We start from the raw sequence: 112,371 nt of genomic DNA on the forward strand, positions 1-112,371 counted from the left end.
GCAAGAGTCGCAAGAACAACCCGGAGAAAACCCGGGAAAACATTCTTCAGGAAGCCATCGTCGAGTTCGTCCAGCAGGGCCTGTCCGGCGCTCGGGTCGACGCCATTGCTGAGCGCATCCACACCTCCAAGCGCATGATCTACTACTACTTCGGCAGCAAGGAGCAGTTGTACGTCGAGGTGCTGGAAAAACTCTACGGCGATATCCGCAACACTGAGAGCCGCCTGCACTTGGCGGAACTGGCCCCGGTCGATGCGATCCGGCGCCTGGTGGAATTCACCTTCGACCACCATGACCGCAATGTGGATTTCGTGCGCATCGTCTGCATCGAAAACATTCACAACGCCGAGTACGTCAAGCAATCGGGCGCCATCAAGGCAATGACCAATACCATCCTTGATTCCTTGGGCGTGATCCTGCGCCGAGGTGCCGAAGAGGGGGTGTTCCGCGCCGGCCTGGAACCGCTGGATGTGCATCTGCTGATCAGTTCGTTCTGCTTTTACCGCGTGTCCAACCGCCACACATTCGGTGAGATTTTTCAGATCGATTTGCCGGACGAAGCGATCAAGCAGCGTCATCGCCAGATGATTTGTGAGTCGGTGTTGCGGTATCTGCAGGCCTGACCTTGAAACCTTTGTGGGAGCGAGCCTGCTCGCGATAGCGGTATGTCAGTCACATCAACACTGACTGATTCACCGCTATCGCGAGCAGGCTCGCTCCCACAAGGGTGGTTTCAGTGATTCATGCTCTGGAAATGCTCCAGCATCCGCTGCGCATCCGGCGCTACGCCGCTGAACAGCTCGAACGCCTTCACCGCCTGGAACACGGCCATGTTGCCGCCATCCAGCGTGCGGCAACCCAGAGCGCGGGCGTTGCGCAGCAGTTCGGTTTCCAGGGGGAAGTAGACAATTTCCGCGACCCACAATTGGCCCCGCAGCAGCTCCACCGGCACCGGCATGCCCGGCAGTTTCGCCATGCCCATGGGCGTGGTATTCACCAGGCCGTCCGCCTCGGCCATCGCCGTAGGCAAATCATGTCCGGCCCGGGCGCGGCCAGGACCGAAGTGTTGATTCAGGTTGTTTGCCAGTGCTTCGGCACGGCTGACTTCAACATCAAAAATGCTCAGCGTCTGTATGCCTTCTGCCAACAGCGCGTGGGCCACCGCCGCGCCTGCGCCGCCGGCACCCATCTGGACCACGTGCTTGCGAGCCACTTCACCCAGGCCGCGGCGAAACCCTTCTGCGAACCCCAGGCAGTCGGTGTTGTGGCCGATGCGTTTGCCCTCCTTGAACACCACGGTATTCACCGCGCCAATGCCCCTGGCCTCGGGCGACAGCTCGTCGAGCAACGGGATGATCGCCTGTTTGCAGGGAAAGGTGATGTTCAGGCCGGTGAAGTTCATGCGCTCGGCGGCCTTGAGCAAATCGGGCAGGGCGCCGCTGTCGAGTTCCAGGGCGTCCAGGTCGATCAGTCGATAGAGGTAACGCATGCCCTGGGCATCGCCCTCGCGCTCATGGAGCGCAGGGGTGCGCGACGCCTGGATGCCCGCACCAATCAGGCCGGCAAGCACGGTGATATTCGACATGCTCATCAACCCTTCAACCGCTGACTGAAATGCTCCAGCGCCAGGCGATAACCATGGCTGCCAAACCCGCACATCACACCGATGGCGACCGATGAAACAAAGGAGTGATGACGGAACGTTTCGCGGGCGTGAACGTTGGACAGGTGCACCTCGATCACCGGGACTTCGCTGGCGACCAGCGCATCACGGATCGCTACCGAGGTGTGGGTCCAGGCTGCCGGGTTGATGACGATGCCGGCACACCGACCGCGGGCGCCATGCACCCAGTCGAGCAATTCGCCTTCCTGATTGGTCTGGCGAAACTCCACCGCCAGGCCGAATTCTTCAGCGGCGCGGCCGCACAGTGCGGAGATGTCCGCCAGGGTTTCGTGGCCATAAGTCGCCGGCTCGCGGGTGCCGAGCAGGTTCAGGTTCGGGCCGTTGAGCACCAGAACGATCGGAGGCATCGCAATTTCTCCACAATTTTTATTGTTGATGTCGGCGGATTTCAGCCGGTGGAGATAAATTGTACTAGATGGTTAATTTGGTCAAACAAAGCCGATGGCATCGGGCAATAAGTGTTCGATGATCGAACATGATCTTGGTCGGGAGGTGAGGGAGGGCAATGGTGGCGAGGGGATTTATCTGTGGGAGCAAGGCTTGCCCGCGATACAGGCGGCTCAAATTCTGAACGACCGCATTGCCTGTATCGCGGGCAAGCCTTGCTCCCACATAGCTTTGCCCTGTCCAGCCCCGCAGCGTTTAGCGCCGCGTCAACAACACCCCGGATTCCATGTGATGGGTCCAGGGGAATTGATCGAACATCGCGCAGCGCGTGATGCGGTGGGTGTCGTGCAGTTGCGCGATGTTGGCGGCGAGGGTTTCCGGGTTGCACGAGATGTAGAGGATGTTCTCGAAACGCCGGGTCAGTTCGCAGGTGTCCGGGTCCATGCCGGCGCGGGGCGGGTCGACGAAGACACTGCCGAATGCGTAGCTCTTGAGGTCGATGCCGTGCAAGCGACGGAACGGGCGGACTTCGTTCAGGGCTTCGGTCAGTTCTTCAGCGGACAGGCGCACCAGGGTCACGTTATCCACAGCGTTTTCGCTGAGGTTGCTCAGCGCGGCGTTCACCGACGTCTTGCTGATTTCGGTCGCCAGCACTTTGCGCACGCGGGTGGCCAAAGGCAGGGTGAAGTTGCCGTTGCCGCAGTACAACTCCAGCAGATCGTCGCTGCGATCGCCCAAGGCCTCGTAGGCCCAGTTGAGCATCTTCTGGTTCACGGTGCCGTTGGGCTGGGTGAAGGCGCCTTCAGGTTGGCGATAGCTGAAAGTGCGGCCACCGACGTCGAGTTTCTCCACCACGTAATCATGGCCGATCACTTCCCGTTTGCCTTTGGAGCGACCGATGATGCTCACACCGAGGTCGCTCGCCAGTTTCGTGGCCGCTGCGTGCCAGTGCTCATCCAGCGGGCGGTGGTAACACAGGGTGATCATCGCATCGCCGGCCAGGGTGGTCAGGAACTCCACCTGGAACAGCTTGTGACTCAGCGGCGCGCTGGCTTGCCAGGCCGCCTTGAGTTGCGGCATCAACTGGTTGATGCGCAGGCTGGCGATGGGAAACTGCTCGATGAGGATCGGCGTGCGCTTGTCGTCCTGGGAGAACATCGCGTAATGCCGTTCGCCGGCCTCGCGCCACAGGCGGAATTCGGCCCGCAGGCGGAAGTGCTCCAGCGGTGAATCGAACACCGCTGGCTCCGGCGCATCGAACGGGGCCAGCAGGTCACGCAAGCGGCTGACCTTGTCCTGGAGCTGAGTGGCGTAGGCCTGGGAATCAAAAGTCATGCGTTGAACCAACCCAACTTGATCACGAACAGAATCGACAGGATGACCAGCGCCGGGTTCAGCTCACGGCCACGGCCAGACACCAGTTTGATGGCGGTCCAGGCGATGAAGCCGAAGGCAATGCCGTTGGCGATGGAATAGGTGAACGGCATCGCCAGCGCGGTAATCACCACGGGAGCGGCCACGGTGATGTCGTCCCAGTCGATTTCCGCCAGGCCTGAGGTCATCAGCACGGCGACGAACAACAGCGCCGGTGCGGTGGCGAAGGCCGGGACACTGGAGGCCAGTGGCGAAAAGAACAACGCCAGCAGAAACAGGATCGCCACGACGATGGCGGTCAGGCCGGTGCGGCCGCCGGCGCTGACGCCCGCCGCCGACTCGATGTAGCTGGTGGTGGTGGAGGTACCCAGCAGCGAACCGGCCATGGCGGCGGTGCTGTCGGCGATCAGTGCCCGACCCATCTTCGGCATGTGGCCGTCCTTGCCCATCAGTCCGGCGCGCTTGGCGACGCCGATCAGGGTGCCGGAATTGTCGAACAGGTCGACGAACAGGAAGGCGAAAATCACGCTCACCAGACCGATGTCCAGGGCGCCCTTGATGTCCAGTTGCAGGAAGGTCGGCGCCAGGGACGGCGGCATCGACATCACGCCGCCGAACGGGGTGAAGCCCATCAGGATCGAAACGACGGTGACCGCCAGGATACCGATGAGCACGGCACCGCGCACTTTCAGCGCTTCGAGGGCGACGATCAGGACGAAGCCGAGGGTAGCGAGGATCGGCGCGGGTTGTTTCAAATCACCGAGGCCGACCATGGTTGCCGGGTTTTTCACCACGATGCCGGCGTTATTCAGGGCGATCAGCGCCAGGAACAGGCCGATACCGGCGGCGATGGCCGAGCGCAGGGGCAGCGGGATGCTGTTGATGATCCACTCGCGGATACGAAAGATCGACAGCAGGAAGAACAACACGGCGGAAATGAACACCGCACCCAGCGCCACCTGCCAGGTATGGCCCATGTGCAGGACCACGGTGTAGGTGAAAAACGCATTCAGGCCCATGCCCGGCGCGAGGGCGATCGGGTAGTTGGCGATCAGGCCCATGGTGGTGGAGCCGATGGCCGCCGCCAGGCAGGTGGCGACGAACAACGCACCTTTGTCCATGCCGGTTTCGCCGAGGATGCTCGGGTTGACGAACAGAATGTAGGCCATGGCCAGGAAGGTGGTGACGCCCGCCAGAATCTCGGTCCGCACGTTGGTGTTGTGTGCCTTGAGTTGAAACAGCCTTTCCAGCATGTCTGCTCCCCGTGGCGCGCCGGGCGCCGTGAATGTATCGACCTCAACAGCAAAGCACAGACCGCCAGGGGCGCTCGGGAATTTTCTGTGGGTCGGAAAAAGCCGCGCATCATACCAGCAGCGTGGCGCTGTGGCTGCGATCGTCGTCGATGTTTTGCCCAAGCGCCAAGTCGGCCATACTGCGCGCGGTTCCGGGAGGTCTTTATGCATCGTACGAAAAAACACCTATTGGTCGCATGGGGGTGTGCGCTGGGCCTGGGGTTACCCGGGCAGGCCGTCAATGCCGCTTCGGCGCCGCCCCTGAGCGAGGTCAAGGTGCTCAAGGTCGAGTCGCCCGCCTGCGGCTTCGAGGACATCGCCCAAGGGCAAGAACAGACCCGTTGCAATCACAGCGGCCCGAGTATCAAGGTCTATGTGCTGGAGGTGGGGTATGGCCGTCAGCCTCACGTCACGCTGGACGGCTTTGAAGTCGATGGCACCCGCTCGCCGGTCTGTGCGTTCAGCAATGGCAACCTGAATGATTGTTCCGTGCGGAGCAAAACGGTTGGCTATTTGTATGTCTTCGATCTGAAGGGCAAGCAGGAAGGCACCTTCAGCTTCAGCAACCAGTCGATCAACGCACCAGGCAACCGGATGTCGACCCAGCTGTACATCAAATGACCTTCCAGCCTGACAAGCCGCACGCGGCCCGGCAAACCTGACTAGGCTTCATAAACCACCCAGCGGAGAACACCGATGATGCCTGGAACCAAGATCCCCCGAGCCCTGATAGCCGTCGCCGAGGGTGTCGACGACTTGCAGACCGTTACGCTGATCGACGTGCTGCGTCGCGCTCAGGTCGAAGTGGTGGTGGCAAGTATCGAAGGGCGGCGGATGCTCACCTGTGCCCGCGGCACGCGCCTGACCGCCGACGGTATGCTGGTGGACTTGTTGGCACAGGACTTTGATCTGATCGTCCTGCCCGGCGGCATCATCGGCGCCCAACACCTGGCGGCCCATCAGCCACTGCGACAACTGATCAAGGACCAGGCCGCCACTGGACGTTTCTTCGCCGCCATCGCCGAAGCCCCGGCCCTTGTCTTGCAGGCGTTCGGCGTACTGCGCCAGCGCCGCATGACCTGCCTGCCCGCCGTGAGCCAGCAACTGTCCGGTTGCAATTTTGTCGATCAGCCGGTGGTGGTGGACGGCAACTGCATCACCGCCCAAGGCTCGGCTGCCGCACTGGCGTTTGCCTTGACGCTGGTGGAACAGCTCTGTGGCAAGGGCGTGAGGGGCGTGGTGGCGGCGGAGTTGCTGGCCTGACAGGCATCAGGCGTGGTGAGGTAAGCGTTCGATCAAAGGTTGTTCACGCTGCTCGGCTTGCCACAGATCATAGTCCGTCTGAACACCCAGCCAGACCCTGGCCTTGCCGATCCCGGCCCGTTCCAGGCGCACCGCCAGATCGGGGCTGACGGGGGCATGGCCGTGCAATACCCGAGAGAGATGCGGTCGGGCGAAGCCCAAATGCCGCGCCAGCTCGGTGACTGTGATGCCCAGTTCGGGCAACACATCCATCAGTAGCGTTTCGCCAGGGTGTGGCGGATTGTGCATGGGCATGTTCCAGCCTCCTGTCAGTGGTAGTCCAGATAATCGACCAGTTCGATATCCGATCCGCTAAAACGAAAAATAATCCGCCAGTTTCCCGAAACACTCAGCGACCAGTATTCAACCAGCTCACCTCTGAGTGGATGCAGTCGCCATCCGGGGATATCCAAGTCGGCAGGCGACTGCGCCCGGTCCATGAACTGGAGCATGCGAGCCAGGCGGTTTCCATGGTCAGCCCGGATTCCACGGGTCGAACCCGTTTCATAGAAGATCCTGAGGCCTTTGTGTCGGAAGGATTTAATCATGGAATCGAGTGTAAGGCGATACATTACACTCGGTGCGTTACATATATACCGCACATGCCAGGCAAATCTGTGTGTCCTGCGATGGCCAAGGCTTTTTCGGCGCGTCGAAATTGCCTTGAACGCTCACCCCACCCCGAAGTCGTACCCCTTATGACGGCGGTTTGCGAAAACGCCGCGAGTGTACGACCAACCGTGAGGTGTTTATGAGCGCGACCCTGTCCGAAGCGACACCGGCGTCCTTCTTCCGCCATCCGATCCGCCTGACGCTCAATGGTCAGGCGCGCGAACTGCACGTGCTGCCCTGGACCACGCTGCTGGACCTGCTGCGTGAGCAACTGGATCTGGTGGGCAGCAAGAAAGGCTGCGACCACGGTCAATGTGGTGCCTGTACGGTGCTGCGCGATGGCAAGCGGATCAACGCCTGCCTGACCCTGGCGGTGATGTGCGATGGCGCTGAGCTGACCACCATCGAGGGGTTGGCCAACGGTGATCAGTTGCATCCCATGCAGCAGGCTTTCATCAAGCACGACGCCTTCCAGTGCGGTTACTGCACGCCTGGGCAGATCTGTTCCGCGGTGGGATTGGCCAATGAAGGCCGGGCACAGACTGGGGCGCAGATCAGCGAACTGATGAGCGGCAATCTCTGCCGGTGCGGCGCCTACAACAACATTCGTGACGCTATCGAAGAGGCATTGCCGCTCTGTCAGCAGGGAGGTGATCAATGAACCCTTTCCAATACAGCAAGCCCGACACTGTGCAGGCCGCCGTCGACTTGTCGAGCCCGGTTTCACGCTTCATTGCCGGTGGTACCAACCTGCTGGACCTGATGAAAGAAAACCTCACCCGCCCGGAGCACCTGATCGACATTACCGGGCTGCCCCTGGCGGACCTCAGCGAAACCCCTTCCGGCGGGGTGATGATCGGCGCGTTGGTGAGCAATGCCGATCTGGCTTGGCATCCCTGGATCCAGCGCCGCTATCCGCTGCTTTCCCAGGCAATCCTGGCGGGCGCCTCGCCGCAGTTGCGCAACATGGCCAGCACCGGCGGTAACCTCCTGCAACGCACCCGCTGTTATTACTTCTATGACGCCAACGTGCCGTGCAACAAGCGACGGCCAGGCAGCGGCTGTCCGGCTCGGGACGGCTTGAACCGTATGCACGCGATATTCGGCGCCAGTGATCAATGTGTCGCCACGCACCCTTCCGACATGTGCGTGGCACTGGCTGCCTTGGAGGCCGTGGTGCATGTTATCGGTCGGGGCGGGGCACGGACCATCGAGTTCGCTGACTTTCACCGTCTGCCCGGCGATGCCCCGGAACGGGACAACCAACTGGCCGATGATGAACTGATCACCGCCATTGAGTTGCCTGTCGCCGGTTTCGCTGAACACAGCCATTACTTGAAAATTCGGGACCGGGCCTCCTACGCCTTTGCGCTGGTTTCGGTAGCGGCGGCGCTCGAGCTGGACGGGCCGGTGATCCGCCAGGCGCGCCTGGCCCTCGGCGGCGTGGCCCACAAACCCTGGCGCGACCGGGCCGTGGAGAGCTGGCTGACCGGCCAGACCGTCAGCCGCGAAACCTTCACTGCTGCCGCTGACGCGCTGTTGCAAAACGCCGAGCCGCTGGAACATAACGGCTTCAAGGTCAGACTGGCGCGCCGGGCGGTGGTCCGCGCTTTGAGCGATGCCGCACTGGTGGGAGGACAAGCCTGATGAATGCTTCGAGCAAATCCATAGGGCAACCACTTGACCGGGTCGATGGCCTGCTCAAGGTCACCGGCCAGGCCCGATATGCCGGCGAATACCCCGAGGACGGTTTGCTGCACGGCAGCGTCGTCTCCAGCAGCATCGCCCGTGGCCGCGTGCTGCGCATCGATGCCACCCGAGCGTTGGCGTTGCCCGGGGTGGTCACGGTGATCGACCACACCAACCGCCCCAGGATCGCCAGCTACGACGAGCCTTACGAGGACGCCGATGCGGCAGAGGGTTCGCCGTTCCGACCGCTGTACAACGATCAGGTACTCTACAGCGGCCAGCCGTTGGCCTTGGTGGTCGCTGAAAACCTCGAGCTGGCCCGCTACGCCGGTTCGCTTATTGAAATCGAATATGAAGCCCAGGACCATCAGACCGATCTGGCAATCCTGCAAAACGAAGCCCATCCGGCACCGGCAGAATTGCCCAAGCCCCGTGGGAATTTTCAGGGCGAGTACGCCAGTTCGGCCCTCAGTGTGGACGTGTCCTACAGCACACCGATCGAACACCACAACCCGATGGAGCCTCATGCCTCCACCGTGCTGTATCAGCCTGACGGCAGCCTGCACATCCACGACAAGACCCAAGGCACGCAAAACTGCCAAGCCTATGTGCAAAAGGTCTTCGGGCTTGAGAAAGAGCAGGTGCGAGTGTTTGCCGCCTATGTGGGCGGCGCCTTCGGTTCCGGGCTGCGGCCACAGTACCAACTGCCCCTGGCGGTGATGGCAGCGCTGACGCTCAAACGCTCGGTGCGGGTCAGTCTGACGCGCCAGCAGATGTTTACCTTTGGCTATCGACCACGGACCTTTCAGCGCCTGCAACTGGGGGCCGCGGCCAACGGGCGACTGTTGGCGGTGGCGCATACCGCCATCGGCCAGACCTCGCGCTTTGAAGATTTCACCGAGCATGTGGTGGAGTGGAGCGGCATGCTCTATCACTGCGACAACGTTGAATTGACCTACAAACTGGTGCCGTTGGACGTCTATACGCCGCTGGACATGCGCGCCCCCGGCGCTGCCTTGGGACTGATCGGCCTGGAGTGCGCCATGGATGAACTGGCCTGTGCCCTGGCGATCGATCCGGTTCAACTGCGGTTGCTCAACTATGCCGAGCGTAACGAGAACGAAGACAAGCCATATTCCAGCAAGGAGTTGCGTGAGTGCTATGCCCAAGGTGCCCGTCGTTTTGGCTGGGACAAGCGCAACCCGGAACCGCGCAGCATGCGTGAAGGTCGGCAGTTGGTCGGTTGGGGCATGGCGGGCGGTGTGTGGGAGGCCATGCAGCAGAAGGCCAGCGCTCGGGCCTCGCTGGATGCCAACGGTCAGTTGACCGTCAGCAGTGCCACCACTGACATCGGTACTGGCACCTACACAGTCATGACCCAGATCGCCGCCCAAGCGTCAGGGGTTTCCCTGGAAAACGTCACCTTTGTCCTCGGTGATTCGTCGCTGCCGACTGCGCCGCTGCAGGGCGGCTCGTTCACCGTCTCGTCGGTGGGCACCGCTGTGCAGCAGGCCTGTGAAGCCCTGAAGGAAAAACTCCTGGCTGTGGCGCGGCAGAGCTGTCCGGCCTTTGCTGGCGCGACCCTTGAGCAAGTGACGTTTGCCGACGGTCAGCTACGGTTGGGCGAGGCCTGTGTCTCGTTGGCAGAGTTGGCGCAAAAAAGCGGCGAGACGCCCTTGCAGGTTCAGGTTACTGCCGAGCCGGAGGAAAAACGCCAAGCCTACGCTACGGCCACGCATTCGGCGGTGTTTGTCGAAGTGCTGGTGGATGAGGACTTGGGCACGGTGAAGGTCAATCGGGTGGTCAGCGCCATCGCCGCCGGACGGGTGATCAACCCGAAAACCGCGCGCAGCCAGATCCTCGGCGGCGTGGTCTGGGGCGTCGGCATGGCCTTGCACGAAGAAACCTTGACTGACCATGCGTTTGGCCGGCACATGAATCACAGCTTGGCGGAATACCATGTGCCGGTGAACGCCGACATCGGGGACATTGACGTGGTTTTTGTCGACGAGCACGACGAGATCGTCAATGCCCTCGGCTCCAAGGGCGTCGGTGAGATTGGCATCGTTGGTGTGGCGGCGGCCGTGGCCAATGCGATTTATCACGCCACCGCCAAACGGGTCCGGGACTTTCCCATCACGCTGGATAAATTGCTTTAGGTTTTCGCAGCGTCCACCGGTTCGTGCATCCGGTCACGGTTGGCCAGGGTCGGGAACAGTTTGATCCAGACCCCGGTCACCAGCAGTGTGCCGACACCGCCCATGACCACCGCCGGCACGGTGCCGAACCAGTGGGCGGTCAGGCCGGACTCGAACTCGCCCAACTGGTTCGAGGCACCGATGAACAGCCCGTTCACGGCGCTGACCCGGCCGCGCATTTCGTCCGGCGTTTCCAACTGCACGAAGGAGGCGCGGATCACCATGCTGATCATGTCCGCCGCGCCTAGCACCACCAGCACCGCCAGGGAAAACCAGAACGAAGTGGAGAGGCCGAAGGCAATGGTGGCGACGCCGAACACGCCCACGGCGGTGAACATCACCCGACCGACCTTGCGCTCCACGGCAAACCGCGCGAGCCATAGCGACATCAGCAAGGCCCCTACCGCCGGAGCCGAGCGCAGCAGGCCCAGGCCCCAAGGACCGGTAAGCAGAATATCCTTGGCGAACACCGGCAACAGCGCGGTCGCGCCGCCCAGCAGTACCGCGAACAGGTCCAGGGAAATCGCCCCGAGAATGTCCGGGCGGCTGCGGATGAAGCGAATCCCGGCCAGCAACGAATCCATGGTTGCCTTGCCTTTGTTCAGCGGCGTCTGGCGGGCGGGCAGGTTGAGCATCAGGCAGCAGGCGATGACGTAGAGCAACACGGTCGGCCCATAGACCCAGACGCTGCCGAAGGCATAGAGCAGACCGCCCAGTGCCGGGGCGACGATGGTCGCGGACTGCTGGGCCGACTGCGCGGCGGCCACGGCGCGGGGAAACAGCGCGGCCGGCACGATGCTCGGCAGCAGCGCTTGGGTGGTCGGCATCTCAAAGGAGCGGGCGGCGCCCAGCAGGAAGGCGAGGATGAAGATCATCTCCCGGGTGACGTTATCGGTGGCGCTGCCGATGACCAGCGCCAGGGCAATCATCGCCTGCAACGACTGGCAGATCGCCGCGACCTTGCGGCGATCATAGCGATCGGCCACATGCCCGGTGTGCAGCATGAACAGCACACGCGGAGCAAACTCCACCAACCCTACAAGACCCAGGTCCAATACGTTGCCGGTCAGTTGATAGAGGTTCCAGCCGATGGCCACGGTGAGCATCTGGAAGCCACTGGCGGTGAAAATCCGGGCCAGCCAGAAGGCGATGAAGGGGCGGTGATGGCGGAGCAGCAATGGCGCTTGGCTGGGCATCTATGACGGGTCCGGTGATGAGGGCATCGAGATTATCACCGAGTTGTAACTGGAGGTTGCGGTTGCTGGAAAAATAGTTAGCCAAGCATCTACTTTTCACATAGCACGCTTTTTTTGTGGCGAGGGGATTTATCCCCGCTGGGGTGCGAAGCGGCCCCAAGCTTTTGCGAGCGCTGCGCACTCGATCGGGGATAAATCCCCTCACCACAACAGTGCACTCCTCAAGATTCAAGAAATCTTGGCTTAGAGCAGGATTGCAGCACTGAGACAACCTGTCACGCGACAAAAGACCACGCCGTCCGGCGGCCATAATGCGACTACTCTTTGAGCATTGCTTGATCCAGGTCAATACCCTCCGGGGCCTTGGGCTGGCGGCCATCCGGCCACGTTCCTGCGTTGTGACGGTTTAAAAAAAGAACGATTTGAAAAGCATCGCACTCCATATCCCTGGAGGTTGCGATGCAAGCCCCGCCCGCAGCCGGTTTTACCTGACAGAGGAAGACTTATGTTCGGTTTGGAGGCGCTCGATCTCGCCCGAATCCAGTTCGCGTTCACCATCTCGTTCCATATCCTGTTCCCGGCCATCACCATCGGCCTGGCGAGTTACCTGGCGGTACTCGAGGGCTTGTGGCTCAAGACCCGCGACGACACCTACCGCGACCTGTACCACTTCTGGTCGAAGATCTTTGCCGTCAACTTCGGCATGGGGGTGGTATCCGGTTTGGTCATGGCCTATCAGTTCGGCACCAACTGGAGTCGTTTCTCTGACTTCGCCGGTGCGGTCACCGGGCCGCTGCTGACTTACGAGGTGCTCACGGCGTTCTTCCTCGAAGCCGGGTTCCTGGGGGTGATGCTGTTCGGTTGGAACCGCGTCGGGCGCGGTCTGCATTTCTTTTCCACAGTCATGGTAGCGATCGGCACGCTGATCTCGACGTTCTGGATCCTGTCCTCCAACAGCTGGATGCAGACTCCCCAGGGCTACGAAATCATCGATGGCCGGGTCATCCCGGTGGACTGGCTGGCGGTGGTGTTCAACCCCTCGTTCCCCTATCGGCTGTTGCACATGTCCACGGCAGCGTTTGTCGCCACGGCGTTTTTCGTCGGTTCGTCGGCGGCCTGGCACTTGTTGCGCGGTCGGGATACCCCGGCCATTCGCCGCATGCTCTCGATGGCGATGTGGATGGCGTTGCTGGTGGCGCCGATCCAGGCCGTCATTGGTGACTTCCATGGCCTCAACACCCTCAAGCATCAACCGGCCAAGATCGCGGCCATCGAAGGTCACTGGGAAAACGTCGGCAATGAGCCTACCCCGCTGATCCTGTTTGGCTGGCCGGACATGCAGGCGGAAAAGACCCGGTTCGCCGTGGAAATCCCCTACCTGGGCAGCCTGATCCTGACCCATAGCCTGGACAAGCAGGTGCCGGCCCTCAAGGAGTTTCCGCCTGAAGACCGACCGAATTCGACCATTGTGTTCTGGTCGTTCCGGATCATGGTGGGCCTGGGGCTGCTGATGATTTTCACCGGTCTGTGCAGTCTCTGGTTGCGCCGCAACGACCGGCTCTACCAGTCTCGACCGTTCCTTCACATGGTCTTGTGGATGGGGCCGTCCGGCCTGATCGCGATCCTGGCAGGCTGGTTCACCACCGAAATCGGTCGCCAGCCCTGGGTGGTCTACGGCCTGATGCGCACGGCCGATGCTTCCTCCGGCCACAGCTTTGCGCAGATGAGCATCACGCTTGTGCTGTTCGTCGTGGTGTATTTCGCGCTGTTCGGTGCGGGGCTGAGCTACATGATGCGCCTGGTGCGCAAAGGGCCGGAAGCCCATGAAGATGAGCCGGCCGACGGTGGCCCGGGTCAGAAACGTACCCCGGCCCGTCCATTGTCGGCCGCCGATGATGGCGACGACGAAGTGGACCATAACGACAGCTCGCACAAGGGGAATTGAGTCATGGGTATTGATCTTCCGCTGATCTGGGCCGTGGTCATCATCTTCGGCATCATGATGTACGTGATCATGGATGGCTTTGACTTGGGGATCGGCATTCTTTTCCCCTTCATCAAGGCCGAGCGTGATCGTGACGTGATGATGAACACCGTAGCGCCGGTCTGGGACGGTAACGAAACCTGGCTGGTGCTAGGCGGCGCGGGCCTGTTCGGGGCGTTTCCGCTGGCTTATTCGGTGGTGCTTTCGGCGCTGTACCTGCCGCTGATCCTGATGCTCATCGGGCTGATTTTCCGCGGCGTGGCCTTTGAGTTTCGCTTCAAGGCCAAGGCTCACAAGCGCCATCTGTGGGACAAGGCGTTCATCGGCGGTTCCCTGACGGCCACCTTCTTCCAGGGGGTGGCGTTGGGGGCGTTCATTGATGGATTCGAAGTGGTCGATCGCCAGTTCGCCGGCGGCTCCCTGGACTGGTTCACACCGTTCACCGTCTTCTGTGGCCTGGCCTTGATCGTCGCCTACGCCTTGCTCGGCTGCACTTGGCTGATCATGAAAACCGAAGGCAAATTGCAGGAGCAGATGCATAACCTGGCCAGGCCGCTGGCGTTCGGGGTGCTGGCGGTGATCGGTATCGTCAGTATCTGGACTCCGCTGGCTCACGCCGATATCGCGGCGCGCTGGTTTACCCTGCCGAATCTATTCTGGTTCCTGCCGGTGCCGATCCTGGTGCTGGTGACCATGTACGGGTTGTTTCGCGCCGTTGCCCGCAACGCCAACTACACGCCGTTCATTCTGACGCTGGCGCTGATCTTCCTCGGTTACAGCGGTCTGGGCATCAGCTTGTGGCCGAACATCGTGCCGCCATCCATCTCCATCTGGGACGCGGCGTCACCGCCACAGAGCCAGGGGTTCATGCTGGTCGGGACGCTGTTCATCATTCCTTTGATCCTGGTGTACACCTTCTGGAGCTACTACGTGTTCCGAGGCAAGGTGACCCATGACGACGGCTACCATTGATTGACCAGCGAGGCATTGAAAATGGCCAAGCCTGATTTGAAAGACATCGAAGCGGCTGAAAAGAAGCCGCTCTGGCAGCGACTTGGCTGGCTGGCGCTGATCTGGGCCGGCAGTGTGCTGGCGCTGTTTATCGTCGCCAGCCTGATGCGGATGTTCATGAACGCCGCAGGGCTGACCACCCACTGACGCTCCCGGGCAGGGTCAAATTATTTGCGGGCCTTGAGGATGATGAATTTCGGGGTTGCGGCCACTTGTTCGACCCCCCGGAACAACCGCGCCAGTTTGCTGTGGTAGCCCAGGTGCCGATTGCCGACGATGTACAGCGCGCCGCCGACCACCAGTGCTTCGCGCGCCTGCTGAAACATCCGCCAGGCGAGGAAGTCGCCCACCACCTGCTGTTGGTGGAAAGGCGGATTACACAGCACTACATCCAATGACTGCGCCTCTTGCCCGGCCAGACCGTCCCCAGCTCGTATGGTCACCTCACGCTCGCCCAGGGCGGCGCGCCAGTTCTCTGCGGCCGACTGCACGGCCATGTACGATTCATCCACCAGGGTGTAGTGGGCCTCGGGATTCTGCAGGGCGCTGGCGATTGCCAGTACACCGTTGCCGCACCCCAGGTCCGCGACGCGGGCGGTGCCCAGGTTCTTTGGCAGATGCGGCAGAAATGCCCGGGTGCCGATGTCCAGGCCTTCGCGACAGAACACGTTGGCGTGGTTGAGCAATTCGATCTTCGGCTCTTCCAGCCAATAGCGCGTGGGGTAGGGGGATGCGGCCGGCACTCGGGTTTCTGGCTGGAGCGCTTCTGGCGTGGCGATCAACAAGCGAGCTTTTTTCACTGCCAGCGAGGCCTGCACCGGGCCAACGTAGCGTTCCAGCAGGTCACCGGCGGCCCGTGGCAGATGCTTGACCATCGCAGCAGCAATCACCTGGGCACCGGGGGCCAATTGGCCTTGCAGGCGAATCAACTGTTCTTCCAGCAGGGCCAGGGTTTTTGGCACTTTGATCAGGACGCGGTCGAAAGGTCCGGTCAACGGTTCACTGGCCGGCAACGTCGGCACCGCATCAAAGGGCAGGCCGTTGCGCACCAGGTTTTTCTCCAGCGCCTGCAAGGCCAGGTACGAGTCGCTGCTGCTGATGACTTCAACCTTGCCGGCAAGGCTCGCCGCCAGGGCACCAAAGCCGTCATTGAGGACCAGGACCCGGGTATCGGCGAGCGGCTGTTGCTCGGCCAGATACGCGAGCAGGTATTCGTCGGCTGCGTCAAAGGCTTGCAGCGGCTCGTTCTGCTGTTCGGGTTGGCGGATCAGGTCAAGTTGGGCGAAGGGACTGTCGAGCAAGGGCATGGCTGGGACTCTGGAGATCAACGAATGTCCCGCTGCCCCGGGGCAGGTGTCTCAGCGGGACCGCCTGAATGAACTTCGTCGCGTACTGGGCGCGTCATCATTCAAGTGGAGCCGTAAATGGTACGTTTTTTTTCCAGGCATTACTCGCGGGTTTTTTCAGGTTGGTAAGTGCGCCGCACGGTTCAGATCACATGGATGTGGGCCGCCTTGGCTACCGCTGAGATTTTGTTGTTGACGTTCAGCTTTCGCATGCAACTGCACACATGGAAGTTCACGGTGCGCTCGGAGAGGCAGAGGATTCTGCCCACTTCCGAAGCCGTCTTGCCTTCGGCCGACCACCTCAATACTTCGATCTCTCTGGGTGATAAATGACATTTTTGTGGAGTCGCGGCAGCGTCAGCCAGTTTTTTGCTGGCCAGCGCATGCAATCTTTGACTGGCGAAAATGGCATAGCCCAGATTTGCGTAGTGCTCGTCGATATCGATGGGGCAATGAGTCCGGGCCAGGCTGAAAAGGCTGCAGTGTGCCCCCTGTTCATCATGAACGGCCTGGGTCCAGCCATACTTGAGTCCCTGTCGATTAAGTTCTCGCCACAACTTGGGGGCCTGAGCAAAAACAGTCTCATCCCACAAGATTGGAAGCGGTGATTGATTGCAATGTGCTACTAGTGGGTCGTTCGATGCATAGCCGTTCTGTTCATATAGTCTGTCCCATCCATAAGGGTAGTTATTCAGGTTTACCTTGTTGGTATGCTTGTCCGGGCTTCCGAGATAGGCTGAGAATGCACAATATTCAAATCCCTGATTGTTAAAGAAATTCAGGACTAGACGATAGGCCGTCTGTAAGTCCTTTTCACAGGATAACTTCCTCAACAGCAAGTCCTTCCACTTGTCCATCGCTCTCTCCTGGGTTGAGTTCGTCCATGCGGATCCAATCCATGATGCGAATTTTTAGTGTAGGACTATTCTTAAATTGCAGTGAGCTTTTTTTTGTTTGCTTACAGTTTGAAATGTTTAAGAAATAAACTTTTTGAGTATGATTTTACAGTTTGGATGGTTTTGTATAAGTCTGGTAGAGGATATGCTCGGCGACAGAGACGTTAGTAGCTAAAGTGCCACTACTCGTTGTCAGTGGTGAAGGGGCTCACTTTGCGGGACACTGTAAGTCTTGTCTCGTTGGAGTGGCTCATGATCGACAGCTCAGAGAAGTTCACCCGTCAAACCTTGCTCGATGTGCAGCCAGTGGCACCTCATTTGTTTACGTTGCGTACCACACGGGATCGCGGTTTTCGTTTTCGGGCGGGCCAGTTCGCCCGGCTCGGGGTCGCTAAAGCGGATGGCACCATCGTTTGGCGGGCATATTCCATGGTGTCTTCGCCGTTCGATGAATTCCTCGAGTTTTTTTCCATCGTGGTACCGGACGGCGAGTTCACCAGCGAACTGAGTCGGCTGCAGCCAGGCGACAGCCTGCTGGTTGATCGCCAGGCCTTTGGTTACCTGACGCTTGACCGTTTCGTTGACGGGCGCGATTTGTGGCTGCTGTCCACGGGAACGGGCGTCGCACCGTTCCTCTCGATTCTCCAGGATTTCGAAGCATGGGAAAAATTCGAGACGATCGTCCTGGTGTACAGCGTCCGCGAGGCACGGGAGCTGGCATATCAGGAGCTGATCAAAGGGTTGAGCCAGCGCGACTACCTGGCCGGCTACGCTCACAAGTTTCGTTTCATCGCGACCGTCACCCGTGAACAGCATCCCGGTGCGCTCAGCGGACGAATCACGACACTGATCGAAAATGGCGAGTTGGAAAGGGCGGCTGACATCGAGCTGACGCCGGAACACTCGCGGGTGATGTTGTGCGGCAATCCGCAGATGATCGATGACACGCGCAAGCTGCTCAAGGCCAGGGGCCTGCAACTGAGTCTCAGCCGTCGGCCGGGTCAGGTGGCCGTGGAAAACTATTGGTAGCAAAGGCGCCTGTGGCGAGGAGATAAAAACCCACGCCACAGGCGGCGAAGCGTGAGTCAGGGCCTCTCGTTCTGGGCCTTGAGCAGGTCGCGAATTTCGCTCAGCAACAGTTCTTCCTTGGTCGGAACCGGTGGCGCGCTGGGAGCAACGGCTTCTTCGCGCTTGAGACGGTTGATGGCCTTGACGCCCATGAAAATGGCGAACGCCACAATGATGAAATCAATGGTGCTTTGAATGAATTTGCCATAGGCCAATACCACCGCCGGCGCATCGCCTTGTGCCGCCTTGAGTGTGATGGCCAGGTCGCTGAAGTCCACCCCGCCAATCAAAAGGCCGATCGGAGGCATGATGACGTCGCCAACGAAGGACGAAACGATTTTGCCGAAAGCAGCACCGATAATGATCCCGACGGCCATGTCGACGACATTGCCTTTGACCGCGAAGGCCTTGAACTCGTTAATCACGCCCATGAGTTGTTCCTTGTGACAGATGAAGTGGATGGTGGCAGTGTAAATCAGCCAAACGCGTCCTGCTCGAAACGCCTGCTTACAAAGCTTCAGTTATCGACTCGGGACAGGAGGAAAAGTTTACAAAGTGCCATCAATCGCGCGTGATACGCGGTCCCGAGCCGATTCCCTATAAGGATTTTTCTATCGGATCGGTGCGGCATTTCTATTTAGGTTTTTCTTTTTAGAGCACTAGCCTCTGCAAGGCGCACATGGATGCGCTCTATAACATCAGAGGAAACGCCTATGAACATTTCCCTTGGCGGCGGGACTTTTACCCCTCGCCGTGCTTTTTTTGTGCTCACCGCCAGCCTGTTGTCCTTGTCCGTCAACGCGGCCACCCTGACCCGCGATAACGGTGCGGCCGTGGGCGACAACCAGAACTCGCAAACAGCCGGTCCTAACGGGCCGACCTTGTTGCAAGACGTGCAACTGATCCAGAAACTCCAGCGCTTCGACCGCGAGCGCATCCCCGAGCGCGTGGTGCATGCACGAGGAACCGGTGCCCATGGCACATTTACAGTCACCGACGACCTCAGTGATCTGACCAAGGCCAAAGTCTTCGCCGCTGGCCAGGCCACGCCGGTGTTCGTGCGTTTTTCTGCTGTAGTGCATGGCAACCATTCGCCGGAAACCCTGCGTGACCCCCGTGGCTTTGCCACCAAGTTCTACACGGCCGAGGGTAACTGGGATCTGGTGGGTAACAACTTCCCGACCTTCTTCATTCGCGATGCCATCAAGTTTCCAGACATGGTCCATGCTTTCAAACCCGACCCTCGGACCAACTTGGATGATGACGCCCGCCGTTTCGATTTCTTTTCTCACGTGCCCGAAGCAACGCGCACGCTGACCGAGTTGTATTCCAATTCCGGCACGCCGGCCAGTTATCGTGAAATGGACGGTAACGGTGTGCATGCCTACAAGTTGGTGAATGCAAAGGGTGAAGTTCACTACGTAAAGTTTCATTGGAAAAGTTTGCAGGGCCTGAAAAATCTCGATCCGAAAGAAGTTGTGAAAGTTCAAGGACAAGATTACAGCCATATGACTAACGATCTGGTGAGTCATATTAATAAGGGCGACTTCCCGAAATGGGACTTGTACGTTCAGGTGCTGAACCCGCAGGACCTTTCCACGTTTGATTTCGATCCTCTTGATGCGACAAAAATCTGGCCGGGTGTGCCTGAACGCAAAGTCGGGCAAATGGTTTTGAACCGTAACCCGGCGAATGTTTTCCAGGAAACCGAGCAAGTGGCGATGGCGCCGGCCAATCTTGTTCCGGGCATCGAGCCGTCGGAAGATCGACTGTTGCAGGGGCGGGTGTTCTCCTATGCCGATACGCAAATGTATCGAGTGGGACCCAACGCGCTTCAGTTGCCCATCAATGCGCCGAAGGTGGCGGTCAACAATGGCAACCAGGACGGCGCGATGAATTCGGGCGCCACCAGCACCGGCGTGAATTATCAGCCGAGCCGCCTGATGCCTCGCCAGGAACAGCCAACGGCACGCTACAGCCAGACCGCGCTGACTGGCAGTACCCAGCAGGCGAAGATCCAGCGTGAGCAGAACTTCAAGCAAGCCGGTGACCTGTACCGCTCGTTCAACCAGAAAGAGCGCAATGACCTGATCGAAAGCTTCGGCGGATCGCTGGCGACCACCGATGAGGAGAGCAAGCACATCATCCTGTCGTTCCTCTACAAGGCTGATCCTGAATACGGCACCGGTGTAGCCCGTGTCGCCAAAGGCGATCTGACCCGGGTCAAGGCGCTGGCGGAAAAACTCAGCGACTGATCCACAGCCTGGCACGTGCATAACCCGTGGGAGCAAAGCTTGCTCGCGAAGCAGGCGCTGCGGTCTGAAGCCAGACCGAGTCGTCTGCGTTGCGGGCAAGCCATGCTCCCACAGCCCTGCATCTACAGCCTTGCGCCAAGGAGACGTCATGCTGCGTAACTTCCTGTTTTCGATGCTCGCAATCGGGTCGTTGAGCGTATGGGCCGATCAGCCCGTGCCCACCGATCCGGTGGTTGTACAAGAGCAGTTGCAAACTTATTACTTCGACGCCGCCCGGCGGGGCGACGTGCCGATGCTCGAGACCTTTATCGAGGCTGGTTACTCGCTCAACACCCAGGACGAAAAGGGCTACACCGCGCTGATCCTGGCCGCTTACCACGGCCATGGCGCGGCGGTGGAGCGGCTGCTGGCCGCTGGCGCCGATGCCTGCACCCAGGACAACCGGGGCAACACGGCGCTGATGGGCGCCATTTTCAAGGGCCAAGTGCAGATCGCGCGCCGTTTGTTGTCCACCGATTGCAACCCGGACCAGCGCAACGGCGCCGGACAGACCGCAGCGATGTATGCCGGCCTGTTCAAGCGCGTCGAGTTGCTCGACGCCTTGGCGGCCAAAGGGGCGGACCTGCAGGCCCAGGATCCGCTGGGCAATACCGCGGCGAACCTGGCCAACGGTGAAATCAGAATGCCGGCCCCGCGCTGACCCCCGCGTGGGCTATCATCGCGGTTTTTATCCCGGAGTTCAGATGGCCAAGGCAAAGCGCATGTATGGCTGCACCGAGTGCGGCTCGACCTTTCCCAAATGGGCCGGCCAGTGCAGTGAGTGCGGTGCCTGGAACACCTTGACCGAAACCATGGTGGAGAGTGGCGGTGCCGCAGCCCCCACCGGTCGCACGGGGTGGGCCGGTCAGCAGGCGCAAATCAAGACCCTGGCCGAAGTCAGCGTCGAGGAAATTCCACGGTTTTCCACCGCGTCCGGCGAGCTGGACCGCGTATTGGGCGGTGGTCTGGTGGACGGTTCGGTCGTGCTGATTGGCGGGGACCCGGGCATCGGCAAGTCCACCATCCTGTTGCAAACCTTGTGCAACCTGGCCACGCGCATGCCGGCGCTGTACGTCACTGGCGAGGAATCCCAGCAGCAAGTCGCCATGCGCGCCCGGCGTCTGGGGCTGCCCCAGGATCAACTGCGGGTCATGACCGAGACGTGCATCGAAACCATCATCGCCACGGCCCGCCTGGAAAAACCCAAGGTCATGGTGATCGACTCGATCCAGACGATTTTCACCGAACAACTGCAATCGGCGCCGGGCGGCGTGTCACAGGTGCGTGAAAGCGCGGCGTTGCTGGTGCGGTATGCCAAGCAGAGCGGTACGGCGATTTTCCTGGTGGGCCACGTCACCAAGGAAGGCGCGCTGGCAGGCCCGCGGGTGCTGGAGCACATGGTGGATACCGTGTTGTATTTCGAGGGCGAATCCGACGGTCGCCTGCGTTTGTTGCGGGCAGTGAAGAATCGCTTTGGCGCCGTCAATGAATTGGGTGTGTTCGGCATGACCGACAGAGGCTTGAAAGAAGTCTCGAATCCTTCGGCGATTTTTCTCACGCGCGCCCAGGAAGAAGTGCCGGGCAGTGTGGTCATGGCGACCTGGGAAGGCACCCGACCGATGCTGGTGGAGGTTCAGGCGCTGGTGGATGACAGCCATTTGGCGAACCCGCGTCGGGTCACCTTGGGGCTGGATCAGAATCGGCTCGCCATGTTGCTGGCGGTCCTGCATCGACACGGTGGCATTCCTACCCACGATCAGGATGTTTTCCTCAACGTGGTGGGCGGCGTCAAAGTATTGGAAACCGCGTCTGACCTGGCGTTGATGGCGGCGGTCATGTCCAGCCTGCGCAATCGGCCGCTGCCCCATGATCTGCTGGTGTTCGGTGAAGTGGGGCTGTCGGGGGAAGTCCGGCCGGTGCCCAGCGGACAGGAGCGGCTCAAGGAGGCGGCCAAGCACGGTTTCAAACGCGCCATCGTGCCCAAGGGCAACGCGCCGAAGGAAGCGCCTGCCGGGTTGCAGATCATTGCCGTGACCCGCCTGGAACAGGCGCTGGATGCGTTGTTCGAATAACTCCGAGGCCTGCTGTGTGGTGCAGGGTTATTCAGATCTGTACCAACGCCGCCAACTCCCGCTCCAGCTCAGCCTGATCGGCGAGGTTCAACTCCACCAGCCGGCGCAGATGGGCGATGGAGTCCAGGTCGATATGCTCGCAGACAAAGCCCAGATGGCCATGGTCGTCGTGGGTTAACCGGACCTCCATCCGCACTTCCACGTCGTTGCTCAAGTGAATGTCGGCTACGAAAGTCTTCTCGGGATTGCCAAGCCAGGGCTCGGGCTTTTTGATCAGCAGGCCCTTGAGAGACAGGTCCAGCAGTTCGACCGGCCAAGTCAGTTTGTCCTCGTCCTTGCCCTGACTCAGCTCGGTTCGGGCATGGAACTCGATTCGTACGAAGCGGCGGCGTTCGCTCATTACGTATTCCTTTCTGAAGATTGATTGACTATAGACCCAACTGGCGCGCCGTCGTCACCGTTGGGCTGCTGGCAGACAAATGTCGGGGGTGGCCTTTGTTCTCGTTAGCGCTAAACTCCGATGGCTGTCTTTCTTGTCCACCCTGGCCGGAATATAAAAATGACAAATAATAATAGCCTGCTGCGCCACATACCCTGGCTACTGCTGGCCGTCTTGGGAGCGAGCGCCCTGGGCGTCGTGGCATTGCGTCGGGGAGAGGCGATCAACGCCCTCTGGATCGTCGTCGCAGCTGTGGCCATCTACCTGGTCGCCTACCGCTACTACAGCCTGTTCATCGCCAATAACGTGATGCAACTCGATGCGCGCCGGGCCACCCCCGCCGTGCTCAACAACGATGGCCTGGACTATGTCCCGACCAACAAACACATCCTGTTCGGCCACCACTTCGCGGCCATTGCCGGTGCGGGGCCGCTGGTCGGGCCGGTACTGGCGGCGCAGATGGGCTACCTGCCCGGTACGCTCTGGCTGATCGCCGGGGTGGTGCTGGCCGGTGCCGTGCAGGACTTCATGGTCCTGTTCCTGTCCACCCGTCGTAACGGTCGCTCCCTGGGCGACATGGTCCGCGAAGAGATGGGCCGCGTTCCCGGCACCATCGCGCTGTTCGGCTGCTTCCTGATCATGATCATCATCCTCGCGGTGCTGGCGCTGATCGTGGTCAAGGCCCTGGCCGAGAGCCCGTGGGGGATCTTCACGGTGATGGCGACCATCCCGATCGCGATGTTCATGGGCATCTACATGCGTTACATCCGCCCGGGCCGCATCGGTGAAATCTCCCTCATCGGCGTGCTGTTGCTGCTGGGTTCGATCTGGCTCGGCGGGCAAGTGGCCGCAGACCCGGTCTGGGCCGAGGCCTTCACCTTCACCGGTGTGCAAATCACCTGGATGCTGATCGGCTACGGTTTTGTTGCCGCGGTGTTGCCGATCTGGCTGATCCTGGCGCCGCGCGACTACCTGTCCACCTTCTTGAAGATTGGCACCATCGTCGCCCTGGCGATCGGCATCCTGGTCACCATGCCCGAGCTGAAAATGCCGGCACTGACCCAGTTCACCGACGGCACGGGCCCGGTGTGGAAGGGCGGATTGTTCCCGTTCCTGTTCATCACCATCGCCTGTGGCGCGGTTTCGGGTTTCCACGCGCTGATCTCTTCGGGCACCACGCCGAAGATGCTCGATAACGAAGTCAACGCCCGCTACATCGGTTACGGCGGCATGCTGATGGAGTCGTTCGTGGCCATCATGGCAATGGTCGCCGCTTCGGTGATCGAGCCGGGTGTGTACTTCGCCATGAACAGCCCGGCGGCGATCGTCGGCGGTGATGTGGTGAGCGTGGCGCAGACTGTCAGCAGCTGGGGCTTTGCAATCACCCCCGAAGCGCTGCAGGCGGTGGCCAATGACATCGGCGAGACCACCATCCTGGCCCGTGCCGGCGGTGCGCCGACGCTGGCGGTGGGGATCGCGCAGATCCTGCACTCGGTGTTGCCGGGTGAGAACACCATGGCGTTCTGGTACCACTTCGCAATCCTGTTCGAGGCGCTGTTCATCCTCACGGCGGTAGACGCCGGCACCCGTGCCGGGCGCTTCATGCTGCAGGACCTGCTGGGCTCGTTCGTCCCGGCCCTCAAGCGGACCGAATCCTGGGTTGCCAACCTGATCGCCACCGCCGGCTGTGTGGCGCTGTGGGGCTACCTGTTGTACCAGGGCGTGATCGATCCGCTGGGCGGCATCAACACCTTGTGGCCGCTGTTCGGCATCTCCAACCAGATGCTGGCCGGTATCGCCCTGATGCTCGGCACCGTGGTACTGATCAAGATGAAGCGCCAGCGCTACGTCTGGGTGACCATGCTGCCGGCGGTCTGGCTGCTGATCTGCACCACCACGGCGGGCCTGATCAAGCTGTTCGACGCCAACCCGGCGATCGGCTTCCTGGCCCTGGCGCGCAAATACAACGATGCCCTGGCCGCCGGCCAGATCCTGGCCCCGGCCAAGAGCATCGAGCAGATGCAGCACGTGGTGTACAACGCTTACACCAACGCAACGCTGACGGTGTTGTTCCTGCTGGTGGTCTTCAGCATCCTGTTCTACGCGCTCAAGGTCGGCATCGCTGCCTGGGGTCACAAGGAACGCACGGATAAAGAAGCGCCCTTCCAGGCCGTGCCGGACGCCTGAATCGAGGATTGCAACGATGTTCAATGACTTGAGTCGCCTCGGTAAATACCTCGGTCAGGCCGCCCGCCTGATGGTCGGCATGCCCGACTACGACAACTACGTCGAGCACATGCAAAGCAAACACCCGGACAAACCGTTGATGGACTACGAGGCGTTCTTCCGCGAACGCCAGGAAGCCCGATACGGTGGCAAGGCGGGACCCAAGTGCTGTTGATCAACTGATTTCAGGTTGATGAGGTAACCCTGTGGGAGCGAGCCTGCTCGCGATGGCGTCGGGTCAGTTACGATGATGTTGACTGATCCACCGCCATCGCGAGCAGGCTCGCTCCCACAGTTGTTTTGGGGCGGCCTCGGGATTTGCATATGCCACCGCTCCCACAGTTGTTTTGGGGTGCTCTCAACATTTGCATACACCACCGATCCCCTTGTGGAAGCGAGCCTGCTCGCGATGGCGTCGCAACAGTTTGCCTCGCCTCCACATGGGGGCTGTGCTCTTCTTTTAATTTCGCAACAGGAGAATCACGTTGTCCTCTCCCATCCCGGTCACCATCCTCAGCGGCTTCCTCGGCGCCGGCAAGACCACGCTTTTGCGTCATTTGCTCAAGGCCGAGCACGGCCTGAAAATCGCCGTGATCGAGAATGAATTCAGCGATGCCGGCATCGACACCCAGCTGTTGGGCGATGAGCCGGTGCAAGTCATGACCCTGGCCAATGGCTGCGTGTGCTGCACCATTCACACTGACCTGACCAAAGCCCTGTACCTGCTACTCGAACGGCTGGACAGCGGCGAAATTGCCTTTGATCGCCTGGTGATCGAATGCACCGGCCTGGCCGATCCGGCCCCTGTGGCCCAGACATTTTTTATCGATGAGGACCTGCGCGAGCGCTACATCCTCGACGGTATCCTGACCCTGGTGGACGCCGCTCACGCCGAGATCCACCTGACCCAGGCCATTGCCCAGGCCCAGGTCGGGTTTGCCGACCGTCTGCTGCTGAGCAAGACCGATCTGGTGGACGCAGCCCATGTCCAAGCCCTTGGCGAACGACTGACGCGGATCAACCGACGGGCGCCGATCAGGGTGGTGGAGCACGGCAAGATCGATCTGGCCGAACTGCTCGACATCCGCGGCTTCAATCTCAACGCAGACCTGGGGGCGGGGTTCAGCCTGCGACCGGTGGGCAAGGCAAGCACCGGGGATCGCATCAGCAGCCTCGTGCTTCGCACCGACAAACCGCTGGATATCGACAAACTCAGCGAGTTCATGAACCAGTTGCTGGAGGAGCACGGCAAGCAGTTGCTGCGCTACAAGGGGGTACTGAGCATCGCTGGCGAATCCCGACGACTGGTGTTCCAGGGCGTACTCAAACTGTACGGTTTTGACTGGGACACCGAATGGGCGCCAGGCGAAGCACGGGAGAGCGTCATTGTGTTCATCGCCGACGAGTTGCCCGAAGAGAAGATCCGCGCAGGCTTCGAAGCCGCGCTACTTTGACGTCCCGGTGCCTGCGGCCATCAGCAGCTTTTGCTCAAGATGGTCCAGGTGCTCGCTCATCAGTTGCAACGCTTGATCAGCGTTGCCACGTTCTATCGCGTCTACGATCGCCAAATGCTCCTGCCAGGCGCAATGTCTGCGGGACTTGAGCTCATGCCGCGCCAGGGCCAGCGAGGTTAATGGCACGAGGCTGCCGAGAAACTGCGCCAACGGCGCATTCCCGGCCATGGTCGCCAATTGCAGGTGAAACTCGCCGGACAGGCGAATCGCCGGGCCGCGTTCGCCGCGATCCAGGCACTGGCGCTCGCGCTCTATAAGATCGCGTAGGCGCTGCAGGTCCTTGGGCTGCGGCGCCTTGCAGGCCAGGCGCACCAGGGTCTGTTCGGCCAGGCGCCGGGCATGCAGGATTTGCCGGGTCTGTTCCAGGTCCGGTGCCGCCACCTGGGGCCGATGGTTGGGCCGCAGGATCACCACTTGCTGGTGGGACAGGCGCGCCAGGACACGGCGAATGATGCTGCGACTGACACCGAACACATCCCCCAGGCTTTCCTCGGTGAAACGGCTGGCCGGAGCAATGCGTTGTTCGAGGATGGCGTCGAAGATCTGCGGGTAGATATCGTCCACCGACGGTTTGCCGGCCCGACCGGGCAGCGACAGGGACGCGAGCACGTTACGCTCAGGCTGATCCGGGTGGGGCATGAGGTTGTTCATGGCGGTCTCCGCAGGGTGTGGCTCAAGTGCCGAGGTTGTCGTCCGGAATGTTCAGTTCGATGCCCATGCGCTGGCCTTCCCTGAGGATATGCCGGCGCATTTCGGTGCTGGCCTGGGCGCTGTTCTTGGCGCGGATGGCGCGCACCACGGCTTCGTTTTCCTCCAGGCGTTCGGCCAGATGCTGGGGTGAATTGCGCAACACATCGGCGCTTTGCTTGAGCGCGTTGCTGGTCTGCTGGACCACGTTTTGAAAAATCGGGTTGGACGTCAAGGCAAACAGCTCTTCATGGAAGGCAATGTAGGCATTGGCGCAGGCGTCGCTGTCGTTGGCCTCCAACGCTTCGCGCATGTCCATGAGGGTCAGGCGCAACTGGCCGACCTCCTTGCTGCTGATGGATTGCGCCACAAGACCGACGATGAAAGGCTCCAGGGTGTAGCGCAGTTGCAGCACGTCCTCCAGGCTGGCGCCGGCCATGGCGCTGCCTTCATTGGCGGTGTCGGTGAAGTTGGCCTCCAGCACCACGACGCCCTTGCCGGGCATCGAACGCACCAGCCCCAGGGTTTCCAGGACAATCACCGCTTCGCGCAGGCTTGGTCGGCTGATGCCCAATTGCTCGGCCAGCTCGCGCTGGCCGGGCAGCATGTCGCCCGAGCGCCATTGGCCCCGAGCGAGGGCGGCACGTAGTTTCTCCACTACGGAATTGACGACGGTTGATGAACTGATCACTGGTGACTCCTCGAAAATCAATCAGGCGGTACCGGTTCGCGGGCCGGCACCGCAGTCTTTCAGAATTGCTGCTGATGGGCAGTGCCCACCGGTTTCCTGGATTGGAAGGTATAACCGTGTTGGCCGGACAGTACCTTGCGCGCCCGAGGGACATCGATGTCTTTTTCCCAGCGGGCAATCGCCACGGTGGCCACGCAGTTGCCAATCAGGTTGGTCAGGGCCCGGCCGATGCCCATGAACCAATCCACCGCTAGTACCAGCACCAGGCCAACCACCGGGATCGCCGGGACGGCCGTCAACGTGGCAGCCAGGATCACCAGCGCCGAGCCGGGAATCCCGTGGGCGCCCTTGGAGGTGATCAGTGACACCAGCAGGATGGTCAGCAAATCACTCATGGCCAGAGGTGTGCCGGTGGCGTTGGCAATGAACACAATCGCCAGGGTCAGATAGATCGAAAAACCGTCCAGATTGAACGAGTAGCCGGTCGGAATCACCAGGCCGACGGTGGAACTGCCGATCCCCAGGTGCTCAAGCTTGCGCATGATCTGTGGCAGCACGGCGTCGGAAGAGGCCGTACCGAGCACGATAAGCAGCTCTTCACGCAGGTATTTGAGAAACGGCAACATCGGCAGGCCCGAGACACGCATCACCAAGCCGAGGATCAGCGCAACGAAGGCGATGCAGGTCAGGTAGAACAGGCCCACCAGGCTGCCCAGGTGTTGCAGTGAGTCCAGGCCATATTTGCTGGTAGTGAAGGCGATGGCCCCGAAGACCCCAATGGGGGCCAGACGCACGATCATGCCCATGATGCGGAAGATCACGTGGCTCAGTTCGTTGATCAACCGCGAGATGCCGGACGCTGCATCGCCCACCAGGTTCAAGGCGCTGCCAAACAGCACGGAGAACAACAGCACTTGCAGAATGTTGTTTTCAGCGAAGGCCCCGAGCACCGAGGTTGGGATCAGGTTCATGAGGAACTGGGTGGTGGTGACCAGGTGCTCGCCACGCTGGGCGATATCCCCCATGTCCGCGCTGGAGAGTTGTTCCAGGTGGATGTTCGCACCACTGCCGATACCGGTGCTGAAGGCAAGCACCAGACCGATGACCAAGGCGATGGTGGTCAATACTTCGAAGTAGATGACCGACTTGAGGCCAATGCGCCCGACCTTCTTGAGGTCTCCGGCACCCGAGATGCCGCTGACTACCACACAGAACACGATCAGGCCGATGAGCATCTTGATCAGCTTGATAAAGCCGTCGCCGAGGGGTTTGAGCTGTGCGGAGTATTCGGGAAGGGTCAGTCCACAGACGATGCCGAGCACCAATCCGAGGACAACTTGAAGGAAGATCGAACGCGAGCACCATTTGAGCATGGGAGGGATTCCTGGTTCGGTGTCCTTTTCGCCGTCAATAGAGCTGTTGGCGTCAGGACTTCATTATTGTGGTCTTACCGGTTTGTCCAGTGCAGGCGCAGTCTAGGCCCTGTTTTCGCTGCTGTGCAAGCTGATCTGTAGAGATTTGGCATGACCGGTCTTACCAGTTTGGCCGGAACCCTTGTGCTTGAGCCGTTTGTTGCAGTGAAAAAAATGTGGGTGGCAAGCAGTGCGCCACAGCTCCCTGTGGCGAGGGATCAGCCCACTCGCCACAAAGATATCGACATGTTCTTTAAAGAACACTCAGGATGAATGTTACTTTCGATTTTTCTTCTGTCTCGGCGAGATAAATATAAGGCGAGCCTCGAACTTTCAATCCGCCGATATATTTTTTGTTTTTTGTCATGAACGAGACAGGTAAATGCGGCGTGGAAATATTCTGCCGGGTGATGGCGTTGTTCTGATGATCAACGAGGGTAAAGAACATCGGATCATCCGTGCCGGAGTCCTGTGCGCCGAGAACCTCAAGCCAGCGTTTACCGACAAGTTTGTTTTCATGTTCCCCCGTGTTTTTAATGACCAGGTTGTAGCCGTTCGGGGTGTGTCGCAAATGCAATTTCAATGGGTTGCTGGATTGACCCTGATTTTTGGGGCGCATGCCGAGCAGGCTGGAGTGGTCGTGGGTTTGCGGGCGGCCGGTAAAGAAGCCGCCGCTGAATAAACTCACGGTGGCCATCGCGGGTTTGCCATGAAGTATTTCAAGCAGGTTGACGTGGTTGTCAAACATTCGAAGTGTGGCGTTAAAAGATTGATCACGGTCCATGTGATTCGACTCCTCGTTGGGTTTATGAAGTGTGCAGTTATGGAGCGATATTATTGATTTATTAGCTGTCGGTGGTGGTGTGTGTATTGCAAGACATTAGATAAGCGTGGGGGTTAATTATTTGGGGTAATTGTTTGCGCCCATGAAAAAGGCCCCCATCTTTCAATGGAGGCCTTTCTTACTGAGGTGTAACGGGCTGATTAAGCGCCGTATACCGGCAGCTTTTTGCAGATCGCCTTGACCTTCTCGCGAACGGCGTCGATCACCGCTTCGTTGTTCAGGTCCGCCAGGATGTCGCAGATCCAGCCAGCCAGCTCCTTGCACTCGGCTTCTTTGAAACCACGGGTGGTCACGGCCGGGGTGCCAAAGCGCAGGCCGGAGGTGACGAACGGGGAGCGTGGGTCATTGGGCACCGAGTTCTTGTTCACGGTGATGAACGCCTTGCCCAGCGCTGCGTCGGCGTCTTTGCCGGAGATGTCCTGCTTGATCAGCGACAGCAAGAACAGGTGGTTCTCGGTCCCGCCGGACACTACGTCGAAGCCACGCTCGATGAATACGCCGGCCATGGCCTTGGCGTTTTTCACCACTTGTTGCTGGTAAGCCTTGAACTCAGGCTGCAGCGCTTCCTTGAAGCAGATCGCCTTGGCGGCGATCACGTGTTCCAGCGGGCCACCCTGGGCGCCGGGGAATACGGCGGAGTTGAGCTTTTTCTCGATGTCGGCGTTGGCACGAGCCAGGATCAGGCCACCACGTGGGCCGCGCAGGGTCTTGTGGGTGGTGGTGGTGACGACGTCGGCGAATGGCACGGGGTTGGGGTAGACGCCAGCGGCAACCAGGCCCGCAACGTGCGCCATGTCCACGAACAGGTAGGCACCGACCTTGTCGGCGATTTCGCGGAAACGTGGGAAGTCGAGGATCTGCGAGTAGGCGGAGAAACCGGCCACGATCATTTTCGGCTTGTGCTCGAGTGCCAGGCGCTCGACTTCGTCGTAGTCGATCAGGCCATTGCCGTCGATGCCGTACTGGATGGCGTTGTACAGCTTGCCCGAGGACGAAACGCTGGCGCCGTGGGTCAGGTGACCGCCGTGGGCCAGGCTCATGCCCAGAATGGTGTCACCGGCCGACAGCAGCGCCAGGTAGACAGCGGCGTTGGCCTGGGAACCTGCGTGAGGCTGGACGTTGGCATAGTCGGCACCGAACAGTTCCTTGGCGCGGTCGATGGCCAGTTGCTCGACCACGTCGACGAACTCGCAACCACCGTAGTAGCGCTTGCCTGGATAGCCTTCGGCGTACTTGTTGGTCAGTACCGAGCCTTGAGCTTCCATCACCGCGGGGCTGGTGTAGTTTTCCGAAGCGATCAGCTCAATGTGCTCTTCCTGGCGCTGAGCTTCTTGCTCCATGGCGGCAAAGAGATCGGCGTCGTACTTGGCAATAGTCAAATCACGGCTGAACATGGCGGTCCTCAAGGATCGGGGGCAGAAAAGGGGGGCATTCTAACCCAACCGGTTTTGGAAGGCATATGAAAGGACGTCATGTCGCGGACGAATGGGATTCACGCTGCCTGTACTGGCCTCATCGCGAGCAGGCTCGCTCCCACAGGGGGGCTGTGGTGTATGTCTATTCCAAGGACAGCCAAAAGCATATTGTGGGAGCGAGCCTGCTCGCGATGAGGCCCGCCCGGCCAGCACAAGCTTTCAGTCGAGCATGAACAGCGCATCATTGCTGAACTGCGCCTCAAACCGGTTGGCCGGCATCGGCCGGCCGAACAGGTAGCCCTGGACTTCATCGCAGCCGTGCTCGCGCAGAAAGTCCAGTTGCTCGTGGGTTTCGACCCCTTCGGCAATCACCGCCAGGTTGAGGCTGTGGGCCATGGCGATGATCGCCCGGGCGATCTGGGCGTCCTGTTCGCCGGATGGCAGGCCATCGACAAAGGTGCGGTCGATTTTCAACACGTCGATGGGGAATTGCTTGAGGTAGTTGAGGGACGAATAACCGGTGCCGAAGTCATCCACGGCGATGCTCAGGCCCAGGTTTTTCAGCCCGGCCAGGATCTGCATCGCCTCGCTGACTTCACGCATCAGGATGCTTTCGGTCAGTTCCAGTTCCAGACAGGCCGGCGGCAGGCCGGTGCTACGCAGGATGTTGGCGATGCGCGTGCCGAGCTGGCCATCGGAGAACTGCCGGGCCGAAATGTTGACCGAGACTTTCGGCACCCGGACCTTGGCCTGGTGCCAGGTCTTGAGCTGCCGAGAGGCTTCGCTGATCACCCAGTCACCGACGTCCACCACCAACCCGAGCTCTTCGAGGACCGGGATGAAGTCCCCTGGCGGCACCAGCCCGCGTCGTGGATGGCGCCAGCGCAGCAAAGCCTCGGCGCCGGTCAGGCGTTTGCCGTCGCCGCTGAACTGTGGCTGGTAATACAGCACGAACTCGTTCTGCTCCAGGGCGTGGCGCAGGTCGCTTTCCAGCTCCAGTCGTTCCAGGGCGCTGGCGTTCATGTCGGCCTGGTAGAACTGGAAGTTGTTCTTGCCGCGCTCCTTGGCGTGATACATGGCCGTGTCGGCGTTCTTCATCAGCTGACTCAGCTCGTTGCCGTCCTGAGGGCTCAGGGCGATACCGATGCTGGCGGTGACGAAGAACTCCCGACCTTCCAGTACGAACGGTCGGACCAGGCTGGCGAGGATCTGCTCGGCCACGTTGATCGCCCGGTTGAGCGCCATTTCGCGGCTGGAACGCGGTTGCAGCAGCAAGGTGAATTCGTCGCCGCCCATGCGCGCCACGGTGTCGTCGTCGGCCACGCAGCCGAGCAGCCGCGTGGCCATTTCCTTGAGCATCCGGTCGCCAGCGGCGTGGCCCAGAGAGTCGTTGATCGGCTTGAAGCGGTCCAGGTCGAGGAACATCAGCACGACCCAGTTTTTCTGGCGCTCGGCCGATTGCAGCGCGGTGTGCAGGCGATCCTGAAACAGCGTGCGGTTGGGCAGGTGGGTCAACGCGTCGTAGTAGGCCAGGCGATGGATGCGCTGTTCGCTGGCCTTGCGTTCGCTGATGTCGCTGAAGAAGCACACGTAGCTGGCCAGGTCGCCTTCATCGTCCAGCACCGCCGTAATGCCGACCCAGGCCGGATAGTGCTCGCCATTGCGGCGCTTGAGCCAGACCTCGCCTTCCCACGTGCTGTGTTGCTGCAACTGCTTGAGCACGTAGCGCAGGTGGGCTTCCTGCTGCTCGTCCACGGTCAGCATGTTGGGCAACTGGTCCAGCACCTGCGACACCGCATACCCGCTGACGCGGCTGAAGGCTTCGTTGGCCTGGACAATGTAACCGGCCGGGTCGGTGATCAGGATCGCCGAGGTCGAATGCTCGAATACCGTGGCGGCCATGCGCAGGTCTTTTTCGGCGCGTCGTTGCTGGCTGATATCGCGGCCCACGCCCAGCACGCCTTCGAACGCGCCGTGCTCATCCCACACCAGCACCAGCCGCAGCTCGATGGGGATCTTGCGCCCGTCGGCGCGCAGGCAGTCGAACAGGAACAGCTGGGTCTGCATCTGGTTGCGCAACTCGGCCAGTTGCTCAGGCTTGTCGAGGGCTTTGCTGACCCGATCCATCAAGGTGTAGATGCCGGTCAGTTGTTGCGGGTTGGCGATGGTCGATTGCCAGCCGTTCTGGAATATCCAGTCAGCGCTGTAGCCCAGCACTGCTTGCACCGAGGGGCTGACGTAGTTGAGCGAAAGCTTGCTGTTGGTGGAGAAAATCACGTCGCTGATGCTTTCGGCGAGCATCCGGTAGCGTTGTTCGCTGTCGCGCAGCGATTCGCTGGCTTCGATCTGTTCGGTGATGTCCTTGGCTACGCCGATGATCCGTGTCACCTGATCGTGCCGGTCCCGGGCCAGGGCTTGTTCGCGAATATCGAAGCGCCGCCATTTGCCATTGCGATGGCGAAAGCGCAGCTGGCATTGCAGCAGTTGCGCATACCCGGCCTGACGTTGTGCCTGGCGCAAGTTGTGGTAGTGATCGGCGTCTTCGCTGTGCAACAGGATCTCCCAGAAGTATTCGCCCATCTGGTGCAGTTCGGTGCGGTCGTACCCCAGGGTCTGTCCCAGGTGATGGTTGCTGAAGATCATCCGCTGACTGATCACGTCTTGCACATAGAGATGGTCCGGTACGGTGCGCACCACGTCGGACCAGAAGCCTTCGCGTTCGAGCAGCGACAGTTCGATCAGCTTGCGGCTGGTAATGTCGCTGATGCTCAGGATGACGGCGTTGTAGTCCTGTTGTTTTTCCGGCAGACGCAGCACCAGCCATAGGTGCTGATCACGGCCATGAGCGTCCTGCAGCTTGATTTCCAGCTCCAACTGCTTGTGCTGGTCGAGCAGCGCTTCGAGCAGCTTCGAACCCACCGGGTTGTTGTCCTGGGCAGCATTGCCGACCAGCAGTTGCCAGGCCCGTTCGCAGGAATTGACGTTGAGCAGCTTCAACGCCATCTGATTGACCTCGGTGACGTGAACTTCCTGCTGCAGTTGTTCAAGCTGGTGAGGGACTGCCAACCAGGCGCGCAACTGGTCGCCGTTGCGCAGGCCGGTCCTTTCAAAAAACGCCTTGAGGCTCGACAGGTCAAGCACGCAGAGCGCGACGCCGGTGCCTTCGAAAATATCCTGGTAGCGTCGGCGGCCCTCGTGCAACTGACGCTGGCGGCGGCGCATGCTCAAGAGCGCGATCACCGGCAGCATTGAAAACGCCAGGCCTAGCAGGCATTTGCCAATGAAGGCCGGCAGCAATTGCTCCAGCACCTGGCGCCGGTCGAACAGTCCACGCAACTGCCAGTCGCTGCTGCTCAGGGGCACGGTCAGCACGGTGTTGCTCAGATCATCCGGGGACAGCCGGGTAGGGCTGGCCGAGGGCAGGCTTTCGTCCCGGCTGATGATTTGCTGGTTGAGGCGGTTTTCCACCAGCCACAGTGGGCGCATGCCTGTATCGGCCTGCTTGGTCAGGGTCGAAAAGAAGGTTGGGGTCAGGCGCAGCGCCCAATAGCTGCGGCTGCTGCCGCTGGCCTGGTGCAACAACAGATGCACCACGGAGCCGTCGTCGGCATTGCTGAAATAGTGCGCCTGGGCCCGACTGCGCCGTACCAGCTCTGCCAGGTAATCGGCATCGTGGCTGGCAGGATCACTGTCGCTGAGCACCCGGCCGGAAGGGCTAAGCAACGCCAGGCTGCGTAGCTCGGGCAACGATTGCTGGAGTTTGCGCAGCAGGGCCTGCTGTTCGTCGGCGCTCTGCGGTTGTTCGACGATCGGTAGCAGGTTGAGGGCGATCTGCGCATTCAAGGCCATGTTCAGGCTGACTTGCGCGGCCAGGTCGGCGGTGTAATCGATGGTGTACTGGCGCTGTTGCTGCTGGGTTTCGCGCAATTGATCAAGCAACTGCCAGAAGAGCAATCCAAGCAGCAAGAGCACCAGTGTGGCCAGCGCGCCCTTCAATGTCCCGCGCAGGGGCGAGCCGCTCGCAGCAGTCGGTGCGCGTGGGGACAGGGTCGGCGTGACGTTGGACAAGCTGTAATCCTGCAGTTTGCTGGACTGGCGCGACGTGCACTATAAGCCGGACGCCCAAAGGGCGGCTAGCATGCCTTGACTTGTGGCAAAGTGCCAGCCCCTGGCGGCTGGACCTTGACCGATGGTTGAGGTAGCTTTGCCGGTCAAACAAGAGCGCGCAAGCTCCGATCCCCAGGCTTTATCTGCCCGCCGGCATTGATGACCGTCAAGCGCCGGCGCCGCGCATGGCCTGGCTCGTTCTTTTCACCTGTCACTGACGCTAGGTTCACCATGGCTCAATACGTCTTCACCATGCATCGGCTGAGCAAAGTTGTTCCGCCGAAGCGGGAAATCCTGAAAAACATTTCACTGTCGTTCTTCCCCGGGGCCAAGATCGGCGTACTGGGCCTCAACGGTTCGGGTAAGTCCACGCTGCTGAAAATCATGGCCGGTGTCGACAACGAGTTCGACGGTGAAGCCCGTCCGATGCCCGACTTGAACATCGGTTACCTGCCTCAAGAGCCTCAGCTGGATCCGACCAAGACAGTACGGGAAGTGGTCGAGGAGGCGGTCAGCGTGATCAAGGATGCCCAGGCGCGCCTGGACGAAGTCTACGCGGCCTACGCCGAACCGGATGCCGACTTCGACAAGCTGGCCGCCGAACAGGCCAAGCTCGAAGCGATCTTGCAGGCCAGCGATGGCCATAACCTGGATCGCCAGCTGGAAGTCGCCGCCGATGCGCTGCGCCTGCCGGCCTGGGATGCCAAGGTTGAACACCTCTCTGGTGGTGAAAAGCGTCGTGTGGCTCTGTGCCGCCTGCTGCTGTCGGCGCCGGACATGCTGTTGCTCGACGAGCCGACCAACCACCTGGACGCCGATTCCGTCGCCTGGCTCGAACACTTCCTGCACGATTTCCCGGGCACTGTGGTCGCGATCACGCACGACCGTTACTTCCTGGACAACGTTGCCGGCTGGATCCTGGAACTGGACCGCGGCGCGGGTATTCCTTACGAAGGCAACTACTCGGGCTGGCTTGAAGCCAAGTCCGATCGTCTGGCCCAGGAATCCAAGCAGCAGTCGGCCCATGAAAAAGCCATGAAGGAAGAACTGGAGTGGGTGCGCAAAGGCGCCAAGGCCCGCCAGTCCAAATCCAAGGCACGTCTGCAACGCTTCGAGGAAATGCAGTCTCAGGAATTCCAGAAGCGCAGTGAAACCAACGAGATCTACATCCCGGCCGGTCCGCGCCTGGGCGACAAGGTCATCGAATTCAAGAACGTCACCAAGGGCTACGGCGACCGCGTGCTGATCGACAACCTGTCGTTCGCCATGCCCAAAGGCGCCATTGTCGGTGTGATCGGTGGTAACGGTGCGGGTAAATCCACACTGTTCCGCATGCTGATGGGCAAGGAAACACCGGATTCGGGCACCATCGAAATCGGCGAAACCGTGCAGCTGGCCTGTGTCGACCAGAGCCGTGAAGACCTGGACGGCAGCAAGACCGTGTTCCAGCAGATCTCCGACGGTTCCGACCAGATCCGCATCGGCAACTATGAAATTCCGTCGCGCACCTACGTGGGCCGCTTCAACTTCAAGGGCGGCGACCAGCAGAAGTTCGTCAAGGACCTGTCCGGTGGTGAACGCGGTCGCTTGCACCTGGCGTTGACCTTGAAGGAGGGCGGCAACGTCCTGCTACTCGACGAACCGTCCAACGACCTCGACGTCGAAACCCTGCGTTCCCTGGAAGAAGCCCTGCTGGACTTCCCGGGCGCAGCGATTGTGATCTCCCACGACCGGTGGTTCCTCGACCGTGTGGCGACCCACATCCTGGCGTACGAAGACGACTCGCAAGCGGTGTTCTTCGAAGGCAACTACACCGAGTATGAGGCCGACCGCAAGAAACGCCTGGGCGAAGCCGCTGCCCAGCCGCACCGCGTAAGGCACAAGAAGCTGGCCTGATTCGGCCGGCGACCGATCGACAAACCCTGTGGGAGCGAGCCTGCTCGCGATAGCGGTGGATCAGCCAGCGTAAGTTGCCTGACCCGCCGCCATCGCGAGCAGGCTCGCTCCCACAGTGGTTTTGGGTCAGTCACAAGCTGCACGGTGGGGCTCGCTCCCACGCTGGTTTTGGGTCAGTCACAAGTTGCACGGTGAGGCGCGATTCCTGTGGGAGCGAGCCTGCTCGCGATGAGGCCGGCAAGATCACCCCGGTTCTATCGCCACCACTTCAATGGTCAAATCCCCCACCGGCCGTTTCCAGATCACTTCATCGCCAACTTTCGTCCCCAGCAACGCCCGCCCCAGCGGCGAGCCCCAATTGACCAGTCCGCTGGCCGCATCGGCCTGATCTTCACCCACCAACTGCACTCGCTGCTCGTGGTCATGCTCATCGACAAAGGTCACCCAATGCCCGATCCGCACCTGATCCAATGAGGTTGGCGTAACGACCTGCGCGCTTTGCAAACGCTGATTGAAATACCGCAGATCCCGTTCGATATCCGCGATTCGCTGCTTGTCCGCCAGTTCTCCCTTGGCCACCTGCTGGCTGTGCAGCGCCTGCAGCTCAGCGACCCGGGCCTGTAATTGGGCGAGTCCGGCGGGCGTGACGTAATTGGGTTGCGCGCTGACCTGGCGTTCGACCGGCTGATCGGCCTGGGCAGCGGCGTTGTCCTCATTGACGAAGGCGCGACTCATGATGTTCTCCTCTATAGGAGTTTGGGCCATGGTCGCAGGCTTTTGGTTTCAGCGGATGTCTGTACGCGACTCACTGTGAGCGATAAGCCCGGGCGGCGTCCTGGTCCTTCTGCTGCTGCCAGGCCCGTTCTCGCTCGTCCCAATGGCGTTCGCGGTAAGCGTTACGCTCCTCACTTTCGCGCATGGCCTGGCATTGACGGAAACCGTCGCTCCAGCCTTCGGCATAGGGAGCGTCCTTGAGATACCGTGGCACGTCCTTCCTGAACTGGCCGGTGATCACGCCGGCTGCCTGCCGGCCGCTGCTGCAACCGTCATCAAAGCCGTCGGCGAATGCCGGAGGGTAACCCCGGGCGATCAGGTTTTCGTGGGTGGTTTCGCAGCCACCGAGCAACATCACCACACTCAGCACCACCGCGCGCCTCATTTTTTTTTGCATTCCTGCCTGATCCACTCATAAGAGAAGTTTAGAAGTGGATTCGTCAGGCCGATGTGAAAGCGCTGTGATGAATCTGTTCGCTTAGGTGAGTGCGGGGTATGCCCCGGTCAATAGTGATACCACTTCACCTCCAGCATCACTTCGTTCTCCGGTGACGCCAGATGGCTGAACTCGCGCTGGGCACTCAGGCGCAGACCGAGGTTGCGTGACAGTTCCCACTGCTGGTTCAGGCTCACGCTACGGCGCACTTCGCCGTTGATGAAATAGTCGCCTTTGGCCTCCAGGCTCAAGTTGCCCAGCGGGTTTTTCCACAGCACGCCAGTGTTGAAGCCTGCGGCCGGAGCGATGAACTGGGCGAAGTCGTTGTTGTGTTCGACCCGCACCGTGCCCAAGGCAAACCCCAGCATGTCGTCACCCAGTGCCCAGGTGCCGCCGGCTCCGCCATTGACGTGGCTGACCAGGGTTTCGTCGTCGTGCTTGCCCGGCACCCGCTCCAGGCCGCCGGTGACTTGCCAGGACAGCGGTTGCAGCAGTTCGTTGCGCGGAGTCAGGGAGCGAATGGTCGCAAGGTCCAGCTGCTGTAACTGCCAGTCATTGCCTTCGTACTGGCGCAGCTTCAGTTGCAGGATCTCGATCTGTGCGCCCAACGGGAAACTCTCGGCGTTGTCGTTGAGGTCGTGATAAGCCATGCGCAGGCCATATTCGCCGAACGCCCGGTCGCCACGAGTGCCGAGGCCAGCCTGCCAGGTGCGCGACTCGTGGCCATCCTCGGGCAGGCCCGGTTGCGGGATGTCGAGTTCCGGCGCGGGGTTCTGGTTGATCGCCCGCAATAGTTCGAAACTGCGCTGGGCGCGCTGTGGGTCGCGTTCCTGGCCGTTGGCGCGGTAGCGCTCCAGGCGATAGGCGGCGTCGATGATCAGCGCCTGGCGAGCGCGAGGCAATGCCTTGAATGCTGAAGTCTGCAGTTGTTTCTGGTCGGCGCTGACTTTCAGCACCCACTGCTGCTCGTCGTCGGTGAGTGGTTCGGCGCGACTGAGCAGTTCCCGCTCACGGGAAGGCCGGTATTCGATGCTTTCCACCAGCCCGGCTTCTTTCACCGCCTTCACGGTGTCGGTGGGAATCGCCGTCAACGGGAACTGTTCGGTCAGCCGCAGGCTGGGACGGGCCACTTGCAGCAGTTCGAGCAGGCGATAGGAGCAGTTTTCGTCGAAGAAAAAATAGTCGAACTCAATCTGCTTGAGTTCCCACACATGCTCGACCATACGCTCGGTTTCCACCTGGCTCAGATTGAGGCGGTATTCCCACAGGTCGCGGTTTTCCAGGCTGCGGTACTCGGAGAGCTTTTCCTGATAGGGCACCAGGGCGAACAGGCCCGGGTAACCGCCCATCAGGCCTTTCCAGGCATACAGAATGCTGTTGTCCGAGCCTTCGATGTAGGCACCGAAGTTGATCGCATAGCTGAGCAGTGCGGTCTTGTCGCTTTGCACATCGGCCTGGTCGATGCGCAGCAGGGTGTGGCCAAACATCGAAGAAGGGCTGTTCAGGTAGGCGGCCGGAAAAATCATCACCGCGCTGTGGGGCGCGACATCCTTGAACCATTGGGTGAATTCGCTGCAGTCAACCGTCGGCAGATCCGTCAGGTTGAGCTGCGCCTTCAGCCAGCGTGTTCGCGCCGGGTACACACATTGGGCGTGTTGCTGACCAGCACTGGCCGGGCCGTACAGCGCTTGCACCGTGGCGGCCAGTTCGTGGTCGGGATGTTCGTTGCCGTCGGGAGCGAGGAAAAACTCTTTGTCGCTGATATAGCTGCGCCAGCCACCGAGCTTGGCGGTTTCGTAGTGGCCCAGGGAAATCCAGAAACGGTCGTTGGCCAGTTGCTGCAAGCGTTGAGGGTCGACATGAGGTGCGGCGGACAACGGGGCGCACACACAGAGCGCCAGCCAGGCAAGGCGTTTGAGCATAGTTGGCTACTTGGACAGTCGAAAAATAAAGACCGGAAGGGGCCCCAAAAAGAAAACCCGCTCCCCGAGAGGAGCGAGTGGTGTCGAGCTTAAGCTGGAGTGGCGTACTTGGCCAGGCGTGGGTCGCTTTTCAGCACGGCCAGGGTGTTGGTATGCACGTCTTCTGCGGTCACATCAGCCTTGCTGAAGATCTGCTGGAAGTGCTCGTGAGTGACAGCGGAGAAATGCGCACGGTCTTCCGGTGCCACGCCCAGTACTACGGCGTAGGTGGTGAGCGCTTCGCCTTGGCCCTTGGCCATGTCTTCGGACAGCTCGTTCATCATGCCATTCATGGCCAGCCAGGACTTGCCACCGTAGGTCAGTGCCGCGTTGGTCGAGCAACCGTTGGTGCCGGATGTCATGCCGAAGGTGGCGTTGCCCGAGGTGCCGTTGGTGGTGGATGCCAGGAAGTGAGCTGGGGTGCCACGCTGACCTTCGAACAGCATGTTGCCCCAGCCGCAATCCGGACCGCCTGGCGCCTGAGCCATGGCGTTGAGGGATACAGCGGTGAAGAGAGTACCGAGAAGAATCCGTTTCATAGCTATGTTCTCTTTTATGTGCATACCAATGGACAGGGTCTGACCCTACAGGCCAGTGGGCCGGTTATTGTTCCAGCCGCGCAATTTGGAGTTTAGGCACGATCCTGGGGTTCCGTGACATTTTGCAAAAAGTAACAGCAGTGTCATGAATTTACGGGCTCGGGCTCAGGGGATGCCCCTGGACTATGCTTTGGCCTGAGGCGCTTCTTGCCAGTCAGGTACAGGCAGCGCCAGAATGCCGCTATCTGCCCCGCCTGATGTAAGGAAGCCCGATGCCTGATCCTGTTGCTGCCAGCTTGCGTCTAGCGCCCGAAGCGCTGACCCGCCCGTTTTCCGCTGAACAGTTCAGCTTCTCTACCACCAATGATCTGGAACCCTTCCGCGGTGTGCTTGGCCAGGAGCGTGCGGTCGAAGCATTGCAGTTCGGCGTGGCCATGCCGCGCCCCGGTTACAACGTATTTGTCATGGGAGAGCCCGGCACTGGTCGGTTTTCGTTCGTAAAGCGTTATCTCAAGGCCGAAGGCAAGCGTATGCAGACCCCGGCGGACTGGGTCTACGTCAATAATTTCGATGAGCCCCGCGAACCCCGCGCCCTGGAGCTGCCATCGGGTACGGCGGGGGCTTTCATCGCCGACATCAACGGCCTGATCGACAACCTCCTGGCGACTTTCCCGGCAGTGTTCGAGCATCCGTCCTATCAACAGAAGAAAAGCGCCATCGACCGTGCTTTCAACCAGCGCTACGACCGCGCCCTGGATGTCATCGAGCGCCTGGCGCTGGAGAAGGATGTCGCCCTGTACCGTGACAGCAGCAACATCGCCTTCACGCCGATGAGCGAGGGTAAGGCCCTGGACGAAGCGGAATTCGCCCAGTTGCCGGAGTCCGAGCGCGAGCGTTTTCATGACGACATCTCGGGCCTGGAAGAACGCCTGAACGAAGAGCTCGCCAGCCTGCCGCAGTGGAAGCGCGAGTCCAGCAACCAGTTGCGTCAACTTAACGAAGAAACCATCACCCTGGCCCTGCAACCGTTGCTGGCGCCGCTGTCGGAAAAGTACGCAGAGAACGCCGCGGTCTGCGGTTACTTGCAAGCCATGCAGGTCTACTTGCTCAAAACGGTGGTCGAGCAGTTGGTGGATGACAGCAAGACCGACGCCATTGCCCGCAAGCTCCTGGAGGAGCAATACGCCCCGAGCCTGATGGTAGGGCACCCAACCAGCGGTGGCGCGCCGGTGGTGTTTGAGCCGCACCCGACCTACGACAACCTGTTTGGGCGCATTGAATACAGCACTGACCAGGGCGCGCTCTACACCACCTATCGACAACTGCGCCCGGGGGCGTTGCACCGGGCCAACGGTGGTTTCCTGATCCTTGAAGCAGAAAAAATGCTTGGCGAGCCGTTCGTGTGGGATGCACTAAAACGTGCCCTGCAATCGCGCAAACTGAAAATGGAGTCGCCACTGGGCGAGCTGGGGCGTCTGGCCACGGTCACCCTGACCCCGCAGCACATTCCACTGCAAGTCAAAGTGGTGATCATCGGCGCCCGCCAGCTCTACTACGCCTTGCAGGACCTGGATTCGGACTTCCAGGAAATGTTTCGCGTGCTAGTGGATTTCGACGAAGACATTCCGATGGGGGATGAAAGCCTGGAGCAGTTCGCCCAGTTGCTCAAGACCCGTACTTCGGAGGAGGGCATGGCCCCGTTGACCGCCGATGCGGTGGCGCGCCTGGCCACCTACAGTGCGCGCCTGGCCGAACATCAGGGGCGTTTGTCGGCGCGGATTGGCGATCTGTTCCAGCTGGTCAGCGAGGCGGATTTCATTCGTCAGTTGGCCGGTGACGAGATGACCGATGCCGGTCACATCGAACGCGCCCTCAAGGCCAAGGCCACCCGCACCGGGCGCGTCTCGGCGCGGATCCTCGACGACATGCTGGCGGGAATCATCCTGATCGACACCGACGGCGCGGCCGTAGGCAAGTGCAACGGCTTGACGGTGCTGGAGGTGGGGGATTCGGCGTTCGGCGTGCCGGCGCGGATTTCCGCCACGGTCTACCCCGGCGGCAGCGGCATCGTCGACATCGAGCGAGAGGTCAACCTCGGCCAGCCGATCCACTCCAAGGGCGTGATGATCCTCACCGGTTACCTGGGCAGCCGGTACGCCCAGGAGTTTCCTCTGGCGATCTCGGCCAGCATCGCCCTGGAGCAATCCTACGGCTACGTGGACGGCGACAGCGCGTCCCTGGGGGAAGCGTGTACGCTGATTTCTGCCTTGTCGAAAACGCCGCTCAAGCAGTGTTTCGCTATCACCGGCTCGATCAACCAGTTCGGTGAAGTGCAGGCGGTGGGCGGGGTCAACGAGAAGATCGAAGGCTTCTTCCGCCTCTGCGAAGCCCGTGGGCTGACCGGCGAGCAGGGGGCGATTATCCCCCAGGCCAACGTCGCCACCCTGATGCTCGACGAGAAGGTGCTCGCCGCCGTGCGCGCCGGGCAGTTCCACGTTTATGCGGTGCGCCAGGCCGACGAAGCCCTGAGCCTGCTGGTGGGTGAGCCTGCCGGCGAGCCGGATGAAAACGGTGAGTTCCCCGAAGGGAGCGTCAATGCCCGGGTGGTGGAACGGCTGCGGGTGATCGCGGAGATGATCAGCGAAGACGACATCAAGGAAGCGGAAAAGGAACTGGCGCAACAGGCGCTGGCGGAGGCCAAGCCGGCTTGATGCGTTCCAGGTCGGAGTAGGTCAATGTGGGAGCGAGCTTTGTGGGAGCAAAGCTTGCTCGCGATAGCGGTTTTACAGCCAACAGAGGTGTTGTCTGTGACGACGTCATCGCGAGCAAGCTTTGCTCCCACAGGCTCGCTCCCACAATTGTTTGTGGTGATGGCTAAAAAGTGCCACCACTTTGGCGTCAATATTCACACTATGACCATTCGGCGCATTCTGGTCTCGGCGGGACTTGCGGCCGGAACTTTTCTTCTATCCTCAGTTCAAGGATAACGAGAGCCATCATCGGATCGAAACAGCCTTGTCCTGAGGCTGAATACCGGATCTATCGAGGGGCGCCGCCATGTCGCGCAACCTTTGCCTCACTCGTCAATGCCTGGGCCTTGTGACCCGTATCGAATGCGCCATCCGTCCGCTGGCGGGAGATACCGGTATGTGGACCTTGCTATTCGCCGCCGGAATGGCTGGCGAACAACCTTCGGCCATCAAGGCCCAAGGCCCTTTTCCCGGCCCGAATGCCGCTGAGTCCATTCTCGACACCATTGTGCAAAGCCTGACAACGCATGGTTATGAGCTGGCCGACGACCCGCAGATCTGGTGCCTGCACATGCAGGCCCAATTGCGGGAAATCAATGGAGGCCGTTGTCGCAGCGTTGACGGCTTCGAGTTTCGCCCGTTGCATTGAAAGCCGTCATCGTGCGGGCGCTGGCAGTACGGTTTAGCTCCAAGGGCTGAAGTCGCGGATGGGCCTGGCGTTTATGACCCAGGTCGTGACTGATATACTCGCCGCGATTTTTCAGCCCTGGTGTGAGACTCAATGGAACGCTTTATCGAAAATGCAATGTACGCCTCCCGTTGGCTGCTGGCGCCGATCTATTTCGGGCTGTCCCTCGGCTTGCTGGCCCTGGCCCTGAAGTTCTTCCAGGAAGTCTTTCACATCATTCCCAATGTGTTTGCCATGGCCGAATCCGAGCTGATTCTGGTGCTGCTGTCGCTGATCGACATGGCGCTGGTGGGCGGCCTGTTGGTGATGGTGATGATTTCCGGCTATGAGAACTTCGTCTCGCAACTGGACATCGATTCCGACAAGGAAAAGCTCAACTGGCTCGGGACCATGGATTCGTCCTCGCTGAAGATGAAGGTCGCGGCCTCGATCGTTGCCATTTCCTCGATTCACCTGCTGCGCATCTTCATGGACGCCAAGAACGTCGATCCCGAGCACCTGATGTGGTACGTGATCATCCACATGACCTTCGTGGTTTCGGCGTTTGCCATGGGTTACCTGGATAAACTGACCAAGCACTGAGGTCCGTTCATCGCTGCGGCGCGCCGCCCGTCTGTTGCAAAGCAGGCGGGCGTTGTCGTTTCTGGTGGCGGCGCTTTGATCAGGGGGCTCGTCACCCGCTGCGGCATCTGTGCTAGTCTGCTCGCCCTTTTGGTTCCGGGCGCTCCGGGAGGCGCTGTGTCAAGCACGGCAAATTCCCGAGCCGTCCGCACAGCGGAGCAGCATCATGTCCGAAGTTAACCTGTCCACCGACGAAACCCGCGTCAGCTACGGCATTGGCCGTCAGTTGGGCGACCAACTGCGCGACAACCCGCCACCGGGCGTGAGCCTGGACGCAATCCTGGCTGGCCTGACCGACGCTTTCGCCGGCAAGCCGAGCCGTGTGGGCCAGGACGAGATGTCCGCCAGCTTCAAAGTCATTCGCGAAATCATGCAGGCCGAAGCTGCCGCCAAGGCAGAAGCCGCCGCTGGCGAAGGTCGTGCATTCCTGGCTGAAAATGCCAAGCGCGAAGGCATCACCACCCTGGCCTCGGGCCTGCAATTTGAAGTGCTGACTCAGGGCGAAGGCGCCAAGCCGAGCCGTGAAGACCAGGTGCGTACCCATTACCATGGCACCCTGATCGATGGCACTGTGTTCGACAGCTCCTACGATCGTGGCCAGCCTGCCGAATTCCCGGTGGGTGGCGTGATCCCAGGCTGGACCGAAGCCCTGCAATTGATGAACGCCGGCAGCAAATGGCGTTTGTACGTGCCAAGCGAACTGGCCTACGGCGCTCAAGGCGTTGGCAGCATTCCGCCGCACAGCGTACTGGTGTTTGACGTCGAGCTGTTGGACGTTCTGTAAGGCATCAACGCTTAAGCAGGCTTTTGTGGGAGCGAGCCTGCTCGCGATGACGGTCGGTCAGTCAATATTGATGTTGAATGTCACACCGCTATCGCGAGCAGGCTCGCTCCCACAGGGTTTGCGCGCTTCATCCATGAAACCTGCCATTGAAATCCGCCGTAGGGCGCAACGCCCGGGCGTAACAGAACAGGAACAGATTGCGCACCAGTTCCTTGAGCACCAGCGGCTCGCTGGAATTGAGGCTGTTGAGGTCCAGATCCCCCTGGTCCTGCAGTTCGTTCAGGGCTTCTTCTTCAAGCACCGCACAGACTTCCCCGGTTTCCCGATGCAGGATTCTCAGGTAAGGGTGTGGGCGGTCCAGCCAGGCATCGATCAAATAAGTCATGGTTCTCATCTCCTTGATGGGCGTTATGAGAATAATTCTTATTCGCTAAATAGCAAGGCTCTATTGGTGTTCGAATTGTTTTTCTGACGGTGGGTTGCGGCAGCTCAATCGGCTCGCGCTTGGCTCGGAGGCGTAAACGGGGGGGGGAGCGGGGAGGGTGAAGCACCATCCCACGCGGGGCGTGGGATGGAATACGCACGGCTCAGACTTTTCTGACGAACTCGGACTTGAGCTTCATCGGGCCGATGCCGTCGATCTTGCAGTCGATGTCGTGATCACCATCGCACAAACGGATGTTCTTGACCTTGGTGCCCACCTTGACCACCAGCGACGTGCCTTTGACCTTCAGGTCCTTGATCACAGTGATGGTGTCGCCGTCCTGCAGGACATTGCCGACCGAATCCTTCTTCACCGTCTCATCGGACGCCGTTTCCGCTTCACCGCTGGCAGACCATTCGTGGGCACACTCCGGGCAGACCAGTTGAGTACCGTCTTCGTAGGTGTATTCGGAATTGCATTTCGGGCAGGGAGGCAACGTGCTCACTAAGGTTCCTTGGGTATCAGGAGGGTAAAAGGGCGCACATTATATAGGGTTTTAGGCCGCGAAGGGCAGGGCAGTGAAATACCCTTGTGGGAGCGAGCTTGCTCGCGATAGCGGTCTGCCAATCAGCATCAAGCTTACTGACCCAACGCTATCGCAAGCAAGCTCGCTCCCACAGGGGCTTCATGCCATCAATGGGTGCGAGCCACCGCAAACTCGCTCAGTTCCACCAACGCATCGCGGTATTCGCTGGCCGGCAGGGCGTCGAGGCATTTGATTGCGCGGGCGACGTAGTCGCGGGCCAGTTTTGCGGTGTAGTCCAGCGAGCCGGAGGCTTCAACCGCTTCCCGGATGCTCTCCAGGTCTTCGATCCCGCCTTTCTGGATCGCCTGGCGTACCAGTGCCGCCTGCTCAGGAGTGCCTTCGCGCATGGTGTAGATCAGCGGCAGGGTCGGCTTGCCTTCGGCCAGGTCGTCCCCGACGTTCTTGCCCAAAGTCTCGGCGTCGCCCTTGTAGTCCAGCAGGTCGTCCACCAACTGGAAGGCCACGCCCAGGTGATCGCCAAAGGTGCGCAACGCTTCGCTTTGCTCGGCGCTGGCGCCGGCCAGGGCGGCGGCGCTGTGGGTCGAGGCTTCGAAGAGCATCGCCGTCTTGCCGCGGATGACTTCCATATAGGTTTCTTCCGTGGTGCTGGCGTCGCGCACCTTGGACAGCTGCAGCACTTCGCCTTCGGCGATGATGCGCGTGGCCTGGGACAGGATCTTCATCACCGGCATCGAGCCCAGCTCGACCATCATTTCGAACGAGCGCGAATACAGGAAGTCGCCCACCAGCACGCTTGGGGCGTTGCCCCACATGGCGTTGGCGGTCGAGCGGCCGCGGCGCATGCCGGACATGTCGACCACGTCGTCATGCAGCAGGGTCGCGGTGTGCAGGAATTCGATGGTGGCGGCCAGCAGGCGCATGTCGTCGCCTTCGCGGCCCAAGGCCTTGCCACACAACAGCACCAACAAAGGACGCAGGCGTTTGCCCCCGGCCGAAGTAATGTAATCGCCGATTTTCGATACCAGCGGCACTCGGGAAGTCAGCTGCTTCTTGATGATGCCGTCGACGGCGCTAAAATCGTCCGCCACCGCGCGGTAGAAAGCTTGGGGTTGCATCAGCGACAGGTGCTCCAGAAGGGTTGCGCGGCATGCTAGGACCCACGCCTGGGCCTGTCAAGGCGCGATGGACGGCCTCTTGCAAGGCGCTTGCGGCTTGCGTACAATCGCGCACCCTGAACTTCCTGGGCAGCACCTGCCTTACGCAATTGCATCCGGGCCTTCCAGCCCATGCAGCCATGCCAGCCAATACCTCTTCTTATAAAGCGCTGGGTGAGCAGGATTATCGGAGAAATACCATGTCGTACGCAGTAATTGTTACTGGTGGCAAGCAATACAAGGTCGCCCCAGGTGAATACCTGAAGATCGAAAAACTGGAAATCGCTACTGGCGAATCCGTGACTTTTGATCGCGTTCTGTTGGTCGCCAATGGCGATGACGTGAATATCGGCGCTCCAGTCGTTGCTGGCGCTACCGTTGTGGCTGAAGTGATCTCCCAAGGTCGTCACGATAAAGTCCGCATCATCAAGTTCCGTCGCCGTAAGCACCACATGAAGCGTATGGGCCACCGCCAGTGGTACACCGAGATCAAAATCACCGGTATTCAGGCTTAATTTCAGCCTAATTCCTCACTAGGAGAATTGAACTCATGGCACACAAAAAAGCTGGTGGTAGTACCCGTAACGGTCGCGACTCAGAAGCCAAACGCCTTGGCGTCAAGATGTATGGCGGCCAGGCTATCAAAGCGGGCAACATCATCGTGCGTCAGCGCGGCACCCAATTCCACGCTGGCTACGGCGTAGGCATGGGTAAGGATCACACCCTCTTCGCTAAAGTCGAAGGCGTGATCAAGTTCGAAGTAAAAGGCGCCTTCGGTCGTCGTTACGTAAGCGTTATCGCAGCTTAATTGCGAGACCGCTGGAAAAGCCCTGTCTTGCGACGGGGCTTTTTCGTTTGTGGGGTGAGTCTCTTGCAAAACTGTTTGTATGGGCTGTCGGCGCTGCGGTTGGGGCGTGTCATCAGGTCGCTGCGCTCATTTTTGCAAGAGTCTTATGTCTTGTTTTTTTGGCTCGTCCGTATGGCGAGAGGCGTGTGTCATGAAGTTTGTTGATGAAGTATCGATTCGAGTAAAGGCCGGCGACGGCGGCAATGGTTGCATGAGTTTCCGTCGAGAAAAATTCATTGAGAACGGTGGTCCGAACGGTGGTGATGGCGGCGATGGCGGCTCGATCTACATGCTCGCCGACGAAAACCTCAACACCCTGGTGGACTACCGTTACACCCGTCACTTCGATGCCGAGCGTGGCTCCAATGGCGGCAGCACCGACTGCACCGGCAAAAAGGGCGAAGACCTGATCCTGCGCGTGCCGGTCGGCACCACGGTGATCGACTCCGCCACCCAGGAAGTCATTGGCGACCTGACCAAGGCTGGCCAGCGTCTGCTGGTGGCCCATGGTGGCTGGCACGGTCTGGGTAACACCCGTTTCAAGTCCAGTACCAACCGTGCGCCGCGCCAGACCACGCCAGGCAAGCCAGGCGAGCAGCGTGACCTGAAGCTGGAAATGAAAGTGCTGGCCGACGTGGGCCTGCTGGGTCTGCCGAACGCCGGCAAGAGCACCTTCATTCGCTCGGTATCGGCAGCCAAGCCGAAAGTCGCCGATTACCCGTTCACCACCCTGGTGCCGAACCTGGGCGTGGTCAGTGTCGATCGCTGGAAGAGCTTTGTGGTTGCGGACATTCCGGGGTTGATCGAAGGTGCGTCCGATGGCGCCGGCCTGGGGATTCGCTTCCTCAAGCACTTGTCCCGTACCCGGCTGTTGCTGCACCTCGTGGACATGGCGCCGCTGGATGAAACCAGTGCTGCTGATGCGGCTGAAGTCATTGTCAGCGAGCTGACCAAGTTCAGCCCGGCCCTGGCAGAGCGTGATCGCTGGTTGGTGCTGAACAAGTGCGACCAGATCCTCGAAGAAGAGCACGAGGAGCGGGTCAAGGAAATCGTCGATCGCCTGGAGTGGGAAGGTCCGGTCTACGTGATCTCGGCCATTGCCAAAGAAGGCACCGAGCGCCTGTGCCACGACATCATGCGTTACATGGAAGATCGTGCCGATCGCCTGGCCAATGACCCTGTCTACAAGGAAGAGTTGGCCGAGCTCGATCAGCGTATCGAAGACGAGGCGCGTGCTCAGTTGCAGGCGCTGGATGATCAGCGTGCCCTGCGTCGCAGCGGCGTGAAGTCGGTCCATGACATCGGTGACGACGATTGGGACGAAGAAGACGTGGATGACGAAGACGGTCCGGAAATCATCTACGTTCGCGACTGATCGTGTGCTGATGTCACTCAGTTGAAGCCAGGACCTGTGGGAGCGAGCTTGCTCGCGATAGCGGTGTGACAGCCGGTATCAATATTGCTGACCCAATGCAATCGCGAGCAAGCTCGCTCCCACAGGTTTAAGTGTTTCAGTGCGGTGTTATCATCGCAACCAGCCAGTTTCCAAGGCGCCGCTCATTCGAGCGGCGTTTTGGTATCTGTAAAACGCAAATACGAATAATCTCATGGGCGGTGCTGGGTCGCGCCGTTCGCTGGCAAAGGTTGAAGATGATGCGGAGCAAGGTGACGGGTGCGCAGCGCTGGGTCGTGAAGATCGGCAGTGCATTGCTGACGGCGGATGGCAAGGGCCTGGATCGCAAGGCAATGGCGGTGTGGGTCGAGCAGATGGTGGCTTTGCATGAGGCTGGCGTCGAACTGGTCTTGGTCTCTTCGGGGGCTGTAGCCGCTGGCATGAGCCGGTTGGGCTGGACATCGCGACCCAGCGCGATGCACGAGTTGCAGGCCGCTGCCGCCATCGGTCAGATGGGGCTGGTGCAGGCCTGGGAGTCGAGCTTTGCCGAGCACGGTCGCCATACGGCGCAGATCCTGCTGACCCATGACGACCTGTCCGACCGCAAGCGCTACCTCAATGCCCGCAGTACCTTGCGGGCGCTGGTCGAGCTGAAAGTCATCCCGGTGATCAACGAAAACGACACTGTGGTCACCGACGAGATTCGTTTCGGCGACAACGACACTCTGGCCGCGTTAGTGGCGAACCTGGTGGAGGCGGACCTGCTGGTTATCCTCACGGATCGCGACGGCATGTTCGACGCCGACCCGCGCAACAATCCTGATGCCAAGCTGATCTACGAAGCCCGTGCCGATGATCCGGCGCTGGATGCGGTGGCGGGCGGTACCGGTGGTGCGCTGGGGCGTGGCGGCATGCAGACCAAGCTGCGCGCCGCCCGTCTGGCTGCTCGCTCCGGGGCTCACACTATCATTGTCGGTGGTCGGCTGGAGCGGGTGCTGGATCGCCTGAAGGCGGGCGAGCGCATCGGCACATTGTTGTCCCCTGAGCGCGGCATGCTGGCGGCGCGCAAGCAATGGCTGGCCGGGCATCTGCAAACCCGTGGCACGCTGGTGCTGGATGCGGGGGCGGTGTCGGCGCTGTCCCAGGGCAATAAAAGTCTGCTGCCGGTGGGCGTGAAGCTGGTCCAGGGCAGTTTTCGTCGCGGCGAAATGGTGGTGTGTGTGGCGCCGGATGGTCGCGAAATCGCTCGCGGCCTGGCCAACTACAGCGCGCTCGAAGCACAAAAAATCATCGGTCAATCGTCTGATGCGATTGTCGGTCTGTTGGGTTACATGGCCGAGCCAGAGCTGGTTCACCGTGACAACCTGATTCTCGTCTAAGGAAAAATCATGGGTTTGGCAAAAGGATTGATCGGCTTGCTGGTGGCATTGCCGCTGCTGGCCTCGGCCGAGGAAATTGGCCAAGTGTCGACGGTGTTCAAGTTTGTCGGGCCAAATGACCGGATCGTCGTTGAGGCCTTCGATGATCCGAAGGTGGACGGGGTGACGTGTTATCTGTCCCGGGCCAAGACCGGTGGTGTGAAGGGCGGCCTGGGCCTGGCCGAGGATCGCGCCGAGGCATCCATTGCCTGCCGCCAGGTCGGCCCCATTAGCTTCAAGGGGGAGCTCAAGGACGGCGAGGAGGTGTTCAGGGAGCGCACGTCGTTGGTATTCAAGACCATGCAGGTGGTGCGCTTCCTCGACAAGAAGCGTAATACGCTGGTGTACCTGGTCTACAGCGACCGTGTGATCGAAGGCAGTCCGCAGAATGCGGTGACGGCGATCCCGATCCTGCCGTGGGCTCGTACCCAATAACCTGAGGCAAATCCCAGTGTGGGAGCGAGCTTGCTCGCGAAGGCGGTGTGTCAGGCAGCATCATTGTCACTGACGGGCTGCTTTCGCGAGCAAGCTCGCTCCCACATTTTTTGCGGTATGTGTGGTAAATCCCAGGCAATAAAAAACCGACCCTAAGGTCGGTTTTTTAACGAGCGCGTCGCTTAGGCAGCAGCGGCAACGTTCAGGGCCTTTACGTGGCCATTCAGGCGGCTCTTATGGCGAGCAGCCTTGTTCTTGTGGATGATGCCTTTATCGGCCATACGGTCGATAACTGGCACAGCCAGAACGTAAGCAGCTTGTGCTTTTTCAGCGTCTTTTGCGTCGATGGCCTTAACTACGTTTTTGATGTAGGTACGGACCATGGAACGCAGGCTGGCGTTGTGGCTGCGACGCTTCTCAGCCTGTTTTGCACGTTTTTTGGCGGAAGGTGTGTTGGCCACCGTCGAGCTCCTCGAAAGACTTTTTAGGAAATAGCAAACAAAATAGGCCGCGAATCATGCCGATGAGTTGATGTCTTGTCAAGGGCGGGTGACGCGTTCCGCTGAATGGCAGGTACAACGCACCGGATGATTTCTTTCCGGCGTGCGACCTGTAAACTCGCGGGCTTTGGCTCTGCACTGTTTAGCGGCGCGGAGTATCGCATAAGTGGGCGCGTTGTTCGCCTGCTGTTTATCGACAGGCAAAAACTCTTTTCATGAATCTGCTCAAATCGTTGGCTGCCGTCAGCTCTATCACGATGCTTTCACGCGTCCTGGGGTTCGTTCGTGACACGCTGATCGCTCGGATATTCGGTGCCGGGATGGCCACCGACGCCTTCTTCATCGCTTTCAAGTTGCCCAATCTGTTGCGGCGGATCTTCGCTGAAGGGGCGTTTTCCCAAGCCTTCGTGCCGATCCTGGCGGAATATAAAAGCCAGAAAGGCGACGAGGCGACTCGCACGTTCATTGCCTACGTCACGGGTTTGCTGACGCTGGTGCTGGCGCTGGTCACGGCCGCCGGCATGCTCGCCGCGCCCTGGGTGATCTGGGCCACGGCACCGGGTTTTACCGATACCCCGGAAAAATTCCAGCTCACCTCGGACCTGTTGCGGGTGACCTTTCCTTATATATTGCTGATTTCCCTGTCGTCCCTGGCCGGGGCGATCCTCAATACCTGGAACCGTTTCTCGGTGCCGGCCTTCGTGCCGACCCTGCTTAATGTCAGCATGATCGTCTTTGCGGTGTTCCTGACACCGTACTTCGACCCGCCGGTGATGGCACTTGGTTGGGCGGTGCTGGTGGGTGGCCTGGCGCAGTTGCTGTATCAGCTGCCTCACCTGAAGAAAATCGGCATGCTGGTGCTGCCGCGCCTGAATCTGCGCGACAGCGGTGTGTGGCGGGTGATGAAGCAGATGTTGCCGGCGATCCTCGGGGTTTCGGTGAGTCAGATTTCCCTGATCATCAACACCATTTTCGCCTCGTTCCTGGTGGCCGGCTCGGTGTCGTGGATGTACTACGCCGACCGCCTCATGGAGTTGCCGTCCGGCGTGTTGGGCGTGGCCTTGGGCACGATCCTGTTGCCGACCCTGGCCAAGACCTATGCCAGCCAGGACCGCCAGGAATACTCGCGCATCCTCGACTGGGGCCTGCGCCTGTGCTTCGTGCTGGTGTTGCCTTGTGCCCTGGCGCTGGGCATCCTGGCTGAGCCGTTGACCGTTTCATTGTTCCAGTACGGTCAATTCAATGCGTTCGACGCCTTGATGACCCAGCGTGCGCTGATCGCTTACTCGGTGGGCTTGCTCGGGATCATTGTGATCAAGGTGCTGGCGCCAGGCTTCTACGCCCAGCAGAACATTCGCACGCCGGTGAAAATCGCCATTTTTACCCTGGTGATGACCCAATTGTTCAACCTGTTGCTGATCGGCCCGCTGGCCCACGCTGGCCTGGCCCTGGCGATCAGTGCCGGCGCGTGCCTCAACGCTGGGCTGCTGTTTTACCAACTGCGCAAGCAGAAGATGTATCAGCCGCAGCCGGGCTGGGGCAAGTTCGGCCTCAAGCTGCTGGTGGCCGTGGGGGTGATGTCGGCGGTGCTGCTGGGGGCGATGCACTTCATGCCAGCCTGGGGCGAAGGACAGATGCTCGAGCGTTTCCTGCGCCTGGGTGTACTGGTCGCGGCGGGTGTGGTGGCGTATTTCGGCATGCTGCTGCTGATGGGCTTTCGCCTGCGCGACTTCAACCGCAAGGGCTTGAGCTGAGGGGTTTACCCTCGATAATCCCGGGCCGGGCAGTGGTTTTGTCGGCTCGATCACTTTGGGTTACGGTGTTGCCTGTCGTCGGCCGCCGGGTGTGGTTATAATCGGCCACTTTATGAGCAAGAAGCGCGTTATGCAGCTGGTTCGAGGCCTCCACAACCTGCGCCCCCAGCATCGGGGCTGTGTCGCCACTATTGGCAACTTTGACGGTGTTCACCGTGGCCACCAGGCTATCCTGGCGCGGTTGCGCGAGCGTGCCCAGGAATTGGGCGTGCCCAGTTGCGTGGTGATCTTCGAGCCGCAACCCCGGGAATTTTTCGCCCCGGACACCGCGCCGGCCCGTCTGGCCCGGCTGCGGGACAAGCTGCATCTGCTGGCCGCCGAAGGCGTCGACCGGGTCTTGTGCCTGGCCTTCAATCAGCGCCTGAGCAAGCTCAGTGCCGCCGAATTCGTCGAGACCATCCTGGTGGGCGGTCTGGACATAAAACATCTGGAAGTCGGTGATGATTTCCGTTTCGGCTGCGACCGGGCAGGGGATTTCGATTACCTGCAACAGGCCGGCAAGGCCCGGGGCTTTACCGTCGAAGCGGCGCAGACCGTCGAGATGGATGGCATGCGCGTCAGCAGTACCCAGGTCCGCAATGCCCTGGCGGCTGCCGACTTCGAATTGGCCGAGCGTTTGCTCGGCCGGCCATACCGGATTGCCGGACGGATCCTGCACGGGCAGAAACTGGCGCGCCAACTGGGCACGCCGACGGCCAACGTGCAACTCAAGCGTCGTCGTGTGCCGCTGACCGGGGTGTTCCTGGTGAGTGTCGAGATCGACGGCAAGACCTGGCCCGGTGTCGCCAATATCGGCGTCCGGCCCACGGTCCAGGGGGATGGCAAGGCCCACCTCGAAGTACATGTTCTGGATTTTGCCGGCGATCTGTATGACCGGCGTTTGACGGTGGTTTTCCACCAAAAGCTGCGTGAAGAGCAGCGTTTTGCCTCTCTGGAGGCGCTCAAGACGGCGATCCATGCAGATATCGCCGCCGCCCGTGCCCTTGTCGCAACCAGCGCCAATCGCTAATGAAGAGCCTTAAATGACCGACTATAAAGCCACGCTAAACCTTCCGGACACCGCCTTCCCTATGAAGGCCGGCCTGCCTCAGCGCGAACCACAGATTCTGCAGCGTTGGGACAGCATTGGCCTGTACGGAAAGTTGCGCGAGATTGGCAAGGATCGTCCGAAGTTCGTCCTGCACGACGGCCCTCCGTACGCCAACGGCACGATCCACATCGGTCACGCGCTGAACAAGATTCTCAAGGACATGATCGTGCGCTCCAAGACCCTGTCGGGTTTCGACGCGCCGTATATCCCGGGCTGGGATTGCCATGGCCTGCCGATCGAGCACAAGGTTGAAGTGACCCACGGCAAGAACCTGGGCGCGGACAAGACCCGCGAATTGTGCCGTGCCTACGCCACCGAGCAGATCGAAGGGCAGAAGTCCGAATTCATCCGCCTCGGCGTGCTGGGCGACTTCGCCAACCCTTACAAGACCATGGACTTCAAAAACGAAGCCGGCGAAATCCGGGCCTTGGCGAAAATCGTCGAGGGCGGCTTTGTGTTCAAGGGCCTCAAGCCCGTGAACTGGTGCTTCGATTGCGGTTCGGCCTTGGCCGAGGCGGAAGTCGAGTACGAAAACAAGAAGTCGTCGACCATCGACGTCGCGTTCCCGATCGCCGATGAAGACAAGCTCGCCGCCGCTTTCGGCCTGGGCAAGCTGAGCAAACCGGCGTCGATCGTGATCTGGACCACCACCCCGTGGACCATCCCGGCCAACCAGGCGTTGAACGTTCACCCGGAATTCAACTACGCCCTGGTCGATGTTGGCGACAAGCTGCTGGTATTGGCCGAAGAACTGGTCGAGTCCTGCCTGGCCCGCTACAACCTCGAAGGCTCGGTGCTGGCCACCGCGCCAGGTTCGACGCTGGAACTGATCAATTTCCGTCATCCGTTCTATGACCGCCTGTCGCCGGTGTACCTGGCCGACTACGTGGAGCTGGGCGCAGGCACTGGTGTGGTTCACTCCGCGCCGGCCTATGGCGTTGACGACTTCGTGACCTGCAAGAAGTACGGCATGGTCAACGACGACATCCTCAACCCGGTACAGAGCAATGGCGTGTACGTGTCGTCGCTGGAGTTCTTTGGCGGCCAGTTCATCTGGAAAGCCAACCCGGCCATCGTCGACAAGCTGACCGAAGTCGGCGCGCTGCTGCACACCACCGTCATCGAACACAGCTACATGCACTGCTGGCGCCACAAGACTCCGCTGATCTACCGCGCCACCGCGCAGTGGTTCATCGGCATGGACAAGCAGCCAGCCACTGGCGACACCCTGCGCCAGCGCTCCCTCAAAGCCATCGAGGACACCAAGTTCGTGCCGGCCTGGGGCCAGGCGCGGCTGCACTCGATGATCGCCAACCGTCCTGACTGGTGCATCTCCCGCCAGCGTAACTGGGGCGTACCGATCCCGTTCTTCCTGAACAAGGAAAGCGGCGAACTGCATCCACGCACCGTCGAGCTGATGGAAGAGGTGGCCAAGCGCGTCGAAGTCGAAGGCATCGAAGCCTGGTTCAAGATGGACGCCGCCGAACTGTTGGGCGACGAAGCGCCGCTGTACGACAAGATCAGCGACACCCTGGACGTCTGGTTCGATTCCGGCACCACCCACTGGCATGTGCTGCGTGGCTCGCACCCGATGGGCCATGAAACCGGCCCGCGTGCCGACCTGTACCTGGAAGGTTCGGACCAGCACCGTGGCTGGTTCCACTCCTCGCTGCTGACCGGTTGCGCCATCGACAATCACGCACCGTACCGCGAGTTGCTGACCCACGGCTTCACCGTCGATGAGTCCGGCCGCAAGATGTCCAAGTCCCTGGGCAACGTGATCGCCCCGCAGAAGGTCAACGACACCCTGGGCGCCGACATCATGCGCTTGTGGGTCGCCTCCACCGACTATTCCGGCGAGATGGCCGTTTCCGAGCAGATCCTGCAGCGCAGCGCGGACGCCTACCGGCGGATCCGTAACACCGCGCGCTTCCTGCTCTCGAACCTGACCGGTTTCAACCCGGCCACCGACCTGCTGCCGGCCGAAGAAATGCTCGCGCTGGACCGCTGGGCCGTGGACCGTACCCTGCTGCTGCAACGCGAATTGCAGGAGCATTACGGTGAGTACCGTTTCTGGAACGTCTACTCCAAGATCCACAACTTCTGCGTGCAGGAGCTGGGTGGTTTCTACCTCGACATCATCAAGGACCGTCAGTACACCACTGGCGCCAACAGCAAGGCGCGCCGTTCGTGCCAGACCGCGCTGTTCCACATCAGCGAAGCGCTGGTACGCTGGATCGCGCCGATCCTGGCGTTCACTGCCGACGAGCTGTGGCAGTACCTGCCGGGCGAGCGCAACGAGTCGGTGATGCTCAACACCTGGTACGAAGGCCTGACCGAACTGCCGCAAGGTTTCGAGCTGGACCGTGCCTATTGGGACCGGATCATGGCGGTCAAGGCGGCGGTCAACAAGGAAATGGAGATCCAGCGCGCGGCCAAGGCCGTCGGTGGCAACCTGCAGGCCGAAGTGACGCTCTACGCCGAAGAAGCCCTGAGTGCCGATCTGGCCAAGCTGAGCAACGAGCTGCGTTTCGTGCTGATCACTTCCACCGCCAGTGTCGCACCGTTGGTGCAGGCGCCGGCCGATGCGGTCGTCACTGAAGTCAGCGGCCTGAAGCTGAAGATCGTCAAGTCGAACCACACCAAGTGCGCCCGTTGCTGGCACTGCCGCGAAGACGTCGGCGTGAATCCGGAGCATCCGGAGATCTGCGGCCGTTGCGTCGACAACATCAGCGGCACTGGTGAGGTTCGTCACTATGCCTAGTGCGTCTAACATGGCGAGCCGTTTCGGCCGGCTGAGCTGGCTGTGGTTGAGCTTGCTGGTGCTGGTCATCGACCAGGCCAGCAAGTTCCACTTCGAAAACTCGCTGACCATGTACCAGCAGATCGTGGTCATCCCGGACTACTTCAGCTGGACCCTGGCTTACAACACGGGCGCGGCGTTCAGCTTCCTGGCCGACAGTTCGGGCTGGCAGCGCTGGCTGTTCGCCCTGATCGCTGTCGTGGTCAGCGGCGTGCTGGTGGTCTGGCTCAAACGCCTGGGTCGCGATGAGACCTGGCTGGCCGTGGCGCTGGCATTGGTGCTCGGGGGCGCGCTGGGTAATCTTTATGACCGGATCGCCTTGGGCCACGTGATTGATTTCATCCTGGTGCATTGGCAGAACCGCTGGTATTTCCCGGCGTTCAACTTTGCCGACAGCGCCATCACCGTGGGCGCCGTAATGCTCGCCCTGGACATGTTCAAGAGCAAGAAACCCGGAGAAGCCGTCCATGACTGAGCAGCGTATCGCTCAAAACACTGAAGTGAAACTTCACTTCGCCCTGCACCTGGAAAACGGCGACACCGTCGACAGCACCTTTGACAAGGCTCCGGCCGTGTTCAAGGTTGGCGACGGCAACCTGCTGCCGGGCTTCGAGGCGGCGATCTTCGGTTTCAAGGCCGGTGACAAGCGCACCGTGGTGGTTCCACCGGAAAACGCCTTTGGTCAGCCCAACCCGCAAAACGTGCAGACCATGCCACGCTCCCAGTTCCAGGACATGGAACTGTCCGAAGGGTTGCTGGTGATCTTCAACGATGCGGCCAATACCGAACTGCCGGGCGTGGTGAAGGCGTTCGACGACGCCCAGGTGACCGTGGACTTCAACCATCCGTTGGCGGGCAAGACCCTGAACTTCGAAGTGGAAATCATCGAAGTGAAGGCGGTTTAAGGTTTAACAGGCAGTTCCTGCTGCCACCCGATTCACTGTGGGAGCGAGCTTGCTCGCGATAGCGTCGGATCAGTCAATATTGACGTTGACTGATATACCGTCATCGCGAGCAAGCTCGCTCCCACACTGGATTGCCCTGATTCAATTTCTTGCGCGCAAGACACGAGGCACAGCATGCAAATCAAACTCGCCAACCCCCGTGGCTTCTGCGCCGGCGTGGACCGGGCGATCGAAATCGTCAACCGCGCCCTGGAAGTCTTCGGGCCGCCCATCTATGTGCGCCATGAAGTGGTCCACAACAAATTTGTCGTCGAAGACCTGCGTAGCCGCGGGGCGATCTTCGTCGAGGAACTGGACCAGGTGCCAGACGACGTCATCGTGATCTTCAGTGCCCACGGGGTTTCCCAGGCAGTGCGTACCGAAGCCGCCGGCCGTGGCCTGAAGGTATTCGACGCGACCTGCCCCTTGGTGACCAAGGTCCATATCGAAGTGGCCCGTTACAGCCGTGACGGTCGTGAGTGCATCCTGATCGGCCACGAGGGCCATCCGGAAGTGGAAGGCACCATGGGCCAGTACGACGCCAGCAATGGTGGCGCGATCTACCTGGTCGAGGATGAAGAGGACGTCGCCGCCCTGCAGGTGCGTAACCCGGAAAAGCTGGCGTTTGTCACCCAGACCACCCTGTCCATGGACGATACCAGTCGAGTGATCGACGCCCTGCGTGCGCGCTTCCCGGCCATCGGTGGGCCACGCAAGGATGACATCTGCTACGCCACCCAGAATCGTCAGGATGCGGTCAAGCAACTGGCCGACGAGTGTGATGTCGTGCTGGTAGTCGGTAGCCCGAACAGCTCCAACTCCAATCGCCTGCGTGAGCTGGCCGAGCGCATGTCCACTCCGGCGTACCTGATCGACGGCGCTGAAGACATGCAGCGCAGCTGGTTTGACGGCGTCGAGCGTATCGGCATTACCGCCGGTGCCTCAGCGCCGGAAGTGTTGGTGCGTGGCGTGATCCAGCAACTGCAGGCTTGGGGTGCAACCGGTGCCGATGAGTTGTCCGGTCGCGAGGAGAACGTCACCTTCTCCATGCCCAAGGAACTACGTGTGCGCTCCTTGCTTTGAGTCCATTTCGCACAAGGCCTGCTCGGTTTCCTCGCTGCGCAGGCTGACGCGGCCGCTGCGCGACAGGACCACCTGGTGGTGACTGACCGGCTTATGGTGTGCACAAACGTGTAACGTCCCCGCCTGAAATGCGCCGCTGGGCAGGAGCGGCTCCCCCTGGCTTGCGAATCTCACCGAGTGTTTTACCGGCCCGTTGCCAATGATTCGAGCATGGCGGCTGTGCTGCGTCAGCAGTGGCTGGTCATCGCCGTCCAGCATGATTTGCCACCCCAGGCTCCAATCGTTGTCTATTCCTTGAATCGTCACTGTCCGATTGCGCGTGATCGCTTCGCTGCGGGCGCTGCGCAGACCGCTGGCCAGCAGCCGTGCGGCGTCGTCGCGGTTAGTGGATTCCACCAGGGCTTTGTATCCGGAACCGGCCCACGGCAGAACAATCGCGGCAATCGCCAGTCCCATGAGCAGTTCGATCAGGCTAAAGCCCTGTTGATACATGACGTCTCCTCCCTGGAGAGCTTGTTGTAGAGAGGGAGCAAGCTCCCTCGCCACAGGCAGTCGTTTGTTCTAGCGTGTAGAAGCAGGTATAGCCAATGGCGACGGAGGGCATCGATGGATCTTCGTACAAAAGGTTTCACGCTGATTGAGGTGCTGGTCGCCCTTGGCGTGCTGCTGCTCCTGATCACCCTGGCGGTACCGGCCCTTACCGGTTCGGTGCAGGGCACCAAGGCCGATACCGATATTGACGACCTGCGCCGGGCACTGAACTTCGCCCGGATGACGGCGATCGACCGTGGTGTCACCACACGGATTCGCCCCACGGTCCAGGGCAGCGTATGGAGCAGCGAGCTGACGGTGTATGACAGTACTGGCGCTGAGCCCAATGTATTGCGGGTTGTTCCAGCGATGAGCGGCGGCGCGACTCTGACGCTAACCTCAGACGTGACCAGCATTGATTTCAACAACCTCGGCGGGTTGTCGGCACCGGCCACGCCGGTGACTTTCAATTATGTAAGGGGGGCGCAGAGCAGGACACTGAGTGTTTGCCTCAATGGACGAATCGTATTGGGTGGAAGTTGCGGATGAAGGGTTGCAGTAAACAGGCACAGGATGGCATGACACTGATCGAGGTGCTGGTGGCGGTGCTGATTCTTGGCGTGGGCTTGCTGGGAGCGGCGATGGTTCAGCTCAATGCCCTCAAATATACCGACAGCTCGCGCATGACCAGCCAGGCCAGCTTCATCGCCTACGACATGCTCGACCGCATTCGTGCCAACTCCGGCGCCGATTACACGGTTACGCCGCCCAGTTCACCCAATCTCAACGTAGCCCGGGACCAGGATCTCTACGATTTCAAGACCAACATCGTCAGCTTCGGCGGCGCCACGGCCACCGGCACTGTTGCGCTGCACCAGCGGGTCTACACCATTACCATCTCTTGGGACGACGCCCGGGCCGCCAACACGACCAACGCCGCCGAGGCTCGCCGCAGTTTCGTGCTGACCAGTCGCGTCGCCGTCGACCCACCCGGGGCGACGCCATGAACAGGCATTGCCGGGGATTCGGCCTGATTGAGCTGATGATCGCTTTGGTGCTCAGCCTGATTGTCGTGCTGGGTGTGGTGCAGATTTTCATCGCCGCCAAAAACACCTACGTCAGCCAGGGTGCGGCGGCGGTGATGCAGGAGGATGCGCGGTTCGCTCTGAGCAAGATGGTCCAGGAGCTTCGTATGGTGGGCATGTTCGGTTGCCTGGAGACCGTCCTCGACGCGTCCTCGGCGGGGGATTTCAATGCCAGCAAGGTCACGCCGATCAGCTGGGACAATGCCAATCTGAAGCTGACCCTGGTGACGACGGATGTCGGCAACAGCGGCGGCGTGCCGACCTGGACCGTGATCTCGGATTGTCGCAACACGGCGACCGCCTATACCGGGGCGCGGATACCGGCGGCCGGGCAAATGGCGTTTCCGATACGGCGGCTGGTCTACAGTTTCAGCAATAACCAGTTGTTGATGGGCACCGGGGCTGGCAACCCGACCCAGGCGGTGCTGGTGGATAACGTCCGGGCATTCGATGTGACATTTGGGGTGGCCAGCAGCGCGACAGACATCGCGGCATCGAGCTACAGCCGCAACCCGAGCAATCCGGCCCTGATCCGCAGCGTGCGCCTGACCCTCACGCTCTTTGATCCGAAGAACAACGTGCGTGAGCAGACCTTCAACGTGGTTGCCGCTTTGCGCAACCGGCTTCTGTGAGGGCGACTGATGAATTCAACGCCCATCAAGCATCGCCAGCGCGGTATGGCATTGCTGGTCAGCCTGGTTTTCCTGCTGCTCCTGACGCTGATCGGCCTGTCGTCGATGCAGAGCGCCACCCTTCAGGAAAAAATGACCAGTAGCGTCATGCTACGCAACCAGTCCTTCCAGTTGGCCGAGGCAGCGCTGCGGGTTGGTGAAAGCGCGGTACAGGCCGAGGCCTACTCCCTGCCGGTGTGTACCACCGCGACCCAGTGTGCGCCGCCGGCTGAATCGGCAACCCTCACGACGGCCGGGCGCAATTCATCGTCGGGGGTGACCTGGATCGCCGTCCCTGGCGGGTTCTATGGCGTGCAGAATCTGGGCACCACGCTGACGGCGGTCAACGTGCCGATCAATACGTCGGCGACGCTGTACCGGATCACGGCGGTGGCCGTGGTGGGAAATAACCAGCGCAGCGTCGTGGAGAGCATCTATGCGAAATATTAAGGTGCGTCGCGATTGGAAGCAGGCGTTGTGGGGTGTGCTGCTCAGCCTGTACCTGGCTGCACCGGCCTATGCTTTCACGCCTTCGGATTCGCCGTTGCTGAGTGCCGCCGCAGTCACGCCCAACGTGATGCTGCTGATCGATGACTCGGGGAGTATGAACAACATCATTTGGGCGTCGGGGTTTGATCCGACGGTGACGCAAACGCGCACTTATGCATGCAGCGCCAGTAGCAATTGCAACGATAGGTATGAACTGGATCTGGATGACTCGAACATTCTGTTAATGAGCCTGTTGCGGGGCGGTTGCTCGTCTGGCTGGTACGGTTTCTACCGGCCCGGCCTTGGTCGGATCTGTCTGCGGCTGCCAGACCCGGTGGGTGGGGGCGATACACGCTACACCGCCAAGTACCTGGCGTATCTGGTAACCCTGGCCAACGGCTCGAACCGGGACTACACCAATGGCTCAATCCCCAGGGATTATCGAATCAACGTGGCACGGGATGTCTCCAACGACTTGGTCGCCAACAACCGTGCCTTGCGCATCGGGCTTGCCACCTTCAATCCTCCCAACTTCAGCAACTCCGGCCCGGGGGGCTACATCGCCCGTGTCGTCAGCGATCTGTCACCCGTCAGCGGCAGCGTGACCCAGACCCAGGCCAACGCCAACTACAGTGCCCTGATCAACGCCATCAACGGTCTGGGCGCGGTCGCCAATACGCCATTGGCCGAGAGCTATTACGAGGTCACCCGTTATTTCAGGGGCATGGCGCCGTACCACAACAATAGCCCCAGCACCTACACCAGCCCGATCCAGTACCGGTGCCAGAAGAATTTCGGTGTGGTGATCACCGACGGCTTGCCCACCTACGACCGTACCTTTCCCACCAACGATCCGTTAGGCGGATCCCGTCTGCCGAACTGGGATGGCATCAGTACCAACGATGGTGCTGACCGCAACGGTGACGCTGAGGGCGATACGCTTTATCTGGACGATATCGCCAAGTTCGCTTTCGACATCGACATGCGTTCCACCGGCACCGACGTCACTGGCCAGAGCTGGAATGCCACGGATTTTCCCCGGCAGTACCTCAATACCTACACCGTGGGTTTTGCCGTCACCAATACGATGCTGTCCGACGCCGCTCGCTACGGCGCGGGTAAATATTATCCAGCGTCCGACAGCGAAGGCCTGAACTCGGCCTTGTCATCGGCCTTGAGTGACATCACCTCCAAGGCCGGATCGGGGGGCGGCGGCACCACCAACGGTGCAACGTTGTCCACCACCTCCAGCTATTACCAGACCACCTATGACCCCAAGGACTGGCGAGGCACCATCCGCGCATTCGGTTTTACCTCGGCGGGGACGGTCGATACGGCGGCCGTGCAATGGACCACCAACACCAGCATCGTGCCGGGTGCCACGGCACCGACCTATCAGTCCTGGAACACCGCGACCAACACGCCGGTAACCCTGGCCTACGGCAACTTTTCACCGGCCCAGCAAACCAGCCTCAGCCAGGGCCTGCCCACGGGGATCACCGGCAGCGATCTGGTGGAATGGAGCAAAGGTGTCAATAAAACCGGGCTGAAGGTGCGCAGCGCGTTGCTGGGGGACATTATCAACTCGCCACTGCTCCTGGCCTCGCCGAACGACCAGACCGCCTCGGACCTGCTGAACGACACCAGCTACAGCACTTACCTGGCAACCAAGGCGGCGAACATGAACGCCAATCTCGTGGTGAATGCCAACGATGGTTTCTTCAGCGTCATCAACAGCGCAAACGGCACGCGGCGTTACGCTTATATGCCCTCGAGCGTCCTGCCCTCGTTGCGGGACATCGCTGACACCAATTACATCAACGGCGTGAGTCACAAGTTCCTGGTGGATGGGCAGATCGGCGTATTCGATGCGCAATTGGGCAATGCTTGGAAGACCGTTGCCCTGGGCGGGACTGGAGCCGGGGGCAAAGCGTTCTATGCGGTGCAATTGTTCGACGCAGCGGCAGGCAATGCGCTCCGGGCGTTGTGGGAAATAAGCGCACCGACCGTCGCCAATACGGCCAACGCCTTCAATGACCTGGGCTACGCCTATGCGCGTCCCGAAGTCGCGCGCCTGGCCGATGGTCGCTGGGCCGCGTTCATCGCCAATGGCTATGGCAGCAACACCGGCGTAGCGGCGCTGTACGTGGTGGATATCCGAGATGGTTCGCTGATCAGGAAAATCACGGTCAATAACAGCGAGACGGGTAACGGCCTGTCGTCGGTCAAGCTTCGGGTCAATTCCCAGAACGTGGTGCAGGCCGCGTACGGTGGCGATTTGAAAGGGCGGATGTGGAAATTCGACCTCAGCGGCACTTCCCCCACCGCCTGGGGCGTTGCGTTTGCCGGGCAGCCGTTGTTCACCGCGCCCGGTGGTGCAACCCAGCCCATCACCGTCCAGCCGTTGCTGGCGGAAAACCCTCAAGGCGGGACCCAGGTTTTTTTCGGCACGGGCAAATTCAACGAAGCGGTGGACAAGCTCAATAAGGATCTGCAGGGGTTCTATTCGATCTGGGACGCCGTCGGCGGTACCGGACAAATCCCGGTTTCGAGCCTGCAAGCCCAGTCGATCACCGGGGTGTTCTCAGGCAGCACCGGGCAATTCGTGACGACCAGCCAGACCGACGTGACGTATCCTGCAAAAAATGGCTGGTATCTGCCCTTGGTGTACAACAACGCATTGACTGGGGAACGGGTGATCAACCCGGCCAGTCTGGTGCTCGGGCGCGTGGTTTTCACCACGGCCGCGGTGGACACCACCGATCCCTGCGCCAGCTTTGGTACTGGCAAACTGATCGAGGTGGATGCGTTCAACGGTAAGATGCTCAACTACGCGGTGCTCGACACCAACGGTGACGGCATGCTCAACAGCCTCGACACGGTCTCCAGCGGAGTGATTTTCACGGGCGGGATCCCGACCTTGAGCGCTGTCGTCAGTGCCAACGGGGCCACCAACATGATCGTGAACGACTCCGGTGGCGGCATCACCGACCTGCTGGGAAAATCCGTCGGCGGCAGCCGCCGCATCATGTGGCGGCAAATACAATGAGAGATAAGGTATGCGCAGATCCAACCGGGGTTTCACCTTGATCGAAATCATGATCGTGATCGCCATCATCGGTATCGTGATCACCGTCGGCTATCCGAGCCTGACCGAATACATGAAAAAGGGTCGAAGGGCCGAAATCGCCGGGCTGCTATCGGAGCAGGCGCAGATTCTTGAGCGCCATTACTCCAAGAACAATGTCTACACCAACGCGACCGGGCTGAGCAGCGGTAATGATTTCTACACCATTACCCAGACGCTCATGGATCAGAGTTTCACCCTGACTGCCGTGCGCAACAGCGCCTCGTCCATGGCCACCGACAAGTGCGGTGATTTCACCATCAACAACACGGGCGCGCGAAGCATCATCAACGCTGCTGCCGGGCTGACTGCCAAGGATTGCTGGGGTCGCTGAGTTTATTTTTTCGGGCGCTGTCCTGCGCCCTTTGTCTTGTGAGTTGAAATAGAACATGACCAGGCAACAGCAAGTGGTGATTGTCGGCGGCGGAGTCATTGGCCTGCTGACGGCGTTCAATCTCGCGTCCGAAGGGCAGCGCGTGGTGCTGCTGGACCGCTCCAGTGTCGGCCAGGAATCGTCCTGGGCCGGCGGCGGTATTGTTTCGCCGCTGTACCCCTGGCGCTACAGCCCGGCGGTCACCGCACTGGCCCACTGGTCGCAGGACTTTTATCCACAGCTGGCCCAGCGTCTGTTCGCGGCCACGGGGGTTGATCCGCAGGTGCATGTCACCGGTCTGTATTGGCTGGACCTGGACGATCAGGCCGAAGCACTGGCCTGGGCCGAGCGGGAAGGGCGCCCGTTGCGGGCTGTGGAAATCTCGGCTGTCCATGACGCGGTGCCAGTACTGGGCGCGGGTTTCTCCCGGGCGATCCACATGGCCGATGTGGCCAATGTGCGCAATCCCCGGTTGGTGAAGTCCCTCAAGGCTGCGTTGCTGGCGCTACCCAATGTCACGCTGCATGAGCAATGCGAGGTCGGCGGGTTCATCCGCGACGGTGGGCGTATTGTGGGGGTTAACAGCTCCGAGGGGCCGATCCTTGGCGATCAGGTGGTCCTGGCGGCGGGCGCCTGGAGCGGTGAATTGCTCAAGACTCTGGGGCTGAAGTTGCCGGTCGAGCCGGTCAAGGGCCAGATGATTCTGTACAAATGTGCGTCGGATTTTCTATCGAGCATGGTCCTGGCCAAGGGCCGTTATGCGATTCCGCGTCGCGACGGGCATATTCTGGTGGGCAGTACGCTGGAGCGCGAAGGCTTCGACAAGACCCCGACCGATGTTGCGCTCGATAGTTTGAAGGCGTCGGCGCAGCAGCTGATTCCTGCGCTGGCGGACGCCGAGGTGGTCGGGCATTGGGCCGGCTTGCGGCCTGGATCGCCGGAGGGCATTCCCTATATTGGTGAAGTGCCGGGGTTTTCGGGGTTGTGGTTGAACTGTGGGCATTATCGCAATGGGTTGGTGTTGGCTCCGGCGTCGTGTCGGTTGTTTGTTGATGTGATGTTGGGGCGTGAGCCGGTGATTGATCCTGCGCCGTATGCGCCGGCGGGGCGGTTGTAGGGTTCGGCTTTGGCTTGGGGGTGAGCTTGGTGACGAGGCGGTCTGACAGCCGGCCTGTCTCTCACGGTTGTACCCGGATCCAACTGTGGGAGCGAGCCTGCTCGCGATGGCGGCCTGACAGCCGGCCAGGGTTTTGTTGGTTGGGTATATATCCGTTTCTGCGGTAACGGCTACTTATGGTTCCGCCCTTACGGCGGGTCACTTTTGAAGAGCGCAAAAGTAACCAAAACGCTCTTGCCCCACCACTCGGTGCCTCGCCTAGGCTCGGCATGCCCTCACTCCGGCATTGCTCCGTGGGCCCGCCGCGAAGGGCCATCCATGGCCCAGCGCGGCTACCTCGGCATCCATGCCGAGGTGCCCACTCCACAATACCTGCGTTCGGCCAGCGTGGTTAACGGGGCGCCCCAGATCAAAATCAAAAGCGAGGCGGCCTGACAGCCGGCCTGTCTCTCACGGTTGTACCCGGATCCAACTGTGGGAGCGAGCCTGCTCGCGATGGCGGCCTGACAGCCGGCCAGGGTTTTGTTGGTTGGGTATATATCCGTTTCTGCGGTAACGGCTACTTATGGTTCCGCCCTTACGGCGGGTCACTTTTGAAGAGCGCAAAAGTAACCAAAACGCTCTTGCCCCACCACTCGGTGCCTCGCCTAGGCTCGGCATGCCCTCACTCCGGCATTGCTCCGTGGGCCCGCCGCGAAGGGCCATCCATGGCCCAGCGCGGCTACCTCGGCATCCATGCCGAGGTGCCCACTCCACAATACCTGCGTTCGGCCAGCGTGGTTAACGGGGCGCCCCAGATCAAAATCAAAAGCGAGGCGGCCTGACAGCCGGCCTGTTTTTTGCGGGTGTACACCCATCGGACCTTTGGGAGCAAAGCTTGCTCGCGAGGCGGCCTGACAGCCGGCCTGTTCTTGCGGGTGTACACCCATCAGACCTGTGAGCCGGACCTGTGGGAGCAAAGCTTGCTCGCGAGGCGGCCTGACAGTCGGCCTGTTTTTTGCGGGTGTACACCCATCAGACATGTTGAGCCGGACCTGTGGGAGCAAAGCCTGCTCGCGAGGCGGCCTGACAGCCGGCCTGTCTCTTGCGGGTGTACACCCATCAGACATGTTGAGCCGGACCTGTGGGAGCAAAGCCTGCTCGCGAAAGCGGTCTGACAGCCGACCTGTCTCTTGCGGGCGTAGCCCTATCCCAGTGTGGGAGCGAGCCTGCTCGCGATGTCAGCCCATCCACCCTCGATGCAACCGAGGTGTCGCTATCGCGAGCAGGCTCGCTCCCACAGGAGAAACGCGTTCGCCCAAAACCAGGCCGGCTGTCAGGCCGCCTCGCGGAGGACGTTGATCTCGGCGCCCCGTTAACCACGCTGGCCGAACGCAGGCATTGTGGAGTGGGCATCCCGGCATGGATGCCGGGATAGCCGCGCTGGGCCATGGATGGCCCTTCGCGGCGGGCCCACGGAGCAATGCCGGAGTGAGGGCACACCGAGCCTAAGCGAGGTGCCGAGTGGTGGGGCAGAAGCGCTTTGGTTACTTTCGCGCTTTTCGAAAGTGACCCGCCGTAAGGGCGGAACCCTAAGTAGCCGTTACCGCAGAAATGGATATACACACTCACAATAGCGCCTTCACAGCCAACCAGAATTTGTGGGAATGGTCGGACAAGGCCCCTAATTCGAGCCGAATTTTCCGACGAGTTCTGGCGGTTGCCGGGTGGGAAGGTCTCTCGTTAACCTTTTCCCGTCGCTGCCAATTCAGCGACCGGGCGTCGCGGCCCGCAAACTTGGTAATCCATTCCTTCCTTTGGAGTACCGCAATGTGTGACAAATCTCCATCCGCTTCAGAAACCAATAACGAGTCCCCATACTCCAGCCTTAACCCAAAACAGCTTGATGAAGCCGCCAAGCGCGCCCTCGACTATTACCTCGGCCCAAAGCCCGAAGCCAAAAAGAAACCCGCCTCAAACCAGCTATTCACCGTCGTGGACGGCATCGACACCGAATGCCTCCTCGCCAACCTCAGCGAAACCCTGGCCTCAGCCAACGCAACCGTCAGCGACCTGGCCTTCGAGCTTGAAGGCTCGCGACGGCATATCGCCTTGGGGGTACAGCAGTTGATTGAGTTGAGTGAATTACTGGCCAATCGTGTTCTGGACGAACGGGTACCAGTGCCGGAGGGCTAGAGAAGGGGTGCAAATCAGCCAAGGCGAACGCCGAACCTGTGGCGAGGGAGCAAGCTCCCTCGCCACAGGTTAAGTAGGGGGCTTCAGGACCGCGCCTCAATCCAACCCCAACTTCTTCAACCGATACCGCATCGACCGAAACGACAACTTCAACCGTTGGGCCGCCGCCGTGCGGTTCCAGCGGGTTTCCTCCAAAGCCTGGAGGATGAGTTTGCGTTCGACGTCCTCCAGATAGTCTTCCAGGTTATCGACCCGCATCAGGTCGGGGCTGCCTGCGTCGGTGGTGCTGATGCCCTCGGCCAGGCGCAGGTCGTGGGCTTCGATCAACTGGTGCTCGCAAAGGGTGTAGGCGCGTTCGAGCATGTTTTCCAGTTCCCGAACATTGCCCGGGAAGCGGTAGTTTCGAAGGGCGTCCAGGGCTTGGGGATGGAGCTTGACCGCGGGGCTGCCGGTGTTGGCGGCCAGGCGCTGGAGGGTGTGATTGGCGAGCGATTCGATGTCTTCGCGGCGTTCGCGCAGCGGCGGGACGCGCAGTTCGATGACGTTGAGTCGATAGTACAGGTCCTGGCGAAAGCGCCCGGCGGTGACTTCGGCGTCCAGGTCCTTGTGGGTGGCGCAAAGAATTCGTACATCCACCACTTCTTCCTGCTGGCCACCAACGGCCCGCACGGCTTTTTCCTGGATGGCCCGCAGCAATTTGACTTGCATCGCCAGGGGCAGGTCGGCCACTTCGTCAAGGAACAAGGTCCCGCCGTGAGCGGCCTGGAACAGTCCGGGTTTGTCTTCGATGGCGCCGCTGAAGCTGCCTTTTCGATAGCCGAAAAACTCGCTTTCCATCAGCTCCGTGGGAATCGCCCCACAGTTGACCGGCACAAAACGCTGGGCGGAACGCGGGCCTTGCTCATGGATCAACCGGGCGACCAGTTCCTTGCCGCAACCCGATTCCCCGCTGATGTAGACCGGCGCCTGACTGCGAGCGAGTTTTTCGATCTGTTTGCGGACGTTGTGCATCGGCGGGGAATCGCCCAGCAGACAGCGCTCGATGGACGCCGCCGGGATGGCGACCGACGGCAGGCGTAATGCGCTGGTGACCAGCTCACGCAGCCGACCCAGGTCGACCGGTTTGGTCAGGAAGTCGAAGGCGCCGGCCTTGAGGGCGTCGATGGCGGTTTCCAGGCTCCCGTAGGCGGTGATCATTGCCACGGGCAATTGCGGGTAGCGTTGCTGGATATGTTGCACCAGCTCCAGGCCAGTGCCGTCGGGCAGGCGCATGTCGGTCAGGCACAGGTCAAAGGTGTCTTCAGCCAGCAGGGCCCGGGCCTGGGCAAGGTTCTCGGCGCTGCGGGTGTCGAGTTTCATCCGGCCCAGGGTAATGTCCAGGAGTTCGCGGATGTCCGGTTCGTCATCGACGATCAGGATTCGTTGCCGTGAGCGCGTAGTCAAATCTGTTTCCGTCCGTGAGCAAAAGTGATGCGAAAGCAGCCGCCGCCTTGGCGTGGTTTGAAGTCTAGGCGGGCCTGGTTGCTTTCGCACAGCTCACGGGACAGATAGAGCCCAAGGCCGGTGCCCTGGCTGCTGGTGGTGAAGAAAGGTTCGAACAAATGCGCTTGCTGGTCCGGCGTCACGCCGGGGCCATTGTCGATAATGTCCAGCATGGACAGCTGGCTGTGGGGATCGATGAACAGCTTCAGCCAGACCTCGGCCTCTTCATGGGCCATCGCGCTGTGACGCCAGGCGTTGCGCAGCAGGTTGTCGAGCACCTGGGTCAACTGATCGGGGTCCATCAGCGTGAGGTAGTCACCCGGGTCGATGCTCAGGTGCAAGTGCTGATGCCCAGCCGCGTTTTCCCGGGCCTGTCGGACGAACTGGTCGAGCCAGATCCGCAGATCCAGGCGCTGCGGCGTGGTCTGCTGGCGGCGGGACAGTTGCAGGACGTTTTCAATGACGCGGTTCATTCGTTGGGAGTGATCCTGGATGATCTGCGTCAGACGCCGATCTGCGTCGTTCAGTTCCTCGGACTCGCGCAGCAATTGCGCCGCATGGCTGATCGCCCCCAACGGGTTGCGGATTTCATGGGCGATACCGGCGGTGAGGCGCCCCAGGGAGGCGAGTTTCAACTGCTGGGCGTGCTGGGCCACTTGGGCCAGGTCTTCGAGGAAGACCAGGATCTGATGCTGATCGTGATGCCCCAGGGCAATGAAACTCGGTTGCAAGGTCAGGCCGGTACCGTTAATGGTCAGGCTTTGCGGACGCAGGCTGGGGTTGTTCAACCACAGCTGTAGCCGCTCCACCAGGGCGCCGGAGCAGTCGTCGAGCCGCTGGCCGACCAGGTCGTGCATGCCCAACAGGTTCAATGCGCTTTCGTTAGCCAATTGCACCCGGCGCTGGCGATCGAGCACCAGGATGCCGGTGCGCATGCGTTGCAGGATCAGTGCGTTGAGCGCTTCCAGACCGACTACTTCGCTGGCCCGTTGTTCGGCGAGGATTTCACTGGCTTCCAGGCGTCGGGTCAGGCCTTGCACCAGCAGCGCGGCGGCAAAACACAAGGCCCCCAGGGTACCGGCCTGCAGATAACTGCTGGGACGGCTCGAATCGCTGAGGTCAAGGAAGAAGCTCGATCCGACGATGCCCAGCGTGGCGACAGCGGCAATCAACAGGCCGATTCGGCCTCGCAACAACGTATTGCCGATGGCCACCGAGACGATGAGCAGGTTGCCGATGGCGCTGGGGGCGCCGCCGGCAGCGTAGAACAGCCACGACAACAACAGCACGTCGGTCAGAGCCAGGCCGAACAGCCGGGCTGGGCGGCGGGTATTTTCAAGAAACACCACCAGCAGGATATTCAGCACCAGGTACAACCAGCTGCCGCTGCGCAGCAAATCGTCGTTGGCGAACTCCAGCAGGCGGTTGTCCATGTTGCTGGAGATCAGCAGCACCAGGGTGATGCCGATGCTTAGACGGTACAGGTGATAGAGACGCAGCAGGCGCTGCGCCTGTTTGACGCGAGGGCTTGAGGCTTGCTCAGCGGTCACGAGTGCCCGGGCCTTGCTCGAGGTGAGCCTGGCTGCAATACCACTGTTGTTCGAGGGCCAGTGCCCGATCTCGCGGCAGGTGCACGCCGCAATGGGCGCAACGGACCATGGGCGGTGCGTCCTGTTCCCGAGGGGAGTTCGGCGCGGCAGAGGTCCCCTTGAACTTGCGCCACAACCATATCGCGGCGGCAATCAGGGCGATCCAGAACAGTAAACGAAGCATGATGGGCGGCTTTTTGGCTAATGATCAGGCAGTTTAGCCAAGGACAGGAACGGCGCACAGCGCTATAAAATCCAGGCACAAAAAAGGGAGACCCGCGGGCCTCCCTTTTGCTGACACCTGGCCTCAGTCGAACAGGCCGAAGGTCATGTAGCTGAACCAGGAGCGATCGCTGGATTCGCTCTCAGGCTCTTCTTCTTCGAGCACGTCGCCATTTTCGTCCTTGGGCTTGAGCTCGTTTGGAATGGCTTCCTTGGCATCCTGGAACTGGCGCTGAACGTCCTGGTTGGCGCGGGTTTCGCCCGGCGGCAGAGGTGGACGGGATTCGATCAGGCCCAGGGTCGCCTTGCTCAGCCACGAACGGTTGTCGGCCTCGTCAACTCGTGGAGTGAACTGACCATCCTCCAGGGACGGGTGATCCGGGTAGTTGAGCTTGAGGGTTTCCAGGCTGGTGGCGGCCAGGTCGTCCAGGTGCAGGCGCTGGTAGGCTTCGGTCATCACTGCCAGGCCGTCGCCCACCGAGGGGGTTTCCTGGAAGTTTTCCACCACGTAGCGGCCACGGTTGGCGGCAGCGACGTAGGCCTGACGGGTCAGGTAGTAGTCAGCCACGTGGATTTCGTAGGCGGCCAGCAGGTTGCGCAGGTAGATCATGCGCTGCTTGGCGTCCGGCGAATAACGGCTGTTGGGGAAACGGCTGGTCAGCTGGGCGAACTCGTTGTAGGAGTCGCGCGCGGCGCCCGGGTCCCGCTTGGTCATGTCCAGCGGCAGGAAGCGCGCCAGCAGGCCGACGTCCTGGTCGAAGGAGGTCAGGCCCTTGAGGTAGTAAGCGTAATCGACGTTCGGGTGCTGCGGGTGCAGACGAATGAAGCGCTCGGCGGCGGATTTCGCAGCTTCCGGCTCGGCGTTCTTGTAGTTGGCGTAGATCAGCTCCAGCTGGGCCTGATCGGCATAGCGACCAAACGGATACCGCGACTCCAGGGCCTTGAGCTTGGCCGTGGCGCTGGTATAGCTGTTGTTGTCCAGGTCGGTCTGCGCCTGTTGGTACAGTTCGACTTCGCTCAGGTTTTCGTCTACGACTTCCTTCGACGAGCAAGCAGCAGTCAATGCGAGGATGGCGATCAGCAGCAGGTGTTTCACTTGCATGGCGGCTTGCGTCCCTATGACGGCCGCTGTCTTGGGCGGGGCCGTCCTGTTATGATGAGCGCCCCGTTGAGAAGCCTCGGGGCAAAAGACGCCGTATTTAACCACAAGCGCGCAGCCGAAACCAAAGGCTGTGCCGACGCCTAGTCCGAGCATGTCCGATAAAATAGAACTTCGCGCAGAGGTGCCGTCCGAATTGGGCGGCCAACGCCTCGATCAAGTCGCCGCACAACTCTTCGCCGAGCACTCGCGCTCGCGCCTTTCCGCCTGGATCAAGGACGGCCGCCTGACTGTGGATGGGGCGGTGATCCGCCCGCGCGACATCGTCCATGGCGGCGCCATCCTCGAACTGACTGCCGAGCAGGAGGCCCAGGGAGAATGGGTCGCCCAGGACATTGCCCTGGACATCGTCTATGAAGACGACGACATCCTGGTGATCAACAAGCCTGCGGGCCTGGTGGTGCATCCGGCCGCCGGTCATGCCGATGGCACCCTGCTCAACGCCTTGTTGCACCACGTGCCGGACATCGTCAACGTGCCCCGCGCGGGCATCGTGCACCGCCTGGACAAGGACACCACCGGTCTGATGGTGGTGGCCAAGACCATTCAGGCGCAGACACAACTGGTCACACAGCTGCAAAGTCGCAGCGTCAGCCGCATTTATGAATGCATCGTGATCGGCGTGGTCACCGCCGGTGGCAAGATCAACGCCCCCATCGGTCGTCACGGCCAGCAGCGCCAGCGCATGGCGGTGATGGAAGGCGGCAAGCAGGCGGTCAGCCACTACCGCGTGCTGGAGCGTTTTCGTTCCCATACGCATGTGCGAGTCAAGCTGGAAACCGGTCGTACCCACCAGATCCGCGTGCACATGGCCCACATCAACTTCCCGTTGGTGGGCGATCCGGCCTATGGCGGACGTTTCCGCATTCCGCCGGCCGCGAGTATCACCATGGTCGAGTCGTTGAAAAACTTCCCGCGCCAGGCGCTGCATGCACGTTTCCTGGAGCTGGATCATCCGACCACCGGCAAGCGCATGAGCTGGGAATCGCCGCTGCCGGATGACTTCGTCTGGCTGCTGACGTTGCTCAAGCAGGACCGCGAGGCGTTCATCGGATGAATGACTGGCTGATACCCGACTGGCCCGCGCCGGCCTGGGTAAAGGCCTGCGTCACTACCCGTACCGGCGGCGTCAGCCTGGCGCCGTTCGACAGCCTCAACCTGGGCGACCATGTGGGCGATGAGCCCACGGCCGTCGCTGAGAACCGTCGCCGCCTCACCGATCGATTTGCCATTCGTCCGGCCTGGTTGCAGCAGGTCCACGGTATTACCGTGGTCGACGCTGATCCGGCTCAGGTGGCCATCGCCGATGCCAGCTGGACCGCCACACCGGGTATCGCCTGTACGGCGATGACGGCGGACTGCCTGCCGGTGCTGTTCTGCAACCGTGCCGGCACCCGCGTCGCGGCAGCCCATGCCGGTTGGCGCGGGCTGGCCAACGGCGTACTGGAAGCGACTCTCGACAGTCTCCAGGTCCCGGCCGACGAAATCCTCGCCTGGCTCGGCCCGGCCATCGGTCCGCAAGCCTTTGAAGTGGGGCCAGAGGTGCGTGAAGCGTTCATGGCGCAACTGCCTAGGGCGGCAGACGCCTTCGTGCCTGGCGACACTGCCGGCAAGTTCCTGGCCGATATTTATGCACTGGCCCGCCAACGGCTGGCGGCGCGCGGTGTCACGGCGATCTATGGGGGCGGCCAGTGCACGGTGACCGACCCACGCTTCTTTTCCTATCGGCGCAACTCGCGTACCGGTCGCTTCGCCTCCCTGATCTGGCTCGACCGCTAGACTTCTCTGATCTGTATCAATAGCGCACTGCTTGAATCTTCCAGAATCGTCCACATCTATAGCGGTATCTGGCAGGTTTCTTCATTCAGGATGTTTTTAAGGTCCGGCCTGCTCAAAAGGAAGGTGACCCATGCGTATTGACCGTTTAACCAGTAAGTTGCAATTGGCCCTGTCCGATGCCCAGTCATTGGCTGTCGGCCTGGACCATCCCGGCATTGAGCCGGCGCATCTGATGCAAGCCATGCTCGAGCAGCAGGGCGGCTCCATCAAGCCACTGCTGATGCAGGTGGGCTTTGACGTGAGCAGCCTGCGTAAAGAGCTGGCCAAAGAGCTCGACCAGCTACCCAAGATCCAGAATCCGACAGGGGACGTGAACATGTCCCAGGATCTGGCGCGCCTGCTCAACCAGGCCGACCGCCTGGCCCAGCAGAAGGGCGATCAGTTCATCTCCAGTGAGCTGGTGCTGCTTGCCGCCATGGACGAGAACAGCAAGCTGGGCAAGCTGTTGCTCGGCCAGGGCGTGAGCAAGAAGGCCCTGGAAAATGCCATTAACAACCTGCGTGGCGGCGAAGCGGTAAACGACGCCAACCACGAGGAGTCCCGCCAGGCGCTGGACAAATACACCGTCGACCTGACCAAGCGTGCCGAGGAAGGCAAGCTTGACCCGGTGATCGGCCGTGACGACGAAATCCGCCGCACAATCCAGGTGCTGCAGCGTCGCACCAAGAATAACCCGGTGCTGATCGGTGAGCCTGGCGTGGGTAAAACCGCCATCGCCGAAGGCTTGGCCCAGCGCATCATCAATGGCGAAGTGCCGGATGGCCTCAAGGGCAAGCGACTGTTGTCCCTGGATATGGGTTCGTTGATCGCCGGTGCCAAGTACCGCGGCGAGTTCGAAGAGCGGCTCAAAGCCTTGCTCAATGAATTGTCCAAGCAGGAAGGGCAGATCATTCTGTTCATCGACGAATTGCACACCATGGTCGGCGCGGGCAAGGGCGAAGGCTCGATGGACGCCGGCAACATGCTCAAGCCTGCGCTGGCCCGTGGCGAGCTGCATTGCGTCGGTGCGACAACGCTCAACGAGTACCGCCAATACATAGAGAAGGACGCGGCGCTGGAGCGGCGTTTCCAGAAAGTGCTGGTGGAAGAGCCCAGCGAAGAAGACACCATTGCCATCCTGCGTGGCCTTAAAGAACGCTATGAGGTTCACCACAAGGTGGCGATTACCGATGGCGCGATCATTGCGGCGGCCAAGCTCAGCCATCGCTACATCACCGACCGTCAGTTGCCGGACAAGGCCATTGACCTGATCGACGAAGCCGCCAGCCGCATCCGCATGGAAATCGATTCCAAACCGGAAGTGCTGGATCGTCTGGAGCGGCGCCTGATTCAACTCAAGGTCGAATCCCAGGCCTTGAAGAAAGAAAGCGACGAAGCGGCGAAGAAACGCCTGGAAAGGTTGCAGGAAGAGATCGTTCGCCACGAGCGCGAGTACTCCGATCTCGAGGAAATCTGGAATTCGGAGAAAGCCGAAGTCCAGGGCTCGGCGCAGATCCAGCAAAAGATCGAACAGTCCCGCCAGGAACTGGAAGCGGCCCGCCGTAAAGGCGACCTCAACCGCATGGCCGAGCTGCAGTATGGGGTGATCCCGGATCTGGAGCGCAGTCTGCAAATGGTCGACCAGCACGGCAAGAGCGAAAACCAGTTGCTGCGCAGCAAGGTCACCGAAGAAGAAATTGCCGAAGTGGTGTCCAAGTGGACCGGCATTCCGGTGTCGAAAATGCTCGAAGGCGAGCGCGACAAACTGCTGAAGATGGAAAGCCTGCTGCACCAGCGCGTGATCGGTCAGGAAGAAGCGGTAGTGGCGGTTTCCAACGCCGTGCGCCGGTCTCGAGCCGGGCTGTCGGACCCTAACCGTCCGAGTGGCTCGTTCATGTTCCTCGGCCCGACCGGTGTCGGTAAAACCGAGCTGTGCAAGGCGCTGGCCGAGTTTCTCTTCGACACCGAAGAGGCCATGGTGCGCATCGACATGTCCGAGTTCATGGAGAAACATTCCGTGGCGCGGCTGATCGGCGCACCACCGGGCTATGTCGGCTATGAAGAGGGCGGTTACCTGACCGAGGCTGTGCGACGCAAGCCGTACTCGGTGATCCTGCTCGATGAAGTCGAGAAGGCCCACCCGGATGTGTTCAACATCCTGCTGCAAGTGCTGGAGGATGGTCGTTTGACCGACAGCCACGGACGCACGGTGGACTTCCGCAATACCGTGATCGTGATGACCTCCAACCTGGGCTCGGCGCAGATCCAGGAGCTGGTGGGTGATCGCGAGGCGCAACGCGCGGCGGTGATGGATGCAATCTCCACTCACTTCCGACCGGAGTTCATCAACCGGGTGGACGAAGTGGTGATCTTCGAGCCGCTGGCTCGTGATCAGATCGCGGGCATCACCGAGATCCAGCTGGGACGTCTGCGCAGCCGCCTGACCGAGCGCGAGCTGAAGCTGCAATTGAGTGACGAGGCACTGGATAAGCTGATCGCGGTGGGTTACGACCCGGTCTATGGCGCGCGGCCACTCAAACGTGCCATCCAGCGCTGGATCGAAAACCCGCTGGCACAGTTAATTCTGTCCGGGCGCTTCATGCCGGGCGAAACCGTGACCGGCACGGTGGAGAACGACGAAATCGTCTTCAACTGAAAGCCTGCGGATCGGGTGATTGGAATGGCCTCGCACTGCGAGGCCATTTTTTTCATCAGGCCGTTGAACTCAAAGGAAAAGGCTTGTAAAGTGCGCCCCGCAGTACGTCACCCCCAAGGGCCACTTCTCTGTGAGAAACAACCCGAAATAAGTTGCAAATCATTGTCTTGAAAGCAATTTAAGGGGTTGACAGAGGTTTTTAAGATTGTAGAATAGCGCGCCTCAGACACACGAACGCAGCGATGCGAACGGGTAGAAGAGGTTGAAGCTGGCTTCAATGTTGTAGCTTCAAATAGCAGTAACTTGAAATATCAGTTCCGTGATAGCTCAGTCGGTAGAGCAAATGACTGTTAATCATTGGGTCCCAGGTTCGAGTCCTGGTCACGGAGCCATTTCAATCGGGGTATAGCGCAGTCCGGTAGCGCGCCTGCTTTGGGAGCAGGATGTCAGGAGTTCGAATCCCCTTACCCCGACCATTTTTGGGTCGTTAGCTCAGTTGGTAGAGCAGTTGGCTTTTAACCAATTGGTCGTAGGTTCGAATCCCACACGACCCACCATTTTTGAAACCAGTTCGCTGGAATCGAATCTTAAGATCAGAGGCCAAAAGCGCTGATCGAGGAAGGCGACTTGCGAAGGTCGCCTTTTTTTTACCGGGGTATAGCGCAGTCCGGTAGCGCGCCTGCTTTGGGAGCAGGATGTCAGGAGTTCGAATCCCCTTACCCCGACCATATTAAAAATCCTCGTATCGAAAGATACGGGGATTTTTTTTGCCTGCGATAAAGCAGATTGCCTTAAGTCATCGTACAACCTGCCGATAACCCACCGACAGGGGCATGGCCCCACTTCAGGCCAAAATAAAAAAGGCGCTCCCCATGGTTCTTCGTCAACTGAATATCGCCCCCCGTGCCGCGTTGGGTTTCGCTTTGATCGCCGTGTTGGTGGCGTTGCTCGGGGTGTTTGCGCTAGGACAGATGTCGAGTATCCGTGACAGTGAAGTCGCGGTAGAAACCCAGTGGTTGCCCAGTATTCGCGGCGGTGACGAGATCCGTGAATTGATGTTGCGCATCCGCACCATTTCCCTGCGCATGGCCCTGGACCAGGACCCGAAGAACATCCCGGTGTACCGTGGGCAAATGGACACCCGCGACAAAGAACTGAGCGAAAAAATCGTCAGTTACGAAAAGCTCGTCATCACGCCTGAAGGCAAGGCGCTTTATGACCAGTTCAAGCAAACCTTTGCCGCTTACCGCACGGGCATCGCCCAATCCTTCGCCCTGGCAGAGCAGGGGCGTCGGGACGAGTTGATCAAGCTGCTGCTGGTGGACATGAAGACCGTGGTGGACGGTTCCGGCAAACAGCTCAACGATCTGGCGGAACTGTTCTCCAGACAAGTCTCCATCGAGAGCCAGAAGTCCCAGGAACACTACGTCAATTCCCGGATGATCGTCAGCCTGTTCATTGTGCTCGCCGCCTTGGCGACGGTGGCCCTGGCCATGCTGCTTACTCGCAGTATCGTCAAGCCTTTGGGCGAGGCATTGAATGCCGCCGAAAACGTCGCCCGAGGCGACCTGACCCGACCGATCAAGACCCACGGCAGCGACGAAGTCAGCCGCTTACTCAAGGCGCTGGCGACCATGCAGCAGAACCTGCGTGAAACCTTGCAAGGCATCAGCGGCTCAGCTACCCAACTGGCGACCGCCGCCGATGAGCTGAACGCGGTCACGGTCGATAGCACCCACAGCCTGCAACAGCAGAATAACGAAATTGAACAGGCCGCCACCGCCGTCACCGAGATGACCACCGCCGTGGAGGAAGTCGCGCGCAATGCGGTTTCCACCTCCGATGCCACGCGTCAGTCCAGTGAGTCGGCGTCCCTTGGGCAGCAGCGGGTCAGCGACACGGTCGACGCCATCGGCGCCCTGGCCAGTGATGTGCAGGTGACTGGCGGCCTGGTGCAGTCCCTGGCCAACCAATCGCAGGATATCGGCAAGGTGCTGGACGTGATCCGGGCCATCGCCGAGCAGACCAACCTGCTGGCCCTCAACGCGGCCATCGAGGCGGCCCGGGCTGGCGAAAGCGGTCGTGGATTTGCGGTGGTGGCCGATGAGGTGCGGGCGCTGGCTTATCGCACGCAGCAATCGACCCAGGAAATCGAGCAGATGGTCCAGGGCATGCGCAGCGGCGCCACTCAGGCGCTGGATTCGATGCAGGCCAGCTCCAGTCGCGCCGCCAGCACTCTGGCAATGGCGGAGCGGGCAGGGGAGGCGCTACAGACCATCACGGCGTCGGTCAACGAGATCCACGAACGCAATCTGGTGATCGCCAGCGCCGCTGAAGAACAGGCGCAAGTGGCTCGGGAGGTGGATCGCAACCTGGTGAACATTCGGGATCTGTCGGTGCGCTCGGCCACCGGTGCGGACCAGACCAGCGCGTCCAGCCATGAGTTGTCGCAACTGGCGAATTCATTGCGCACCATGGTGCAGCGGTTTCAGGTTTGATCGATGGATGGCTCGGACAGTGATCCTGCCCGAGCTCAAGTATTGACTGGACCGCCCCCATCGCGAGCAAGCTCGCTCCCACAGGATGACCGCGATCAACTGTGGGAGCGAGCTTGCTCGCGATGACGGTGGATCATTCGATGTCAGTACGGCTGACTCAATGCAGCTTCAGCCGAGGCTCGGTCCCACGCCCGATCTTGCTGCCCAGCATCAGCATGGCCGTGCGGAACATGCCGTACAGCGCCATCTGGTGCATGCGGTACAGCGAGACATAGAACATCCGCGCCAGCCAGCCTTCGAGCATCACGCTGCCGGTGAGGTTGCCCATCAGGTTACCCACCGCCGAGAAACGCGACAGCGAGATGAGCGAGCCGTAGTCGGTGTATTTGTATTCCGGCAGTGCCTTGCCTTCGATCCGCAACTTCAAGGACTTGGCCAGCAGCGAGGCCTGCTGGTGGGCGGCCTGGGCGCGGGGTGGGACGTTGCGGTCGGTGCCAGGTTGCGGGCAGGCGGCGCAGTCGCCGAAGGCGAAGATGTTCTCGTCACGGGTGGTTTGCAGGGTCGGCAGCACTTGCAACTGGTTGATGCGATTGGTCTCCAGACCGTCGATTTCCTTGAGGAAGTCCGGGGCGCGAATCCCGGCGGCCCAGACTTTCAGGCTCGCGTCGATGACCTTGCCATCGACGGTGATCAGGCTGTCGGCTGTCACCTGGCCAACAGCGGCGTTGGTCATGACATTGACCCCAAGTTTCTCCAGGGTCTTGTGCACAGGGCCGCCGATGCGCTCCGGCAAGGCCGGCAGGACCCGCGGTCCGGCTTCGATCAGGGTGATGTGCATGTTCTCCGGTTTGATCCGGTCCAAGCCATAGGCTGCCAGCTCATGGGCGGCGTTGTGCAGCTCGGCCGCCAGTTCAACCCCCGTCGCCCCGGCGCCGACGATGGCAACGCTGATGCGTTCGACCACGTCGGTTTGCCCGGCATGGGCGCGCAGATAATGGTTGAGCAGTTGCTGATGGAAACGCTCGGCCTGTTTGCGCGTGTCGAGGAACAGGCAATGCTGCGCCGCGCCTTCGGTGCCGAAGTCATTGGTGGTGCTGCCGACGGCGATCACCAGAGTGTCGTAACCCAGCTCCCGGGCGGGCAATAGTTCCAGGCCCGCCTCGTCATAGGTGGCGGCCAGCTGGATGCTCTTGCGCTCGCGATCCAGACCGCTCATGCGCCCCAGTTGGAACCCGAAATGGTTCCATTTTGCCTGGGCGACGTAGTTGAGTTCGTCTTCGGAGGAGTTCAGGGAACCGGCAGCCACTTCGTGCAACAGCGGTTTCCAGATATGGGTCAGGTTCGCGTCGACCAGCATCACACTGGCCGTGCCGCGCTTGCCCAGAGTCTTACCCAGACGGGTAGCCAACTCCAGACCGCCGGCGCCGCCGCCAACGATGACAATACGATGAGTCATGGGGATATCTCGCAAGGCTAAAGGAAATCGGTGCCGTTACCCGCGCGAGCATCAAGCGGCTCATAGCGTCAGGTAACTGATCAGTCGGCTCAACAGGCCCAGGCCGATGGTGATGGCCAGTACCACCACCAGAAGCATCCACGGCCGGAAAGGCCGGCGCTCGACTCGGTGCTGGGACAGTTGCAGGTACTCTTCGACATGCTTCTGGTCTTCCGGGTTCAGGCGGCTGGTCATAAAGGCCTCGGCAGGTAGACGTTGCGAAAGGTATAGACGCTACAGCGTCTGGCTATCCGGCATTGAAAGCAGCGTAGCCGCTCGCCGGAACAGGTTCGACACTCAAGCTGTCGTCCAGGCGAATGATTCCACTTTTTAACACCCGTGCGGTGATTCCGCCATGGCCGCGCACGGCCTGGAACGTCCCTTCGCCGAGGTTGCGCTCCAGTCGCGCGCACGGCTGGCACCAGCCGGTGGTTTCGAAGATGGCCTGGCCGATGCGAAAGCGCCGGCCCTTGAGGCTGAACAGATTGATACCGCTGACCACCAGGTTGCGTCGCAGCTCTTGCGGCAACACCGGCTGATCCACCGGGCGGCCCATCAGTGAACCGATCACGGCCAGGTGTTCCCACTGAATCAAGGTGACTTGCCGGGCATTGCGCACGCCGGGACGGGCATGATCGCCCGTCAGGCCGGCCTCCAGGCGTGCCTCCACGGCGTCGAGTTCAATCATGGGTGCATGGCCCTGGGGGCGCACGCCTATCCAGCGTACGCGGCCTTGCTGGGGCACGGCGGCAATCAGTTCCTGCAACGGGCTCACAGGCTGATCCCGACATCGAACACGATGCTGCGCCCCAGATTGCTGCGCAGGAAATCCGGCGCATCGGGATGGGCGAACAGCACCCGGGCAAACGTCGGCCCCACCAGCGACAGCGAGCGCCAACCCTGGCGCAGGTATTCGGTCGGCGGCGGGAAATGGCTGTTGAGGTCCAGCACTTCACGCTTGAGGCTGGCGAAGGCGATGATGTCCAGCTCCCCCAGATCCATGCCGCGTTCGGTGTAGTTGTGGGCTTTCTTGCGCAGGGTCGGGGCCAGGCGCAGCAGGAATTCATTGGCCGGGATGCGTCGGGGCTTGGCTTCGCGGCGCACCAGTTGGCTCAGGGAGAAAGCGCTACGGCGGCGCTGCAGCTCGTCGCGCCATTCGTCATTGAGGCGACGGCCTTCGTCGAGGACAAAAAACACCTCGAAGTTGGCATCGCGAAACAATACGTCCGGCGGCTCTCCCGCAGGGGCGAACTCATCAGCGCGATAGGGCACGTTCAGCCCTTGCAGCAGACGCTGGCAGACCCAACGCTCACGCTCCCATTTGCGGGCATTGGACAGAAAAGCGTTGGCTTGCTCGGCCGCGATGGTCAGCAGGCGTAAATAATCGGAATCATCCATGAGCCCAAGCTTAGCGTTCAATTGCGACAAGCTGGAAGCGTTGCATTGATTTATGGCCGGTTAAGGGTGGGGTGTAGACTGCTGGCTTGAATCCTGAGGTGATCATGGAGTCTTTGATGCAAGGACAAGCCAGAGGAGTAGCGCCATGATCGGTGCCGAACTGCTGTCTGCGCAGACGTTGACGGTCGGCTGGCTGATTTATGTGCCGGTGCTGGCCTGGGCCGTAGCACGGGCGCCATGGGTGGAGCTGTTCACCGACAGCCGTCGCCAGCACTTGCTGTTCGGCACGGTCCTGGCCGTGTTCATGTTGTGGCTGGTGCGACGGGATTTCGATACCGGCGTCTCGTATCACTTCATCGGCATGACCGCCGTGACACTGCTGCTGGACTGGCCGCTGGCGATTCTCGGCGGCCTTTGCGCCCAGCTTGCCCTGGTGCTGCTGGGACGCCAGGACATGGCGGCGGTGGGTATCAACGGTGCGTTGCTGATTTTGCTGCCGGTGCTGGTCACCGAGTGCTGCGCGATCCTGGTGGAACGCGCCCAACCGCGCAATCTGTTCGTGTACATCTTCTGTTCGGGATTTCTCGCCGCCGCGCTTTCGGCGTTGTTGTGCCTGCTGGTAGGGCTTGGCCTGCTGTGGTACGACGGGGTGTTCGCCATGCCTTACTGGCTGGAAGATTTCATCGGCTACCTTTGGCTGATCATCTTTCCCGAGGCGTTTATCAACGGCATGGTGGTCAGTGCGTTGGTGGTTTTCAGCCCCGAATGGCTGGAGACCTTCAACCGTACGCGCTATCTGTCGGCCCCCTGGAAGGATGACGACAAGCCTTGATTCACATCAAGGCTGAGCAGCCGGGTGCGCTTCATGCTCTGGAAAAATTCCAGGAGCACAACCATGAGTGTTTATGAGTGGGCGAGACAAGAGATCAGGCGCAGCCAGGACGCGGCAGTGGAAATCGGCTTCGACCCGGGCCTTAGCCTGCGGGCCTTGCTCAGTGCGATCGTGCAGCAGAGCAAGGCGGTGCGCAGTGCTGAAGACCTGGCCGATGAACTGAGTTTCCTGGCGGAGAATCTCGACGATGAACAGGACTACGGTTTCATGCGGCCTTAAAGCGACAACGCGGTGGGGAAACTCATGGCTCCCTAGTGGCGAGGCTCGAACTCTTCGCTGAACAGGTCGTCCTCGGCATCGGGGCTGACCGGGATCTTGTGTTCTTCCGACGCCCAGGCGCCCAGGTCGATCAGTTTGCAGCGGTCGGAGCAGAAGGGCCGGAAGGTGTTTTCCGGGCTCCATTCCACAGGGGCGCCACAGGTTGGGCAATCAACGGTTGGGGTTTGGCTCATGACTGGCCTCCACGCAAAGTAAGGTAAAAGTGATGCAGGCGCTCGACCTCGCTGTGCAGCCAGGCGAGGTCGCGGTCATTGACCACCACGTCGTCGGCATGGCTCAAGCGATCCTGACGGCTGGACTGGGCCTTGAGGATCGCCTGGACCTGTTGCTCGCTGGTCTTGTCGCGCTGCAAGGTGCGTTCGATCTGTAGTTGTTCCGGCACATCGATCACCAGGATCCGCTGGGTCATGGCGTACTGGCCGGACTCGATCAACAGCGGCGACACCAGAATCGCATAGGGTGATTGTGCCTGGGCCAGATGATGAGCGATTTCCTCGGCGATCAACGGATGCAGCAGCGCCTCGAGCCAGCGGCGTTGCTCGGCATCTTCGAAAATCAGTTGGCGCAGGGTCGCTCGGTCCAGTGTGCCGTCGGCCTGCAATACACCGGGGCCAAAATGTTCGGCGATCTTGGCCAGCGCCGGGCGTCCGGGTTCGACCACCCAGCGCGCCGCGTGATCGGCGTCGACGACGTGGACGCCCAGGTCGATAAAGTGCTGGGCCGCCGCGCTTTTGCCGCTGCCGATACCGCCAGTCAGGCCGAGAATCCAGGGTTTTTCTGCGGGGCTATTCATTGAAATCGACATTAGGAACCGACAGACTGCCAATAGAAGTCGGTTATTTGACCACCCCAGAGCAAGGCAATCCAGCCGGCAATGGCCAGATAGGGCCCAAAGGGGATTTGCGTCGATGTCGGAGCATCACGCAGGCGCAGCACAATGACCCCGATAACGGCGCCCACCAGCGATGACAACAGCAACGTCAGCGGCAGGATCTGCCAGCCACCCCAGGCGCCCAGCATCGCCAGCAGCTTGAAATCCCCGTAGCCCATGCCTTCCTTGCCAGTGATCAATTTGAACACCCAGAACACCGACCACAGCGCCAGATAGCCGGCCACGGCGCCCCACATCGCCTGATTCAAGGGGACGAACAACCCGAAGCTGTTGACGATCAAGCCCAGCCACAACAACGGCAGCACCAGGGTGTCGGGCAACAATTGGTGCTCGGCATCGATCAGGCTCATGCCCAGCAGGCCCCAGGTCAGCACCATCACCATTGCGGCCTGCCAACCAAAGCCGAAATACCAGGCGACGAACGCCGACAGGATGCCGCAGGCCAGTTCGGTCAGGGGATAGCGCCGGCCAATGGGCGCGGCACAACTGGAGCAACGACCGCGCAATGCCAGGTAACTCAATAGCGGAATGTTTTCCCAGGCCCGGATGCGGTGGCCGCAGTGCGGGCACTGGGAATGCGGCAGCATCAGGTTGTAGACCGGGCCAGGGGCTTCGGCGGGCAGGCCCAGCAAGTCATGGGCTTGCAGCCGCCATTCGCGCGAGAGCATCTTGGGCAGGCGCCACACCAGGACGTTGAGGAAACTGCCGATGATCAGTCCGAGCAACAACGCGGCGAGCACAAAGGCCAGGGGATACAGCGCGAAAAACTCAGTCAGGGGCATGTCAGATCGCAGAGCCGAGTTGAAAGATGGGCAGGTACATGGCAACCACCAGGCCGCCGACGACCACCCCCAGGACCACCATGATGAACGGTTCCATCAGGCTGGTGAGATTGTCCACCAGATTGTCCACCTCGGCTTCATAAAAGCTCGCCACTTTGTCGAGCATGTCGTCCAGCGCGCCGGACTCCTCGCCGATGGCGGTCATCTGGATCGCCATGTTCGGGAATATGCCTGAAGCACGCATGGAAAAATTCAACTGCATGCCGGTCGAGACATCCTGCCGGATGCGTTGTACCGCGCGTTTGAACACCACGTTACCGGTGGCGCCTGATACCGAGTCCAGGGCTTCCACCAGCGGCACGCCGGCCGCGAATGTCGTGGACAGGGTCCGGGCGTAGCGGGCCACGGCGGATTTGTACATCAGGGTGCCGATCAGCGGCAGTTTGAGCAGCCATTTATCGCGCCAGTCACGCAAGCCCTGGGAGCGCTTGAGTGCATGTTTGACACCGAAGAACGCCGCCACCGCGCCGCCCAGCAGCATCCACCACCACTGCTGCATGAACTCCGACAGGCCGATGACCATCACCGTGAAGGCCGGCAGTTGGGCGCCGAACCCGGAGAATACCGATTCGAACTGCGGCACCACCTTGACCAGCAGAATACCCGTGACCACGGCGGCGACGAGCACCACGGCCGCGGGGTAGGTCATGGCTTTCTTGATCTTGGCCTTGAGGGCTTCGCTTTTTTCCTTGTAGGTCGCGACGCGCTCCAGCAGCGTATCCAGGGCGCCGGCCTGTTCACCGGCGTCCACCAGGTTGCAGTACAGTTCGTCGAAGTATTGCGGGCTCTTGCGCAACGACGCGGCGAAGCTGTTGCCGGCGGCGACTTCCTGTTTCACCTCGTCCACCAGCTTGCGCATGTTGGCGTTGTCGAAGCCTTCGCCAATGATGTCGAACGCCTGCAACAAGGGCACGCCGGCCTTGAGCATGGTCGCCATCTGACGAGTGAACAGGGCGATATCCAATGGCTTGATACGCTTGCCCTTGCTGAATATCGAGGTGGACTTCTTGCGAACCTTGCCTGGGTTGATGCCTTGTTTGCGCAACTGGGCCTTGACCAGGGCCGGGCTCTGCCCAGTCAGTTCGCCGGTCATTTTCGTGCCTTTGCGGTCTTTGCCTTCCCACGTGTAAACGTCGGTTTTTATTGCCTTGACCGCCATGTTCAATCCTTGGTGACCCGGTTGATTTCTTCGAGGCTGGTGATGCCTTGCATCACTTTGAGCAGTCCCGAGGCGCGCAGGTCATTAAAACCGTCCTTGCGCATTTGCAGGTCGATTTCCAACGAGTTGCCCTCGGCCATGATCAGCCGTTGCAGTTCGGGCGTATTCCTGACCACTTCGTAAACCCCCACGCGCCCCTTGTAGCCGTTGTTGCACTGTTCGCAACCGACCGGCTCATAGATCGTGAACGAGCCGATGCGTTCCCGGGGGAAGCCTTCCTTGAGCAGGGTTTCTTCGGGAATCTCGATGGCCCTTTTGCAATGTGGGCACAGCTTGCGCGCCAGTCGCTGGGCGATGATCAGGTGGACCGCCGTGGCGATGTTGAAGCCGGGAATGCCCATGTTGTGCAGGCGGATCAGGGTTTCGGCGGCGCTGTTGGTGTGCAGGGTGGAGAGCACCATGTGTCCGGTCTGGGCGGCCTTGATGGCGATTTCGGCGGTTTCCAGGTCGCGGATCTCGCCCACCATGATCACGTCCGGGTCCTGGCGCAGGAACGAGCGCAGGGCCTGGGCGAAATCCAGACCCTGGCGCGGATTCACGTTGACCTGGTTGATGCCTTCCATGTTGATTTCCACCGGGTCCTCAGCGGTGGAAATATTGATGTCCACAGTGTTGAGGATATTGAGCCCGGTATAGAGCGACACGGTTTTGCCAGAGCCGGTGGGCCCGGTCACCAGGATCAACCCTTGTGGTTGTTTGAGCGCCGCCATGTACAGCTCTTTCTGGTCCGGCTCGTAGCCCAGGGCATCGATACCCATCTGCGCGCTGGAGGGGTCGAGGATCCGGATCACCACTTTTTCACCCCAGAGCGTCGGCAGGGTGTTGACCCGGAAGTCGATGGACTTGTTTTTCGACAGGCGCATTTTCAGGCGCCCGTCCTGGGGTTTGCGCCGCTCGGAAATATCAAGGCTGGCCATGACCTTCAGGCGCGCGGCGATGCGGGTGGCCAACTGGATCGGCGGGCGGGCCACCTCTCGCAGCATGCCGTCGGTACGCACCCGCACCCGGTAGATTTTTTCATAGGGTTCAAAGTGCAGGTCGGAGGAGCCGCCCTTGATCGCGTCCAGCAGCATCTTGTTGACGAACCGCACCACCGGCGCATCGTCGGTGTCCTGGCCGGCGATGGAGTCTTGCTTGTGATCATCGATCGACTCGATGTCCAGGCCGTCGAGGTCGACATCGCCCATGCCTTCCAGGCCGGTGCTGGTGGATTCGAAAAACTTTTCGATGGCGTCGCTGAGCTTGTCGTCCTCCACCAGGATGGCTTCGGTGGTCAGGCCGGTGCTGAACTGAATGTCATTGATGGCCTGGTGATTGGTGGGGTCGGAGATGCCCACGAACAGCTTGTTGCCACGCCGCCACAGCGGCAGGGCGTGATGCTGGCGCACCAGTTTTTCGCTGACAAGGCCGGTGGGTTGGGTTTCCTTGTCCAGGCTGTTGAGGTCCAGCAGGGCCACGCCGAAATGCTCCGAGGCAATTTCCGCCACCTGGCGACTCTGGACCAGTTTGTTCTGCACCAGGTAACTGACCAGGGGCATGCGACTGCTTTGGGCTTGTTGGTACGCCTGCTGCGCACTTTGCTCGGTGATCAGTTCGGCCAGTACCAATTGCTTGGCCAGACCGCTTAAGGCGATGTCATTCATGGGAATTCCGGACGCGGACAGTTCATGACTTATAGCCTAGTCAAGCATCCAGACCAAACCAGCGGGGCGCAGTGACAAAAAACGTCAGATAGTGCGCTTGTTGGGGTAGGACATAGGGGCGCTGCGGGTCGAAGTCCCTTGCCAGCGGGCGCGACAGGGTTGGCACATGCCATGCAATGGCCTCCTCAGGTCATGAGACTCCACCTCATGCTTTGGAGATTATCTATGAATAAGCAAAACGGTTTTACCTTGATCGAGTTGCTGATCGTTGTGGCGATCATCGGCATCCTGGCGACGTTTGCGTTGCCGCAGTATTCCAAGTATCAAGCGCGGGCGAAAGCTACGGCGGGGCTGGCGGAAGTCTCCGCGTTGAAGGTGCCGTTCGAGGACGTCATGAACCAGGGAACCAACCCGACGTTAGCCAACATCGGCGGAACATCGCCCACCAGCAATTGCACCCTGACCGCTTCAGGTACTGCAGCGGACGGAACCGGAACCATTGCATGCACCCTGCTGAATGCGCCAGCTCCCGTTCTCGGCAAGGCAATCACCCTTTCCCGTTCAGCAGCCGGTGTCTGGACCTGCGCTTCGACGGCCGTCCAGGAATTCTTGCCCGCCGGTTGCACGGGGGCCGCTGCACCCTGATTTTGGGTCTGGTTGAGCCGGTGGCGAGGGGCTTTTCCCCTTGCCCAGGAAAACCTCAACAATTCATAAACTTAGGGAGCGCCGAAAAAGCCGCAACTTGCATGTCCCAAATCAGCAGGCCATGCATTTTGCATGATTGTGAAAATTGCCGTTTCGCTTAACTAGTTGATTTTAAAAGAATTAATTAATTCGTGAAAACTGGCACAGCCTTCGCACTACTCCTGATAACCCTGCCGGGAAACACCTCCGGCAGTTTTTGAGAAAAACAGGAGTTACTCGTATGAAGAAGTTCGCTATCACTGCCGCAGCTGCCACCGCCCTGACTCTGACCATGGCTAGCGCTTTCGCCGAGACCACTCAAGCAACTCAGGCTCCGATGATGCTGGCTGCTGGTGAAGTGACAGAAGCCAAAGAAGACGTTTCTGATACCTGGATCACCACCAAGGTCAAAGCCGATCTGGTCACTGAAAAAGGCATCCCAGGTTCCGATATCAAGGTAGAAACCAATAAAGGCGTAGTGTCGCTGTCGTCGACTACTGTTCTGACCGACGCGCAAAAAGACACCGCCGTGGCGATTACCAAGAAAATCAAAGGCGTCCGAGACGTTTCGGCTGACGGCCTGAAATCCGAGTAAGACTCAAGGCTTCTCGCCTGGACCGGGAGAAGGCACGGCAAGCGGGCTGAGACATACGTTTGCCGTTGCTTTGGAGTTCATGCGAAGGCCACACGGAAGTGGCCATTACAGGCCCCCGGCATTCGTGCCGGGGGCCTGTTCTATTGCGCAATGGAAAAGTATTCAGGGACCCATCTGGGAAATCGACTGGCCGATTTCGCGAGCAGGCTCGCTCCCACAGTGGACGAGCTTCTTCGGCAAGATGCGTTCGAATGTGGGAGGGAGCCTGCTCGCGATTGGCGGCGGCACATCCCACGCCATCTCAACCTGAATGACAGAACCGCTCAGCGCCCCCGCTTGCTGGTGATCTGCACCAACCGATTCCCCTCGAAACGCAGGTACTGGTACATGCCACTGTTGGGGCCGTAGGTCCATTCTTCCACCGGGTATTCTTCCCGGCGATTGACGCTGCGTTTGTAGCCCAGGTCATCCCGCGCCGCGGGTTGCCCGCATTTTTGCAGGACTTCGCTGGAGCGGTCACCGACGCTGATCAACTGGCTGCCACAGCGCAATGTATCGGCTGCCGACGTCTGGCCGCTGGCGAGCAGCAAGATCAGGCTAAGCCCGTACAGACGTTTCATCTTATTCGGCGTCCAGATGCATGGGGGTGATCACGCGCCCGTCGCTTTCGGCCTGACCGAGGCTGGCGTCGATGAAATACACACGGTCATCGGCCAATTGCCCTTTGTCCACCAGGAAATCCTTGATGCTGCTGGCGCGCTCCTGTCCCAGCTGGCGCAACAGCACTTCGTTGCCACTCCAGAACGAGATCACGCCTTCGCGCAGTTTTTCCGTGCGCGCCTTTTTATCCAGTTGCGTCCATTCGACCGGTGGCTGGGTCTTGAGACGGGTGCGATAGATGCCTTCGAGCAGCGGTGCCTTTTCATCCTCGGGCACCTCCAGCAGCGAGGCCTTGGCAGGGACTTTGTCGCCTCTGCGCTGCAGCATCTTGTAGTAGTTGTACTGGTATTCGCGTTCCAGACGCTGGGCGGCGAGCAGCGGACCGTCGCTGCTTTGGGCGGCGGTGCCTTCGATCTCCAGGCGCAACTCCGGACGTTTACCGAGGGCTTCGGACAACTTGAGCAGCGTTCCTTCGTTGTCCGGGTTCAGTTCGCTTGAGCCCGGGGCGAATGACACGCTGCCCAAGTCTTGCGAGGCACCCCCGGCCACCAGCCCACCGATGAGTTTGAATGGCGCCTGGGCCGCCCGTACCACCAGGTTGCGCAGGGTTTGCCAGACAATCGGCATCACGCTGAATTGCGGGTCATTGAGGTCGCCGGAAACCGGCAGCTCGATGGAAATCCTGCCTTCGGAGTCCTTCAGCAGCGCGACGGCCAGCTTGAGCGGCAGGCTCACGGCGTCCGGGCTGTCGACCTTTTCCCCCAGCTGCAGCTGCTCGACCACCACTTTGTTGTCGGCCTGTAACTTGCCTTTGGTGATCCGGTAATGCAGGTCGAGGTTGAGTCGGCCCTTGCGGATGCGATAGCCGGCGAATTTGCCGGAATAGGGCGTCAGGGTCGTCAGCTCGACCCGTTTGAAACTGGTGGCGATGTCGAGGCTGGCCATCGGGTCGAAGGGGTTGAGCGCCCCTTTGATGGTGACAGGCGCGTAGCGGTCGACCTTGCCGTTGATGTCCACGGTGGCCGGCTTGACCTGGCGGCTGTCGATGGTGCCGATCTGGCCGTTGAGCTGCTGGATGGCCGTGGCGAAGTTCGGCGTCAGGCTGAAGTCGGCGAAGTTGGCCGAGCCATCGTTGATGGCAATGCCGCCGACGTGGATGCCCAGCGGTTTCTCCTGGGATGCCGGTTTTGCCGGGCTGTTGTTCGTACCGCTGTCGGCCGGTTGCGGGATCAGCAGGTCATCGACGTTGGTGGTGCGGTCTCTGTTGATCATGAATCGCGCGTAAGGCTGGTACAGGTTGACCTTGTCGATCGACAGGCTGTCGCCGTGCTGATAGTTGAGCCCTTCGAGCACCAACTGTTTCCACTTGATGAAGTCCCGGGTCCTGAGGGTATCGAGGGTGTGCAGTTGATCGACCTGGGCGCGACCGGTGACGGCGAATGCCAGCGGCTCGGTGCTCTTGAGGTCCACCGCCAGGTCGCTGCCGAGCATTCCGGAGCGCAGTTCCAGGCGAATGAACGGGTTGATGTAGGCCTGGGCGACCCGTAGGTCGATGTCCTGGGTCTTGACCTTGAGCCGGGCGGTGATCGGGTTCAGATTGACCTCGCCGTCAGCCAGGATCTTGCCCTGTTTGCCCACCCCGGTGTCCAGCTTGAGGGTAAAGGGTGAGCCGTTGAGGGTATCGTAGTTCTGCAGGTCGAGGTTCAGCGGGCCGACCTCCAGGGCCACCGCCGGCTGCGCTTGACGGTCGGCCAGGTGCACCTGGTAATTGCGCAGTTGCACGTCCTTCAACAGCACCTGCCAGGGCTTGCTCGGTGCCTGGGGTTCAGCCTCGGGCGAATCGGCGGCTGCCGGGGCTGACGCCGGTTCGACCTTGACCTGTGGTTTGGCCGGCTGGCTGGCGAAGAGTTTTTGCCAGTCCAGTTGCCCATCCGCCTCGCGCGCGGCCCAGGTTTCCAGCTTCTGGCTGCGGATCTTGCCGACGATGACTTGTTGCTTGGCCAGGTCGACGGTTGTCTCACTCACATCCAGGCGTTCGAGCTTCGCCAATGGACGGCCATCCGGCGCCTTGATGGAGAAGGGGGCCACGCTGACGGCCACGTTGTTGAGCAGCAGTTCGGTGCCCTTGGCCAGGTTGAGCTTGTAGTCGGTACTCAGGTTCAGCACGCCGTTTTCCAGCACCAGCGGTACCGCGTCGCGTACGTAGGGCCACCAGACTTTCATCTGGCCGTCGGTGACTTTGATCTTGCCCTCGGAGGCGATCGGCGTGAGGCTGAAGTTGCCGGTCCAGTCGACCCGGCCGCCTTGAGGGCTGACGGCCACCAGGGTCATGTCGGCGTTGTCGTCGGGCAGTGTGCTGAGGTTCTTGAGCTCGAAATCAAGGGTGTCGTACAGAAACTCGATGGGCTCGCTGGGACGCAGGTCCTGAAAATGCAGGTAACCGCCGGCCAGTTTGATCCGGTCGATTCGCAGGGGAAACGGCTTGGCGTCGGGGTCGACCGGGGTGGGTTCGCTGGCCGGCAGCTTGAACAGGCCCAACAGGTTCAACTGACCGTCCTTGGCGAACATGATCTCGGTCTTGGGCTTGTCCAGCTCGATATCGGTCAGGTGCAGGGCGCCGGACCAGAGGCTGTCGAGCTGCAGGTTGGTGTACAGCCGTTCGAAGGCGACCTGCTCCTTGCCCGGTTCGCCGACATTCAGGCCCCAAAGCGTGACTTCGAGGCTGAAGGGATTGAGCTCGATACGCTGAATCTGGGCCGGCACCGTTGCATGGTCGGCCAGTTGTTGATTGGCGATCCGCAAGGCGACACCGGGTAATATCAGAAAACCCAGCAGGCTGTAGAGGGCCAGTACGGTCAACAGGGCGCCGAAAGCGCGAATCAATCCTTTGGGCATGTGCGGCTTCATCTGGTGTGAATTCGGAGTGCCTTGGAGTATGGCATGCGTTTACGGTTCCGAAGCCACTGTGATTTATCAGATTTGTCCGTTTTCGGCGTAGGAGTTGAACCGCTGGTTCAGAGCTGAAGGATCAACGTCTTGAGTGGCGGCTGCTGGTCCCGCGAGGGGAAATCGCTGCCGGGTGTCAGTATTTTCCATTCGCGCACCGGGCGGCCGGCCTTTTCCGCGCAGCGCAGCACCTGCTCGCGCCAGTCGTCCATGGAGACTTTTGCCAGGTTGTTGCAACAGATCAGCACGCCATTTTCAGCGGTGGTGAGCAGCGCCGGCTTGAGCAGGCTCTGGTAATCGCGCAACAGGTCGACAGTGCCGAACGCGCTCTTGGCCCAGGCTGGCGGGTCGAGCAGCACCAGGTCGTACTGGCGTTGCTCCAGGCGCACATAACCTGGCAGCTTCTGCCCGCGTCGCTGACTGATGGGCAGGCCGGCCAGTTGGCGGATGGCCGGGAAGTAATCCGATTGCACGAAATCCATGGGCGGCAGATCAGGGTTGAGCAAACCGTTCTCGCGCCCCACCGCCAGGTTGCCTTCGGCAAAGTCCAGGTTGCACAACTCGCGCGCGCCACCGGCCGCGGCGCTCAGGCCGACGCCGCAGGTGTAGGCGAACAGGTTCAGCACGCTTTTGTGACGGCTGTGTTCCTTGACCCAGCCCCGGGCGTTGCGCAGGTCGAGAAACAGCAATGGATCCTGCCCGGCATGGCGCCCGCGCACGCGGTAGTTCAGGCCCCATTCTCGGCCGACAAGGTCTTGCAGGGCGGCTTCGTCAGCCTGGTAAACGGTGTCCTGGCGGTCGACGCGCGAATTGCCCTGGGCGCGATCGTTGTAGACCAGCAGGGTGTCCAGGCCCAGGCACTCGTTGACGATACCGTGCAATTGCAGCAAGGCATCGCGCTCCAGCGACTGATGGAAACTTTGCACCAGCAATTGCGGGCCGTAGCGGTCGACCGTCAGGCCAGGGGCGCCTTCCTGGCTGCCATGGAACAAGCGATAGCAATCGGTGCCTTGCTGGTGCAATTGGCCGAGCAGGTCCTGACGCTGATCGAGGGCGGCGCGCAGCGCCTGATTCAAGGAAGACATGCCGGGCGCGCCTTAAGGAAATGAGGCGCGGGAGTTTAGCAGTTTCTGTGGCGAGGGGATTTGTGGGAGCAAGCTGTGCTCCCACAGTCCAGCGACGCAAGGACTCGATGCCTCAGGGGAACCGAGTCATTCGCTCAGCGATTAAGGCGCTTGTCGATCAGCCCCTCCACCACGCTTGGATCGGCCAGGGTCGAGGTATCACCGAGGCTGTCGAGCTCGTTGCAGGCAATCTTGCGCAGGATGCGCCGCATGATCTTGCCCGAGCGGGTCTTGGGCAGTGCCGGCGCCCACTGGATCAGTTCCGGTTTGGCGAAGCTGCCGATCTCCTTGCTGACGTGGTCCAGCAATTCCTTTTTCAACGCGTCGTTGGCCTCGATTCCGTCCATCGGCGTGACGAAAGCGTAGATGCCCTGGCCTTTGAGGTCGTGGGGGTAACCGACCACTGCCGCTTCGGCGATGTTGTCGTGCAGCACCAAGGCACTTTCTATTTCGGCAGTGCCGATGCGGTGACCGGAGACGTTGATCACATCGTCGATGCGCCCGGTGATCCAGTAATCGCCATCTTCGTCTCGACGGGCGCCGTCGCCGGTGAAGTAATAGCCGGGGTAGGGCTTGAAGTAGGTGTCGACCATGCGGGAGTGGTCGCCATAAACGCTGCGAATCTGCCCCGGCCAGCTCGCCTTGATCGCCAGCACACCGCTGCCTGCGCCATGGATTTCCTTGCCGATTTCATCCAGCAACACCGGTTGCACGCCAAACATCGGTCGGGTGGCGCAGCCCGGCTTGAGCCGCGGCGCACTCACCAGCGGGCTGAGCATGATGCCGCCGGTCTCGGTCTGCCACCAGGTGTCGACAATCGGGCAGCGCTGTTCGCCGACCACGTTGAAGTACCATTCCCACGCTTCCGGGTTGATCGGCTCACCGACGCTGCCGAGCAATCGCAGGCTTTTGCGCGACGTTTCCTGCAACGGTCCGGCACCTTCGCGCATCAGCGCTCGCAGGGCGGTCGGCGCGGTGTAGAAAATATTGACTTGATGTTTGTCGATCACCTGCCAGAAGCGCGAACTGCTGGGGTAGCTCGGTACGCCTTCGAAGATCAGCGTGGTGGCGCCGTTGGCCAGCGGGCCGTAGACGATGTAACTGTGACCGGTGACCCAGCCGACGTCGGCGGTGCACCAGAACACTTCGTTGTCGCGGTAATCGAGCACGTACTTGAACGTCATCGCCGCTTGCAGCAGATAACCACCGGTGGTGTGCAGCACGCCCTTGGGCTTGCCGGTACTGCCGGAGGTGTAGAGGATGAACAGCGGGTCCTCGGCGTCCATCGGTTCCGGCGGGCAATCGTCGCTCATGTCGTGCATGGCCTGGTGGTACCACAGGTCGCGGCCTTCGACCCAGGCCACTTCGCCCTGGGTGCGCTCGACCACCAGCACGGTGCTGACGTTCGGGCAACTTTCCAGGGCCTTATCGACGTTGCGTTTGAGCGGTATGAATCGTCCGCCGCGCACGCCTTCGTCGGCTGTGATCACGGTGCGGCAATCGGCGTCGAGAATCCGGTCGCGCAGCGAGTCCGGTGAAAAACCGCCGAACACCACCGAATGCACCGCGCCAATCCGTGTGCAGGCAAGCATGGCGTAGGCAGCCTCAGGGATCATCGGCATGTAGATGCAGACCCGATCGCCTTTCTTCACGCCGCGGCTTTTCAGCACGTTCGCCAGGCGGCAAACATGGTGATGAAGTTTTTTGTAGGTGATTTCTGCCGATTCGGCGGGGTTGTCGCCTTCCCAGATGATCGCCGTCTGGTCGCCACGTGTCTCCAGGTGGCGGTCGATGCAGTTGGCGCTGACGTTCAGCTTGCCCCCGGCGAACCAGGTGGCGTCGCCGATCTTGAGGTCATAGCGCTGGACGGTTTGCCAAGGCGTCATCCAGTCGAGAAAGCGCGTGGCCTGCTCGCCCCAGAAAGCGCTGGGATGTTCGATGGATTCTTTGTAGAGCCGCGTGTACTCGTCCTGACTCAGTTGCGCAGCCCGGCGGACGGCATCGGCTTGGGGGTACTGGCTGATATCGAACATGACGGTTCCTTATTCTTGTTTTTGCGACAAGTCATAAAGATGCGCCGAGTAGCCGGAGGGTTCAAGTCATGTACAAATCAACTGTGGGAGCGAGCCTGCTCGCGATGGCGTTGTGTCAGTCAACATCTGTGTCAACTGATCCACCGCCATCGCGAGCAGGCTCGCTCCCACAAAGGTAACGCGGGCCTTGATAACTACTTGAGGATCAGCCGCGATGACGCCCGCGGAAGTAGTTGATCAAGCCCTGGGTCGAAGGGTCTTCGGCCGCGCTTTCTTCGCTGCCCACCAGACGGTTGTAGACGCCCTTGCCCAATTCCTTGCCCAGCTCCACGCCCCATTGGTCGAACGCGTTGATACCCCAGACCACGCTTTGCACGAACACTTTATGTTCATACAGCGCTACCAATGCGCCAAGGCGACGTGGGCTGATGCGTTCGACCACCAAGGTGTTGCTCGGACGGTTGCCCGGGATCACCTTGTGGGAGGCCAGTTTCTGCACGTCTTCTTCGCTCGCACCTTTGTCACGCAGTTCCGCTTCGGCTTCGGCGCGGGTCTTGCCCAGCATCAGTGCCTGGCTCTGGGACAGGCAGTTGGCGTACAGCCACTGGTGGTGATCGGAAACCGGGTTGAAGCTGACGATCGGCACGATGAAGTCTGCCGGGATCAACTGGGTGCCCTGGTGCAGCAACTGGTGGTAGGCGTGCTGACCATTGCAACCGACGCCGCCCCAGATCACAGGACCTGTGTCGGTAGACACCGGCGTGCCGTCCTGGCGCACACTCTTGCCGTTGGATTCCATGTCCAGTTGCTGCAAGTGCTTGGTGATGTTGCGCAGGTAGTGGTCGTACGGCAGGATCGCGTGGCTTTGCGCGCCCCAGAAGTTGCCGTACCACACGCCCAGCAGCGCCAGCAGTACCGGCATGTTCTGTTCGAACGGCGCGCTCTGGAAATGCTGGTCCATGGAATAGGCGCCGGAGAGCAATTCCTTGAAGTTCGACATGCCGATGGCCAGGGCGATCGGCAAGCCGATGGCCGACCACAGCGAGTAGCGCCCGCCGACCCAATCCCACATCGGGAAGATGTTTTCTTCGCGGATGCCGAAGGCCACGGCGGCGGCGTTATTGCTCGATACGGCGATGAAGTGGCGGTACAGCTCGGCTTCGGAACCGCCCTGGGCCAGGTACCAGGCACGGGCAGCCTGGGCGTTCTTCAGGGTTTCGAGGGTGTTGAAGGATTTCGACGAGACGATGAACAGCGTGGTCTCGGCGCGCAACTTCATGGTCAGTTCATGGAACTCGCTGCCATCGATGTTCGCCAGGTAGTGACAGCGCACGCCTTTTTGTGCGTAAGACAGCAGCGCTTCGGAGACCAGTTCCGGGCCGAGGAAAGAGCCACCGATGCCGATGTTCACCACGTCGGTAATCGGTTTCTCGGTGTAGCCGCGCCACAGGCCGTCATGGATGCGCCCCACCAGATCAGTGATCTGGTTCAACACCTTGTGTACGTCGGGCATGACGTCGGCGCCGTTCACCAGCAGTTTATCGCCCACAGGGCGGCGCAGCGCGGTATGCAGGGCCGGGCGGCTCTCGGAGGCATTGACGATTTCGCCTTCGAACAGCGCCTTGATCGCGCCCTTGAGGTCGACTTCATTGGCCAGGCACACCAGCAGGTCACGGGTCTGGGCGTTGATCAGGTTCTTTGAGTAGTCGAGAAACAGGCCGCAGCTCGACAGAGTGAATTGATTGAAACGCTGCGGATCGGCATGGAACGCTTCGCGCATGCTGAAATCCTGCATGGCTTTGCGGTGGTCATTCAGCGCTTGCCAGGCAGGCAGAGCGGTCACGTCGTGAGGGGTTCGGTAATACGCCATCGCTGCGGGTTTCCTTTTTACTTGAACGACCTTTTGTACACTAAAAATTCCGGCATGGCCTCAGGGGGCGTCCGGACAACTGCGTCGACACGATCTATGGGCACAGGGCGACTACAGTAAACCTCGCGTTGCGATCTGTCTTGGCTTTGTCAGACCGTTTCCCGGTACTTTTTTATACAACAGGGGCGGGATTGGTCCGACAGACGGAAGCGCGGCGATGTTCCCTGGCACAAAATCCCTATTCTGGGGAATGCCCGCTGTGGGAGCAAAGCGTGCTCCCCCAGGCTTGCACACCGAGGGGGCGGCACAGGGTTCGGTCAGGCGACCTGAACCGGGATGGCGTTGCTGGTGTGGCTCAGTTCGTTGCCCGGGGCCATGTACAGCATGCGGGGCTTGAAGTTGGCCAGTTCGGCTTCGCTGTAATGGGCGTAGGCGCAGATGATCACCCGGTCACCCACCTTCGCCTTGTGCGCCGCAGCGCCGTTGACCGAAATCATTCGCGAGCCTTCTTCGCCCCGGATCGCATAGGTGGTGAAGCGTTCACCGTTGTCGACGTTGTAGATCTGGATCTGTTCGTATTCGCGGATACCCGACAGGTCCAGCCACTCACCATCAATGGCGCAGGAGCCTTCGTAGTCGAGCACGGCGTGAGTGACTTCGGCGCGGTGCAGCTTGGCCTTGAGCATGATGGCGTGCATGAATGTTTCCTCTGGTCGGGTCCGAACGGCGGGCAGTTTGCCCGAAGGCTCTGGAGGCAGCAATACACAAGAGATGTGAGAATGCAGTCTGTAAAACACCGTCTATCCCTTGTGGAAACGAAGGCTGTGGGAGCAAAGCTTGCTCGCGATGACGCCGTCAAATTCAGCACATATGCCGACTTTTAGACTGCTATCGCGAGCAAGCCTGGCTCCCACAAGGCCCCCCATTGGGCTAGGGTGTTCAGGCGAGTGCGTCGAGGTCCAGGTGCAGGTTATCGATCAACCGGGTGGTGCCCAGGAAAGCGGCAACCAGAATCACCAGATCACGATCCTCGGCCGTGGCCGGACGCAAGGTACGGGCGTGGCGGACTTCCAGATAATCAGGACGCAGGCCGGCAGTTTCCAGTTGCTTGATCTGCTCGGCCACCAGCACCGGGAAATCCCGCCGCCCTTGCCTGATCGCCTCGGCAATCTGGCTCAGGCTGCGATAGACCACGGGGGCCACCGCGCGTTGTTCAGGGCTGAGGAAGCCGTTGCGTGACGACAGCGCCAGACCATCTTCGGCGCGAACGGTCGGCTCACCAATGATCTGGATCGGCATGTTCAGGTCATGGACCAGCGCGCGGATCACCGCCAGTTGCTGGAAGTCCTTCTGGCCGAACACCGCAAGGTCAGGCTGGACCATGTTGAACAGTTTGCTGACCACCGTTGCCACGCCCTCGAAATGCCCCGGACGGCTGGCGCCGCACAGGCCTTCGGACAGTTGCGGGACACTGACCCGGGTCTGTCCGGCCATGCCGTCGGGGTACATTTCTTCGACGGTTGGAGCGAACAGCAGATGGCAGCCGGCCTGGAGCAGTTTTTCCTGATCGGCAGCCAAAGTGCGCGGGTATTTGTCCAGGTCTTCGCCGGCACCGAATTGCAGCGGGTTGACGAAAATGCTCGCCACCACGAAGTCGGCCCGCTGCGCCGCTTTGGTGATCAGCGCCATATGGCCGCTGTGCAGGTTGCCCATGGTCGGCACGAAAGCAATGCGTTTGCCTTCGCTGCGGGCGCGGGCCACGGCGGCCCGCAGTTCGCGTACGGTTTTGACGGTGTTCATGCAGAAAATCCGTGCTCGACGCCAGGGAAGGTCGCCGCTTTGACTTCGGCAACGTAGGCGCCCAGGGCGGCCTGGATGGTCGCTTGCCCGGCCATGAAGTTCTTCACGAACTTGGGTACGCGACCGGTGATCGACAAGCCGAGCATGTCATGCAGCACCAGTACCTGGCCGTCGGTGGCGCTGCCGGCGCCGATGCCGATGACCGGGATCTTCACCGCCTGGGTGATTTCCTCCGCCAGTTCGCTGGGCACGCATTCGAGCAGCAACATCGCGGCACCCGCCTGCTCCAGCGCGATCGCATCGGCGCGCATCTGACGGGCCTGGTTTTCATTGCGGCCCTGAACCTTGTAGCCACCGAGGATGTTCACCGCTTGGGGCGTCAAGCCCAGGTGTGCGCACACCGGGATGCCGCGTTCGGCCAGCAGGCGAATGGAATCGGCCAGCCACAACGCGCCTTCTATTTTCACCATGTGGGCGCCGGCCTGCATCAGCATGGCGCTGTTGGTCATGGTTTGTTCGAGGGTGGCGTAGGCCATGAATGGCAGGTCGGCAAGGATCAGCGCATCGGTGTTACCGCGTTTGACGGCGGCCACGTGATAGGCCATCTCGGCGGTGGTCACCGGCAGCGTGCTGTCGTGACCTTGCAGCACCATGCCGAGGGAATCGCCCACCAGCAGCACTTCGACACCGGCCTCATTGCAGGCGTGGGCGAAGGTTGCGTCATAGCAGGTCAGCATGGTGATTTTTTCACCTTTTTGCTTGAGACCTTGCAGCGTGGTCAGGGTAATAGCTGGCATGAAAAAGTCCTCATTAGGCGCCAGGGGATGTTCTCAATCGGTTTCCCTGACTGAGAACACCTCCTTGAACTACTGCGAGTAACGCGCATGATTCGTCATTTATACAGGCGCACCCTCTATGCGTGGTGCTTGTAAGGCCTGGATTGCGCCCTTTAGCGCCGCATTGGCGGCGACGGGACGCCTATAGTCGTGAGGAGTACCCGGGAAGTCAATTGGATGTGTTACCGCCGGGTGTTACCGGGGTTACTGATGCGTTTCAGCGTGGGGGGGAGTCTCGAAAGTGACTGTAGGGTCCGAATCTTGTGGGAGCGAGCCTGCTCGCGATTGCGGTGTGTCAGTCGACATTTGCATTGGTTGAATCACCGCTATCGCGAGCAGGCTCGCTCCCACAGGCTATCTACGTCAGTTGGAGGGCAAGCGTTCCAGGCCGACAAACGGGCACGCTGCAAGCAGGTCCTTGAGCAGGCGTCCATCGCTCAGGCGCAGGTCGGCGGGTGCCAGTTCTGCGAGGGGATAGAGTACGAAGGCCCGGGCATGCATGTGGTAGTGAGGGACTTTCAGGCGGGGCTCGTCGATCAGGCGATCGCCGAACAGGAGAATGTCCAGGTCCAGGGTGCGCGGACCCCAGCGCTCCAGGCGTTCGCGACCTTGCCCGGTTTCGATGGCTTGCAGCGCATCGAGCAGGTCCAGCGGCGCCAGGCGACTGTCCAGCGCCGCGACCGCATTGGTGTAGCGTGGCTGGCCAGGCAGCAGGGAGTCGCTCTGGTAGAACGCTGACACGCCCGTCAGTTGCGTGTCGGGCAGTTGCGCCAGCGCCTGGACAGCGCTGCGCAATTGTTCGGCGGGCTCGGCGAGGTTGCTGCCCATGCCGATGTAGATGCGCTCCATCGATTACTCGTCCGAAGCGCTCGGGACACCGGCACGTTTACGCTTGGCGCCGCTGCTGCGACGACGCTTGCGCGGGCCGCTGGCACCGTCGTCCTTACCACTGAGTTCGCGGATCATGTCGCGGCGCTCGCTGTCGTTGGCGTCCTGGTAGTCAGTCCACCATTCACCGAGGCCATCGGTTTGTTCGCCGGCGCTTTCACGCAGTAGCAGGAAGTCGTAGCCAGCCCGGAAACGCGGGTTGTCCAGCAGCAGGTCGGCACGTTTGCCGCTGCGCCGTGGCAGGCGTTCCTGCATGTCCCAGATTTCGCGGATCGGCATCGTGAAGCGTTTCGGAATCGCGATACGCTGGCACTGTTCGCTGATCAGCTCGTGGGCGGCTTCCTGCATGGCAGGGATTGGCGGCATGCCGCGCTCCTGCAGGCGCAGCACCCGGGCCGGGAGGGCAGGCCAGAGCAGTGCGGCAAACAGGAAGGCCGGGGTCACCGGTTTGTTCTGCTTGATGCGCAGATCGGTGTTGATCAACGCTTCGCTGATCAGGGTGTGGGTGTAGGTCGGGTTGTGCTCCAGCGCTTCGGCGCTGGCCGGGAACAGCGGGTCGAACAGTTGCAGGTCCACCAGCATTTCAAAGGTGTCCGCCGCGTTGCCCGACAGGAACAACTTGAGCACTTCCTCGAACAGACGGGCCGACGGGATTTCCCGCAGCATCGGCGCCAATTCGCGGATCGGCGTGGCGCTGTGTTTTTCGATGCCGAAATCCAGCTTGGCGGCGAAACGCACGGCTCGCAGCATGCGCACCGGGTCTTCCTGGTAACGCTGCTTGGGGTCGCCGATCAGGCGGATCAGGCGATTGCGGATGTCGTGTACGCCATTGGCGTAGTCGAGGATGCGTTCGCTGACCGGGTCGTAATACAGGGCGTTGATGGTGAAGTCGCGGCGTTGCGCGTCTTCTTCCAGCGTGCCGTAGACGTTATCGCGCAGGATGCGCCCGCTCTCGTTGCGCGAAGACTGGCTACTGTCTTCTTCTTCATCGTTTTGCGGGTGGTTGGCGCGAAATGTCGCCACTTCGATGATTTCGCGGCCGAAGTGGATGTGGACCAGCTTGAAGCGCCGGCCAATGATCCGTGCGTTGCGAAATTCGGCGCGGATCTGTTCCGGCGTGGCGCTGGTGGCGACGTCGAAATCCTTGGGCGTGATGTTGAGCAGCATGTCACGCACACATCCGCCCACCAGATAAGCCTGGTAGCCGGCGTTCTGCAGGCGTTCGACGATGTTCACCGCGTAACGGCTGAACTGGGCCTTTTGCAACGAATGCTGGCCACTGTTGAGCACTTCAGGCGTGCTGCGAATGTGTTGCGTACGACGCAAGGGAGAACGGAATGACTGGAACAGCTTCTTCAGCATGGGATGCACTGTTTGAAGGAATATTCGGCCAAAAACGAAGAGTGACCGCATGATGGGCGGGGATTCTAGCATTTAGTCGAGGGATGGTGTAGGACGGAGCAGTTTTGAGCTGCAAGCTTGAGCGACAAGCCTTGTAGGCTTTAAGGGAAGGGGAATGCCGGAAACCACAGGGGGAGCCGAAGCTCCCCCAGAATTAGTTGCGTGCTCTGTTTTTATTATTGATTTCGGGCTTCTTGTTTTTGTTGAGTGCCCGCGCCACGAGGTTTTCCCTGCGTGACACTCCCATTCGGGAGTCAAGAGCAAACGGATTGCTTTGGTCGCTGTGTTGCAGTGATCAATCGATCCAACCAGTTCAGGCACCTGTCTTGGGACAGTTTTATTGTTCTCGGCCTGGTTGTGGGGCAAGCCCCAAATACAACGCCTCTCCAAAAGAATCAGTTAGCTGCGCCTCTCGCCGTCTTGTTTTTATTGTGCGTGAGTCGATTCGTCTTATTTTTATTGTCGTTTACACGGTTTGTTATTGTTCTTGTACCAAAGCTATAGCAGGGTGCGTGCCAACTTTTGCAAACCCCAGCAAAGTCGGGGGGCTGGCGGGGTTGTTGGTTTTTTCGGGGCGAAAAAAAGCCGGGGTTTCGTTACCGTAAACCCCGGCTTCTGTTACGTGAAAAAGCTGAGGTAACAGTTTTTTCACATTGGGCGGTGTTACCCGCGCACCTCAGCTTTCGCTGGCGACCCCGGTCTTGCGGCGTGGGATACCCAGGCGCTGGCGGCGTTCCCACAGGCATTTGCGGCTAACCCCCAGCTTGCGCGCCAGTTCGGTCTCAGTCATGTGGTCCTGGTGTTCGAGGACGAAATGCTGGAAGTAATCTTCCAGGGACAAGTCTTCGGTAGGCTCGTGACTGGAGTTGTTGGCACCACCCTGTTGCGGGGCCAGGCCGATGAACTCGTCATCGTCCAGGTCACTGAGCTCGATGTCGATGCCTAGCAGGTCGGCCGAGATTTCCGGGCTCTCGCAGAGGATCACTGCTCGCTCTACCGCGTTTTCCAGCTCTCGAACGTTACCCGGCCAGGCGTAGTGACGGATGGCCTGTTCGGCATCCGGGGCGAACTTGAGATCGGTGCGGTTGACCCGCGCGCTCTGGCGGGCAAGGAAAGCATTGGCGATTTCGTTGACGTCGGCGCCACGCTCGCGCAGGGCCGGCAGCTTCAAGGCGATGACGTGCAAACGGTAATACAGGTCTTCACGGAACTGGCCGATCTTCGCCAGGCTCTTGAGATCGCGGTGCGTGGCCGCGATCAGGCGCACGTCGACTTTCTGCGACTGCACCGACCCGACCCGACGGATCTCGCCTTCCTGAAGCACCCGCAGCAAACGTGCCTGGGCTTCAAGGGGTAGTTCACCGATTTCATCGAGGAACAGCGTCCCGCCGTCCGCCGCTTCCACCAGCCCGGCGCGCCCGGCGCTGGCACCCGTGAACGCACCCTTTTCGTGACCGAACAGTTCGGACTCGATCAGGCTTTCCGGGATCGCCGCGCAGTTCACCGAAATCATCGGGGCCTTGGCCCGTCGGGACAGGTTATGCAGCGCACGGGCTACCAGCTCCTTGCCGGTGCCGGACTCGCCCTGGACCAGGACATTGGAGTCGGTGGGCGCCACTTTGCGGATCTTGCTGTACAAGTCCTGCATGGGCGGGCAGGAGCCGATGATGCCGATTTCGCCGTTATGGTTGCCGGCGCCGCCTTTGGTGGAGGCTGTCGCCTTGCTCGCCGGTTCCGGCGCATGGCTGGCCGCCGTCTGTCGGTCGCGCAAGATGCGGGCCACGGCCTGGAGCATCTCGTCGTGGTCAAACGGCTTGGCGATGTAGTCCACCGCGCCCATTTTCATGGAGTCCACCGCCGAGCGCAGGCTGGCGTAACTGGTCATGATCAGCACCGGCGTGCCCTGGCCGAGCTTGATCAGTTCGGTGCCGGGGGCGCCAGGCAAGCGCAGGTCGCTGACGATCAGGTCAAACGTTGGAATGCTGAAACGTTCTTGTGCTTCCTGCACTGAACCGGCTTCGCTGACCTGGTACTGATTGCGTTCCAGCAGGCGGCGCAAGGCGGAGCGGATAATTGTTTCGTCTTCGACGATCAAAATGTGCGGCATTGATTCGATTCTCTCGACGGTCTCAGTTCACAGCGGACGTCGCTTCGACATGACGCGGCAAGGTCACCCGTATACGGGTGCCGCGTTGGCTTTGTACATCGGCCGGGCTGTCGATGGTGATTTGTCCATAATGCTCTTCAACGATGGAATAGACCAGTGCAAGGCCCAGACCGGTGCCTTCGCCCGGGTCCTTGGTGGTGAAGAAAGGTTCGAACAATCGGTCCATGATGTTCTGGGGGATACCGCTGCCTTCGTCTTCGACGATCAGGTCGATCGTGTGTTCGCTGGCTTCGCTCTTGACCCGCACCGCGCTGCCCGCAGGTGAGGCGTCGCGGGCGTTGGAGAGCAGGTTGATCAGTACTTGGGCGAGCCGCTGGGGATCGCCGTCGACCCAGTGATCCGGGTCGCACAGGTTGAAGAATTGCACCTCGAAATTGCGCCGGTTCAGGGCCAGCAGACCAATGGCGTCCTGGGCCACTTCGGCCAGACAGACGGGCTCGTCGTTGTGCTGGTGGCCGCCGGCATGGGCGAAGCTCATCAGTGACTGGACGATACGCGACACACGCTTGGTCTGTTCGAGGATCTGGCCGCTGATTTCCGTCAGTTCGCCGTCGTCCTCGCGCTCTTCGCGCAGGTTTTGCGCCAGGCAGGCGATGCCGGTGATCGGGTTGCCGATTTCGTGGGCCACCCCGGCGGCCAGCCGACCGATGCTTGCCAACCGTTCGGAGTGGACCAGCTTGTCTTCGAGCATCTGAGTATCGGTGAGGTCTTCCACCAGCAATACCAGGCCACTGTTACCCGGCGCCAGCGGCTCGTCGATCGCCGCCTTGTGCAGGTTCAACCAGCGAGTCTGGCCGTCGAGGGCCAGGTGCTGCTTGTGCAAATGCTCATCCGGCAGGTCGATGAAGCCTTGCAGCAGGCCTTTCCACGGCTCACTCAGGGTACTCAGGCGTGAACCGACCACGCGCTGGGCGGCGATTCCGGTCAGTTCCTCCATGGCCTTGTTCCACATCAGGATTTCCTGGTCCTTGGCCAGGGAGCACACGCCCATCGGCAGTTCCTGCAAGGTCTGGCGGTGATAACGGCGCAAGGCGTCCAGTTCGGCGGCCAGGCCGGTGAGGCGCGAGTGGTAGTCTTCCAGACGGCTCTCGATGAAGTGGATGTCTTCAGTGACATAGTTCTCGCCGCCGGCCTTGTAGGGCAGGAACGTCTCGACCATGTCCTGGGCCACGCTGGGGCCCATCAGGCCGGACAGGTTGGCTTCGATCCGGTCCCGCAGGCGACGCAGGGCATATGGACGGCGTTCATCGAAGGGCAGGTAGAGGTCGCGCAGGGCCTGTTCGACTTCTTTTTGCGCGGCCTTGGCGCCCAGGGGCTTGGCCAGTTGCGTGGCGAACTCCTGGGGTGAAGCGGCGTGCAGTTCCCGACGCTGGGGGCGGCGAACGTTGTCCACCGCGCAGGCTTCGGCGGCGCTGGCCTCTTCGCTGCTGGCGTTGGTGAACAGTGAAATCAGGGTGAACATCAGCACGTTCGCCGCCAGCGAGGCGATGGCCGCCATGTGCCAACTGGTGTCGTCGAGCACGTAGATCATGTTCAGCAACGGGATATAGAAGCCCTGCATGTTGCCCAGCAGTGGCAACAGCATGGCGACCAGCCACACCAGGATCCCCGCGAGCAGACCGGCGATAAAACCACGGCGGTTGGCTGTTGGCCAATACAGCACCGACAGTACGCCGGGCAGGAACTGCAAGGTGGCGACGAACGCGACAATGCCGAGGTTGGCCAGGTCCTGTCCGTCGCCCAGCATCAGGTAAAAGCCGTAGCCGGCCATGATGATGGCGACGATCAGTGCGCGGCGGGTCCATTTCAGCCAGCGGTAGATATTGCCCTCGGCCGGCGGCTGGTAGAGCGGCAGCACCAGATGGTTGAGGGCCATGCCCGACAGCGCCAGCGTGGTAACGATGATCAGGCCGCTGGCCGCCGACAGGCCACCGATGTAGGCCAGCAACGCCAGGGCCTTGCTGTTGGCGGCGATGCCGATGCCGAGGGTGAAATACTCAGGATTGGTGCTGGCCCCCAGCTTCAGTCCGGCCCACAGGATCAGCGGCACCGCCAGGCTCATCAGCAGCAGGAACAGCGGCAGGCCCCAGCTCGCGCTCACCAGCGAGCGCGGGTTGAGGTTTTCGGTAAAGGTCATGTGGTACATGTGCGGCATGACGATCGCTGACGCGAAGAACACCAGCAACAGCGTGCGCCACGGGCCTTCCTGCAGGGGTGTGTGCAGGGCGGCGAGGGCGGTCTGGTTCTGCAGCAGCCACAGCTCCAGTTGTTGCGGGCCATCGAATACGCCGTACAGGGCATAGAGGCCGACGCCGCCGATGGCGATCAGTTTGATCACCGATTCGAAGGCGATGGCGAACACCAGGCCTTCGTGTTTCTCCCGGGTGGCGATGTGGCGGGAACCGAAGAAAATCGTGAAGAGAATGATCAGCGCGCAGAAACTCAGTGCGACCCGGTGCTGCACCGGTTCGCGGGTGAGGATGCTGATGGAGTCGGCCACCGCCTGGATCTGCAGGGCCAGCAACGGCAATACGCCCACCAGCATGAAAATCGTGGTCAGCGCGCCGGCCCAGGTGCTGCGAAAGCGAAAGGCGAACAGGTCGGCCAGGGATGATAGCTGGTAGGTGCGGGTGATTTTCAGGATTGGGTAGAGCAGCACCGGCGCCAGCAGGAATGCCCCCGATACACCCAGGTAGCTGGACAGAAAACCGTAGCCGTACTGATAGGCCAGTCCGACCGTGCCATAGAACGCCCACGCGCTGGCGTAGACGCCCAGCGACAGGGTGTAGGTCAGCGGGTGGCGGATGATCGCCCGGGGGATCATGCCCCGTTCGCTGATCCAGGCGACGCCGAACAGCACTGCCAGGTAGGCTGCGCTGATCAGGATCATCTGGGTCAGGCTAAAGCTCATCGGCATCTTTTTGGCTCTGCAGGATGAAGGTCACGACGATCAGGATCAGCCAAAGCAGATAGGGCCGATACCAGGCACCCGTGGCGTCGATCCACCAATCCATGATGGCCGGGGAGAACAGATAAATCCCCACTACCAGGAGCAGGACCAAGCGATAGATGTACATCCCGGCCTCTCTTTTTTAAACGCGTGCCCGAAAACGTGCGGCGATGGTAACGGATGGGGGCCAAGCTGCAAGCGCCGTCAACGTATTTGCGCCTCTGGCAGGGTCAAAGTGCGCGGGATCTTCTCCGCATCCCAATGGCGAATGCCCCAGTCCAGCAGGTCCCGGGGGCTGGCGTCGACCCGTTCGGGGCCTGGCTGTTGGCCCAGCGCGCGCAGTGCCCGCAACAACAATGGCGTGGCCTGATCGGCCGCCAGCGGTGGCGAACGGTAGGACTTGCCGAGTTTGTGTCCGTCCGGCTGGGTGATCAGCGGCACATGCAGGTAGCGCGGTTGTGGCAAGCCAAGCAGCTCTTGCAGGTACAGCTGACGTGGCGTGGAGTCCAGCAGGTCGGCACCGCGCACGATATCGGTGACCCCCTGCCAGGCGTCGTCCAACACCACCGCCAGTTGATAAGCATAGAGCCCGTCGCGACGGCGAATCACGAAATCGCCGACTTCACGGCCCAGGTGCTGGCGGAACGGGCCTTGTACTCGGTCGTTGAAGTGATACGCCAGCTCGGGAACGCGCAGGCGGATGGCCGCGTCTTTGGTGTCGTGACCGGCGTTGCGGCACAGGCCCGGATAAATGCCCTGATACGGCTCCAGTTGTTTGCGCGAGCAGGTGCAGGCATAGGCCAGACCCTGGCTGAGCAGGCGATTGATGACCTGGTCGTAGGCCTCATGGCGCTCACTCTGACGGACCATCTCGCCGTCCCATTCAAACCCGTAGCTTTGCAGTGCCTTCAAGATTGCCGCTTGCGCGCCAGGCTCTTCCCGTGGTGGGTCAAGGTCCTCCATGCGCAGCAACCAGCGCCCGCCCGCAGCCCGGGCATCCAGATAGGACGCCAGCGCGGCGACCAGGGAGCCGAAGTGCAGGTGGCCGCTGGGTGTGGGGGCGAAGCGGCCGATGTAGGGGGCAGTGGCGGTCATAAAGCGAATGTTACTGGGTCCGGGCTGTTGGAATACATATCCTGCTGACGAAGCCACCCCTCTGTGGGAGCGAGCCTGCTCGCGATAGCGTCTTATCAGTGGGCATTGATGTGGCTGACCCACCGCTATCGCGAGCAGGCTCGCTCCCACAAGGGAACCGGGTGTGCGGGAAGTATCAGAAACAAAAAACGGAGCGTGTGAACGCTCCGTTTTTCGATGACAGCCCAGGCAATTTACTTGCCGACCTGTTTTTCCTTGATTTCCGCCAGGGTCTTGCAGTCGACACACATGTCGGCGGTCGGACGTGCTTCCAGCCGCTTGACGCCGATCTCGACGCCGCAGGACTCGCACCAACCGTATTCTTCGTCTTCGATCAGTTGCAACGTCTTGTCGATTTTCTTGATGAGCTTGCGCTCACGGTCGCGGGCGCGCAGTTCGAGGCTGAATTCTTCTTCCTGGCTGGCACGGTCGGCCGGGTCAGGGAAGTTCGCCGCTTCGTCTTTCATGTGATCCACAGTGCGGTCGACTTCCTGCATCAAGTCCTGTTTCCACTTGTTCAGGATCTTGGTGAAGTGCGCGCGCATGGGGGCGCCCATGTACTCTTCGCCAGCTTGCGGCACGTACGGCTCAAACCCGCTGAGCGACTGATTTTGATTCTGCTTTGCTTGGGTGGGCATGAATGGACCGCCTCTACTCTTGTAATCCACTACGCAGGATTGCTCCATCACCGACACCTGCCGGCCCTGCGGCTGCAAGCGGGCGAACTTACCAGATCAAATCGGGCCGCGCTACTCCCGGTTGTCGAGCCTGCGGTGGCCGGGGCTTGCAAAGCGTGGTCAAGTTCAGTCCGGTGGAGTGACAAACCTGCTCAATGCTTGATTCTAGTCAAGCCTGAGCCGATCGCTGGAGACATTTGCTGCAAGCGGCCGGGCCCTGAGTTCGTGCTCGCTTGCGCAGTTGTTTCTGGATTGGCCGGAGAGTTAGGTAGAATCGGTTCTTTTTTACCAGAAGGAAGGCTAATGGCTCAGC

The 112,371-nt window shown here is 60.7% G+C and carries 104 protein-coding genes, 4 tRNA genes and 1 pseudogene (2 of these 109 running past the window's edge); 55 read left to right on the top strand and 54 right to left on the bottom strand.

Annotation, left to right across the window (positions count from 1 at the left end; all coding sequences use genetic code 11):
• Positions 1-623: the 3' portion of a TetR/AcrR family transcriptional regulator gene (locus tag QOM08_RS03555; protein WP_047229564.1), read on the top strand. 55 nt of this gene lie to the left of the window's left edge; 623 of the gene's 678 nt are visible here — the last part of the coding sequence; the start codon falls outside the window, past its left edge; its stop codon occupies positions 621-623.
• Positions 624-733: 110 nt separating this feature from the next.
• Here the strand turns inward: QOM08_RS03555 and QOM08_RS03560 are convergent, their stop codons facing one another.
• The 4 genes from QOM08_RS03560 to QOM08_RS03575 all read right to left on the bottom strand — a co-directional run bounded on the left by QOM08_RS03560 (position 734) and on the right by QOM08_RS03575 (position 4,698).
• Positions 734-1,585 (bottom strand): shikimate dehydrogenase, encoded by an 852-nt coding sequence (locus QOM08_RS03560; protein ID WP_409936834.1) that lies wholly within the window; start codon positions 1,583-1,585, stop codon positions 734-736.
• 5 nt (positions 1,586-1,590) lie between these two features.
• On the bottom strand, positions 1,591-2,031 hold the full coding sequence (aroQ, locus tag QOM08_RS03565) for a type II 3-dehydroquinate dehydratase (protein ID WP_014340320.1): 441 nt from the start codon (positions 2,029-2,031) through the stop codon (positions 1,591-1,593).
• 295 nt (positions 2,032-2,326) lie between these two features.
• The gene (gene trmA / locus QOM08_RS03570; RefSeq protein ID WP_160892567.1) at positions 2,327-3,406 is read right to left on the bottom strand and encodes a tRNA (uridine(54)-C5)-methyltransferase TrmA; all 1,080 of its coding nucleotides are present in this window, start codon (positions 3,404-3,406) and stop codon (positions 2,327-2,329) included.
• A complete protein-coding gene (locus QOM08_RS03575) occupies positions 3,403-4,698 on the bottom strand; it encodes an NCS2 family permease (RefSeq protein ID WP_047229568.1) in 1,296 nt (431 codons plus the stop codon). The genes trmA and QOM08_RS03575 overlap by 4 nt, the downstream gene beginning before the upstream one ends.
• Before the next feature lie 204 nt (positions 4,699-4,902).
• On the opposite strand from QOM08_RS03575, the gene QOM08_RS03580 reads away from it, so the two are divergent.
• Both QOM08_RS03580 and QOM08_RS03585 read left to right on the top strand, forming a co-directional pair.
• Positions 4,903-5,358, top strand: a complete 456-nt coding sequence (locus QOM08_RS03580; RefSeq protein ID WP_316912573.1) for a DUF4879 domain-containing protein — start codon at positions 4,903-4,905, stop codon at positions 5,356-5,358.
• Positions 5,359-5,433: 75 nt separating this feature from the next.
• Complete coding sequence (locus QOM08_RS03585; protein ID WP_316912574.1) at positions 5,434-6,000, top strand: DJ-1 family glyoxalase III; 567 nt, start codon at positions 5,434-5,436, stop codon at positions 5,998-6,000.
• Between the two features lie 6 nt (positions 6,001-6,006).
• Here QOM08_RS03585 and QOM08_RS03590 read toward each other — a convergent pair whose 3' ends face one another.
• Both QOM08_RS03590 and QOM08_RS03595 read right to left on the bottom strand, forming a co-directional pair.
• Positions 6,007-6,294: a HigA family addiction module antitoxin gene (locus tag QOM08_RS03590; protein ID WP_139051201.1), complete on the bottom strand. Its 288-nt coding sequence runs from the start codon at positions 6,292-6,294 to the stop codon at positions 6,007-6,009.
• A 14-nt stretch (positions 6,295-6,308) separates the two neighbouring features.
• Entirely contained in the window at positions 6,309-6,587 is a 279-nt protein-coding gene (locus QOM08_RS03595) for a type II toxin-antitoxin system RelE/ParE family toxin (RefSeq protein WP_160892569.1), read from the bottom strand.
• Positions 6,588-6,790: 203 nt separating this feature from the next.
• Here QOM08_RS03595 and QOM08_RS03600 point away from each other — a divergent pair, with 203 nt between their 5' ends.
• The 3 genes from QOM08_RS03600 to QOM08_RS03610 are packed head-to-tail and all read left to right on the top strand — an operon-like array spanning position 6,791 to position 10,499.
• Positions 6,791-7,312, top strand: coding sequence for a (2Fe-2S)-binding protein (locus tag QOM08_RS03600; protein ID WP_316912575.1), 522 nt, complete (start codon positions 6,791-6,793; stop codon positions 7,310-7,312).
• Complete coding sequence (locus tag QOM08_RS03605; RefSeq protein WP_316912576.1) at positions 7,309-8,298, top strand: xanthine dehydrogenase family protein subunit M; 990 nt, start codon at positions 7,309-7,311, stop codon at positions 8,296-8,298. The genes QOM08_RS03600 and QOM08_RS03605 overlap by 4 nt, the downstream gene beginning before the upstream one ends.
• Positions 8,298-10,499: a xanthine dehydrogenase family protein molybdopterin-binding subunit gene (locus QOM08_RS03610; protein ID WP_316912577.1), complete on the top strand. Its 2,202-nt coding sequence runs from the start codon at positions 8,298-8,300 to the stop codon at positions 10,497-10,499. The genes QOM08_RS03605 and QOM08_RS03610 overlap by 1 nt, the downstream gene beginning before the upstream one ends.
• Here the strand turns inward: QOM08_RS03610 and QOM08_RS03615 are convergent.
• Positions 10,496-11,734 (bottom strand): MFS transporter, encoded by a 1,239-nt coding sequence (locus QOM08_RS03615; RefSeq protein WP_047229574.1) that lies wholly within the window; start codon positions 11,732-11,734, stop codon positions 10,496-10,498. The two genes, QOM08_RS03610 and QOM08_RS03615, sit on opposite strands and share 4 nt — an antisense overlap.
• Before the next feature lie 505 nt (positions 11,735-12,239).
• On the opposite strand from QOM08_RS03615, the gene QOM08_RS03620 reads away from it, so the two are divergent.
• From QOM08_RS03620 to QOM08_RS03630, 3 genes are read left to right on the top strand one after another with little or no spacing between them, the layout of a single operon-like run.
• Positions 12,240-13,679 (top strand): cytochrome ubiquinol oxidase subunit I, encoded by a 1,440-nt coding sequence (locus QOM08_RS03620; RefSeq protein ID WP_047229575.1) that lies wholly within the window; start codon positions 12,240-12,242, stop codon positions 13,677-13,679.
• Between the two features lie 3 nt (positions 13,680-13,682).
• Positions 13,683-14,690 carry a cytochrome d ubiquinol oxidase subunit II gene (gene cydB / locus QOM08_RS03625; RefSeq protein ID WP_047229576.1) on the top strand — a complete coding sequence of 336 codons (1,008 nt, stop codon included), beginning with the start codon at positions 13,683-13,685 and terminating at the stop codon, positions 14,688-14,690.
• 21 nt (positions 14,691-14,711) lie between these two features.
• The gene (locus QOM08_RS03630; RefSeq protein WP_076386412.1) at positions 14,712-14,876 is read left to right on the top strand and encodes a DUF2474 domain-containing protein; all 165 of its coding nucleotides are present in this window, start codon (positions 14,712-14,714) and stop codon (positions 14,874-14,876) included.
• Between the two features lie 20 nt (positions 14,877-14,896).
• On the opposite strand, the gene QOM08_RS03635 is transcribed toward QOM08_RS03630, so the two are convergent.
• Both QOM08_RS03635 and QOM08_RS03640 read right to left on the bottom strand, forming a co-directional pair.
• Entirely contained in the window at positions 14,897-16,036 is a 1,140-nt protein-coding gene (locus QOM08_RS03635) for a class I SAM-dependent methyltransferase (protein ID WP_316912578.1), read from the bottom strand.
• A 182-nt stretch (positions 16,037-16,218) separates the two neighbouring features.
• On the bottom strand, positions 16,219-16,932 hold the full coding sequence (locus QOM08_RS03640; protein WP_047229578.1) for an autoinducer binding domain-containing protein: 714 nt from the start codon (positions 16,930-16,932) through the stop codon (positions 16,219-16,221).
• Positions 16,933-17,223: 291 nt separating this feature from the next.
• Here QOM08_RS03640 and QOM08_RS03645 point away from each other — a divergent pair, with 291 nt between their 5' ends.
• Entirely contained in the window at positions 17,224-18,000 is a 777-nt protein-coding gene (locus QOM08_RS03645; RefSeq protein WP_047229579.1) for a ferredoxin--NADP reductase, read from the top strand.
• Positions 18,001-18,056: 56 nt separating this feature from the next.
• Here QOM08_RS03645 and mscL read toward each other — a convergent pair whose 3' ends face one another.
• Positions 18,057-18,470 (bottom strand): large-conductance mechanosensitive channel protein MscL, encoded by a 414-nt coding sequence (mscL, locus tag QOM08_RS03650; protein ID WP_047229580.1) that lies wholly within the window; start codon positions 18,468-18,470, stop codon positions 18,057-18,059.
• Positions 18,471-18,752: 282 nt separating this feature from the next.
• Here mscL and katB point away from each other — a divergent pair, with 282 nt between their 5' ends.
• From katB to radA, 3 genes are all read left to right on the top strand, one after another.
• Positions 18,753-20,294 (top strand): catalase KatB, encoded by a 1,542-nt coding sequence (gene katB, locus QOM08_RS03655; protein ID WP_047229581.1) that lies wholly within the window; start codon positions 18,753-18,755, stop codon positions 20,292-20,294.
• 148 nt (positions 20,295-20,442) lie between these two features.
• Complete coding sequence (locus QOM08_RS03660) at positions 20,443-20,994, top strand: ankyrin repeat domain-containing protein (RefSeq protein WP_410479124.1); 552 nt, start codon at positions 20,443-20,445, stop codon at positions 20,992-20,994.
• A 43-nt stretch (positions 20,995-21,037) separates the two neighbouring features.
• Entirely contained in the window at positions 21,038-22,405 is a 1,368-nt protein-coding gene (radA, locus tag QOM08_RS03665; protein ID WP_030140305.1) for a DNA repair protein RadA, read from the top strand.
• Between the two features lie 31 nt (positions 22,406-22,436).
• Here radA and QOM08_RS03670 read toward each other — a convergent pair whose 3' ends face one another.
• On the bottom strand, positions 22,437-22,805 hold the full coding sequence (locus tag QOM08_RS03670) for a PilZ domain-containing protein (RefSeq protein ID WP_076386406.1): 369 nt from the start codon (positions 22,803-22,805) through the stop codon (positions 22,437-22,439).
• 159 nt (positions 22,806-22,964) lie between these two features.
• On the opposite strand from QOM08_RS03670, the gene QOM08_RS03675 reads away from it, so the two are divergent.
• The 3 genes from QOM08_RS03675 to yjiA all read left to right on the top strand — a co-directional run bounded on the left by QOM08_RS03675 (position 22,965) and on the right by yjiA (position 26,524).
• Entirely contained in the window at positions 22,965-25,031 is a 2,067-nt protein-coding gene (locus tag QOM08_RS03675; RefSeq protein ID WP_076386404.1) for a carbon starvation CstA family protein, read from the top strand.
• Between the two features lie 16 nt (positions 25,032-25,047).
• The gene (locus tag QOM08_RS03680; protein WP_047230563.1) at positions 25,048-25,245 is read left to right on the top strand and encodes a YbdD/YjiX family protein; all 198 of its coding nucleotides are present in this window, start codon (positions 25,048-25,050) and stop codon (positions 25,243-25,245) included.
• A gap of 310 nt (positions 25,246-25,555) precedes the next feature.
• Positions 25,556-26,524 (top strand): GTPase, encoded by a 969-nt coding sequence (gene yjiA, locus QOM08_RS03685; protein ID WP_047230146.1) that lies wholly within the window; start codon positions 25,556-25,558, stop codon positions 26,522-26,524.
• On the opposite strand, the gene QOM08_RS03690 is transcribed toward yjiA, so the two are convergent.
• Genes QOM08_RS03690 through QOM08_RS03700 form a run of 3 tightly spaced genes read right to left on the bottom strand, consistent with a single transcriptional unit; the run spans position 26,516 to position 29,335 of the window.
• The gene (locus QOM08_RS03690) at positions 26,516-27,235 is read right to left on the bottom strand and encodes a GntR family transcriptional regulator (protein WP_281459553.1); all 720 of its coding nucleotides are present in this window, start codon (positions 27,233-27,235) and stop codon (positions 26,516-26,518) included. The two genes, yjiA and QOM08_RS03690, sit on opposite strands and share 9 nt — an antisense overlap.
• 22 nt (positions 27,236-27,257) lie before the next feature.
• Positions 27,258-27,962, bottom strand: a complete 705-nt coding sequence (locus QOM08_RS03695; RefSeq protein WP_047230147.1) for a FadR/GntR family transcriptional regulator — start codon at positions 27,960-27,962, stop codon at positions 27,258-27,260.
• Positions 27,963-28,021: 59 nt separating this feature from the next.
• A complete protein-coding gene (locus tag QOM08_RS03700) occupies positions 28,022-29,335 on the bottom strand; it encodes a C4-dicarboxylate transporter DctA (protein WP_076386402.1) in 1,314 nt (437 codons plus the stop codon).
• Positions 29,336-29,485: 150 nt separating this feature from the next.
• Here QOM08_RS03700 and QOM08_RS03705 point away from each other — a divergent pair, with 150 nt between their 5' ends.
• A complete protein-coding gene (locus QOM08_RS03705; RefSeq protein WP_155417202.1) occupies positions 29,486-29,647 on the top strand; it encodes a hypothetical protein in 162 nt (53 codons plus the stop codon).
• Here the strand turns inward: QOM08_RS03705 and QOM08_RS03710 are convergent.
• The 3 genes from QOM08_RS03710 to QOM08_RS03720 form a co-directional block, all read right to left on the bottom strand.
• Positions 29,628-30,158 (bottom strand): hypothetical protein, encoded by a 531-nt coding sequence (locus tag QOM08_RS03710; RefSeq protein WP_076386400.1) that lies wholly within the window; start codon positions 30,156-30,158, stop codon positions 29,628-29,630. The two genes, QOM08_RS03705 and QOM08_RS03710, sit on opposite strands and share 20 nt — an antisense overlap.
• 200 nt (positions 30,159-30,358) lie before the next feature.
• Entirely contained in the window at positions 30,359-31,612 is a 1,254-nt protein-coding gene (gene glyA / locus QOM08_RS03715) for a serine hydroxymethyltransferase (protein ID WP_047230150.1), read from the bottom strand.
• A gap of 240 nt (positions 31,613-31,852) precedes the next feature.
• Complete coding sequence (locus QOM08_RS03720) at positions 31,853-35,701, bottom strand: EAL domain-containing protein (RefSeq protein WP_139051198.1); 3,849 nt, start codon at positions 35,699-35,701, stop codon at positions 31,853-31,855.
• A gap of 270 nt (positions 35,702-35,971) precedes the next feature.
• Here QOM08_RS03720 and ettA point away from each other — a divergent pair, with 270 nt between their 5' ends.
• Positions 35,972-37,636, top strand: coding sequence for an energy-dependent translational throttle protein EttA (gene ettA / locus QOM08_RS03725; protein ID WP_047230152.1), 1,665 nt, complete (start codon positions 35,972-35,974; stop codon positions 37,634-37,636).
• A 243-nt stretch (positions 37,637-37,879) separates the two neighbouring features.
• Here the strand turns inward: ettA and QOM08_RS03730 are convergent, their stop codons facing one another.
• The 4 genes from QOM08_RS03730 to QOM08_RS03745 form a co-directional block, all read right to left on the bottom strand.
• Complete coding sequence (locus QOM08_RS03730) at positions 37,880-38,371, bottom strand: GreA/GreB family elongation factor (protein WP_188252347.1); 492 nt, start codon at positions 38,369-38,371, stop codon at positions 37,880-37,882.
• A 70-nt stretch (positions 38,372-38,441) separates the two neighbouring features.
• The gene (locus QOM08_RS03735) at positions 38,442-38,795 is read right to left on the bottom strand and encodes a hypothetical protein (protein ID WP_047230154.1); all 354 of its coding nucleotides are present in this window, start codon (positions 38,793-38,795) and stop codon (positions 38,442-38,444) included.
• A 119-nt stretch (positions 38,796-38,914) separates the two neighbouring features.
• Entirely contained in the window at positions 38,915-40,768 is a 1,854-nt protein-coding gene (locus tag QOM08_RS03740) for a DUF4105 domain-containing protein (protein WP_274090852.1), read from the bottom strand.
• An 89-nt stretch (positions 40,769-40,857) separates the two neighbouring features.
• Positions 40,858-41,346, bottom strand: coding sequence for a DUF3015 domain-containing protein (locus QOM08_RS03745; RefSeq protein WP_047230156.1), 489 nt, complete (start codon positions 41,344-41,346; stop codon positions 40,858-40,860).
• A gap of 272 nt (positions 41,347-41,618) precedes the next feature.
• On the opposite strand from QOM08_RS03745, the gene QOM08_RS03750 reads away from it, so the two are divergent.
• From QOM08_RS03750 to QOM08_RS03765, 4 genes are all read left to right on the top strand, one after another.
• The gene (locus QOM08_RS03750) at positions 41,619-44,057 is read left to right on the top strand and encodes a Lon protease family protein (protein WP_047230157.1); all 2,439 of its coding nucleotides are present in this window, start codon (positions 41,619-41,621) and stop codon (positions 44,055-44,057) included.
• A gap of 346 nt (positions 44,058-44,403) precedes the next feature.
• Positions 44,404-44,745, top strand: coding sequence for a hypothetical protein (locus QOM08_RS03755; RefSeq protein WP_047230158.1), 342 nt, complete (start codon positions 44,404-44,406; stop codon positions 44,743-44,745).
• Positions 44,746-44,877: 132 nt separating this feature from the next.
• Entirely contained in the window at positions 44,878-45,366 is a 489-nt protein-coding gene (locus QOM08_RS03760) for a TIGR00645 family protein (protein WP_047230159.1), read from the top strand.
• A gap of 205 nt (positions 45,367-45,571) precedes the next feature.
• Complete coding sequence (locus QOM08_RS03765; protein WP_025215564.1) at positions 45,572-46,189, top strand: FKBP-type peptidyl-prolyl cis-trans isomerase; 618 nt, start codon at positions 45,572-45,574, stop codon at positions 46,187-46,189.
• Between the two features lie 127 nt (positions 46,190-46,316).
• On the opposite strand, the gene QOM08_RS03770 is transcribed toward QOM08_RS03765, so the two are convergent.
• From QOM08_RS03770 to QOM08_RS03780, 3 genes are all read right to left on the bottom strand, one after another.
• A complete protein-coding gene (locus tag QOM08_RS03770) occupies positions 46,317-46,574 on the bottom strand; it encodes a hypothetical protein (RefSeq protein ID WP_047230160.1) in 258 nt (85 codons plus the stop codon).
• A 202-nt stretch (positions 46,575-46,776) separates the two neighbouring features.
• A complete protein-coding gene (locus QOM08_RS03775) occupies positions 46,777-47,118 on the bottom strand; it encodes a zinc ribbon domain-containing protein YjdM (protein WP_076386396.1) in 342 nt (113 codons plus the stop codon).
• Between the two features lie 188 nt (positions 47,119-47,306).
• The gene (locus tag QOM08_RS03780) at positions 47,307-48,275 is read right to left on the bottom strand and encodes a polyprenyl synthetase family protein (RefSeq protein WP_076386394.1); all 969 of its coding nucleotides are present in this window, start codon (positions 48,273-48,275) and stop codon (positions 47,307-47,309) included.
• A 239-nt stretch (positions 48,276-48,514) separates the two neighbouring features.
• Between QOM08_RS03780 and rplU the strand changes: the two genes are divergently transcribed.
• From rplU to QOM08_RS03805, 5 genes are all read left to right on the top strand, one after another.
• The gene (gene rplU / locus QOM08_RS03785; protein ID WP_003176051.1) at positions 48,515-48,829 is read left to right on the top strand and encodes a 50S ribosomal protein L21; all 315 of its coding nucleotides are present in this window, start codon (positions 48,515-48,517) and stop codon (positions 48,827-48,829) included.
• Between the two features lie 35 nt (positions 48,830-48,864).
• Entirely contained in the window at positions 48,865-49,122 is a 258-nt protein-coding gene (rpmA, locus tag QOM08_RS03790) for a 50S ribosomal protein L27 (RefSeq protein WP_003205738.1), read from the top strand.
• 190 nt (positions 49,123-49,312) lie between these two features.
• A complete protein-coding gene (gene cgtA, locus QOM08_RS03795; protein WP_316912579.1) occupies positions 49,313-50,536 on the top strand; it encodes an Obg family GTPase CgtA in 1,224 nt (407 codons plus the stop codon).
• A 278-nt stretch (positions 50,537-50,814) separates the two neighbouring features.
• Entirely contained in the window at positions 50,815-51,933 is a 1,119-nt protein-coding gene (proB, locus tag QOM08_RS03800) for a glutamate 5-kinase (RefSeq protein ID WP_047230164.1), read from the top strand.
• A gap of 9 nt (positions 51,934-51,942) precedes the next feature.
• Complete coding sequence (locus QOM08_RS03805) at positions 51,943-52,407, top strand: CreA family protein (RefSeq protein WP_076386392.1); 465 nt, start codon at positions 51,943-51,945, stop codon at positions 52,405-52,407.
• Positions 52,408-52,589: 182 nt separating this feature from the next.
• Here QOM08_RS03805 and rpsT read toward each other — a convergent pair whose 3' ends face one another.
• Complete coding sequence (rpsT, locus tag QOM08_RS03810) at positions 52,590-52,868, bottom strand: 30S ribosomal protein S20 (RefSeq protein WP_003185593.1); 279 nt, start codon at positions 52,866-52,868, stop codon at positions 52,590-52,592.
• Positions 52,869-53,122: 254 nt separating this feature from the next.
• Here rpsT and murJ point away from each other — a divergent pair, with 254 nt between their 5' ends.
• From murJ to ispH, 6 genes are all read left to right on the top strand, one after another.
• Positions 53,123-54,661, top strand: coding sequence for a murein biosynthesis integral membrane protein MurJ (gene murJ / locus QOM08_RS03815; protein ID WP_047230166.1), 1,539 nt, complete (start codon positions 53,123-53,125; stop codon positions 54,659-54,661).
• Between the two features lie 130 nt (positions 54,662-54,791).
• Entirely contained in the window at positions 54,792-55,730 is a 939-nt protein-coding gene (gene ribF / locus QOM08_RS03820; protein WP_047230167.1) for a bifunctional riboflavin kinase/FAD synthetase, read from the top strand.
• Positions 55,731-55,743: 13 nt separating this feature from the next.
• Positions 55,744-58,575: an isoleucine--tRNA ligase gene (gene ileS / locus QOM08_RS03825; RefSeq protein ID WP_316912580.1), complete on the top strand. Its 2,832-nt coding sequence runs from the start codon at positions 55,744-55,746 to the stop codon at positions 58,573-58,575.
• Positions 58,568-59,089 carry a signal peptidase II gene (gene lspA, locus QOM08_RS03830; RefSeq protein WP_410479125.1) on the top strand — a complete coding sequence of 174 codons (522 nt, stop codon included), beginning with the start codon at positions 58,568-58,570 and terminating at the stop codon, positions 59,087-59,089. The genes ileS and lspA overlap by 8 nt, the downstream gene beginning before the upstream one ends.
• Positions 59,082-59,519, top strand: coding sequence for an FKBP-type peptidyl-prolyl cis-trans isomerase (gene fkpB / locus QOM08_RS03835; protein ID WP_316912581.1), 438 nt, complete (start codon positions 59,082-59,084; stop codon positions 59,517-59,519). The genes lspA and fkpB overlap by 8 nt, the downstream gene beginning before the upstream one ends.
• A gap of 174 nt (positions 59,520-59,693) precedes the next feature.
• Positions 59,694-60,641 carry a 4-hydroxy-3-methylbut-2-enyl diphosphate reductase gene (gene ispH / locus QOM08_RS03840; protein ID WP_047230171.1) on the top strand — a complete coding sequence of 316 codons (948 nt, stop codon included), beginning with the start codon at positions 59,694-59,696 and terminating at the stop codon, positions 60,639-60,641.
• Here the strand turns inward: ispH and QOM08_RS03845 are convergent.
• Positions 60,618-61,133 carry a GspH/FimT family pseudopilin gene (locus QOM08_RS03845; protein WP_274090855.1) on the bottom strand — a complete coding sequence of 172 codons (516 nt, stop codon included), beginning with the start codon at positions 61,131-61,133 and terminating at the stop codon, positions 60,618-60,620. The genes ispH and QOM08_RS03845 overlap by 24 nt on opposite strands.
• 114 nt (positions 61,134-61,247) lie before the next feature.
• On the opposite strand from QOM08_RS03845, the gene QOM08_RS03850 reads away from it, so the two are divergent.
• The 8 genes from QOM08_RS03850 to QOM08_RS03885 all read left to right on the top strand — a co-directional run bounded on the left by QOM08_RS03850 (position 61,248) and on the right by QOM08_RS03885 (position 70,209).
• Positions 61,248-61,721 carry a GspH/FimT family protein gene (locus tag QOM08_RS03850; RefSeq protein WP_160893356.1) on the top strand — a complete coding sequence of 158 codons (474 nt, stop codon included), beginning with the start codon at positions 61,248-61,250 and terminating at the stop codon, positions 61,719-61,721.
• Positions 61,718-62,179, top strand: a complete 462-nt coding sequence (gene pilV, locus QOM08_RS03855; RefSeq protein WP_047230174.1) for a type IV pilus modification protein PilV — start codon at positions 61,718-61,720, stop codon at positions 62,177-62,179. Before QOM08_RS03850 ends, pilV begins: the two co-directional genes overlap by 4 nt.
• On the top strand, positions 62,176-62,889 hold the full coding sequence (locus tag QOM08_RS03860) for a PilW family protein (protein ID WP_160893358.1): 714 nt from the start codon (positions 62,176-62,178) through the stop codon (positions 62,887-62,889). Before pilV ends, QOM08_RS03860 begins: the two co-directional genes overlap by 4 nt.
• 9 nt (positions 62,890-62,898) lie before the next feature.
• Entirely contained in the window at positions 62,899-63,378 is a 480-nt protein-coding gene (locus QOM08_RS03865) for a PilX N-terminal domain-containing pilus assembly protein (protein ID WP_076386379.1), read from the top strand.
• On the top strand, positions 63,365-66,466 hold the full coding sequence (locus QOM08_RS03870; protein WP_160893360.1) for a pilus assembly protein: 3,102 nt from the start codon (positions 63,365-63,367) through the stop codon (positions 66,464-66,466). Before QOM08_RS03865 ends, QOM08_RS03870 begins: the two co-directional genes overlap by 14 nt.
• A 10-nt stretch (positions 66,467-66,476) precedes the next feature.
• Positions 66,477-66,878, top strand: coding sequence for a type IV pilin protein (locus tag QOM08_RS03875; protein ID WP_076386375.1), 402 nt, complete (start codon positions 66,477-66,479; stop codon positions 66,876-66,878).
• A gap of 55 nt (positions 66,879-66,933) precedes the next feature.
• Positions 66,934-68,034, top strand: a complete 1,101-nt coding sequence (gene thiO, locus QOM08_RS03880) for a glycine oxidase ThiO (protein WP_047230179.1) — start codon at positions 66,934-66,936, stop codon at positions 68,032-68,034.
• 1,809 nt (positions 68,035-69,843) lie between these two features.
• On the top strand, positions 69,844-70,209 hold the full coding sequence (locus tag QOM08_RS03885; RefSeq protein ID WP_139051190.1) for a DUF6124 family protein: 366 nt from the start codon (positions 69,844-69,846) through the stop codon (positions 70,207-70,209).
• A 96-nt stretch (positions 70,210-70,305) separates the two neighbouring features.
• Here the strand turns inward: QOM08_RS03885 and QOM08_RS03890 are convergent, their stop codons facing one another.
• The 4 genes from QOM08_RS03890 to QOM08_RS03905 form a co-directional block, all read right to left on the bottom strand.
• Complete coding sequence (locus QOM08_RS03890) at positions 70,306-71,652, bottom strand: sigma-54 dependent transcriptional regulator (RefSeq protein WP_316912582.1); 1,347 nt, start codon at positions 71,650-71,652, stop codon at positions 70,306-70,308.
• A complete protein-coding gene (locus tag QOM08_RS03895) occupies positions 71,649-73,241 on the bottom strand; it encodes a two-component system sensor histidine kinase NtrB (protein WP_281459547.1) in 1,593 nt (530 codons plus the stop codon). The genes QOM08_RS03890 and QOM08_RS03895 overlap by 4 nt, the downstream gene beginning before the upstream one ends.
• The gene (locus QOM08_RS03900; protein WP_047229875.1) at positions 73,231-73,464 is read right to left on the bottom strand and encodes a PP0621 family protein; all 234 of its coding nucleotides are present in this window, start codon (positions 73,462-73,464) and stop codon (positions 73,231-73,233) included. Before QOM08_RS03900 ends, QOM08_RS03895 begins: the two co-directional genes overlap by 11 nt.
• 123 nt (positions 73,465-73,587) lie before the next feature.
• A complete protein-coding gene (locus QOM08_RS03905; RefSeq protein WP_047229874.1) occupies positions 73,588-74,604 on the bottom strand; it encodes an outer membrane protein assembly factor BamD in 1,017 nt (338 codons plus the stop codon).
• Positions 74,605-74,755: 151 nt separating this feature from the next.
• Between QOM08_RS03905 and rluD the strand changes: the two genes are divergently transcribed.
• The 9 genes and pseudogenes from rluD (at position 74,756) to QOM08_RS29005 (ending at position 81,633) form a co-directional block, all read left to right on the top strand.
• Complete coding sequence (rluD, locus tag QOM08_RS03910; protein WP_047229873.1) at positions 74,756-75,718, top strand: 23S rRNA pseudouridine(1911/1915/1917) synthase RluD; 963 nt, start codon at positions 74,756-74,758, stop codon at positions 75,716-75,718.
• Positions 75,715-76,440 carry a peptidoglycan editing factor PgeF gene (pgeF, locus tag QOM08_RS03915; protein ID WP_316912583.1) on the top strand — a complete coding sequence of 242 codons (726 nt, stop codon included), beginning with the start codon at positions 75,715-75,717 and terminating at the stop codon, positions 76,438-76,440. The genes rluD and pgeF overlap by 4 nt, the downstream gene beginning before the upstream one ends.
• 130 nt (positions 76,441-76,570) lie before the next feature.
• Complete coding sequence (clpB, locus tag QOM08_RS03920) at positions 76,571-79,135, top strand: ATP-dependent chaperone ClpB (RefSeq protein WP_047229871.1); 2,565 nt, start codon at positions 76,571-76,573, stop codon at positions 79,133-79,135.
• Between the two features lie 316 nt (positions 79,136-79,451).
• Positions 79,452-79,527 (top strand) — tRNA-Asn (locus QOM08_RS03925).
• Positions 79,528-79,534: 7 nt separating this feature from the next.
• Positions 79,535-79,611: transfer RNA gene (locus QOM08_RS03930), tRNA-Pro, on the top strand.
• Positions 79,612-79,616: 5 nt separating this feature from the next.
• Positions 79,617-79,692: transfer RNA gene (locus QOM08_RS03935), tRNA-Lys, on the top strand.
• Between the two features lie 94 nt (positions 79,693-79,786).
• A tRNA-Pro gene (locus QOM08_RS03940) sits at positions 79,787-79,863 on the top strand.
• Between the two features lie 144 nt (positions 79,864-80,007).
• Positions 80,008-80,778, top strand: a pseudogene (locus tag QOM08_RS29000) (MCP four helix bundle domain-containing protein); the annotation flags it as partial.
• A complete protein-coding gene (locus QOM08_RS29005; protein ID WP_371517269.1) occupies positions 80,770-81,633 on the top strand; it encodes a methyl-accepting chemotaxis protein in 864 nt (287 codons plus the stop codon). The pseudogene QOM08_RS29000 and the gene QOM08_RS29005, both read left to right, overlap by 9 nt.
• A gap of 157 nt (positions 81,634-81,790) precedes the next feature.
• On the opposite strand, the gene QOM08_RS03950 is transcribed toward QOM08_RS29005, so the two are convergent.
• From QOM08_RS03950 to QOM08_RS03965, 4 genes are read right to left on the bottom strand one after another with little or no spacing between them, the layout of a single operon-like run.
• Positions 81,791-83,089 carry an NAD(P)/FAD-dependent oxidoreductase gene (locus QOM08_RS03950; protein WP_316912584.1) on the bottom strand — a complete coding sequence of 433 codons (1,299 nt, stop codon included), beginning with the start codon at positions 83,087-83,089 and terminating at the stop codon, positions 81,791-81,793.
• A 60-nt stretch (positions 83,090-83,149) separates the two neighbouring features.
• A complete protein-coding gene (locus QOM08_RS03955) occupies positions 83,150-83,323 on the bottom strand; it encodes a DUF3094 family protein (RefSeq protein ID WP_076386361.1) in 174 nt (57 codons plus the stop codon).
• 52 nt (positions 83,324-83,375) lie between these two features.
• Positions 83,376-83,903 carry an MOSC domain-containing protein gene (locus QOM08_RS03960; RefSeq protein ID WP_107322954.1) on the bottom strand — a complete coding sequence of 176 codons (528 nt, stop codon included), beginning with the start codon at positions 83,901-83,903 and terminating at the stop codon, positions 83,376-83,378.
• Complete coding sequence (locus tag QOM08_RS03965; protein WP_047229866.1) at positions 83,900-84,526, bottom strand: DUF1780 domain-containing protein; 627 nt, start codon at positions 84,524-84,526, stop codon at positions 83,900-83,902. The genes QOM08_RS03960 and QOM08_RS03965 overlap by 4 nt, the downstream gene beginning before the upstream one ends.
• A 145-nt stretch (positions 84,527-84,671) precedes the next feature.
• On the opposite strand from QOM08_RS03965, the gene QOM08_RS03970 reads away from it, so the two are divergent.
• Together QOM08_RS03970 and QOM08_RS03975 are read left to right on the top strand one after the other, a co-directional pair.
• A complete protein-coding gene (locus QOM08_RS03970) occupies positions 84,672-85,358 on the top strand; it encodes an energy-coupling factor ABC transporter permease (protein WP_047229865.1) in 687 nt (228 codons plus the stop codon).
• 63 nt (positions 85,359-85,421) lie between these two features.
• A complete protein-coding gene (locus QOM08_RS03975; protein ID WP_076386357.1) occupies positions 85,422-85,637 on the top strand; it encodes a hypothetical protein in 216 nt (71 codons plus the stop codon).
• 32 nt (positions 85,638-85,669) lie between these two features.
• Here QOM08_RS03975 and yacG read toward each other — a convergent pair whose 3' ends face one another.
• The 5 genes from yacG to pilB are packed head-to-tail and all read right to left on the bottom strand — an operon-like array spanning position 85,670 to position 90,293.
• A complete protein-coding gene (yacG, locus tag QOM08_RS03980) occupies positions 85,670-85,870 on the bottom strand; it encodes a DNA gyrase inhibitor YacG (protein WP_047229863.1) in 201 nt (66 codons plus the stop codon).
• On the bottom strand, positions 85,867-86,490 hold the full coding sequence (gene coaE / locus QOM08_RS03985) for a dephospho-CoA kinase (RefSeq protein ID WP_316912585.1): 624 nt from the start codon (positions 86,488-86,490) through the stop codon (positions 85,867-85,869). Before coaE ends, yacG begins: the two co-directional genes overlap by 4 nt.
• Positions 86,491-86,501: 11 nt before the next feature.
• Complete coding sequence (locus tag QOM08_RS03990; RefSeq protein ID WP_047229861.1) at positions 86,502-87,371, bottom strand: prepilin peptidase; 870 nt, start codon at positions 87,369-87,371, stop codon at positions 86,502-86,504.
• A 1-nt stretch (position 87,372) separates the two neighbouring features.
• Positions 87,373-88,590, bottom strand: coding sequence for a type II secretion system F family protein (locus QOM08_RS03995; RefSeq protein WP_076386354.1), 1,218 nt, complete (start codon positions 88,588-88,590; stop codon positions 87,373-87,375).
• 2 nt (positions 88,591-88,592) lie between these two features.
• Complete coding sequence (pilB, locus tag QOM08_RS04000; protein WP_047229859.1) at positions 88,593-90,293, bottom strand: type IV-A pilus assembly ATPase PilB; 1,701 nt, start codon at positions 90,291-90,293, stop codon at positions 88,593-88,595.
• A gap of 225 nt (positions 90,294-90,518) precedes the next feature.
• Between pilB and QOM08_RS04005 the strand changes: the two genes are divergently transcribed.
• Together QOM08_RS04005 and QOM08_RS04010 are read left to right on the top strand one after the other, a co-directional pair.
• On the top strand, positions 90,519-90,938 hold the full coding sequence (locus QOM08_RS04005) for a pilin (RefSeq protein ID WP_047229858.1): 420 nt from the start codon (positions 90,519-90,521) through the stop codon (positions 90,936-90,938).
• Between the two features lie 280 nt (positions 90,939-91,218).
• Entirely contained in the window at positions 91,219-91,572 is a 354-nt protein-coding gene (locus tag QOM08_RS04010; RefSeq protein WP_047229857.1) for a BON domain-containing protein, read from the top strand.
• A 323-nt stretch (positions 91,573-91,895) separates the two neighbouring features.
• Here QOM08_RS04010 and QOM08_RS04015 read toward each other — a convergent pair whose 3' ends face one another.
• The 15 genes from QOM08_RS04015 to dksA all read right to left on the bottom strand — a co-directional run bounded on the left by QOM08_RS04015 (position 91,896) and on the right by dksA (position 112,019).
• Positions 91,896-92,192 carry a DUF2845 domain-containing protein gene (locus tag QOM08_RS04015; RefSeq protein ID WP_047229856.1) on the bottom strand — a complete coding sequence of 99 codons (297 nt, stop codon included), beginning with the start codon at positions 92,190-92,192 and terminating at the stop codon, positions 91,896-91,898.
• Between the two features lies 1 nt (position 92,193).
• Positions 92,194-95,127: a DUF748 domain-containing protein gene (locus QOM08_RS04020; RefSeq protein ID WP_316912586.1), complete on the bottom strand. Its 2,934-nt coding sequence runs from the start codon at positions 95,125-95,127 to the stop codon at positions 92,194-92,196.
• 119 nt (positions 95,128-95,246) lie between these two features.
• A complete protein-coding gene (locus QOM08_RS04025) occupies positions 95,247-96,263 on the bottom strand; it encodes a class I SAM-dependent rRNA methyltransferase (RefSeq protein ID WP_316912587.1) in 1,017 nt (338 codons plus the stop codon).
• A gap of 134 nt (positions 96,264-96,397) precedes the next feature.
• Complete coding sequence (gene acs, locus QOM08_RS04030) at positions 96,398-98,335, bottom strand: acetate--CoA ligase (RefSeq protein ID WP_316912588.1); 1,938 nt, start codon at positions 98,333-98,335, stop codon at positions 96,398-96,400.
• A 205-nt stretch (positions 98,336-98,540) separates the two neighbouring features.
• Positions 98,541-100,205 (bottom strand): glucose-6-phosphate isomerase, encoded by a 1,665-nt coding sequence (pgi, locus tag QOM08_RS04035; RefSeq protein WP_047229852.1) that lies wholly within the window; start codon positions 100,203-100,205, stop codon positions 98,541-98,543.
• A 317-nt stretch (positions 100,206-100,522) separates the two neighbouring features.
• Positions 100,523-100,903: an aspartate 1-decarboxylase gene (panD, locus tag QOM08_RS04040; protein WP_047229851.1), complete on the bottom strand. Its 381-nt coding sequence runs from the start codon at positions 100,901-100,903 to the stop codon at positions 100,523-100,525.
• 241 nt (positions 100,904-101,144) lie between these two features.
• Positions 101,145-102,005, bottom strand: coding sequence for a pantoate--beta-alanine ligase (gene panC, locus QOM08_RS04045; RefSeq protein ID WP_316912589.1), 861 nt, complete (start codon positions 102,003-102,005; stop codon positions 101,145-101,147).
• Complete coding sequence (panB, locus tag QOM08_RS04050) at positions 102,002-102,802, bottom strand: 3-methyl-2-oxobutanoate hydroxymethyltransferase (protein WP_316912590.1); 801 nt, start codon at positions 102,800-102,802, stop codon at positions 102,002-102,004. Before panB ends, panC begins: the two co-directional genes overlap by 4 nt.
• A gap of 402 nt (positions 102,803-103,204) precedes the next feature.
• Positions 103,205-103,690 (bottom strand): 2-amino-4-hydroxy-6-hydroxymethyldihydropteridine diphosphokinase, encoded by a 486-nt coding sequence (folK, locus tag QOM08_RS04055; RefSeq protein ID WP_316912591.1) that lies wholly within the window; start codon positions 103,688-103,690, stop codon positions 103,205-103,207.
• Between the two features lie 3 nt (positions 103,691-103,693).
• The gene (locus QOM08_RS04060) at positions 103,694-105,091 is read right to left on the bottom strand and encodes a polynucleotide adenylyltransferase PcnB (protein WP_047229847.1); all 1,398 of its coding nucleotides are present in this window, start codon (positions 105,089-105,091) and stop codon (positions 103,694-103,696) included.
• A gap of 715 nt (positions 105,092-105,806) precedes the next feature.
• Positions 105,807-107,237, bottom strand: a complete 1,431-nt coding sequence (locus QOM08_RS04065; RefSeq protein WP_076386346.1) for a sigma-54-dependent transcriptional regulator — start codon at positions 107,235-107,237, stop codon at positions 105,807-105,809.
• Positions 107,238-107,259: 22 nt separating this feature from the next.
• Positions 107,260-110,214, bottom strand: coding sequence for a sensor histidine kinase (locus QOM08_RS04070; RefSeq protein WP_160893587.1), 2,955 nt, complete (start codon positions 110,212-110,214; stop codon positions 107,260-107,262).
• Entirely contained in the window at positions 110,198-110,374 is a 177-nt protein-coding gene (locus tag QOM08_RS04075; RefSeq protein WP_003176118.1) for a hypothetical protein, read from the bottom strand. The genes QOM08_RS04070 and QOM08_RS04075 overlap by 17 nt, the downstream gene beginning before the upstream one ends.
• A 77-nt stretch (positions 110,375-110,451) precedes the next feature.
• On the bottom strand, positions 110,452-111,342 hold the full coding sequence (gene gluQRS, locus QOM08_RS04080; RefSeq protein WP_316912592.1) for a tRNA glutamyl-Q(34) synthetase GluQRS: 891 nt from the start codon (positions 111,340-111,342) through the stop codon (positions 110,452-110,454).
• Between the two features lie 233 nt (positions 111,343-111,575).
• On the bottom strand, positions 111,576-112,019 hold the full coding sequence (gene dksA / locus QOM08_RS04085; RefSeq protein WP_047229844.1) for an RNA polymerase-binding protein DksA: 444 nt from the start codon (positions 112,017-112,019) through the stop codon (positions 111,576-111,578).
• 342 nt (positions 112,020-112,361) lie between these two features.
• Here dksA and QOM08_RS04090 point away from each other — a divergent pair, with 342 nt between their 5' ends.
• On the top strand, positions 112,362-112,371 hold the 5' end (the start) of the coding sequence (locus tag QOM08_RS04090) for a pyridoxal phosphate-dependent aminotransferase (RefSeq protein WP_139051179.1). It continues 1,163 nt past the right edge of the window; the window shows 10 of its 1,173 coding nt (coding positions 1-10); its start codon is at positions 112,362-112,364; its stop codon lies beyond the right edge, outside the window.

This window comes from Pseudomonas sp. P105 (genome assembly GCF_032614175.1).
In the GTDB taxonomy this organism is placed as follows: Bacteria; Pseudomonadota; Gammaproteobacteria; order Pseudomonadales; family Pseudomonadaceae; genus Aquipseudomonas; species Aquipseudomonas rhizophila.

Bases quoted from the DNA above. Each gene is read 5' to 3' on its own strand.
- QOM08_RS04065 (WP_076386346.1), bottom strand. From the start codon at position 107,237: ATGCCGCACATTTTGATCGTCGAAGACGAAACAATTATCCGCTCCGCC.
- QOM08_RS03615 (WP_047229574.1), bottom strand. From the start codon at position 11,734: ATGCCCAGCCAAGCGCCATTGCTGCTCCGCCATCACCGCCCCTTCATC.
- thiO (WP_047230179.1), top strand. From the start codon at position 66,934: ATGACCAGGCAACAGCAAGTGGTGATTGTCGGCGGCGGAGTCATTGGC.
- QOM08_RS03845 (WP_274090855.1), bottom strand. From the start codon at position 61,133: ATGTATCAACAGGGCTTTAGCCTGATCGAACTGCTCATGGGACTGGCG.
- QOM08_RS04005 (WP_047229858.1), top strand. From the start codon at position 90,519: ATGAATAAGCAAAACGGTTTTACCTTGATCGAGTTGCTGATCGTTGTG.
- QOM08_RS03765 (WP_025215564.1), top strand. From the start codon at position 45,572: ATGTCCGAAGTTAACCTGTCCACCGACGAAACCCGCGTCAGCTACGGC.
- QOM08_RS03740 (WP_274090852.1), bottom strand. From the start codon at position 40,768: ATGCTCAAACGCCTTGCCTGGCTGGCGCTCTGTGTGTGCGCCCCGTTG.
- cydB (WP_047229576.1), top strand. From the start codon at position 13,683: ATGGGTATTGATCTTCCGCTGATCTGGGCCGTGGTCATCATCTTCGGC.
- QOM08_RS03600 (WP_316912575.1), top strand. From the start codon at position 6,791: ATGAGCGCGACCCTGTCCGAAGCGACACCGGCGTCCTTCTTCCGCCAT.
- QOM08_RS03635 (WP_316912578.1), bottom strand. From the start codon at position 16,036: ATGCCCTTGCTCGACAGTCCCTTCGCCCAACTTGACCTGATCCGCCAA.
- QOM08_RS03660 (WP_410479124.1), top strand. From the start codon at position 20,443: ATGCTGCGTAACTTCCTGTTTTCGATGCTCGCAATCGGGTCGTTGAGC.
- QOM08_RS03590 (WP_139051201.1), bottom strand. From the start codon at position 6,294: ATGCCCATGCACAATCCGCCACACCCTGGCGAAACGCTACTGATGGAT.
- pilV (WP_047230174.1), top strand. From the start codon at position 61,718: ATGAAGGGTTGCAGTAAACAGGCACAGGATGGCATGACACTGATCGAG.
- QOM08_RS03900 (WP_047229875.1), bottom strand. From the start codon at position 73,464: ATGCTTCGTTTACTGTTCTGGATCGCCCTGATTGCCGCCGCGATATGG.
- QOM08_RS03610 (WP_316912577.1), top strand. From the start codon at position 8,298: ATGAATGCTTCGAGCAAATCCATAGGGCAACCACTTGACCGGGTCGAT.
- QOM08_RS03640 (WP_047229578.1), bottom strand. From the start codon at position 16,932: ATGGACAAGTGGAAGGACTTGCTGTTGAGGAAGTTATCCTGTGAAAAG.
- ribF (WP_047230167.1), top strand. From the start codon at position 54,792: ATGCAGCTGGTTCGAGGCCTCCACAACCTGCGCCCCCAGCATCGGGGC.
- QOM08_RS03575 (WP_047229568.1), bottom strand. From the start codon at position 4,698: ATGCTGGAAAGGCTGTTTCAACTCAAGGCACACAACACCAACGTGCGG.
- pilB (WP_047229859.1), bottom strand. From the start codon at position 90,293: ATGAATGACATCGCCTTAAGCGGTCTGGCCAAGCAATTGGTACTGGCC.
- QOM08_RS03705 (WP_155417202.1), top strand. From the start codon at position 29,486: ATGACCGGTCTTACCAGTTTGGCCGGAACCCTTGTGCTTGAGCCGTTT.
- mscL (WP_047229580.1), bottom strand. From the start codon at position 18,470: ATGGGCGTGATTAACGAGTTCAAGGCCTTCGCGGTCAAAGGCAATGTC.
- QOM08_RS03865 (WP_076386379.1), top strand. From the start codon at position 62,899: ATGAATTCAACGCCCATCAAGCATCGCCAGCGCGGTATGGCATTGCTG.
- QOM08_RS03730 (WP_188252347.1), bottom strand. From the start codon at position 38,371: ATGAGTCGCGCCTTCGTCAATGAGGACAACGCCGCTGCCCAGGCCGAT.
- QOM08_RS03580 (WP_316912573.1), top strand. From the start codon at position 4,903: ATGCATCGTACGAAAAAACACCTATTGGTCGCATGGGGGTGTGCGCTG.
- lspA (WP_410479125.1), top strand. From the start codon at position 58,568: ATGCCTAGTGCGTCTAACATGGCGAGCCGTTTCGGCCGGCTGAGCTGG.
- cgtA (WP_316912579.1), top strand. From the start codon at position 49,313: ATGAAGTTTGTTGATGAAGTATCGATTCGAGTAAAGGCCGGCGACGGC.
- rpmA (WP_003205738.1), top strand. From the start codon at position 48,865: ATGGCACACAAAAAAGCTGGTGGTAGTACCCGTAACGGTCGCGACTCA.
- proB (WP_047230164.1), top strand. From the start codon at position 50,815: ATGCGGAGCAAGGTGACGGGTGCGCAGCGCTGGGTCGTGAAGATCGGC.
- gluQRS (WP_316912592.1), bottom strand. From the start codon at position 111,342: ATGACCGCCACTGCCCCCTACATCGGCCGCTTCGCCCCCACACCCAGC.
- radA (WP_030140305.1), top strand. From the start codon at position 21,038: ATGGCCAAGGCAAAGCGCATGTATGGCTGCACCGAGTGCGGCTCGACC.
- QOM08_RS03645 (WP_047229579.1), top strand. From the start codon at position 17,224: ATGATCGACAGCTCAGAGAAGTTCACCCGTCAAACCTTGCTCGATGTG.
- QOM08_RS03970 (WP_047229865.1), top strand. From the start codon at position 84,672: ATGATCGGTGCCGAACTGCTGTCTGCGCAGACGTTGACGGTCGGCTGG.
- QOM08_RS03770 (WP_047230160.1), bottom strand. From the start codon at position 46,574: ATGACTTATTTGATCGATGCCTGGCTGGACCGCCCACACCCTTACCTG.
- trmA (WP_160892567.1), bottom strand. From the start codon at position 3,406: ATGACTTTTGATTCCCAGGCCTACGCCACTCAGCTCCAGGACAAGGTC.
- QOM08_RS04020 (WP_316912586.1), bottom strand. From the start codon at position 95,127: ATGCCCAAAGGATTGATTCGCGCTTTCGGCGCCCTGTTGACCGTACTG.
- panC (WP_316912589.1), bottom strand. From the start codon at position 102,005: ATGAACACCGTCAAAACCGTACGCGAACTGCGGGCCGCCGTGGCCCGC.
- ileS (WP_316912580.1), top strand. From the start codon at position 55,744: ATGACCGACTATAAAGCCACGCTAAACCTTCCGGACACCGCCTTCCCT.
- QOM08_RS03620 (WP_047229575.1), top strand. From the start codon at position 12,240: ATGTTCGGTTTGGAGGCGCTCGATCTCGCCCGAATCCAGTTCGCGTTC.
- QOM08_RS03630 (WP_076386412.1), top strand. From the start codon at position 14,712: ATGGCCAAGCCTGATTTGAAAGACATCGAAGCGGCTGAAAAGAAGCCG.
- QOM08_RS03995 (WP_076386354.1), bottom strand. From the start codon at position 88,590: ATGGCGGTCAAGGCAATAAAAACCGACGTTTACACGTGGGAAGGCAAA.
- QOM08_RS03875 (WP_076386375.1), top strand. From the start codon at position 66,477: ATGCGCAGATCCAACCGGGGTTTCACCTTGATCGAAATCATGATCGTG.
- glyA (WP_047230150.1), bottom strand. From the start codon at position 31,612: ATGTTCAGCCGTGATTTGACTATTGCCAAGTACGACGCCGATCTCTTT.
- katB (WP_047229581.1), top strand. From the start codon at position 18,753: ATGAACATTTCCCTTGGCGGCGGGACTTTTACCCCTCGCCGTGCTTTT.
- QOM08_RS04070 (WP_160893587.1), bottom strand. From the start codon at position 110,214: ATGCCGATGAGCTTTAGCCTGACCCAGATGATCCTGATCAGCGCAGCC.
- fkpB (WP_316912581.1), top strand. From the start codon at position 59,082: ATGACTGAGCAGCGTATCGCTCAAAACACTGAAGTGAAACTTCACTTC.
- QOM08_RS03990 (WP_047229861.1), bottom strand. From the start codon at position 87,371: ATGCCCCTGACTGAGTTTTTCGCGCTGTATCCCCTGGCCTTTGTGCTC.
- QOM08_RS03710 (WP_076386400.1), bottom strand. From the start codon at position 30,158: ATGGACCGTGATCAATCTTTTAACGCCACACTTCGAATGTTTGACAAC.
- QOM08_RS03690 (WP_281459553.1), bottom strand. From the start codon at position 27,235: ATGAACAACCTCATGCCCCACCCGGATCAGCCTGAGCGTAACGTGCTC.
- QOM08_RS03670 (WP_076386406.1), bottom strand. From the start codon at position 22,805: ATGAGCGAACGCCGCCGCTTCGTACGAATCGAGTTCCATGCCCGAACC.
- QOM08_RS03850 (WP_160893356.1), top strand. From the start codon at position 61,248: ATGGATCTTCGTACAAAAGGTTTCACGCTGATTGAGGTGCTGGTCGCC.
- QOM08_RS03805 (WP_076386392.1), top strand. From the start codon at position 51,943: ATGGGTTTGGCAAAAGGATTGATCGGCTTGCTGGTGGCATTGCCGCTG.
- QOM08_RS03905 (WP_047229874.1), bottom strand. From the start codon at position 74,604: ATGCAAGTGAAACACCTGCTGCTGATCGCCATCCTCGCATTGACTGCT.
- clpB (WP_047229871.1), top strand. From the start codon at position 76,571: ATGCGTATTGACCGTTTAACCAGTAAGTTGCAATTGGCCCTGTCCGAT.
- QOM08_RS04060 (WP_047229847.1), bottom strand. From the start codon at position 105,091: ATGCTGAAGAAGCTGTTCCAGTCATTCCGTTCTCCCTTGCGTCGTACG.
- QOM08_RS03780 (WP_076386394.1), bottom strand. From the start codon at position 48,275: ATGCAACCCCAAGCTTTCTACCGCGCGGTGGCGGACGATTTTAGCGCC.
- QOM08_RS29005 (WP_371517269.1), top strand. From the start codon at position 80,770: ATGCAGCAGAACCTGCGTGAAACCTTGCAAGGCATCAGCGGCTCAGCT.
- ispH (WP_047230171.1), top strand. From the start codon at position 59,694: ATGCAAATCAAACTCGCCAACCCCCGTGGCTTCTGCGCCGGCGTGGAC.
- QOM08_RS04010 (WP_047229857.1), top strand. From the start codon at position 91,219: ATGAAGAAGTTCGCTATCACTGCCGCAGCTGCCACCGCCCTGACTCTG.
- QOM08_RS03745 (WP_047230156.1), bottom strand. From the start codon at position 41,346: ATGAAACGGATTCTTCTCGGTACTCTCTTCACCGCTGTATCCCTCAAC.
- rluD (WP_047229873.1), top strand. From the start codon at position 74,756: ATGTCCGATAAAATAGAACTTCGCGCAGAGGTGCCGTCCGAATTGGGC.
- pgeF (WP_316912583.1), top strand. From the start codon at position 75,715: ATGAATGACTGGCTGATACCCGACTGGCCCGCGCCGGCCTGGGTAAAG.
- QOM08_RS03760 (WP_047230159.1), top strand. From the start codon at position 44,878: ATGGAACGCTTTATCGAAAATGCAATGTACGCCTCCCGTTGGCTGCTG.
- yacG (WP_047229863.1), bottom strand. From the start codon at position 85,870: ATGAGCCAAACCCCAACCGTTGATTGCCCAACCTGTGGCGCCCCTGTG.
- panD (WP_047229851.1), bottom strand. From the start codon at position 100,903: ATGCACGCCATCATGCTCAAGGCCAAGCTGCACCGCGCCGAAGTCACT.
- rplU (WP_003176051.1), top strand. From the start codon at position 48,515: ATGTCGTACGCAGTAATTGTTACTGGTGGCAAGCAATACAAGGTCGCC.
- QOM08_RS03680 (WP_047230563.1), top strand. From the start codon at position 25,048: ATGTTCAATGACTTGAGTCGCCTCGGTAAATACCTCGGTCAGGCCGCC.
- aroQ (WP_014340320.1), bottom strand. From the start codon at position 2,031: ATGCCTCCGATCGTTCTGGTGCTCAACGGCCCGAACCTGAACCTGCTC.
- panB (WP_316912590.1), bottom strand. From the start codon at position 102,802: ATGCCAGCTATTACCCTGACCACGCTGCAAGGTCTCAAGCAAAAAGGT.
- QOM08_RS03965 (WP_047229866.1), bottom strand. From the start codon at position 84,526: ATGGATGATTCCGATTATTTACGCCTGCTGACCATCGCGGCCGAGCAA.
- QOM08_RS04075 (WP_003176118.1), bottom strand. From the start codon at position 110,374: ATGTACATCTATCGCTTGGTCCTGCTCCTGGTAGTGGGGATTTATCTG.
- QOM08_RS03950 (WP_316912584.1), bottom strand. From the start codon at position 83,089: ATGACTCATCGTATTGTCATCGTTGGCGGCGGCGCCGGCGGTCTGGAG.
- QOM08_RS04015 (WP_047229856.1), bottom strand. From the start codon at position 92,192: ATGAAACGTCTGTACGGGCTTAGCCTGATCTTGCTGCTCGCCAGCGGC.
- QOM08_RS03885 (WP_139051190.1), top strand. From the start codon at position 69,844: ATGTGTGACAAATCTCCATCCGCTTCAGAAACCAATAACGAGTCCCCA.
- dksA (WP_047229844.1), bottom strand. From the start codon at position 112,019: ATGCCCACCCAAGCAAAGCAGAATCAAAATCAGTCGCTCAGCGGGTTT.
- ettA (WP_047230152.1), top strand. From the start codon at position 35,972: ATGGCTCAATACGTCTTCACCATGCATCGGCTGAGCAAAGTTGTTCCG.
- pgi (WP_047229852.1), bottom strand. From the start codon at position 100,205: ATGGCGTATTACCGAACCCCTCACGACGTGACCGCTCTGCCTGCCTGG.
- QOM08_RS03560 (WP_409936834.1), bottom strand. From the start codon at position 1,585: ATGTCGAATATCACCGTGCTTGCCGGCCTGATTGGTGCGGGCATCCAG.
- QOM08_RS03585 (WP_316912574.1), top strand. From the start codon at position 5,434: ATGATGCCTGGAACCAAGATCCCCCGAGCCCTGATAGCCGTCGCCGAG.
- coaE (WP_316912585.1), bottom strand. From the start codon at position 86,490: ATGAATAGCCCCGCAGAAAAACCCTGGATTCTCGGCCTGACTGGCGGT.
- QOM08_RS03700 (WP_076386402.1), bottom strand. From the start codon at position 29,335: ATGCTCAAATGGTGCTCGCGTTCGATCTTCCTTCAAGTTGTCCTCGGA.
- QOM08_RS03675 (WP_076386404.1), top strand. From the start codon at position 22,965: ATGACAAATAATAATAGCCTGCTGCGCCACATACCCTGGCTACTGCTG.
- QOM08_RS03870 (WP_160893360.1), top strand. From the start codon at position 63,365: ATGCGAAATATTAAGGTGCGTCGCGATTGGAAGCAGGCGTTGTGGGGT.
- QOM08_RS03605 (WP_316912576.1), top strand. From the start codon at position 7,309: ATGAACCCTTTCCAATACAGCAAGCCCGACACTGTGCAGGCCGCCGTC.
- QOM08_RS03860 (WP_160893358.1), top strand. From the start codon at position 62,176: ATGAACAGGCATTGCCGGGGATTCGGCCTGATTGAGCTGATGATCGCT.
- acs (WP_316912588.1), bottom strand. From the start codon at position 98,335: ATGTTCGATATCAGCCAGTACCCCCAAGCCGATGCCGTCCGCCGGGCT.
- QOM08_RS03975 (WP_076386357.1), top strand. From the start codon at position 85,422: ATGAGTGTTTATGAGTGGGCGAGACAAGAGATCAGGCGCAGCCAGGAC.
- QOM08_RS03755 (WP_047230158.1), top strand. From the start codon at position 44,404: ATGTCGCGCAACCTTTGCCTCACTCGTCAATGCCTGGGCCTTGTGACC.
- murJ (WP_047230166.1), top strand. From the start codon at position 53,123: ATGAATCTGCTCAAATCGTTGGCTGCCGTCAGCTCTATCACGATGCTT.
- QOM08_RS03735 (WP_047230154.1), bottom strand. From the start codon at position 38,795: ATGAGGCGCGCGGTGGTGCTGAGTGTGGTGATGTTGCTCGGTGGCTGC.
- folK (WP_316912591.1), bottom strand. From the start codon at position 103,690: ATGGAGCGCATCTACATCGGCATGGGCAGCAACCTCGCCGAGCCCGCC.
- QOM08_RS03595 (WP_160892569.1), bottom strand. From the start codon at position 6,587: ATGATTAAATCCTTCCGACACAAAGGCCTCAGGATCTTCTATGAAACG.
- QOM08_RS04025 (WP_316912587.1), bottom strand. From the start codon at position 96,263: ATGTCTTCCTTGAATCAGGCGCTGCGCGCCGCCCTCGATCAGCGTCAG.
- QOM08_RS03955 (WP_076386361.1), bottom strand. From the start codon at position 83,323: ATGACCAGCCGCCTGAACCCGGAAGACCAGAAGCATGTCGAAGAGTAC.
- QOM08_RS03750 (WP_047230157.1), top strand. From the start codon at position 41,619: ATGCCTGATCCTGTTGCTGCCAGCTTGCGTCTAGCGCCCGAAGCGCTG.